At 42.0% G+C, this 115,343-nt stretch carries 124 protein-coding genes and 2 pseudogenes (1 of these 126 running past the window's edge); 101 read left to right on the top strand and 25 right to left on the bottom strand.

Going from position 1 to position 115,343, the window contains the following annotated elements; all coding sequences use genetic code 11:
* From BXY41_RS15630 to BXY41_RS15595, 8 genes are all read left to right on the top strand, one after another.
* A protein-coding gene (locus tag BXY41_RS15630) for an alpha-galactosidase (protein ID WP_104437793.1) crosses the window boundary here: on the top strand, positions 1 to 51 show its final stretch. 2,166 nt of this gene lie to the left of the window's left edge; 51 of the gene's 2,217 nt are visible here — the last part of the coding sequence; the start codon falls outside the window, past its left edge; its stop codon occupies positions 49 to 51.
* A 175-nt stretch (positions 52 to 226) separates the two neighbouring features.
* Entirely contained in the window at positions 227 to 907 is a 681-nt protein-coding gene (locus BXY41_RS15625; RefSeq protein WP_104437792.1) for a helix-turn-helix transcriptional regulator, read from the top strand.
* Between the two features lie 209 nt (positions 908 to 1,116).
* The gene (locus tag BXY41_RS15620) at positions 1,117 to 2,316 is read left to right on the top strand and encodes a dicarboxylate/amino acid:cation symporter (RefSeq protein WP_104437791.1); all 1,200 of its coding nucleotides are present in this window, start codon (positions 1,117 to 1,119) and stop codon (positions 2,314 to 2,316) included.
* A 30-nt stretch (positions 2,317 to 2,346) separates the two neighbouring features.
* Entirely contained in the window at positions 2,347 to 3,015 is a 669-nt protein-coding gene (gene sdaAB / locus BXY41_RS15615; protein WP_104437790.1) for an L-serine ammonia-lyase, iron-sulfur-dependent subunit beta, read from the top strand.
* Positions 3,016 to 3,023: 8 nt separating this feature from the next.
* On the top strand, positions 3,024 to 3,899 hold the full coding sequence (sdaAA, locus tag BXY41_RS15610; RefSeq protein ID WP_104437789.1) for an L-serine ammonia-lyase, iron-sulfur-dependent, subunit alpha: 876 nt from the start codon (positions 3,024 to 3,026) through the stop codon (positions 3,897 to 3,899).
* 157 nt (positions 3,900 to 4,056) lie between these two features.
* The gene (locus BXY41_RS15605) at positions 4,057 to 4,515 is read left to right on the top strand and encodes a MarR family winged helix-turn-helix transcriptional regulator (protein WP_432765518.1); all 459 of its coding nucleotides are present in this window, start codon (positions 4,057 to 4,059) and stop codon (positions 4,513 to 4,515) included.
* A gap of 8 nt (positions 4,516 to 4,523) precedes the next feature.
* The gene (locus tag BXY41_RS15600; RefSeq protein ID WP_104437942.1) at positions 4,524 to 5,909 is read left to right on the top strand and encodes an MATE family efflux transporter; all 1,386 of its coding nucleotides are present in this window, start codon (positions 4,524 to 4,526) and stop codon (positions 5,907 to 5,909) included.
* Positions 5,910 to 5,938: 29 nt separating this feature from the next.
* Positions 5,939 to 6,826, top strand: coding sequence for an alpha/beta hydrolase fold domain-containing protein (locus tag BXY41_RS15595; RefSeq protein ID WP_104437788.1), 888 nt, complete (start codon positions 5,939 to 5,941; stop codon positions 6,824 to 6,826).
* 73 nt (positions 6,827 to 6,899) lie between these two features.
* On the opposite strand, the gene BXY41_RS15590 is transcribed toward BXY41_RS15595, so the two are convergent.
* Positions 6,900 to 7,619: an adaptor protein MecA gene (locus BXY41_RS15590; protein WP_104437787.1), complete on the bottom strand. Its 720-nt coding sequence runs from the start codon at positions 7,617 to 7,619 to the stop codon at positions 6,900 to 6,902.
* Between the two features lie 1,068 nt (positions 7,620 to 8,687).
* On the opposite strand from BXY41_RS15590, the gene BXY41_RS27220 reads away from it, so the two are divergent.
* Together BXY41_RS27220 and BXY41_RS15585 are read left to right on the top strand one after the other, a co-directional pair.
* Entirely contained in the window at positions 8,688 to 8,807 is a 120-nt protein-coding gene (locus BXY41_RS27220) for a putative holin-like toxin (RefSeq protein WP_341457850.1), read from the top strand.
* 354 nt (positions 8,808 to 9,161) lie between these two features.
* Positions 9,162 to 9,410: pseudogene (locus tag BXY41_RS15585) on the top strand (serine/threonine protein kinase); the annotation flags it as partial.
* 71 nt (positions 9,411 to 9,481) lie between these two features.
* Here the strand turns inward: BXY41_RS15585 and BXY41_RS15580 are convergent.
* Complete coding sequence (locus BXY41_RS15580) at positions 9,482 to 10,546, bottom strand: site-specific integrase (protein ID WP_104437786.1); 1,065 nt, start codon at positions 10,544 to 10,546, stop codon at positions 9,482 to 9,484.
* A gap of 232 nt (positions 10,547 to 10,778) precedes the next feature.
* A complete protein-coding gene (locus BXY41_RS15575) occupies positions 10,779 to 11,111 on the bottom strand; it encodes a helix-turn-helix domain-containing protein (protein ID WP_104437785.1) in 333 nt (110 codons plus the stop codon).
* 226 nt (positions 11,112 to 11,337) lie between these two features.
* Here BXY41_RS15575 and BXY41_RS15570 point away from each other — a divergent pair, with 226 nt between their 5' ends.
* The 15 genes from BXY41_RS15570 (at position 11,338) to BXY41_RS15505 (ending at position 22,777) form a co-directional block, all read left to right on the top strand.
* Positions 11,338 to 11,541 carry a helix-turn-helix domain-containing protein gene (locus BXY41_RS15570; RefSeq protein ID WP_104437784.1) on the top strand — a complete coding sequence of 68 codons (204 nt, stop codon included), beginning with the start codon at positions 11,338 to 11,340 and terminating at the stop codon, positions 11,539 to 11,541.
* 36 nt (positions 11,542 to 11,577) lie between these two features.
* Positions 11,578 to 11,991: a hypothetical protein gene (locus BXY41_RS15565; protein ID WP_104437783.1), complete on the top strand. Its 414-nt coding sequence runs from the start codon at positions 11,578 to 11,580 to the stop codon at positions 11,989 to 11,991.
* Between the two features lie 16 nt (positions 11,992 to 12,007).
* Complete coding sequence (locus BXY41_RS15560) at positions 12,008 to 12,811, top strand: antA/AntB antirepressor family protein (protein ID WP_104437782.1); 804 nt, start codon at positions 12,008 to 12,010, stop codon at positions 12,809 to 12,811.
* A gap of 98 nt (positions 12,812 to 12,909) precedes the next feature.
* The gene (locus BXY41_RS15555) at positions 12,910 to 13,113 is read left to right on the top strand and encodes a hypothetical protein (protein ID WP_432765517.1); all 204 of its coding nucleotides are present in this window, start codon (positions 12,910 to 12,912) and stop codon (positions 13,111 to 13,113) included.
* Complete coding sequence (locus tag BXY41_RS26815; protein ID WP_170072403.1) at positions 13,097 to 13,246, top strand: hypothetical protein; 150 nt, start codon at positions 13,097 to 13,099, stop codon at positions 13,244 to 13,246. The genes BXY41_RS15555 and BXY41_RS26815 overlap by 17 nt, the downstream gene beginning before the upstream one ends.
* 15 nt (positions 13,247 to 13,261) lie before the next feature.
* On the top strand, positions 13,262 to 13,642 hold the full coding sequence (locus BXY41_RS15550) for a hypothetical protein (RefSeq protein ID WP_104437781.1): 381 nt from the start codon (positions 13,262 to 13,264) through the stop codon (positions 13,640 to 13,642).
* A 55-nt stretch (positions 13,643 to 13,697) separates the two neighbouring features.
* Positions 13,698 to 15,620, top strand: coding sequence for a DUF2813 domain-containing protein (locus BXY41_RS15545; RefSeq protein ID WP_104437780.1), 1,923 nt, complete (start codon positions 13,698 to 13,700; stop codon positions 15,618 to 15,620).
* A 2-nt stretch (positions 15,621 to 15,622) separates the two neighbouring features.
* Positions 15,623 to 16,540: a recombinase RecT gene (locus tag BXY41_RS15540; RefSeq protein ID WP_104437779.1), complete on the top strand. Its 918-nt coding sequence runs from the start codon at positions 15,623 to 15,625 to the stop codon at positions 16,538 to 16,540.
* Positions 16,537 to 17,205: an MBL fold metallo-hydrolase gene (locus BXY41_RS15535; protein ID WP_170072401.1), complete on the top strand. Its 669-nt coding sequence runs from the start codon at positions 16,537 to 16,539 to the stop codon at positions 17,203 to 17,205. The genes BXY41_RS15540 and BXY41_RS15535 overlap by 4 nt, the downstream gene beginning before the upstream one ends.
* A gap of 14 nt (positions 17,206 to 17,219) precedes the next feature.
* Positions 17,220 to 17,651 (top strand): single-stranded DNA-binding protein, encoded by a 432-nt coding sequence (locus tag BXY41_RS15530; RefSeq protein WP_104437777.1) that lies wholly within the window; start codon positions 17,220 to 17,222, stop codon positions 17,649 to 17,651.
* Positions 17,652 to 17,662: 11 nt separating this feature from the next.
* Positions 17,663 to 18,133: an ERCC4 domain-containing protein gene (locus BXY41_RS15525; RefSeq protein ID WP_104437776.1), complete on the top strand. Its 471-nt coding sequence runs from the start codon at positions 17,663 to 17,665 to the stop codon at positions 18,131 to 18,133.
* Positions 18,123 to 18,650 (top strand): CHC2 zinc finger domain-containing protein, encoded by a 528-nt coding sequence (locus BXY41_RS15520; RefSeq protein ID WP_242980215.1) that lies wholly within the window; start codon positions 18,123 to 18,125, stop codon positions 18,648 to 18,650. Before BXY41_RS15525 ends, BXY41_RS15520 begins: the two co-directional genes overlap by 11 nt.
* Positions 18,647 to 20,488: a DUF927 domain-containing protein gene (locus tag BXY41_RS15515; RefSeq protein ID WP_104437775.1), complete on the top strand. Its 1,842-nt coding sequence runs from the start codon at positions 18,647 to 18,649 to the stop codon at positions 20,486 to 20,488. Before BXY41_RS15520 ends, BXY41_RS15515 begins: the two co-directional genes overlap by 4 nt.
* Positions 20,489 to 20,808: 320 nt before the next feature.
* Entirely contained in the window at positions 20,809 to 21,177 is a 369-nt protein-coding gene (locus BXY41_RS15510; protein WP_104437774.1) for a hypothetical protein, read from the top strand.
* A gap of 211 nt (positions 21,178 to 21,388) precedes the next feature.
* Positions 21,389 to 22,777 carry a DNA cytosine methyltransferase gene (locus BXY41_RS15505; protein WP_104437773.1) on the top strand — a complete coding sequence of 463 codons (1,389 nt, stop codon included), beginning with the start codon at positions 21,389 to 21,391 and terminating at the stop codon, positions 22,775 to 22,777.
* A gap of 44 nt (positions 22,778 to 22,821) precedes the next feature.
* Here BXY41_RS15505 and BXY41_RS15500 read toward each other — a convergent pair whose 3' ends face one another.
* Positions 22,822 to 23,070 carry a DUF1413 domain-containing protein gene (locus BXY41_RS15500; RefSeq protein WP_104437772.1) on the bottom strand — a complete coding sequence of 83 codons (249 nt, stop codon included), beginning with the start codon at positions 23,068 to 23,070 and terminating at the stop codon, positions 22,822 to 22,824.
* A gap of 100 nt (positions 23,071 to 23,170) precedes the next feature.
* On the opposite strand from BXY41_RS15500, the gene BXY41_RS15495 reads away from it, so the two are divergent.
* Positions 23,171 to 23,956 carry a DNA adenine methylase gene (locus tag BXY41_RS15495; protein ID WP_104437771.1) on the top strand — a complete coding sequence of 262 codons (786 nt, stop codon included), beginning with the start codon at positions 23,171 to 23,173 and terminating at the stop codon, positions 23,954 to 23,956.
* Positions 23,957 to 23,978: 22 nt separating this feature from the next.
* Here the strand turns inward: BXY41_RS15495 and BXY41_RS15490 are convergent, their stop codons facing one another.
* Positions 23,979 to 24,338, bottom strand: coding sequence for a hypothetical protein (locus BXY41_RS15490; protein ID WP_104437770.1), 360 nt, complete (start codon positions 24,336 to 24,338; stop codon positions 23,979 to 23,981).
* A 153-nt stretch (positions 24,339 to 24,491) separates the two neighbouring features.
* Here BXY41_RS15490 and BXY41_RS15485 point away from each other — a divergent pair, with 153 nt between their 5' ends.
* The 39 genes and pseudogenes from BXY41_RS15485 (at position 24,492) to BXY41_RS15310 (ending at position 55,823) form a co-directional block, all read left to right on the top strand.
* Positions 24,492 to 24,698, top strand: coding sequence for a hypothetical protein (locus tag BXY41_RS15485; protein ID WP_104437769.1), 207 nt, complete (start codon positions 24,492 to 24,494; stop codon positions 24,696 to 24,698).
* Positions 24,682 to 24,870 carry a hypothetical protein gene (locus BXY41_RS15480; protein ID WP_104437768.1) on the top strand — a complete coding sequence of 63 codons (189 nt, stop codon included), beginning with the start codon at positions 24,682 to 24,684 and terminating at the stop codon, positions 24,868 to 24,870. The genes BXY41_RS15485 and BXY41_RS15480 overlap by 17 nt, the downstream gene beginning before the upstream one ends.
* Entirely contained in the window at positions 24,851 to 25,006 is a 156-nt protein-coding gene (locus tag BXY41_RS26810; RefSeq protein ID WP_170072399.1) for a hypothetical protein, read from the top strand. The genes BXY41_RS15480 and BXY41_RS26810 overlap by 20 nt, the downstream gene beginning before the upstream one ends.
* Positions 25,007 to 25,010: 4 nt before the next feature.
* Positions 25,011 to 25,487, top strand: a complete 477-nt coding sequence (locus BXY41_RS15475) for a hypothetical protein (protein ID WP_185140367.1) — start codon at positions 25,011 to 25,013, stop codon at positions 25,485 to 25,487.
* Between the two features lie 302 nt (positions 25,488 to 25,789).
* Complete coding sequence (locus tag BXY41_RS15470) at positions 25,790 to 27,766, top strand: NACHT domain-containing protein (RefSeq protein WP_104437766.1); 1,977 nt, start codon at positions 25,790 to 25,792, stop codon at positions 27,764 to 27,766.
* Positions 27,767 to 27,860: 94 nt separating this feature from the next.
* Positions 27,861 to 28,388 carry a terminase small subunit gene (locus BXY41_RS15465; RefSeq protein WP_104437765.1) on the top strand — a complete coding sequence of 176 codons (528 nt, stop codon included), beginning with the start codon at positions 27,861 to 27,863 and terminating at the stop codon, positions 28,386 to 28,388.
* The gene (locus BXY41_RS15460) at positions 28,388 to 29,782 is read left to right on the top strand and encodes a terminase (RefSeq protein ID WP_104437764.1); all 1,395 of its coding nucleotides are present in this window, start codon (positions 28,388 to 28,390) and stop codon (positions 29,780 to 29,782) included. Before BXY41_RS15465 ends, BXY41_RS15460 begins: the two co-directional genes overlap by 1 nt.
* Positions 29,783 to 31,339, top strand: a complete 1,557-nt coding sequence (locus tag BXY41_RS15455; RefSeq protein ID WP_207657080.1) for a capsid protein — start codon at positions 29,783 to 29,785, stop codon at positions 31,337 to 31,339.
* On the top strand, positions 31,329 to 31,484 hold the full coding sequence (locus BXY41_RS15450) for a hypothetical protein (protein ID WP_242980214.1): 156 nt from the start codon (positions 31,329 to 31,331) through the stop codon (positions 31,482 to 31,484). Before BXY41_RS15455 ends, BXY41_RS15450 begins: the two co-directional genes overlap by 11 nt.
* A 4-nt stretch (positions 31,485 to 31,488) precedes the next feature.
* Positions 31,489 to 33,129 (top strand): phage minor capsid protein, encoded by a 1,641-nt coding sequence (locus tag BXY41_RS15445; protein ID WP_104437763.1) that lies wholly within the window; start codon positions 31,489 to 31,491, stop codon positions 33,127 to 33,129.
* Complete coding sequence (locus BXY41_RS27345) at positions 33,126 to 33,251, top strand: hypothetical protein (RefSeq protein ID WP_278321422.1); 126 nt, start codon at positions 33,126 to 33,128, stop codon at positions 33,249 to 33,251. The genes BXY41_RS15445 and BXY41_RS27345 overlap by 4 nt, the downstream gene beginning before the upstream one ends.
* Positions 33,252 to 33,428: 177 nt before the next feature.
* The gene (locus BXY41_RS15440; RefSeq protein WP_104437762.1) at positions 33,429 to 34,034 is read left to right on the top strand and encodes a phage scaffolding protein; all 606 of its coding nucleotides are present in this window, start codon (positions 33,429 to 33,431) and stop codon (positions 34,032 to 34,034) included.
* 22 nt (positions 34,035 to 34,056) lie between these two features.
* Positions 34,057 to 35,016 carry a major capsid protein gene (locus tag BXY41_RS15435; protein ID WP_104437761.1) on the top strand — a complete coding sequence of 320 codons (960 nt, stop codon included), beginning with the start codon at positions 34,057 to 34,059 and terminating at the stop codon, positions 35,014 to 35,016.
* A 12-nt stretch (positions 35,017 to 35,028) separates the two neighbouring features.
* Complete coding sequence (locus BXY41_RS15430) at positions 35,029 to 35,301, top strand: hypothetical protein (RefSeq protein ID WP_104437760.1); 273 nt, start codon at positions 35,029 to 35,031, stop codon at positions 35,299 to 35,301.
* 1 nt (position 35,302) lies between these two features.
* A complete protein-coding gene (locus BXY41_RS15425) occupies positions 35,303 to 35,689 on the top strand; it encodes a head-tail connector protein (RefSeq protein WP_104437759.1) in 387 nt (128 codons plus the stop codon).
* Between the two features lie 85 nt (positions 35,690 to 35,774).
* Positions 35,775 to 36,032 carry a hypothetical protein gene (locus tag BXY41_RS15420; protein ID WP_242980213.1) on the top strand — a complete coding sequence of 86 codons (258 nt, stop codon included), beginning with the start codon at positions 35,775 to 35,777 and terminating at the stop codon, positions 36,030 to 36,032.
* Complete coding sequence (locus BXY41_RS15415; RefSeq protein WP_104437757.1) at positions 36,032 to 36,412, top strand: hypothetical protein; 381 nt, start codon at positions 36,032 to 36,034, stop codon at positions 36,410 to 36,412. The genes BXY41_RS15420 and BXY41_RS15415 overlap by 1 nt, the downstream gene beginning before the upstream one ends.
* Positions 36,412 to 36,819 carry a phage tail terminator protein gene (locus tag BXY41_RS15410; protein WP_104437756.1) on the top strand — a complete coding sequence of 136 codons (408 nt, stop codon included), beginning with the start codon at positions 36,412 to 36,414 and terminating at the stop codon, positions 36,817 to 36,819. The genes BXY41_RS15415 and BXY41_RS15410 overlap by 1 nt, the downstream gene beginning before the upstream one ends.
* Positions 36,820 to 36,824: 5 nt before the next feature.
* Positions 36,825 to 37,274 (top strand): phage tail tube protein, encoded by a 450-nt coding sequence (locus tag BXY41_RS15405; protein WP_104437755.1) that lies wholly within the window; start codon positions 36,825 to 36,827, stop codon positions 37,272 to 37,274.
* 14 nt (positions 37,275 to 37,288) lie between these two features.
* On the top strand, positions 37,289 to 37,588 hold the full coding sequence (locus tag BXY41_RS15400) for a hypothetical protein (RefSeq protein ID WP_104437754.1): 300 nt from the start codon (positions 37,289 to 37,291) through the stop codon (positions 37,586 to 37,588).
* A gap of 13 nt (positions 37,589 to 37,601) precedes the next feature.
* Positions 37,602 to 37,916, top strand: a pseudogene (locus tag BXY41_RS15395) (Gp15 family bacteriophage protein); the annotation flags it as partial.
* A gap of 12 nt (positions 37,917 to 37,928) precedes the next feature.
* A complete protein-coding gene (locus BXY41_RS15390; RefSeq protein ID WP_104437752.1) occupies positions 37,929 to 40,895 on the top strand; it encodes a phage tail protein in 2,967 nt (988 codons plus the stop codon).
* Positions 40,896 to 40,913: 18 nt separating this feature from the next.
* On the top strand, positions 40,914 to 41,300 hold the full coding sequence (locus BXY41_RS15385; protein WP_104437751.1) for a DUF6711 family protein: 387 nt from the start codon (positions 40,914 to 40,916) through the stop codon (positions 41,298 to 41,300).
* An 11-nt stretch (positions 41,301 to 41,311) separates the two neighbouring features.
* Positions 41,312 to 43,255 (top strand): hypothetical protein, encoded by a 1,944-nt coding sequence (locus BXY41_RS15380; protein WP_104437750.1) that lies wholly within the window; start codon positions 41,312 to 41,314, stop codon positions 43,253 to 43,255.
* Positions 43,256 to 43,307: 52 nt separating this feature from the next.
* A complete protein-coding gene (locus BXY41_RS15375; protein WP_104437749.1) occupies positions 43,308 to 43,643 on the top strand; it encodes a hypothetical protein in 336 nt (111 codons plus the stop codon).
* Between the two features lie 70 nt (positions 43,644 to 43,713).
* Positions 43,714 to 43,899, top strand: a complete 186-nt coding sequence (locus tag BXY41_RS15370; protein WP_104437748.1) for a hypothetical protein — start codon at positions 43,714 to 43,716, stop codon at positions 43,897 to 43,899.
* Complete coding sequence (locus BXY41_RS15365) at positions 43,899 to 45,164, top strand: hypothetical protein (RefSeq protein ID WP_104437747.1); 1,266 nt, start codon at positions 43,899 to 43,901, stop codon at positions 45,162 to 45,164. The genes BXY41_RS15370 and BXY41_RS15365 overlap by 1 nt, the downstream gene beginning before the upstream one ends.
* 4 nt (positions 45,165 to 45,168) lie before the next feature.
* Positions 45,169 to 45,720, top strand: coding sequence for a collagen-like triple helix repeat-containing protein (locus BXY41_RS15360; RefSeq protein WP_104437746.1), 552 nt, complete (start codon positions 45,169 to 45,171; stop codon positions 45,718 to 45,720).
* Between the two features lie 15 nt (positions 45,721 to 45,735).
* Positions 45,736 to 46,482, top strand: a complete 747-nt coding sequence (locus BXY41_RS15355; RefSeq protein ID WP_104437745.1) for a hypothetical protein — start codon at positions 45,736 to 45,738, stop codon at positions 46,480 to 46,482.
* A 429-nt stretch (positions 46,483 to 46,911) separates the two neighbouring features.
* On the top strand, positions 46,912 to 47,304 hold the full coding sequence (locus BXY41_RS15350) for a hypothetical protein (protein WP_104437744.1): 393 nt from the start codon (positions 46,912 to 46,914) through the stop codon (positions 47,302 to 47,304).
* Between the two features lie 125 nt (positions 47,305 to 47,429).
* Positions 47,430 to 47,858, top strand: coding sequence for a phage holin family protein (locus BXY41_RS15345; protein ID WP_104437937.1), 429 nt, complete (start codon positions 47,430 to 47,432; stop codon positions 47,856 to 47,858).
* A gap of 87 nt (positions 47,859 to 47,945) precedes the next feature.
* Positions 47,946 to 48,818: a CHAP domain-containing protein gene (locus tag BXY41_RS15340; protein ID WP_104437743.1), complete on the top strand. Its 873-nt coding sequence runs from the start codon at positions 47,946 to 47,948 to the stop codon at positions 48,816 to 48,818.
* Positions 48,819 to 49,248: 430 nt separating this feature from the next.
* Positions 49,249 to 49,422, top strand: coding sequence for a hypothetical protein (locus BXY41_RS26805; RefSeq protein ID WP_170072397.1), 174 nt, complete (start codon positions 49,249 to 49,251; stop codon positions 49,420 to 49,422).
* 151 nt (positions 49,423 to 49,573) lie between these two features.
* Positions 49,574 to 50,821: a protein kinase domain-containing protein gene (locus BXY41_RS15335; protein ID WP_104437742.1), complete on the top strand. Its 1,248-nt coding sequence runs from the start codon at positions 49,574 to 49,576 to the stop codon at positions 50,819 to 50,821.
* Between the two features lie 5 nt (positions 50,822 to 50,826).
* On the top strand, positions 50,827 to 51,444 hold the full coding sequence (locus tag BXY41_RS15330; RefSeq protein ID WP_104437936.1) for a hypothetical protein: 618 nt from the start codon (positions 50,827 to 50,829) through the stop codon (positions 51,442 to 51,444).
* Positions 51,445 to 51,478: 34 nt separating this feature from the next.
* Positions 51,479 to 51,721 (top strand): hypothetical protein, encoded by a 243-nt coding sequence (locus BXY41_RS15325; protein ID WP_104437741.1) that lies wholly within the window; start codon positions 51,479 to 51,481, stop codon positions 51,719 to 51,721.
* A gap of 202 nt (positions 51,722 to 51,923) precedes the next feature.
* On the top strand, positions 51,924 to 53,585 hold the full coding sequence (locus BXY41_RS15320) for a glycosyl hydrolase family 18 protein (protein ID WP_104437740.1): 1,662 nt from the start codon (positions 51,924 to 51,926) through the stop codon (positions 53,583 to 53,585).
* A 32-nt stretch (positions 53,586 to 53,617) separates the two neighbouring features.
* A complete protein-coding gene (locus tag BXY41_RS15315) occupies positions 53,618 to 55,045 on the top strand; it encodes a metallophosphoesterase (RefSeq protein ID WP_104437739.1) in 1,428 nt (475 codons plus the stop codon).
* A gap of 106 nt (positions 55,046 to 55,151) precedes the next feature.
* Positions 55,152 to 55,823: an N-acetylmuramoyl-L-alanine amidase gene (locus BXY41_RS15310; RefSeq protein ID WP_432765516.1), complete on the top strand. Its 672-nt coding sequence runs from the start codon at positions 55,152 to 55,154 to the stop codon at positions 55,821 to 55,823.
* A 64-nt stretch (positions 55,824 to 55,887) separates the two neighbouring features.
* Here the strand turns inward: BXY41_RS15310 and BXY41_RS15305 are convergent, their stop codons facing one another.
* The 4 genes from BXY41_RS15305 to asnA form a co-directional block, all read right to left on the bottom strand.
* The gene (locus BXY41_RS15305) at positions 55,888 to 56,607 is read right to left on the bottom strand and encodes a hypothetical protein (RefSeq protein WP_104437737.1); all 720 of its coding nucleotides are present in this window, start codon (positions 56,605 to 56,607) and stop codon (positions 55,888 to 55,890) included.
* Positions 56,608 to 56,709: 102 nt separating this feature from the next.
* The gene (locus BXY41_RS15300) at positions 56,710 to 57,939 is read right to left on the bottom strand and encodes a sensor histidine kinase (protein WP_104437736.1); all 1,230 of its coding nucleotides are present in this window, start codon (positions 57,937 to 57,939) and stop codon (positions 56,710 to 56,712) included.
* A gap of 47 nt (positions 57,940 to 57,986) precedes the next feature.
* A complete protein-coding gene (locus BXY41_RS15295; RefSeq protein ID WP_104437735.1) occupies positions 57,987 to 58,694 on the bottom strand; it encodes a LytR/AlgR family response regulator transcription factor in 708 nt (235 codons plus the stop codon).
* Positions 58,695 to 58,717: 23 nt separating this feature from the next.
* Complete coding sequence (gene asnA / locus BXY41_RS15290; RefSeq protein ID WP_104437734.1) at positions 58,718 to 59,725, bottom strand: aspartate--ammonia ligase; 1,008 nt, start codon at positions 59,723 to 59,725, stop codon at positions 58,718 to 58,720.
* Between the two features lie 172 nt (positions 59,726 to 59,897).
* Between asnA and BXY41_RS15285 the strand changes: the two genes are divergently transcribed.
* Genes BXY41_RS15285 through trmL form a run of 11 tightly spaced genes read left to right on the top strand, consistent with a single transcriptional unit; the run spans position 59,898 to position 69,043 of the window.
* Complete coding sequence (locus tag BXY41_RS15285; RefSeq protein ID WP_104437733.1) at positions 59,898 to 60,959, top strand: L-threonylcarbamoyladenylate synthase; 1,062 nt, start codon at positions 59,898 to 59,900, stop codon at positions 60,957 to 60,959.
* A gap of 18 nt (positions 60,960 to 60,977) precedes the next feature.
* Complete coding sequence (locus tag BXY41_RS15280; RefSeq protein ID WP_104437732.1) at positions 60,978 to 61,472, top strand: deoxycytidylate deaminase; 495 nt, start codon at positions 60,978 to 60,980, stop codon at positions 61,470 to 61,472.
* Between the two features lies 1 nt (position 61,473).
* A complete protein-coding gene (locus BXY41_RS15275) occupies positions 61,474 to 63,234 on the top strand; it encodes a B12-binding domain-containing radical SAM protein (protein ID WP_104437731.1) in 1,761 nt (586 codons plus the stop codon).
* Positions 63,234 to 63,917 carry an endonuclease III gene (gene nth / locus BXY41_RS15270; protein WP_104437730.1) on the top strand — a complete coding sequence of 228 codons (684 nt, stop codon included), beginning with the start codon at positions 63,234 to 63,236 and terminating at the stop codon, positions 63,915 to 63,917. Before BXY41_RS15275 ends, nth begins: the two co-directional genes overlap by 1 nt.
* A complete protein-coding gene (locus BXY41_RS15265; RefSeq protein WP_104437729.1) occupies positions 63,914 to 64,621 on the top strand; it encodes a 3'-5' exonuclease in 708 nt (235 codons plus the stop codon). The genes nth and BXY41_RS15265 overlap by 4 nt, the downstream gene beginning before the upstream one ends.
* Before the next feature lie 15 nt (positions 64,622 to 64,636).
* Positions 64,637 to 64,753, top strand: a complete 117-nt coding sequence (locus BXY41_RS15260) for a synaptobrevin-B (protein ID WP_104437728.1) — start codon at positions 64,637 to 64,639, stop codon at positions 64,751 to 64,753.
* Positions 64,754 to 64,804: 51 nt separating this feature from the next.
* Entirely contained in the window at positions 64,805 to 66,295 is a 1,491-nt protein-coding gene (locus tag BXY41_RS15255) for a VanW family protein (protein ID WP_104437727.1), read from the top strand.
* A gap of 9 nt (positions 66,296 to 66,304) precedes the next feature.
* Entirely contained in the window at positions 66,305 to 66,880 is a 576-nt protein-coding gene (locus tag BXY41_RS15250; RefSeq protein WP_104437726.1) for an AIR synthase-related protein, read from the top strand.
* A gap of 14 nt (positions 66,881 to 66,894) precedes the next feature.
* The gene (locus BXY41_RS15245) at positions 66,895 to 67,377 is read left to right on the top strand and encodes an Lrp/AsnC family transcriptional regulator (RefSeq protein ID WP_104437725.1); all 483 of its coding nucleotides are present in this window, start codon (positions 66,895 to 66,897) and stop codon (positions 67,375 to 67,377) included.
* On the top strand, positions 67,374 to 68,543 hold the full coding sequence (locus BXY41_RS15240) for an aminotransferase class I/II-fold pyridoxal phosphate-dependent enzyme (protein WP_104437724.1): 1,170 nt from the start codon (positions 67,374 to 67,376) through the stop codon (positions 68,541 to 68,543). The genes BXY41_RS15245 and BXY41_RS15240 overlap by 4 nt, the downstream gene beginning before the upstream one ends.
* Before the next feature lie 5 nt (positions 68,544 to 68,548).
* A complete protein-coding gene (gene trmL, locus BXY41_RS15235; protein WP_104437723.1) occupies positions 68,549 to 69,043 on the top strand; it encodes a tRNA (uridine(34)/cytosine(34)/5-carboxymethylaminomethyluridine(34)-2'-O)-methyltransferase TrmL in 495 nt (164 codons plus the stop codon).
* 51 nt (positions 69,044 to 69,094) lie between these two features.
* Here trmL and BXY41_RS15230 read toward each other — a convergent pair whose 3' ends face one another.
* The 7 genes from BXY41_RS15230 to BXY41_RS15200 all read right to left on the bottom strand — a co-directional run bounded on the left by BXY41_RS15230 (position 69,095) and on the right by BXY41_RS15200 (position 75,513).
* Positions 69,095 to 70,513, bottom strand: coding sequence for an APC family permease (locus tag BXY41_RS15230; RefSeq protein ID WP_104437722.1), 1,419 nt, complete (start codon positions 70,511 to 70,513; stop codon positions 69,095 to 69,097).
* A gap of 74 nt (positions 70,514 to 70,587) precedes the next feature.
* Positions 70,588 to 71,715: an NAD(P)/FAD-dependent oxidoreductase gene (locus BXY41_RS15225; RefSeq protein ID WP_104437721.1), complete on the bottom strand. Its 1,128-nt coding sequence runs from the start codon at positions 71,713 to 71,715 to the stop codon at positions 70,588 to 70,590.
* Between the two features lie 4 nt (positions 71,716 to 71,719).
* A complete protein-coding gene (locus BXY41_RS15220; protein ID WP_104437720.1) occupies positions 71,720 to 72,046 on the bottom strand; it encodes a (2Fe-2S)-binding protein in 327 nt (108 codons plus the stop codon).
* Positions 72,039 to 73,625, bottom strand: a complete 1,587-nt coding sequence (locus BXY41_RS15215; RefSeq protein ID WP_104437719.1) for an FAD-dependent oxidoreductase — start codon at positions 73,623 to 73,625, stop codon at positions 72,039 to 72,041. The genes BXY41_RS15220 and BXY41_RS15215 overlap by 8 nt, the downstream gene beginning before the upstream one ends.
* Entirely contained in the window at positions 73,622 to 73,939 is a 318-nt protein-coding gene (locus BXY41_RS15210; RefSeq protein WP_104437718.1) for a (2Fe-2S)-binding protein, read from the bottom strand. Before BXY41_RS15210 ends, BXY41_RS15215 begins: the two co-directional genes overlap by 4 nt.
* A gap of 25 nt (positions 73,940 to 73,964) precedes the next feature.
* Complete coding sequence (locus BXY41_RS15205) at positions 73,965 to 75,131, bottom strand: ornithine cyclodeaminase family protein (protein WP_432765515.1); 1,167 nt, start codon at positions 75,129 to 75,131, stop codon at positions 73,965 to 73,967.
* On the bottom strand, positions 75,121 to 75,513 hold the full coding sequence (locus tag BXY41_RS15200; RefSeq protein WP_104437717.1) for a Rid family hydrolase: 393 nt from the start codon (positions 75,511 to 75,513) through the stop codon (positions 75,121 to 75,123). Before BXY41_RS15200 ends, BXY41_RS15205 begins: the two co-directional genes overlap by 11 nt.
* A gap of 291 nt (positions 75,514 to 75,804) precedes the next feature.
* Here BXY41_RS15200 and BXY41_RS15195 point away from each other — a divergent pair, with 291 nt between their 5' ends.
* The 8 genes from BXY41_RS15195 (at position 75,805) to BXY41_RS15160 (ending at position 84,493) form a co-directional block, all read left to right on the top strand.
* Positions 75,805 to 76,653, top strand: a complete 849-nt coding sequence (locus tag BXY41_RS15195; protein WP_170072395.1) for a helix-turn-helix domain-containing protein — start codon at positions 75,805 to 75,807, stop codon at positions 76,651 to 76,653.
* 375 nt (positions 76,654 to 77,028) lie between these two features.
* On the top strand, positions 77,029 to 78,219 hold the full coding sequence (chvE, locus tag BXY41_RS15190) for a multiple monosaccharide ABC transporter substrate-binding protein (RefSeq protein WP_104437934.1): 1,191 nt from the start codon (positions 77,029 to 77,031) through the stop codon (positions 78,217 to 78,219).
* A 79-nt stretch (positions 78,220 to 78,298) separates the two neighbouring features.
* Positions 78,299 to 79,846, top strand: coding sequence for a multiple monosaccharide ABC transporter ATP-binding protein (gene mmsA, locus BXY41_RS15185; RefSeq protein ID WP_104437715.1), 1,548 nt, complete (start codon positions 78,299 to 78,301; stop codon positions 79,844 to 79,846).
* Between the two features lie 2 nt (positions 79,847 to 79,848).
* Positions 79,849 to 81,015, top strand: a complete 1,167-nt coding sequence (gene mmsB / locus BXY41_RS15180; RefSeq protein ID WP_104437714.1) for a multiple monosaccharide ABC transporter permease — start codon at positions 79,849 to 79,851, stop codon at positions 81,013 to 81,015.
* 21 nt (positions 81,016 to 81,036) lie between these two features.
* Positions 81,037 to 82,122 (top strand): GntR family transcriptional regulator, encoded by a 1,086-nt coding sequence (locus BXY41_RS15175; protein WP_104437713.1) that lies wholly within the window; start codon positions 81,037 to 81,039, stop codon positions 82,120 to 82,122.
* A gap of 9 nt (positions 82,123 to 82,131) precedes the next feature.
* On the top strand, positions 82,132 to 82,407 hold the full coding sequence (locus tag BXY41_RS15170) for a hypothetical protein (protein ID WP_104437712.1): 276 nt from the start codon (positions 82,132 to 82,134) through the stop codon (positions 82,405 to 82,407).
* 147 nt (positions 82,408 to 82,554) lie between these two features.
* The gene (locus BXY41_RS15165; protein WP_104437711.1) at positions 82,555 to 83,916 is read left to right on the top strand and encodes a PhoH family protein; all 1,362 of its coding nucleotides are present in this window, start codon (positions 82,555 to 82,557) and stop codon (positions 83,914 to 83,916) included.
* A gap of 172 nt (positions 83,917 to 84,088) precedes the next feature.
* Positions 84,089 to 84,493 carry a BlaI/MecI/CopY family transcriptional regulator gene (locus BXY41_RS15160; RefSeq protein WP_104437710.1) on the top strand — a complete coding sequence of 135 codons (405 nt, stop codon included), beginning with the start codon at positions 84,089 to 84,091 and terminating at the stop codon, positions 84,491 to 84,493.
* 86 nt (positions 84,494 to 84,579) lie between these two features.
* Here the strand turns inward: BXY41_RS15160 and BXY41_RS15155 are convergent, their stop codons facing one another.
* Positions 84,580 to 85,986: a sensor histidine kinase gene (locus tag BXY41_RS15155; protein WP_104437709.1), complete on the bottom strand. Its 1,407-nt coding sequence runs from the start codon at positions 85,984 to 85,986 to the stop codon at positions 84,580 to 84,582.
* Positions 85,987 to 86,195: 209 nt separating this feature from the next.
* On the opposite strand from BXY41_RS15155, the gene BXY41_RS15150 reads away from it, so the two are divergent.
* A complete protein-coding gene (locus BXY41_RS15150; protein WP_104437708.1) occupies positions 86,196 to 86,705 on the top strand; it encodes a hypothetical protein in 510 nt (169 codons plus the stop codon).
* A gap of 125 nt (positions 86,706 to 86,830) precedes the next feature.
* Here BXY41_RS15150 and BXY41_RS15145 read toward each other — a convergent pair whose 3' ends face one another.
* Both BXY41_RS15145 and BXY41_RS15140 read right to left on the bottom strand, forming a co-directional pair.
* Entirely contained in the window at positions 86,831 to 87,541 is a 711-nt protein-coding gene (locus BXY41_RS15145; RefSeq protein ID WP_104437707.1) for a response regulator transcription factor, read from the bottom strand.
* 22 nt (positions 87,542 to 87,563) lie between these two features.
* Positions 87,564 to 89,954, bottom strand: a complete 2,391-nt coding sequence (locus BXY41_RS15140; protein ID WP_104437706.1) for an endonuclease MutS2 — start codon at positions 89,952 to 89,954, stop codon at positions 87,564 to 87,566.
* Positions 89,955 to 90,179: 225 nt separating this feature from the next.
* Here BXY41_RS15140 and BXY41_RS15135 point away from each other — a divergent pair, with 225 nt between their 5' ends.
* The 15 genes from BXY41_RS15135 to aroF all read left to right on the top strand — a co-directional run bounded on the left by BXY41_RS15135 (position 90,180) and on the right by aroF (position 108,587).
* Positions 90,180 to 91,490, top strand: a complete 1,311-nt coding sequence (locus tag BXY41_RS15135; protein ID WP_104437705.1) for a S1C family serine protease — start codon at positions 90,180 to 90,182, stop codon at positions 91,488 to 91,490.
* A gap of 46 nt (positions 91,491 to 91,536) precedes the next feature.
* A complete protein-coding gene (locus BXY41_RS15130) occupies positions 91,537 to 92,487 on the top strand; it encodes a 3'-5' exoribonuclease YhaM family protein (RefSeq protein ID WP_104437704.1) in 951 nt (316 codons plus the stop codon).
* A 213-nt stretch (positions 92,488 to 92,700) separates the two neighbouring features.
* Entirely contained in the window at positions 92,701 to 93,414 is a 714-nt protein-coding gene (locus BXY41_RS15125; protein WP_104437703.1) for a response regulator transcription factor, read from the top strand.
* Positions 93,386 to 95,632, top strand: a complete 2,247-nt coding sequence (locus BXY41_RS15120; RefSeq protein ID WP_104437702.1) for a sensor histidine kinase — start codon at positions 93,386 to 93,388, stop codon at positions 95,630 to 95,632. Before BXY41_RS15125 ends, BXY41_RS15120 begins: the two co-directional genes overlap by 29 nt.
* Before the next feature lie 146 nt (positions 95,633 to 95,778).
* Positions 95,779 to 96,939, top strand: a complete 1,161-nt coding sequence (gene nagA, locus BXY41_RS15115) for an N-acetylglucosamine-6-phosphate deacetylase (protein WP_104437701.1) — start codon at positions 95,779 to 95,781, stop codon at positions 96,937 to 96,939.
* Between the two features lie 197 nt (positions 96,940 to 97,136).
* Entirely contained in the window at positions 97,137 to 97,997 is an 861-nt protein-coding gene (licT, locus tag BXY41_RS15110) for a BglG family transcription antiterminator LicT (RefSeq protein WP_104437700.1), read from the top strand.
* A gap of 71 nt (positions 97,998 to 98,068) precedes the next feature.
* A complete protein-coding gene (locus tag BXY41_RS15105; RefSeq protein ID WP_104437699.1) occupies positions 98,069 to 99,925 on the top strand; it encodes a beta-glucoside-specific PTS transporter subunit IIABC in 1,857 nt (618 codons plus the stop codon).
* 9 nt (positions 99,926 to 99,934) lie between these two features.
* Positions 99,935 to 101,359, top strand: coding sequence for a 6-phospho-beta-glucosidase (ascB, locus tag BXY41_RS15100; RefSeq protein WP_104437698.1), 1,425 nt, complete (start codon positions 99,935 to 99,937; stop codon positions 101,357 to 101,359).
* A 161-nt stretch (positions 101,360 to 101,520) separates the two neighbouring features.
* Complete coding sequence (locus tag BXY41_RS15095; protein ID WP_104437697.1) at positions 101,521 to 102,495, top strand: polysaccharide deacetylase family protein; 975 nt, start codon at positions 101,521 to 101,523, stop codon at positions 102,493 to 102,495.
* An 18-nt stretch (positions 102,496 to 102,513) separates the two neighbouring features.
* Positions 102,514 to 103,584: a hypothetical protein gene (locus BXY41_RS15090; protein WP_104437696.1), complete on the top strand. Its 1,071-nt coding sequence runs from the start codon at positions 102,514 to 102,516 to the stop codon at positions 103,582 to 103,584.
* Positions 103,581 to 104,756, top strand: a complete 1,176-nt coding sequence (locus BXY41_RS15085) for an FkbM family methyltransferase (RefSeq protein WP_104437695.1) — start codon at positions 103,581 to 103,583, stop codon at positions 104,754 to 104,756. Before BXY41_RS15090 ends, BXY41_RS15085 begins: the two co-directional genes overlap by 4 nt.
* On the top strand, positions 104,753 to 105,925 hold the full coding sequence (locus BXY41_RS15080; protein ID WP_104437694.1) for a Gfo/Idh/MocA family protein: 1,173 nt from the start codon (positions 104,753 to 104,755) through the stop codon (positions 105,923 to 105,925). Before BXY41_RS15085 ends, BXY41_RS15080 begins: the two co-directional genes overlap by 4 nt.
* Positions 105,926 to 105,947: 22 nt before the next feature.
* A complete protein-coding gene (locus tag BXY41_RS15075; protein ID WP_104437693.1) occupies positions 105,948 to 107,474 on the top strand; it encodes a class I adenylate-forming enzyme family protein in 1,527 nt (508 codons plus the stop codon).
* Positions 107,475 to 107,500: 26 nt separating this feature from the next.
* Positions 107,501 to 107,779: an acyl carrier protein gene (locus BXY41_RS15070; RefSeq protein WP_104437692.1), complete on the top strand. Its 279-nt coding sequence runs from the start codon at positions 107,501 to 107,503 to the stop codon at positions 107,777 to 107,779.
* A complete protein-coding gene (gene aroF / locus BXY41_RS15065; protein ID WP_104437691.1) occupies positions 107,742 to 108,587 on the top strand; it encodes a 3-deoxy-7-phosphoheptulonate synthase in 846 nt (281 codons plus the stop codon). The genes BXY41_RS15070 and aroF overlap by 38 nt, the downstream gene beginning before the upstream one ends.
* Positions 108,588 to 108,672: 85 nt before the next feature.
* Here aroF and phoU read toward each other — a convergent pair whose 3' ends face one another.
* The 5 genes from phoU to BXY41_RS15040 all read right to left on the bottom strand — a co-directional run bounded on the left by phoU (position 108,673) and on the right by BXY41_RS15040 (position 112,971).
* Positions 108,673 to 109,335 carry a phosphate signaling complex protein PhoU gene (gene phoU / locus BXY41_RS15060; protein ID WP_104437690.1) on the bottom strand — a complete coding sequence of 221 codons (663 nt, stop codon included), beginning with the start codon at positions 109,333 to 109,335 and terminating at the stop codon, positions 108,673 to 108,675.
* A gap of 32 nt (positions 109,336 to 109,367) precedes the next feature.
* Positions 109,368 to 110,132: a phosphate ABC transporter ATP-binding protein PstB gene (gene pstB, locus BXY41_RS15055; RefSeq protein ID WP_104437689.1), complete on the bottom strand. Its 765-nt coding sequence runs from the start codon at positions 110,130 to 110,132 to the stop codon at positions 109,368 to 109,370.
* Positions 110,129 to 111,037 (bottom strand): phosphate ABC transporter permease PstA, encoded by a 909-nt coding sequence (gene pstA, locus BXY41_RS15050; protein WP_104437688.1) that lies wholly within the window; start codon positions 111,035 to 111,037, stop codon positions 110,129 to 110,131. Before pstA ends, pstB begins: the two co-directional genes overlap by 4 nt.
* The gene (gene pstC / locus BXY41_RS15045; RefSeq protein ID WP_104437687.1) at positions 111,027 to 111,965 is read right to left on the bottom strand and encodes a phosphate ABC transporter permease subunit PstC; all 939 of its coding nucleotides are present in this window, start codon (positions 111,963 to 111,965) and stop codon (positions 111,027 to 111,029) included. The genes pstA and pstC overlap by 11 nt, the downstream gene beginning before the upstream one ends.
* A gap of 76 nt (positions 111,966 to 112,041) precedes the next feature.
* Positions 112,042 to 112,971, bottom strand: a complete 930-nt coding sequence (locus BXY41_RS15040) for a phosphate ABC transporter substrate-binding protein (protein WP_104437686.1) — start codon at positions 112,969 to 112,971, stop codon at positions 112,042 to 112,044.
* 387 nt (positions 112,972 to 113,358) lie between these two features.
* Between BXY41_RS15040 and BXY41_RS15035 the strand changes: the two genes are divergently transcribed.
* Positions 113,359 to 114,873 carry an IS1096 element passenger TnpR family protein gene (locus tag BXY41_RS15035; RefSeq protein ID WP_104437685.1) on the top strand — a complete coding sequence of 505 codons (1,515 nt, stop codon included), beginning with the start codon at positions 113,359 to 113,361 and terminating at the stop codon, positions 114,871 to 114,873.
* A 254-nt stretch (positions 114,874 to 115,127) separates the two neighbouring features.
* Here the strand turns inward: BXY41_RS15035 and BXY41_RS27035 are convergent.
* Positions 115,128 to 115,343 (bottom strand): hypothetical protein (locus BXY41_RS27035; protein WP_207657079.1); only part of this gene is annotated, 216 nt, incomplete at its 5' end.

Here is a 115,343-nt window from a genome sequence, read left to right as displayed (position 1 = left end):
ACAGGCGATTTTGCTTCCCTTCTTTTCTTTTTGAATGAAAAACTGAAATGAGTAAAAAATAATTAATATAAAGTCCGGATCTCAGTGATTCGGACTTTATTAATGTAATATTTTACATTATTTTATCTGGAATCTGGTGATAATGTTGAAATATATTTCAGCGCATGCTATAATTCTATAAAAATTATGGGTGTTTCCTCATATAGCTGAAAAGAGGAGGGTTTCAATGAAGGATTATAATGTGCATTTGACGTTGATTGATCGGATTATACTTGATTCCTATAAGGTTTTACTGGAAGGGCTGGCGGATTATCTGGGCAGTGGTTACGAGATGGTGTTACACAGTCTGGAAGATACGGAGCATTCGGTAATAAAAATTATTAATGGACATCATACCGGGCGGGCAGAGGGGATGCCTATTACGGATCTGGCACTCCAGATGCTGGAACAGATTAAAAAAGAAGGTGAAAAGGGTTACATTTCTTATTTTACAAAGAATAAGAAGGGAGAGCCTTTAAAATCAACCACGATTGTTGTACGGGGTGAGGAAAGCCGGATCATTGGCCTTCTATGCATTAATTTTTATTTAAATACTAATTTTTCTGAGATTCTTTCCGGCTTTATACCAGATATTACATCCCGTGCCCAGGTAAAGACTGAGACATTTGCCAGCAATCTGGATGAACTAATTTACAGTAAGGTTTCGGAGGTACGCAGCGAAGTGATGGAAGACGACCAGATTCTGCCTTCCCTTAAAAATAAAGAGATTATCAATATACTGTGCCAGCAGGGAGTATTTACTTTGAAGGATGCAGTGGTTAAAGTTGCGGAGTATCTGGACATTTCTAAGAATACTGTGTATATGCATATTAGAAATGCCGGAATTGCTGCGGATAAAGAAAAATGAGTCATTTTTATTTTTGAAATGGTAGAACTTAGAGAGATGTCCTGCATTGTTTGTTTGTGAAAATAAACAAAAAACAATGCGGGACATTTTGTTTTTTGCCGAATCACACAAAAATATTGCATTTGTTAAGAAGTTGTGATAAAATAAATTACATTAATATGTAAAGAAGTAAAAAATATTTTATTCACTAAAGAAAGGGAGGTATTGAAATGGAAAAAAGTAAAAAGAAATTAGGTCTTGTTCCCAAACTGATCATTGCAATTATTATCGGTATTCTGTTAGGACTGTACTCACCAACCTTTGTAATCTCCATTTTAATAACAGCATCAGATTTATTTAAACAGTTTTTAATGTTTATTATCCCTCTTATGGTCGTGGCTTTTGTTACCATGGGAATTGCAGATTTATCTCAGGGTGCAGGAAAGCTGCTGGCATTTACAGCAGCAATATCCTATACATCTACTCTGATCGCAGGAAGTGCCTCATATTTTGTTGCCAGCAGTTTTTTTCCAACCTTTGTTAATGAAGAGGTCGTTTCTAAAGTGGCTGCTGCAAGTGACAGGGCAATTGAAGGATATTTTAATCTGGCCATCACTCCTCTGCTTGAAACAACGGCAGCAGTGGTACTTGCATTCGTTCTGGGTGTATCAATCAGTACGATGAGAGGAAAAGAAATAGGGGATACACTTTATAACGTATTTAAAGAATTATCTGAAATCATAACTAAGGTATTAAACCGCGTTATTATTCCCCTTCTGCCCATGTATATCTGCGGAACTTTTGCTAAAATGACTTATCAGGGAACTACATTTGCCATAATGTCTGTACTTTGGAAGGTATTCCTGGTTGTAATTATCCTTCATCTTCTTTACCTGGTAATTGCATTTACATTTGCAGGAACTGTAACAAAACGCAATCCTATTACCATGATGAAGAATCAGATTCCTGGATATTTAACAGCAATCGGAACCCAGTCATCCGCTGCCACAATTCCGGTTAATATCAAATGTGCGGAAAGCAACGGAATTTCCGAGGAGATCCGTAATTTCGTCGTTCCTTTATGTGCAAACATACACATGGCTGGTTCCATGATCACCATTACCTGCTGTGTGACAGCAACTTTACTGATCTACGGAATGCCTCACGGTTTCCTTACACTGTTTCCATTTATCTGCGTACTGGGTGTTGCTTTGGTGGCATCTCCGGGAGCTCCCGGCGGCTCTATCTTTACAGCCACTCCATTCTTCCCGGTTGTGGGAATCCCGGCAGTGGGAGATATTGCCAGCCTGTTACAGGCAATGTACATTGCACAGGACAGCTTTGGAACAGCCTGCAACGTATCCGGTGATAATGCAATCAGTGCGCTGGTAGAATCCTACTATCGCAAGTATATTAAAAAAGAGAAATAGAACCAGCCTGCTTTGAAAGGAGCAAATATTATGCCGTCAATCAGTATTTTTGATGTGATCGGTCCCAATATGGTAGGACCGTCAAGCTCCCATACGGCGGGTGCCGTAGCCATTGCACTTCTGGTGAGAAAGTTGTTTCCTGGTTCTGTCAAAGAAGTTGAATTCGTATTATACGGTTCCTTTGCCAGAACTTATAAGGGGCACGGTACAGACCGAGCTCTGTTAGGAGGAATGCTGGGATTTGAAACTCACGATCTGAGAATTAAGAATTCGTTTAAACTGGCAGAAGAACAGGGGCTGACCTATTCGTTTGTTACCAATGAAAAAGAAACGGAAATCCACCCCAATACGGTTGAGATTCATTTAACCGGTTCAGATGGAAGTTTTATGTCTGTACGAGGTGTTTCTGTCGGTGGTGGTAAGGTTAAGATTGTTAGAATCAATGGGGTAGATGTTGATTTTACAGGAGAGTACTCTACTTTGGTAATCCGTCATCTGGACTATCCTGGAATGGTGGCCTATATTGCTACCTGCTTAAGCGAACGAAATGTTAACATTGCATTTATGCGCCTGTATCGGGAAAAGAAGGGGGCTACGGCCTATTCTGTAGTGGAATCAGATGAAGAAATTCCCCAGGAACTGCTTGAGAAACTGCGGGAACATGAAAAAGTCGAAGATGTAATGCTGATTCAGGTTTAGGAGGAGCTATGGATTTTATTTCAGGACAAGAATTACTGCAATTATGCGAAGAAAACGGCTGCCAGATTTCCGATATCATGATACAGCGTGAAATCAGTGAATATGGAGCGTCTACGGAAGAAATAATGGAACGAATGAAGGAAGCATACCGGATCATGAAAGAAGCCTGTCATAAGCCGTTAGATGAACCGGTCCCATCCATCGGAGGCCTCATCGGGGGAGAGGCAAAAAAGGTAAGGGACAGAAGGCGGCAGGGGAAATCCATATGCGGAAGTATGCTTTCCAAGGCAATTACCTATTCACTGGCGGTGCTTGAGGTAAATGCTTCCATGGGTCTCATAGTGGCAGCACCCACAGCCGGAAGTTCAGGTGTCCTTCCTGGTCTTTTGCTGGCACTGGAGGAAGAATTTTCTCTTGATGATGATCAGATCATAGACGGTCTTTTTACAGCAAGTGCCATTGGATATCTGATTATGAGGAATGCCTCCGTTGCCGGAGCCCAGGCTGGCTGTCAGGCCGAGGTGGGGGCAGCCTCTGCTATGGCAGCCGCCGCAGCTGCACAAATCATGGGAGGAACACCACAGCAGTGCATGGATGCAGCCTCCGCGGCTCTTGTTAATTTATTGGGACTTGTCTGTGATCCGGTAGCAGGACTGGTGGAATGTCCCTGTCAGAGCCGGAACGTAATAGGTGCATCCAATGCCCTGGTCTGTGCGGAAATGTCCCTGGCCGGAATTCGCCAGCTGATCCCGTTTGACCAGATGGTGGATACCATGATGACGGTGGGACGATCTATTCCATTTGAATTAAGAGAAACGGCACTGGGAGGGTGTGCAGCAACAGAGGCGGCCTGCGCCAGAACCTGCCAGATCTTTAAAAATTAATATCTGGATTTACATAGGAAAAAGGGGATCGGTCTTTAGGACTGGTTCTTTTTTCCTTATTTTCATTTGTCATAATAAAATAGTTGCGAGAGCAACTATTTTGTGATATGCTGTTTTTGAATTAAAGATTTTGTATGTACGTGTTTGACACCAGGAGGTGAATAAATTGGATAAACACAGAGATATAGGGAAATATATTTCCACCCTCCAAAGGCTGAATAATATGTTTTACGCTAACCGATTATCTTCTTTTCAAATAGGCTGTGGACAACAGTTTTTTTTATTGCAGATTTTTAATCATCCAGGCATGAATCTTCATGAACTGGCATTAAACGGAAATTATGATAAGGCGACAGCCACCCGGGCAGTTAAAAAGCTGGAAGAAGAAGGATATGTGCGGACGGAGACGGAAGAAGAGGATAAACGGATACGGAGAATCTATTTAACGGACCAGGCGAAACCGGTTGTAGAAAAGACCCAGGAGTGTGTAGATGAATGGGCGGAAATAATCTTAGAAGGACTTACAGGTGAAGAACGCAAAGAAGCAGAGCGGCTGCTGGTCCGCATGGCAGATAATGCACATCGCTTTAATAGCAGGCAAAAAGGAAAGGAATGACATACTTTATGGAACACAATAAGATAAATCAGGGGGGGAATCCCCTGGGCTATAAACCAATTGGACATCTGCTGATGCAATTTGCTTTTCCTGCAATTGTTGCCATGCTGGTAAATTCAATCTATAACATTGTAGATCAGATATTTATTGGACAGGGAATCGGTTATTTGGGAAATGCTGCGACTACCATTTCATTTCCCATTGTCACTATCATTTTAGCAGTTTCAACCCTTCTTGGAGCGGGAGGAAGTGCTTATGCAGCCATTAAGCTTGGTGAAAAGAAGGAAGATGAAGCAGAAAGAACCCTTGGTACTGTAACCATTCTTACTCTGGCAGCAAGTGTTGTGGTAGTGGTTGCTGGTTTTGTATTCTTGGATCCCATGTTAAGACTTTTTGGTGCCACTGATAATACCATGGTTTATGCCAGAGAGTATACTTCCATTATGTTAATAGGTACTCCGTTTAATATGCTTGGGGTGGTACTTAGTAACATGGCGAGGACCGATGGCAGTCCGTCTATCGCAATGTATGCCATGCTGGCCGGTGCATTTTTAAATACAATTCTGGATCCTATTTATATTTTTATTTTCCACTGGGGTGTTACAGGAGCAGCCATTGCAACCATTACCTCTCAGATCATTTCAGCGGTTGTTTTGATCTATTATTTTGTGAAAAAAGGTAAGAGTATGCGTTATCGCAAAAGCATCCTGCGTGTCGATCCGGAAATATGCCGCCTGGCACTTCCCCTTGGTATCTCCAGCGGTATTACTCAGATTGCATCAACCATTTTGCAGGTTGTCATGAATAATTCTCTGGTGTATTATGGTAATCAGACCGCTGTAGGCGGCGATGTGGCACTTAGCGCCATGGGAATTGTCAATAAAATCGGTATGATTTTAGTCTCTATCTGCCTTGGAATCGGAATTGGATCACAGCCTATCTTTGGGTTTAATAAAGGTGCAAACCAACCAAAGCGGGTGAGAAAAACATTTGTGGTTGCTGCCGTATCGGCAACCAGTGTAGCAGTGATCGGCTGGCTGGTCTGTCAGCTTTTCCCGGGAGCCATATTAAGTCTGTTCGGCACTGAGGATCCTCAGTTTAATCTGTTTGCTGAGCGGTGCTTGAGGATCTACATGCTGGGAATATTTGCAGCGGGCTTTCAGGTTGTCAGTACAAGCTACTTCCAGTCAACAGGACAGCCTTTAAAAGCATCAATTTTGTCCATGCTTCGACAGCTTTTATTATTAATACCGCTGATTTTAATTCTGCCTCTTCATTTTGGCCTTTCCGGAATTTTGTATGCAGGGCCTACCGCAGATATCATTTCAGCAATTGTGGTCAGTCAGTTTATCATTCATGAGTTAAGGAAATTAAACAAAGCCTGTAAGGCTTGATCATTTTTTGCGGAAGGAGAACCACAGCCGTGAGCCTGAAGATACAAATGACAAAATTTTTAGCAGGATTTGGTAATGCAGAAAAAAAGATGGAAGCGGAGCTTCTGGCTCCAAAACGGGGCGGCAGTGTCATTGACCGGGATCATTATAATAAAAAGATCCGGGTGAAGGAGTGGAGTGTGGATGGCTTTGGGGGTGTTACGATCAACGGCAGCTATACCAGCCAAAAGCACTTATTAATGCTGCCGGGCGGTGCATATTCCCTGGAACCTTCCAGCCGCTATCTGGAGCTTTCCGAATATTTTGCTTTATCTCATCAGATGAAGGTTACGATTCCCTTCTGTCCTATGTCACCGGAATATACAGCTTTGGAAGTGCATCAGTATCTGCTTCATGTTTACAGCCGTCTTATTAAGGAGTATAGGGAAGACCAATTCTTTTTTTGGGGAGATTTTTCAGGGGGTGGTCTGGCGCTTTCCTTTTTACAGGAACTTCGGGATAATAATAATTTACCCCTTCCGGTTAAAACTGCGGTAATTTCGCCATGGTTAGATATCACTCTGGATAACCCCCTGATTAAGATAGCGAAAAAGGCAGATGTACTCCTTCCGGTAGAAACCCTAAAACAAACTGGAATCCGTTACCGGGGCTCCCTGGCGTCCGATCATCCCTTTGTTTCTCCTATTTATGGAGACTGGGATAATCTGGGTAAAATTCTGATGTTTTCTGGAACGGAAGATATTATGACTCCGGATTGTGATTTGCTTGCAGAAAAGGCGGGCAGTTTTAAGGGAACAGAACTGATTTATAAAAAAGGAGCTGGCATGCTCCATAATTGGATTTTAATTCCCTGCAGAGAGACAGAAGCTACATTAGATCTAATTGCTTCTTATTATCTGGATGAGGGAGAAATTTAAAAATGAGGTTCGACCCATGGCGGGCCGAACCTCATTTTGGCTTGTGATGAAGTACTATGAACAAAGGAACGGATTAAAGTTGTGCAAGTGACTGAAGGGCATTCCCCTCAATCAGGACCTCGTAATGTTCCTTGTAGTACGCTTCGGAGGCGTAATCCTGATGAATCTTGGATCCGTACTCTGCAAGAAGATTGCATACCCGGCTGAAGTCCAGAGACTTCTCAGGTGTGTTACGTATTACCAGATAATACTGTCTGGTATTTGGTTTTTTATATAAAGTATTCCTGCCATCATAAACCTGTCCGATGATCTTTGCAGCATCAGAAATTTGATCCAGACTCTGAAAACAGTAGATTCTTACTGAGGAAGCGGGTGATTGCTCTTTTGGTTTTTCTTCTTCGGGCTCTTCTTTTTTGTCTATTCCCAACAGATTTAACAGACCGTCAGCACCTTCTAAAAGCTCACTGGCCAGATCTGCAGGCATGGAATCTAAATCCTCGTCTGTTGTTGGTGAAAATTTTGCAAACCTTGTATCTAATTCTTCCGGGTCATCAATTTTAGTGATTACTAACATCACGCTTTCGTTGGATAACGGAATTGCTTCTACCATGAGAGGAATGTCTTCAGCTTCAAATCCCACTTCGTTAGAGGCTTTTTGAATCATCTCGCGGAACAGGTTGCGGGCTTTTTCACTGCCGTAGGCAAGTTCGCCTAAATTAAGGTTTCGGACGCTTAAATCAAAGCTGGTAAGCGTACAACGGATCTGATTTTCATTGATACGTTCTATCTTCATAGGATCACTTCCTGTTCTTTTTAAAATGGTGAATATTTTTTACATACTTCCTCAACATAACTATACTATATATTATAGCAAAAAGGCAATTACTATGTGAAAAAATTTATATAAATTTAAGGTTTATATGCAAAAATACGGGTATCCTATTTAATTACTGGGATTTTGTAATTTACACTATTATCTTGATACTAATATGATACTATTTCCTGTAATTTCTCTGCAACTTCTATATGACGGTTGGGGTATAAGTAACCATATACATTATTTACCATGTCTACGGTATCACCGATCCGCTCTGCTATAAGGTGTGGAGAAAAGCCCAAATCTATGAGCATGGAAACGTGGCTATGACGAATATCATGGATCCGTATGAATTTCACTCCTGAAATTTTGCAAATAGAAACCATCTGATAGCGGAGCCATTCAGGTTAGAAATGGAATAGCCTGTCCCCTGGTTCAAGGCTATAAAAGCGTCCGGCATACTCTTTTAATTAGTAACGCAGGAACTGTGGAATGGTGATACTCCGATAACTGCTTGCTGTTTTCGGGTGAATTTAAGAAAAGACTGTGATATAATGACTTTGTTCAGGATCCCATTATATCAGCCTTTTGGTTGACGGGTGACATTTGTTTAAAACTCTGGGAGTTGGTAGCTCCTGGGGCTTTTCTTCTTTAATGGCGAAAGCTGTTTTAATCTTTTTCTCTGCTTTTAGTGTACTGCCTATTGTATATTTCAAATATGCTTCAGATACTTCCCTGAAATGCTCTAAGTCTCCATATTTAAGCTGATATGTCCCATAAGGGGCAATTAAAAAAGGCTTATGTTCCGGATCATCTTCCAGGCATTCAAAATTAGCGTTGAATAGGGGTGCATAAAGTTCCTACCTCTCCGTTCATACATGGGGACATTGTTATGTGGGAAAGGGGCGGTACTTTGTACCGATGGCATCCGGATCATGCGTCCTCATCAGATAGCAGGGATCAAATTAATATTGTGCGCTTTGGGAATGTATGGTAATATGCTATCAGGAGTAACCGAATACAGGGTGGAACCTTCCAGCTTTTATGTCTTTACGTCATAGAACGAGGGGAGGTGTGCAGATGGATATATACCAAACTTTAAGCATATTGTTTTTAGGCGGTACGTTTCTAATTGCATTGCTGACTTACATAGGAAAAAAATAGCCTACCCTGATGCGAACAGGATAGGCGTGCTCATGGTTACATGAGCATTTAATCATCTTGGAAGCTTCCACCTTGTGTGGCGGTTGCTCTTTTGTAATTTCAATATATCATATCTTGCATGGTATTTCAATGGTTTTCTTAATAACTATCTATTGAATTAAGAATAAATAATATCGGTATTCATCAGCTTTGATTGAGCAAAAAATTAGCACACCTGTCAAAAGATGGGTGCACATAAGCTTATATTTCCTCTGTAATTTTCATGCCTGTAATTACCAGGAATAACAAAAAATGTAAATAAATTATAAAATGGTTGAAAATTATGTCATATTATATTACAATAATTCCCAAGAGATGATATTGGTCAGGCTCAAGGAGGTGATTTTAGTAAGCACCGTTCTGTTCGGCAAATATCAACTATGCGGTATCTTGGGAACCGGTCGGGAAGGAACAGTTTTTCTGGCGGTTCATCTTGGGCTTGAAGAATACAGAGCAGTGAAACGTGTATCCAAAAGCTTTCTCAATTATGAACAATTCAGGCGTGAAGCATTGATTTTGAAAGAGCTGCGCCATCCTGGTATTCCCATTGTATATGAAGTGCAATATTGTTATACAAAATCCTGTAAATACATTGCTTTTTAATTACTTTTAATTGTACTGGTACTAAAACGGTACTAAATTAATGAATTTAGCATATCTGCCATTTCCTTATGCCGATTAGGATAAAGGTGTCCGTATGTCCTATCAACCATCTGAACAGTATCTCCTATACGTTCAGCAATAATGTGAGATGAATACCCCATATCAATTAATAGAGACACATGGCTATGCCGTAGATCGTGGATCCTTATACGCTTTACACCGCTTATGGCACATGCCTTGTTACGTTCATTGTATAAAATAAATTTTGTAAATGGAAAAAGGTGATCATTCCCAGACATGCTGTAATACATCATTATATATTCTTTGAACTGATCCGCCAATGATTGAGACAATTGTACGTATCTGTTACTATTATCTGTTTTGGGTGGTGTCACCAAAGTTCTTTTATTGACCCTATGCATAGTTTTGGATATCTTCATGGTATTGGTGCTGAAATCAATATCATCAGCGGTAAGAGCAAACATCTCGCCGCTACGAATGCCAGTCCAATATAGTATTTTAAATGCCATTTTTGCTTGCGGGTTTTTAACAGCATCTATGAATTTCTTAAATTCTTCTAATGTCCAGAATTCCATTTCTTTTGCTCGCTGTTTTCCCATACCTCCAGTCTTTTTGCATGGATTTTCTTTAAGTCCGTAGAATTTAACTGCATAATTGAAAATAGCGGATAGTTCCCGGTTCATACAATTTAGGTAAGTTTGCGAGTATGGTTTTCCTTTGTTATCACGATATTGCATCATGCTGTTTTGCCATTTCAAGACTGTTTGAGACTTGATCTCCTTTAGCGGAAGATTTCCAAAGGTGGGTATGAGTTTTAAATTTATTACATAGCGCTTATTTATTACAGTAAATTCTTTAAGCCTGGGGCTCATCTCCTCTAAATACAAAGTAACGAAATCCGAGAAGAGCATGTCAGGGCTTCCCTGCTGTTTTTCAAGGAATGACCGCTCCCATTCTTTAGCATCGCGCTGCAATTTAAACCCTCTTTTCTTTTTTTGCTTTTTAGCGCCTGTATAATCTTGATAGTAAAATTTACAATACCATGTTTTAGTTTTCTCTTCATAATATGCTGGCATAATATCATTTCCTTTCTGTTGCGCCGGCGCTTTTCGGCTGTATATTGTGGATAAGTTTTATAAGTTGCATCGGTGCAACTTATTTTTAAGCGCAAAAAATACGCCCCTTGCCAGCGCGTCTGAAGAATGATATAATATAAGCGTCAAAATATCATTTCTTTCCGGAGCGTCCGGTAAGAGAAAATTTATGTGAAAACCGTTCAGCATTGCGAGTGCTGGGCGGTATTTTTTTTTATTCTTTTTTACTCATTTTTTCTGCAAGATCGATTAGTGCTGCCAGATCATCCGGGGTTATGCCCAAGTCTAATAATTGTCGCGCGTACTCCAAAAGTCTTTGTTCTCTATCATTGTCAGGACTTTTCTTCTCTATAGCCTCTTTCCCTGTCATTAAATAATCTACAGTTACACCGAAGTAATCGGCTATTTTTTGAAGAGTTTTTGCAGACGGTGTACTTCTTCCCGATTTCCAATTACTTAATGCGGTTTGTGTTACTCCTGCTTTCTGGGCTACCTTATAAGGAGTTACTCCATATTTTTGTAGAAGTTGCTCAAATACTTCATACATTTTTTGTGCTCCTTTCACAAAGATAACATACTTTCGAAAAAGTTAGTAAAAGTACTTGACTACTAACTTGCGTTGATGTATTATTTACTTACGCAAACAAAAGCAAGCGTAAAAAAATACTTTCGCCTACGATATGCTTTCTTTTTTAAACGTGGTGGTTTTGACTTAGAAAGTATATCACATTTCGAAAGTATTTGCAATAGTAATTTGTAAAGGTGGTGAAAAGATGTATTCCAAGCTTTGTGAACTCATGGAGAAAACAGGGGAGACGGCATATCAAGTATCAAAGGCAACGGGTGTTAGCCAGACAGCTTTCTCTAACTGGAAGTCAGGAGTGTCTGGACCCGGTACTAAGAGTCTCATGGCTCTAGCAAAGCATTTTAATGTCCCCATGGAGTACTTTATGGAAGGATCAAAAGAATCTAAGTAACTTGTTGACCAAAGGAAAAACTGAGGAGGTGAAAATATGGATATCTACATAATAAAAAGCAGACCGGTAAAGATGCTGACGCCAACCGGGTATTATCGGAAAGCACGAACTGCCTACACTGCTGAACTGGAAAAGAAAAACAGGTGTTATTTTTGGGGCATGGGTACAGCTTGTGATAATGCTGCAAGAGAAATGTACGCCCATATGACCGGAAGGAAACCTAACATAACAGAGCTTGTTACAACAAAGGAAGAAGCAGACCAGTTAATTGAGTATTTTAAAATTTATGCCAATGTGTGGGCTTATCAGGCCACCGGTGGGACAGACCGGGAAGCTTCCGAAAAGGAACTACAGATCAAGAGAATTACAGACATGCTGCGCTCTGCTGACCAGGAACAGTTAAAAAATCTGGACGTATTTGTTCGCGCTTTTATTCAACCAGCACATTGAAGAGGAGGAAATTGTAATGAATGATTTATTGAACTGTTCAACTGAGGATACATCAGGTCTGACCCCGATTGAAATCGCACTGGGGATTGATAATGACGGAATGACTACAGCGAGAAAGTTACATGAATTTTTAGGAATGGACAAAAGTAATTTTTCCAGATGGGCAAAAACTAACATAGAAGAAAACGAATTCTATGATGAAGATAAGGATTGGCGGGGGTTCGTCATTATGACGAACGGTAATGAGTGCAGAGATTATAAGCTTACAACGGATTTTGCAAAACATCTATCTATGAGTTCCCACTCCGCAAAAGGAAAGATTGCAAGGGACTATTTTGTATCCGTGGAAGACGGAGCCAAGAAAATGATTCTTCAGTTCCAGGACATGTCTCCACAGCTTCAGTACATGATCCGAGTGGAGCAGGAGCAAAAACGACAGGCACAGGAACTCGCAGAGGTTAAGGAACTGGCTCAGAACAGCGCTGATCGCGTGGAGAGTATTCGAGAGGTTGTCGCACTGGACACGACTTCATGGCGAGAGGATACACGGAACCTTATTAATAAGATAGCACAAGAGTTAGGCGGTGGACAAGCTTTTCAGCAGGTTCGTGCGGAAAGCTATGATCTTTTAGAAAAGCGGATGGGGGTTAGCTTAAAACAGCGACTTACCAACAAACGCCGGCGCATGGCGGACGAGGGCATCTGTAAGTCAAAGAGAGACAAGCTTTCTCTGGTGGATATTATAGCCGATGACAAAAAGCTTATTGAGGGATACACTGCCATCGTAAAAGAAATGACTATAAGATATGGAGTTGCTTGATATGGTTACATATTCGTGTAAATCCTGCCGGTTCCGCGACCGCTGTCCAGACTGTAGCCGAAGGTACCCATGCAAGGATTATAAAAGGAGGGAAGTACGTGAGCAAACTAATGATTACATCAGAAGAAGTGGCTAAGATCATGGAAGTGTCTAAACGAACCGGTCAGGACGTTATTAGACAGCTTAACGAGGAATTAAAATCAAAGGGATTCATTGTTAAAGCTGGAAGGGCACCGAGAAAATATTTCTTCGAACGGACAGGGCTAGAACCAGAGGAGGTCTCCCATGCAGAAGTACTATGACAACTTAGACGATTACACCGACACCCGCCCGTCGAAGCTGATGGAATTTACAAAGCGGTTCATGCCAGCTGTGATCTTCATTGGAAGCATTGCTTTAATGTTTATGGTGATTGGTGCTTTAGAGACGTTGTGATAGGAGGTGTGAGAAATGACTAAATGCGAAAAAGATAGAATTTATTTAATGCGCGAACAGGGAGAGAGCTATCAGTATATAGCGGATAAGTTTGGAGTGTCAAGGCAATGTATACATCAAATAGTGACTAGAAAATTAAAATTCAAAACTTCAACTATTTGCATTTATAAAGGATTGTCAAAGTGGATTTTTGATCACAGGACAACAAGTGAAAGACTTTGTGAAATGGCCAGTATTAATGTAAATAGAGTAACTATGACGAAAAAGTTAAATGGGAAAAACGAGTTTTCTCTTTCCGAAATTAAAAAGATTCTTAAACTTACCAATTTGACTTTTGAAGAATGCTTTTCAGAAAAAGAAACCCCAGGAGCTGCAACTCCCAGGGAATCAAGGTAACACGTAAACAATATTCATCCCTATTATACATAGGGCATAGGAGGATTGCAAGAGAATGAATCTGAGATTGAAAAAGATTTCTATCGAGAATTTCAAGGGAATCACCCAGTTAGTAATTGATTTTCATAAGAGGACAACCATTTCCGGTCAGAATGCAACCGGAAAGACAACCATAATGGACGCTTTCACATGGATTCTTTTCAATAAGGACAGCGAGGGAAAGTCTGATTTTAACATTCGTCCCAATGATCGCCAGGGCGAGCTTATAGACAATCTGGTTATTAAAGTATCAGCCATTTTGGAAGCGGATGGGAAGGATATTCTCCTTTGCAAGAAGCAGGAGCAGAACTGGGTTAAGAAAAAAGGCAGCGAGGTTTCTCAGCTGCAGGGGAACATCAATAAATATGAAATCAATGAAATTCCCAAGACGGAAAAGGATTACAAAGCTTACATAGATGATTTGATGAATGAGGAATTGTTTAAGTTAATCACCAGTCCCCAGGCGTTTACATCGTTGAAATGGAAAGACCAGAGAACGATTCTTTTAAAATTGGTCTCTGAGGTTACGGATCAGGATGTGATCTCCACCAATCAGAAGTTTTCTCCACTGTCTGAGATTTTGAAAGAGTTCTCTGTAGATGATTTGACAGCTAAAGCAAAGAAAGCGCTGAAAGAACTGAATAATAGGCAAGCGGAGCTGCCGGCCAGAATTGACGAAGCCAGCAAAGGTCTGGTACAGGCTGATTTTGTGAAATGCGAGAACCAGAGAGCCGATCTGGAAAAACAAATTAATGATCTGACAGAGCAGGAAAGCAACGCATCCAAAGCCAGTGAGGCACTTACCCAGATTAACAATGCAATTATGCAAAAACAGTTTAATTTGGGGGATTTAAAGCGCATAGCAAATGAAAAACTAATGGATCAAAGGCGGGAAATTCAGCGGAAGATTGATGATGCCGGATACTCCTTCTCGGATGCAATAAGAGAGTTTGAGAAGACAGAACGGGAGATTAAACAAAAACATGAACTTCTGGAGAGTAACAGGTCTTATAGAGAAGTATTGCTTAAAAATTATGAAGAAGTAAAGACCATGCAGGTTAATGAGGATACTCTATGCTGCCCGATGTGTAAGCAGATGCTTCCGCCAGAGCAGAGAGAGACTAAGCTGGAAGAGTTTAAGTCCAATAAGCAAAAGAGCCTTTCTGACATTGTTAAGAATGGAAAACAGGTTGCTGCAAATATTGAAGCTTTTGAAAAGGAGATTAGCGTCCTTAGAGAGAAGCTGGAAACCTGTAAAGCAAATAAGGTGGAGCAGAATAAGCGGAAGACAGCAGCCATGGAAGAGTTGGCTAAATTACCTCAACAAGTGGAGATATCTGGCAGTCCAGAGTATCAGTCTATTTCTGCAGAGATCGAAAAATTAGAAAAACAGGCTCAGGAAATGGGAACCGGATCAGGATATCTGAATCAGTTGAGACAGAAGAAGCAGGATCTGGTTGCACAGCTTGATAGAGTTAAATCTACGCTTACAGGAAAAGAGAATAATCAGAGAGTGCAGACTCGCGTATTAGAACTGCAACAGGAGCAACGGACAACATCACAGCTAATTGCTGATCAGGAGAAAGAACTATTTCTTCTGGAAGAATTCACAAAGGCGAAGATGGACCTGCTTTCTTCACGGATAAACTCAAAATTCAAGCTGGTCAATTTCCGTCTGTTTGAAAATCAGATCAATGGAGGATACAAGGAAACCTGTGAATGCATGGTAAATGGAGTTCCCTTCAGTTCCTTAAATGCAGGTCATAGAGTAGTTGCCGGGCTGGACATTATCACCGCACTGCAGGAGATCTATGGCGTGACAGCGCCTATATTTATCGATAATGCAGAGTCTGTAAACGATTTTAACATTCCGGATATGGAAGAGCAGCTCATTCTTTTAAAAGTATCGGAAAATAGCACATTGAAAGTGGAGGCATAAAGATGGGAAATGAAGTCACAACGACACAGCCAAAAGGGATGGCAAGCTTCTTATCGAGCGATAAGGTTAAAGCAAATATCCTGCAGGTGGTTGGACAGAAGAATACAACAAGATTTATTGCAAGTGTGGTATCAGCAGTACAGAATACACCGGCATTGCAGGAATGTAGCCATAACAGCATTTTAAGTGCAGCACTTCTGGGGGAGGCATTGAATCTCTCCCCCAGTCCGCAACTGGGACAGTTTTATATGGTTCCTTATAAGAAAAAGGATCGAGAGGGTAAAGTTGTTTCCGTAGATGCTCAGTTCCAGCTTGGAGCTAAAGGTTATAAACAGCTGGCAATGCGAACAGGCCAGTACAAAGATTTGGATGTTATCTATATCCGCCAAGGCGAGTACCTGGGGCGCGATCGATCAACGGGAAAGCATAAGTTTGAATTTATTGAAGATGATGCAATCAGAGAGGAGCTGCCAGTTATCGGATATCTGGCATACTTTGAACTCCTAAACGGTTTTAGAAAGGAGATTTTCTGGACCAGATCCAAGATGGAAAAACATGCAGACCAGTATTCACAGGCCTTTAATCTCAGTGATTTCCACTTGCTTCAGGAAGGGAAGATCCCTAAAAAGGATCTCTGGAAATATTCTTCTTTCTGGTATAAGAGTTTTGATGAAATGGCAGAAAAGACCATGATCCGGCAGTTAATCAGCAAGTGGGGCATTATGAGTATTGAAATGTCTGACGCATACGAGCGGGATATGGCTGTTATAAGTGAAGATGGTAGTCCTCGTTACATTGACAATGAGACAGTGAATCAGCACGAAGATGATTTAACTCAGGCAAATACGGTTGATTTTGAGGAAATGTCAGAGACGGTCAGCAATGAAGCCGTTCAAGAAAATGGTGGTGATCCATTTTGAAATTGACCTGTTTAGGGAGCGGATCGGCAGGAAACTGCTATCTGCTCCACAATGAGACGGAGTGCCTTGTTATAGAGGCTGGAATACCATTCAAAGAGGTCAAGAAAGCACTGGACTTCAACATCAGTAAGATAGTGGGCGTAGTTGTCTCTCATGAGCATGGAGACCATGCCAAATATCTACATGAGTACATAAAAGTCGGTATTCCTGTTATGGCTCCAAGTATGGGGCATGTAACAGGAGAATTATCGGCTATCAGTAAGCCTTTTGCTGTCAGGACATTCCCACTGGTACATGACGCGCCGTGTTCTGGTTTTCTGATTGAACACCAGGAAATTGGAAGGTTGCTTTTTGCGACTGATACTGAGTATATCCGGTATAAATTTAAGAGCCTGAATCACATCATGATAGAGTGCAATTACAGCAAAGATCTGTTACGGGAATCATATTATGATGGCTTACAGGACCGGATAAAGCTTACGCACATGGAGCTCGATACCTGCAAGGATTTTATTCGAGTAAACGAGAACCATGATTTAAGGACGGTCTGTCTAATGCATCTATCTGACCGGACAAGCAATGAAACAGTTTTTCAGAAGGAAGTCCAGGAGTTGGTAGAGTGCCCCGTTTATATGGCAAATAAAGGACTGGAATATGAACTATAGAGGAGGAATGACATATCAATAGAGTAATTCTAATAGGCAGGTTGACAAGGGATCCGGAGGTTAGATATTCGGACAATGGACATACCGTTGCCCGCTTTGCCATCGCGGTTGATAGGCGGTTTAAAAAAGAAAATGAGCAGAATGTGGACTTTATAAATACAGTAGCATTTGGAAAGACCGCAGAGTTCATTGAAAAATATTTCTTTCAGGGAAATAAAATTGTTGTTGAGGGACGAATTCAAACAGGTTCCTACACAAATCAGGATGGGCAAAAAGTTTATACGACAGATGTTGTGGCGGAGCAGGTAGAATTTGGTGAATCTAAGAATTCCAACAATGCAAACGGATCTGCAGATGAATCCAGGCCTGCGCCCAGCAGTGCAATCGGTGACGGATTTGTGAATATACCCGATGGAGTGGAAGACGAAGGTCTTCCATTCAACTAAGGAGGAATCAGATGGTTATACAAATTGATTCCAGAGAAAAGGCCAGGGCAATCCGTAAAATTGTGGATACTTTCGATCAGAAGGGAATACAGCACTTTGTCAGCAAGCTCCATGTGGGTGACTATATGAATTTTGACAATCCCAGGCTGATTATAGACCGGAAGCAAAATTTAACCGAGGTCGCCTCCAACGTGTGCCAGGGGCATCGAAGATTTACTGACGAATTAAAACGAGCGCAGGAAATAGGCGTTAAGGTAATTATTCTGGTGGAGCACAGCAACCAGATCAAGAGCATTGACGATGTTCACCAGTGGAACAATCCTCGCCTGAAGACTTCTTCTAAGGCAGTTACAGGCGAGAAGTTGGAAAAGATCTTAAAGACCATGGAACGTAAATATGATACCAGATTCTTGTTCTGTGACAAACTACATACTGGCAGCAAGATAATTGAACTACTGGGAGGTGTCTCTGGTGACCGTTGAGGAAATCAAAGATACATATAGCATGAGGGATATCGTGGAACGCTATGGCTTTCAACCTAGCAGGGCGGGTTTTATTCCATGCCCCTTCCACTCAGGCGACCGACAAGCCTCATTAAAAATTTATGACCGGGATTTCCATTGCCATGCCTGTGGTGCAAACGGAGATATTTTCTCATTTGTTCAAATGATGGACGATCTAAGCTTTAAAGAGGCATTCATTGAACTGGGAGGGGATTATCACTCTGGTGAAAAAGTACATCTATCTCAGATATTAATGAGAAAGAGGGAGAGGGAAAAAAAACGTAGATATGAGGAAGCATTTAGGGCATGGAAGTTGCAAAAATTAATTGAACTGTGCCGATTGCTTCGAATGTATGATGAACTGGAAATGATATTTGAACCCCTGTCAGATGAATGGGTGTTAGTAATTAATAAAAAACAAGTTCTTGAAGAAGATTACAGGATTTTAACATCTGGTTTCCGGAAAGAGCAAGAGGAGATGAGAAGCTTAGAATGAATGAACCTTTAAAGGTATACACCCAGGAAGAATTTAATACCGAAGAGCCTTATAAGCTCCTTTACTCTCATCGGGACGATGGATTTAGATACTTACAGCTGTTTAATGAACTGGCTGCCAATGCGGAAAAGGTAGGGTTTCGACGCTTTGGCACAATGGTTAAGGCGTACTTTGCGCAGCATGGTGATAAAAAGAGTATGAATAGTGTTGTAAATAACGTCACCAATTTTAAGGATCAGCCAATAGAACTTTACACGGGAGACTGGATCGCCAATGATGAGGGCATAGTTCGGCGTAATGACAAGCAGGGGATTGATATAGCTTGCACACACCCGATCCTGCCCGTGCAAAGGCTTATAAACATTGAAGATGAAAGCGTAAGGCTTCGCCTTATGTTTCGCAGAAATTATGGAGCCTGGGGCAGCGTGGTGGCTCCTAAAAAGGCATTGTTTACGGCAAATGGCATAAAAGATCTTGCTGACAAAGATATATCAGTATCGGATAAAAATGCTTCCTATTTGGTGGAGTACCTGCAAAATATTGATGATCTTAATCATGATATCATTCCAAAAGTCCAGTCTGTGAGTCACCTGGGCTGGACGAAAACCGGACATTTCTGCCCCTATACAGGCAACTTGGAGTTTGACGGTCAGGATAATTTTAGAAAGATATTTCGGTCTGTGCGCTCAGAAGGGACTCTGGAAGCCTGGGCTTCAGAAGTACGGAAAGTTCGAAAGACCAACTCTCCGGCCAAGATTGCTCTGGCTGCAAGCTTCGCATCGGTTGTACTAAAAACCATAGGAAAACTGAACTTTATTGTTCATCTATGGGGCGGAACTGAGACGGGAAAAACAGTGGCCCAACTTATGGCAGCTTCCGTATGGGCTGATCCGAACGATGACGCTAACTTTATGCAGACTTTTAATGGCACAGTAGTGGGATTGGAACAGCAGGCAGGATTTGTAAATAACCTCCCATTGATCTTAGATGAATTTCAGCTTGTGAAAGATAAGAAGTCTTTTGAGCAAGCCGTTTATATGCTCTGTGAAGGCATAGGTAAGACCAGAGGAGCGAAAACAGGAGGCTTACAGAATACTCTTACATGGAAGAATTGCACCATTACTTCCGGAGAGTCTCCCATTACCCACAATGCGTCAGGAGGAGGATCCGTAAACCGTATCATTGAGATTGAGTGCAGGGAAAAGCTGTTTGAAGATGCACATGGTCTCCTGGAGGTCATAAGAACAAATTACGGCCATGCGGGGCGGTTATTCATGGGTTTTCTATCGACAGAAGGAGCCAGGGAAAAGGCAAAGAATTATTACAAGCAGTTCTACCAAGAATTAGGGACTTCTTCGACCGAAAAGCAGACAATGGCTGCTGCAGCAATTCTGACCGGCGATGCTTTGGCGACGGAATGGATATTTTGCGATGGACGAGCTTTAACAGTAGCAGACATAGAAAAGCACTTGCATACCAAGGAGAATGTGGATGTGGGTGTTCGTGGCTTTGAGTACATACAGGATTTTTGTGTCAGTAATCAGGCAAAGTTCGAAAGCGGATCCGATCCCTGTCTTGGTTCCATCAAAGGGGATGAGGTTCGAATAATACGAAATAACTTTGAAAAAATATGTGAAGACGGAGGATTTAATCCTAAGGCACTGCTGTCCTGGCTTGATCAGAATGGTCGGCTTACTAAAGACAGCCAGGGGAATCTGTATAAATCAACAAATGTATACGGAAAATCTGCCAGATGCGCTTGTATTAATGTAGCTGATAACATTCAAAAAGAAACCGAGTTTGTGACAGTAAAGGATGGGGAACTACCTTTTAAGTAAAAAGAATTACACTTTTCAGTAAGAGATTACAAATTAATAAGTGTGTTTTGTAATCTGAGAATGTAGGTTTTATGCGGGCTAGAGGGTATAAATTACAAAATTACAAAAATTACAAACTTTTTATACCTTACACGTAAGCACATATATTTTTTGAAATTTAAGTAATTCACATACAACGCACGTACGAGGAAAAATAATTTGTAATCTTGTAATTTTGTAATCTTTCTTAAAAAACGTAGTAAAACCAAGGGTTTGAGAGGTGTAAAAAGATTACAAAACACTATGATGAATTGTAATTGTTGTAATAAATCGGAGGAATTATGACAGAAACAACAATGAATGAGTATCGGTCCTTACTTGGAACGCTAAAGCGTAACAAGGAAAACATACCTTTGGAGCAACTAAAGACGGAATACCGGAAGGGATATGATCAGCTCACGCAAAAGATACAGTCCATGACCAGGGAGATCCTTCAGGATGTAGCGCTTAATGGTTTACAGATTGAACATGCTCAAGCAAATCAAAAGTATCTGGAGATCAATACGGCAATCAGAGAATCGGGGATCATGAAAAAGGCAAGTCAGGCAGCTTTTATTCAGCAGGATGCAGATCTGGTCCTTGAATATGCCGGTCAGCTGCGGGAAATTGTTCAAAGAATTGTGAAGGGGTGTGAAAAGAATGCCAGCTAAATCAAAAGCCAGTGTTCCTGAACAGGAAATACATATCTGCTATATCTGCGGTAAGGAGATTCATGAGGATCATGTGCGCATAAAACCCAGGAGACAGAGGGAGAGGCACATACATTTTGAGTGTGTGGCAGGAAAGGCAACAAGTTAATTAAAAACTGAAAGGAGGCTGGAGCGGTGGCCACCGTGACAGGATATCCTGGCTCCTTTCAAAATGAGAGACGTAATTATAGATTATTTCTGCGGTGGCGGTGGCGTGAGTACTGGTGGCGAAATGGCATGGGGCAGATGCTTTGATTATGCAATTAATCATAATGCCGCTGCAATAGCAATGCACAAATACAATCACCCGTATACGCACCATTTCACGGAAGATATCATGAGAGTCAAAATTGACAAGTTCCTTACCTGGGGACAGAAAGTCAGCTTTGTATGGGCAAGTCCTGACTGTACTTCCCATTCAAATGCGAAAGGATCTAAGCCGATTGAAAGAGGCTTACGGATTCTTCCAATGGGAGTATGGAAACAGTGTAAGCTGATCCTGAAAGCTACAGGAAAGGTCCCTGAGGTTATCATGATGGAGAATGTTAAGGAGATTCAGAAATGGGGGCCCCTTGATAAAAACAATAAGCCGATCAAAGCCAAAGAAGGAGAGTATTACAATAAATTTATTAGACTCATGAAAGCGTTTGGTTATGAGTTTGAATGTCGGGTATTGGTTGCTGCGGATTATGGAGCTCATACAACCAGAGAACGCTGGTACGGGCAGTTTCGATCTGATGGAAGACCTATTGTCTGGCCAGAACAAACTCATTCAAAGTATGGCACAAATGGAATGAAGCCCTGGGAGTCGATCAGTCAGGATATTGATTTTACTGATTTAGGCAATTCAATATTCACTAGGAAGCGCCCACTAAAAGATAAAACACTAAGCCGTATAGCTGCAGGTATTAAAAAGTTTGTAATCGATGATCCAAACAGGTTTATTCTTCCAGACAAACTGGCAGCTCCATTCCTGATACAATATCATTCCGAAACAGTAAAAGGTGAAGTCCGTGGACAGAGCTTAAAGGAGCCTATACAGACGATTGATACATCGAACCGTTATGCGCTTGTAACCTGCTTTCTTTCAAAGTTTTATAAAACAGGAACCGGTCAGAGCGTTAATGATCCAATACATACAATCACGACTTCTCCTGGACATTTTGCTCTGGTGTCAGCTTTTTTGATTAAGTATTACAGCGGAGACATCGGCCAGAGTTTAAACGAACCAATCCACACGATTGTCACAAAGGATCGGTTCGGACTTGTCCTTGTGGTAATAGACGGCGTTACATATCAGATTATAGATATTTGGTTCCGAATGTTGAAGCCTGAAGAATTGAAACTGGGACAGGGATTTCCGAAAGATTATGTTATTGAGTTCAAGATGCCAAACGGGAGGTATTATCCCAAAACCATGCAGGTTGAGAAGATCGGAAACAGCGTTGTTCCTTTGATGGCAGAGAAACTTTGTTATACAGCATGTCCATATCTGAAGGTAGGAGAACGAACGCCAAATATGAGGATTGATGATAGTCAGGCGCAGCTTAGATTTGCCTGAAAAAAGGGAGGAGCCGGTAAGAGGGAATCCTACCGGCTGAAGTATTATTTCTTTTTGTATCTTTGCTGATTTTGAGCAGTTTTGTCAAGAGATTCTAATGTGTCGGAACCTGATCCGGTAGCATAAGCAAAAAACATGCCTCCCAGTTTAGTTCTGTAACCCTTGGGAATGCGATTCCACTCGAAACCTCTAAAAAGGTCTCTGACGATAAATTGTTCTCCAGGGGCAACATCTGAAACAGCGGTAATTGATAAATCAAAAAGCTCTTGTAGATCAGTGTTAGATGTAATCATTGTATTCTCTCCTTTAAACTATATGTTAATAGCTACTAGCTACATGCTACCACGAACATGAAAATAAGTCAATAGGAATTTAAAAAAAGAAGGTGAATTAATGAAATCATTATTACATTATCCCGGCAGCAAGAAACGGATCGCCTCCTGGATAATTGAAAATATGCCAGAGCACCACAGCTATTTGGATCCGTACTTTGGCGGGGGTGGCATGTTCTTTCAAAAGCCTCCTTCCAAGATCGAAACGGTGAACGACCTTGATGGTGATGTGGTGAATTTCTTCCGGGTGATTCAGGATCCGGAAAGCTGCCAGGAGCTGCAGGAGTGGCTAACATATACACCGTATTCCAGACAGGTGTACGATGAATCATTTACAAAGGAGCCGCAGTCACCGGTGGAGCAGGCTGGGTATTTTGCAGTCAGATCCATGCAGAGTCATGGCTTCCGCCTGACTGAGAAATGTGGCTGGAAGAAAGATGTTCACGGCAGGGAAGCTGCCTATGCAGTCCGGAACTGGAATCGTCTTCCAGAATCACTGGCAGAAATGGCAATCAGGCTGAAAGACGTACAGATTGAGAATAAGCCAGCACTGGAGCTGATCAGAGCCTTTGATTACAATAACGTCTTGATCTACCTGGATCCGACTTATGTATGGTCCACACTGAGCCGGAAGCAATACCGGTATGAAATGTCTGACGAGGATCATGAGGAGCTACTGAAGACAGTGATCCATAGCAAAGCTAAGATCATGCTATCCGGATATGATTGTGAACTGTATGGAAAGTATTTGAAAGACTGGAGGAAAATACAGATTCCGACCAGGGCGCAGAATAGTCTTCCGAGGGTGGAGACATTGTGGATGAATTTTGAGCCGGCAAGAGGTTAAAAAAAGGAGGGTATTTACCCTCCTAATAACCGGCCTCTTTAAGTAACATTGTAACATATGATTCGGATATTCCCAGTCGAAAAGCTATATCTTTTTGCTTCATCCCGTCTTTCTTCATTTCAATAATATCATCGATGTAATCGTATTTTCTGTAAGGTTGTGGGGTAGTGGATTGTGTTATTGTCTTTCGGCCAGAATCATAAGATTCTATTTCTAAGGTTGCGGTTCCAAAATCAGTGACGCGGCGAATAGAAAGTTTGTTCCCCTTTTTTATAAATTCTGCGTCCTCAGCATTAAGAAGGTCATTAAGGGTTGTATTTCCAAGTTCTTCTGGAAGTGAAATGGGGATTGGGGACAGAGCTGGTCTTAATTTCTTTTTCATGGAAAAGATATCCTTTCTTATAAATTTAATAAATTTAATAAATTCATTATAATTGAATTTAAAAGGATTGTCAATTCCATTTGACTTATGATTTTTATATATTTTGTTAAAAACGATACTAAGGTAAGCTGAAGATTTGTGAGGAGGGATACATTGAGAAAATCATCAAAAGACTGCAGAGCAGACAGAGCCAGTGTAAACAGCCGCATACAGGCCGAGGCGGATGCAGCTATAAAGGCACCGCCGGTTTTGAGTTTTAGTGCGCAGATGCCAGCTTATACATATACAAGCCTGTGTCCGGACCCTAAGCGCAGGAAGCCTCCTGTGAGGAAGAAGGTGCAGTATGAAGCTTATAGATAAACAGAAAGTCACTGCCCAGGTTTATCCTGGTAGGAAGTTTGGGACCATGATCGGAAGCAACGACGGTCTGATCGGGATCCTGCTTAACAGTGGTGAATACATAGACGTTCCCCAGGAGCGGGTGAGAATTGTATCGGTGGAGGTGGAGGAAGATGGAAAGGACAAAGTTTAGTGTTATCCGGAAAAGGTGCCTGATCTGCGGGAAGACTTATCCGTCTGATTCGAAACGGACAAGCTGCGGCTGTAAGGATCATGGGAGATTGTTTGCGGTAGGGACGTATTATGAGAAAAAGACAGCGGGGAGGTGACAGTTTGGACAAAGAAATACTGGTCCAGTATTGTGAGATGAGAGAGGAGATCAAGGATATTCGCAGGCGTAAGGAGCAGTTGGAAAAGCAGATCAGAAATCTGGGTATCGTTTCCGATTCCGTGAAAGGAACCAGATCTGACGGAACTTATGGCAGCATTAAAATTACAGGATATCCGACACCGGAGCATTACCGGAAAAAGGCAGCTATTGAAAGACTACAGAAAGTACTGGATATCAAAGAGACGGAGTTACTGGAGCTTATGACACAGGCAGAGGAATATATTGAATCTATCCCCAAGAGTGAGGTAAGGACGATGTTCCGGCTGTATTACATAGATGGACTTCCCTGGTGGAAGGTGGCGCAGGCTATGAATAAGATGTTTCCGAAACGAAGGGTAAGGTATACAGAAGATAGCTGTAAAAAAAGAAATATGAGATTTTTTGGAAATGTCCCTCAATGTCCCGAAAAAATATGTTAGCATGATACCATGCAGGAGCCAGAAGAAAAAGCCTTGCATACCTTCATTTAGGTAATCCCCCTACGGTTGCCGGGCGTAACAGCCCGGTGATTGATTAACCCGGTTTATACTCTCCCAAGACATTTTTCGGGTGTTAAGGCTTCTGACTTATAGTCAGGGGCCTTTCTATTAACAAAAATTGATTAATGCAATCAAACTCTTGTTCTATACTGAATATACAAAATAAACTTTTAATTTTTGGAATATTTACCCTTAAGACATGTGATATAATAAAGAAAAATGTCGAATGGGGGAGTTGAACTATGGATTTAAAAGAAGTAGGCATATTGATTGCCCAAATTGGTGGCACTGAGGCTGTGAAGAAAATTGTTGGTACAGCTATTGAAACACATATAAAACCAATTTTACAGAAACATGCAGATTATAAGGATAATACAATATATTTAGAAGAATGTTTATCTGAATATTTAGAAAATTGTTATGAAAAAGCAATGATAATGAATACAATAGTTTTCAGAGGTGTTCGAAAAACAATTTATGACTTATATATTCCATTATCCTTAAATACTCATGATGGTATAAGGATGAATGAAATAGATAAATATATAATAAATGATAGTTATTTAGATTGCATTTCCAATTACGACAAAATTTTAATCGTAGATACTGCAGGAATGGGAAAATCAACATTAGTTAAATATTTATCCATTCAAGTAATTAATCATAATGATTACATACCGATAATAATAGAACTGAGGAAAGTAGATAAAACCAAAGAATTGTTGGATTACATTGTGGATCAATTTGAATTATTAGATAAAAAAATTGATAAGATAGATTTAATTAATATGTTGAAAAGAGGTGATTTCATTATATTTTTTGACGGATACGATGAAGTTACAAATGAAAATAGGGGTGGCATTCTAGATAATATGCAAAAATTTATAAGAAAAGCCGGAAATAATAAATATATTATAACCTCTCGTTATGAAAACGATTTGAGTTGTCTTGGAGATTTTCAACGATTTTCTATTTCTCCTCTAGATATGGAGGAGGCCTTTTCTCTTATTAGGAAATATGATAACGATGGTGAAAAGTCAAAGAAACTAATTGAAAGAATAACGAATGATAAGCAATTAGAGATTTTAAAAGAATTTCTTATAAATCCAATGTTAACTTCTTTATTGTATAGAACTTTTGAATATAAAGAGGAAATAGCATATAAAAAATTAGGGTTTTATAGTCAGGTATACGAAGCATTATTTAATGATCATGATAAAACAAAGGGAAGTGCGTATGTACATCCCAAAAATTCAAATTTAGATATTTTGGAATTTGAAAAATTATTACGAAGGATTGCTTTTATTTCTTTAAAAGATAATAGAGTGGAATATAATAGACAAAATTTGGTTAATATAGTTGAAAAATGTATAAAAAGCATGTCTTGGATATCCGCATACACTATAGATGTAATAGATGATTTGACTCATGCAGTACCCCTATTTCAAAAAGATGGAAATGACTATAAGTGGGTTCACAAATCGTTCATGGAGTATTTTGCTGCCGGATATATTTGTTATGAATCAAATAAAACAGAAGAGCTGTTTAGAAACATGCTTAACTCAAACAATGTTGAACGCTATAAAAATGTTTTAGATTTTTGCTATGATATGAAACCTAATATTGCAAGACAATTAATAATCTATCCGCATATAAATAATTTTATAAATGAATATGAAAAAAAGTATAATTCGGAAGTATTTTCTATGTACGAAAGTTCTATGTTAGATATTAGGAAAAGTATAGAATATACACATAATCTACAGATTTTACACTATTTGACTGAGGAGGAAGCTGAAAATGATTTTAAATCAAAAAAATCTTTTGAAAAAATTTTTAGAACAAAAAATAATTCTTCTTTCATAAATACAATATTGTTTTCTCATTCCAACGATATGGTAGTATATGGAAGAAAAAACGAATATTTTGTAAATGAGTTACTATCATATAAAAACATTGATATATTTAAAAATCCCGATATAAGTTTGTCAGGTGATGAAGACTTAGAAATAGATGAAGGGGTATATGTTGTTTCAGATGATGCTCTTTTGAAGGCAAATAAGGATAAAAGACATTTTGATTATATAACTCGTGCGGTTGTGAAACATATGACTGGAGTTACTTATTTGGATTATAACAAATGCAAATTATTAAAAAGTAAAATTGAATTAGAAATTAAGCAAACGAATGATATAGAAACGGAGTTTGAGTCATTATAATTTAGGAGTTGCTACAAAATAGATGAACAATCTGTTGAAGTAGCAGCTTTTTTTGTTATAAAAATTAGCCAGATTGGAAGGTGAGGTGAGACTGATGGCATTAACAGCCAAGCAGAAAATATTTGCAGATGAGTACCTGATTGATCTTAATGCTACCAGAGCTTACAAGGTAGCTTATCCAAAGGTCAAGAAAGATGAAACGGCTGCGGCAAATAGTAGTAGAATGCTAAGAAATGCTAAGGTTGAGGATTATATCCAGAAACGTATGAAAGACCGGGAAAAACGTACTGAGATCACTCAGGACATGGTTCTAAAGGAATTGGCAAAGATAGGCTTTGCGGATGTCACTGACTTCGTATCAATAGAAGATAAAGGCGCCTACAAAGCTGTGCAGGTGAAAACCACTGATGAAATGCCAGGGGATAAGCTTGGAGCCATTGCCGGAATCAAGGAGGGTGCAAACGGTATTGAGATTAAGCTGAATGACAAAGGGAAGGCACTGGAGCTGATCGGCAGGCACTTGGGCATGTTTAAGGATAAGCTGGAAGTGTCCGGCACCTTGGAAACGGAGAAGACCAAGCTTGACGATCTGATCAATCAAATGCGTGGTGGTGATGGATAATGAGCAATGAACGCCTGCTTCTGTCAGAGAAGTACAAAGCCTTTCTTAAACATGATGCTCCGGTGGAATTCCTCGAAGGGACAACGGCCGCGGGTAAAACAACAGTCGGTTTATTTAAGTTCATGCTTAAGGTTGCAGAGAGTCCCAAGAAGCTGCACATCATAGCTGCAAAGGATACCGGTACCGCTGAGAAGAATATCATCAACAAGGATCTGGGGATTATAGACGACTTCGGGATCCTGACTGAATACAACGGCAACGGAACTAAAGACGATAAGATCCCCCACATTCTCTTCCATACTTCTGGCGGAGATAAAGTTATTTACGTTCTGGGTTATGGTGACAAAAAGAAGTGGCAGAAAGCCCTGGGCGGTCAGTACGGTTGCCTGTACATTGACGAGATCAACACTGCCGATATTGAGTTTGTAAGAGAGTCAGCCATGCGGTGTGATTATCTGATGGGGACACTTAATCCTGATGATCCGAATCTCCCTGTTTACAAAGAGTATATTAACTGCTCCCGTCCACTTCCGGAGTGGGAGGAAGAGACACCAAAAGAAATACTGGAGGAATTACGAGAGGAACCAAAGCCCGGCTGGGTGCATTGGTTCTTTTCTTTTACCCATAATTTGGGTCTGTCAAAGGAGAAGCTGGAGAACATTATCCGGAATACTCCGAAAGGTACGAAGATCTGGAAGAATAAGATCCAGGGCTTACGAGGTAAGGCGACCGGCCTGATCTTCCCAAACTTTGACCGGAAAAAGCATGTGGTTAGTAAGGCTCATGCAAAGCAGTTTATACGGAATCAGAATGACCGCCATCAAACAGAGTGGTTTGTACACTTTTCTGCAGGGCTTGATACGTCCTATTCCCAGAAGTCACCGGATACCATTTCCATGAGCTTTATCGGGATCACGAACCGGGGAAACTGCTATGTGCTTGATGAAAAGGTGTACAACAACGCAGATCTGGGCACACCCCTTGCCCCTACGGATACGGTCCATAACTTTATTGACTTCCTTGATCGCAACCGGAACGAATGGGGATTTGCCAGAGATACCTTTATCGATTCTGCGGATCAGGCAACCATTACAGAGTTTCTTAAATATAAGCGCCTGAATGGCAGCGTTTACAATTTTAATGATGCCTGGAAGAAAGAGCAGATCATTGACCGTATTATCAATCAGTTAAACTGGTTTGCTGATGCAGGAGCAAAGCCATGTTTCCACATTGTGGATACCTGCTCAAATTATATCAGGGAGCTTGAAGTGTACAGCTGGCTGGAAGACAAGGACAATACACCAGAAGACAGAAACGATCACATGGTAAACAGCGTGCAGTATGCATGGCTGCCATACGAAGTAAAAATCGGAACAGGAAGGAGGGCTTCATAAGTGGGTTGGTTTAAGGATATGTATTTTAAATTGCTTAAGATTGTAGGAGCAAAAGAGAGGCAGGTGGTTATAAAGGAACCGCTTTCTTTTCAGGGCAATGTACTAAAAAATAAGATCTGGTACCGTGGAGATCCGTCAGAGCTGGAACAGTTTTTCAAACAGACCGCTTACTGTGATGTGTTTAAGGCGAGGTTCTGGGCTTCCGTACCCTTCCGTAAGGTAAGAAAGATCCATTCCGGCATTGTGGGAATTGTGGTGGACCGGTTTAAGGATATTATAACTGCGGATCTAAATGATATCAGCTTCGGAGAAAAGGGAGATAACCAGCCTTTAAAGGAATTATGGGATCAGATTTCAGAAGATAATGACTTTGCAGGACTCCTGGGCGAAGCGGTAGCCGGTGCTCTGTCAGCCGGTGATGGTGCATTTAAAATAAGTCTGGATCAGGTAAGCAATTATCCGATCATAGAATTTTACGAAGCGGATCGGGTGGAGTACAAATACCAGAGGGGCAGGCTGACTGATATTGTCTTTTCCACAAATTACTCATATCCAGATAATAAAGAAAAGGAATACCGCTTAGAGGAGACTTACGGGAAAGGGTACGTACTTTATAAACTCTTTGATGATGCTGGTGGAGAAGTTCCACTTAAGACTCTCCCGGAAACTGCAATTTATGAAGACACCGCTTATGACGGGGATTACATCATGGGAGTACCCCTTATATTCTTCACATCAAGCAAATGGAAGGGACGAGGGAAAGCGCTATTTGAGGGCAAGACGGACGATCTGGACGCTTTGGACGAAGTGATCAGCCAGTGGCTTGATGCAGTGAGAAAAGGAAGAGTCAACCGGTATATTCCGGAAGATATGGTTCCCAGGGATCCCAATACAGGGCAGTTGATAGAGCCAAATGAGTTTGACAATGATTACATAGCCATCGGTGCAGTAAAGAAAGAAGGTTACAGCGATAAAATTGAAGTAGTTCAGCCCCAGATATCCTACGAAGCGTATTTAAACAGCTATACTTCCTTTCTGGATCTGGTTCTGCAGGGAATCATTTCCCCGGCTACTCTTGGTATTGATCTGAAAAAGACGGACAATGCAGAAAGCCAGAGAGAAAAGGAAAAGATCACCACTCATACCAGAGGGACGCTGGTTAAGGTGCTGTGCAAGGTTCTTCCTGAGCTGGTAAGTAAAATTATGATGACTTATGACCAGATGCAGGAAAAGGCTCCTGGGGAGTACAAGGTTTCCGTCAAGTTTGGAGAGTATGCAGCCCCAGGCTTTGATGCCGTCGTGGAGACGGTCGGCAAGGCGCGAACCAGTGGAGTCATGAGCATAGAGAAGTCCATAGATGAAATGTACGGCGATACTCTGACAGAAGATGAAAAGGCAGTGGAAGTCAAGCGGATCAAGATTGAGCAGGGGATCTTTGAAACAGAAGAGCCTGAACTAAAAACGGAAGGGGTGAAGGTAGATGAAAGTGAAGGTGATGAACCGCCAGTACCAAATGAGCCAGCTGGAGTACCAAGGGCTCCTGAAAATGGCAAGTGAGCAGGTTCCGTTTGGCATTTACGCCGTTGAAAAAAAGGATTATGCAGAGCTCCGGTGTGATAAGTGCAAAAGCATTACCCAGTTGAAAGATCTTACCCGGAAGTTTAAGGCACAGGGATTTAAAGTTTTAGCAAACGGCAGGTGATCACATGAATGAGTATGATATCTCCGCCGCTTTTGAAGCGATTGAACAGGAACTTATCGCCTCCATGATCCGGAATATGAACCGGCACAGAGCCGAGGAACTTAAAGAGGGTTATGACTGGTCCATGTGGCAGGTAGAGCAGCTTAAGGCTCTGGAGAAATATAAGCTGGAAAATCAGAAGAAGTACAGCAAGCAGTTTAAAAGCATAAACGCCCAGATCGGAGAACTTATCTGGCAGGCCAGACAGCAGGGAGGCATGAAGCAGGAGGCGCAGATCCTCCGGGCTATCAAGAACGGCTTTAAAAGTTATAAGCCTGCTTCGGCAGCCATGCAGGCAGAGTTTTTTAAACTGAATACCCGGAAGCTGGAAGCCCTGATCAAGGCAACCGGCAATGATATGAAGAAAGCAGAAACCGCAGTCTTACGAATGGCAAATGACCAGTATCGTAAGGCTATTTTTAATGCTCAGGTGTATGCCAACTCCGGAGCCGGTACCTATGAAAAAGCAGTGGATATGGCTACCAAGGACATGCTTTCCCGTGGGCTTAACTGCGTGGAGTATAAGAATGGCGCGCGCCATGCTCTGTCAGATTATGCAGACATGGCAATCCGGACTGCCAGTAAGCGGGCATATTTGCAGGGAGAAGGGGAGAAACGTCAGGAGTGGGGAATCAGTACCGTTATAGTGGGTAAGCGTGGGAACCCCTGTCCCAAGTGCCTTCCGTTTGTAGGTAAAGTACTAATCGATGATGTATGGAGCGGAGGCAAGGCGTCTGATGGTCCGTATCCCTTTATGAGCGCAGCCATTGCAAGAGGACTCTATCATCCAAGGTGTAAGGACAGTCACAGCACATATTTCCCTGGGATATCTACAACAGAAGATACCTGGACCAGAGAAGAACTAAAATCAATCGAAAAATCTTATAAGAAAGAGCAGGATCAGCTATATACCCAGAGACAGGCGGATAAGTATGGCAGGCTTGCGGAATATTCCTTAGATGAAGAAAATCAACAGAACTATAAAAGGAAAGCTAAACAGTGGAATCACATCAGGTTTAAAACCGGGGATATAGATAGTAATGCATATATGGAATCAAAGAAGCCGCTGGCTCAATTTAGGGCGGTTTCCAAAGAACGCGTGGTAAATGTGCTAAGGAAGGAATCTGAGGTATGGATTGATAATCTTACAAAAGAAGAAAAAGCTGCAATACGAAAATATACGTACAATTCCGGAGATAAAAGCCCCAATCGATTCTTTGAAAGGCTTAATGCTATGCTGAGAGGAGCCGATCAACCGAATGATAATCTTATAAAATATGCAGATACTATTTCTGGTGCTATTAAAAAAAATAAAATTAAACAGGATTTGATTTGTTTTAGGAATTTAGATATTAATCCGTATACCGATTACAGCATTGGAGATATATTTAGAGAGCCACAATTTACCAGCACATCTGTTGTATCCGGTAAAGCTCTTGATAAGAAATTTAAAATCACATTATATGTACCAAAAGGCAGCCCTGGTGCATATATAGAAAAAATAAGCAGATTTCCGCAGCAAAGGGAATTGTTGCTTGACAAGAATTGTTTATTTAGAGTAATATCAAAGGGTAACGATAGTATAGAGTTGGAGGTAATTCCATGAATAAAACCAATAAGGAAAAAGAGGCATACGAGGCATACAAAGATAGAATTTCAATGCCGGCATGTCCTGTTAAACTCACACCAGAGGAAATTAAAGAACTAAAAAAGCAAGGAAGGATTTAATACCATCAGTCAGTAAAATGGCCGGTGGTATTTTTATATTAAGAAGTTGCGACCGTCGCAACAGATCGGAGGCAGTATGCACCAGATAAGAGAGGATCCGATATAATTAAATATCATTACAGATAAAGCGCGCAGGATATCCTGGGCGTTATTTTATTGCATAGAAAGGATGAGATCATGAAGAAAGAAGAATTTATTGCACTGGGAATTAGTGAGGATCAGGCAGCCAAAGCGGCGGAGGCTTCAAAAAAGGAGCTGGAATTCTATGTACCTAAAGCTGATTATGATACGGCCAATCAGGCAAAGGGACAGCTTGAAAAGGATATCAAGGAGAGGGATAAGCAGCTGGAAGATTTAAAGAAGAACAGCGGGGACAATGCGGAACTGAAAAAACAGATTGAAACCCTGCAGGCTGAGAACAAAGCAGCCGTTGAGAAAAACGAAGCTGACATGAAGGAGTTAAAACTTTCTACTGCTATTAAGCTGGCCATTGCTGAAGCTGCTCAGGATGCAGATCTGGTAACTGGTTTGTTTGATAAGTCTAAGCTGATTCTTTCTGATGATGGGAAGGTAACCGGTTTGGAGGAGCAGTTAAAGTCCATTAAGGAATCGAAACCGTTTCTGTTTAAGGAAGTAAAGACAGAACCAGCAAAAAATACTGGTTTCCGTCCTCTGGGAGCTCCCAGTCAGCAGACCCAGACTACAACTACAACCGATGATGGAAAGGTAAATATGAAATCCGCCATTGAAGCAGCGCTTCAGGCACAGATGCCATCTAAATAAAAATTAAGGAGATGAAAAGACTATGGCTATTACGTTAGAAGAAGCAAGAAAAAATGTGCAGGACGACCTGCAGATCGGGGTGATTGATGAATTCAGAAAATCCAACTGGATCCTGGATCATATCACGTTCGATGATGCCGTTTCCCCAACCGGAGGCGGAGCAACTCCTACTTATTCCTACACTAGACTGAAAACACAGCCTACGGCGCAGTTCCGTGAGATTAATAAGGAGTATACACCTCATGAGGTGACCAAGGAACGTCATTCTGTGGATATTAAGGTATTTGGTGGATCCTATCAGATCGACCGTGTTATCGCCAATATGGGAGGTATCGTATCTGAAATCGATTTACAGCAGTCCCAGAAAATCAAGGCGGCTCAGGCATTGTTTAATGATACCTTTATTAACGGTGACAGTGCAGTGGACAGCAACGCTTTTGATGGTCTGGAAAAGGCCTTGGCTGGCAGTTCAACAGAGTACAATGTTGGATCGTCCACTATTGATTTATCCACGTCCCAGATGGTAACGGATAATTTCCAGTACTTCCTGGATATGCTCGACGAATTCCTCCGGGGACTTGATGGAGAACCGTCTTTCATTGCAGGCAATACTAAACTGATTTCTAAACTGAGAGCCTGTGCAAGACGTGCCTCCATGTATCAAGTGACAAAGAGTGATTGGGGAACCAACGTGGAAGCTTACGGAAATATTCCTTTCGTAGATCTGGGAGCAAAACCGGGAACCAATGATGAAGTGGTCAACATTGATGCAACCAAAGGAACCACATCCCTCTTTGCGGCAAGACTGGCGCTTGATGGACTTCACGGCGTTTCCTTTGCAGGAGTAGCACCGGTTCAGACCTGGCTTCCTGACTTTACGACGTCAGGAGCAGTAAAGACTGGTGAAGTGGAAATGAATGCAGCAATCGCCTTAAAGGCTTCCAAAGCAGCTGGGGCATTCCGTAATATTAAAGTAAAATAAGGAGGGGTTTCCATGAAAGTATTTGCACCCAACAAACAGTATACAGGTACGTCCGCCAGCGTACCTTTTTGCAACGGTGTGGGAGAGACAGAGGATCCGCGCCTATTACATTGGTTCAAAGGCCATGGGTATGAAGTAGAGGATCTGCCGGAATCTGAGGATCCAGCGGAAGATATGGGGAAACCTAGAGAGGAGAATCCTGACGCCCCGGAAGAAAATGCGGAAAAAGAACTTGATAAGGAAGTAAAGAAAGGTAAATCTGCAAACCAGAAGGCCGGTGAGTAAGATGGCTTATATCCCCTATGTAACACCGGATTATTACAAAGAAACCTATAAAGGCAGAACGGTACCAGAAGATGAGTTGGAGAGAGTGCTCCGACAAGCCAGCCGCCATATTGATTCTCTGACTTACAATCGAATTGTGGGTCGGGGATTTTCCAATTTGACCGAGTTTCAGCAGGAAGTCATTCAGGAAGTGGTATGTCTGCAGGCGGACTTTGAGCATGAGAATGCTGACGAGATCAACACGATCTTATCCAGTTATAGTATCAATGGAGTATCTGCGCAGTTTGGGAGCTCCTGGAATGTGTTCATGGATAAAGGTGTTGCCATGAAGCGTGATGTATATGCACAGCTGTCCCAGACGGGCTTGTGCTGCCGGTTAGCGAGGTAAGCCTATGAAATATCCATGTTTAGTACCAAAAAGCCTATGTAAGACAAATATTCACGTTCACTTGGAAAGTGAGGAAACTAACAACTTGGGTGAGCCAAAATACAAGGCTGATCTGGATTTGAAGTGCAATTTTCAGGACAGGGCAAAAACAATTCTCACAGCAGAAAAGAAACTGGTCCAGATAACCGGTACGGCTATGTTTCCAGGTGATATTGCGCCAGACTTCCCAACTTTAAGCGGAGGTACCGTTACTATATTTGGGGAAGAGAGGCGGATTGAGCAGGGAACTAAGAACCGGAATCCGGACGGCACCGTAAACTTTTGCACCCTGGAGGTAATCTGATGCAGGTTAAATCAACGGTTAAAATGAATATGCCCCGGATCCGACAACTAACACAGGCGGCAGTGACAGCTCTGGAAATGACTGTAGATGCGGTACATACTGAAGTTGTCCAAGCACAGGTTGTTCCGTTTGATACTGGAAATTTACAGAACGAAAGTTTCTTTGCTGATTATTCAGATTCGTCAAAAGGGAAAGTACAACTGGTGAACAATACTCCTTATGCACGACGGCTTTATTATCATCCTGAATATAATTTCCAGACGCATGAGAATCCAAATGCAAAAGGCCGGTGGTATGAGGATTGGTTACCTGGAGGAAGCAAGGCTGAATTTGCATCAAAAGAATTTAAGAAATTATACAAGAAAGTAGGTGGTGTGTGATGCTGTCTTTAAAAGATATCCGTCAGTATATCTCCAGTCTGAACATCGCTGCAGACGACAACGTCTATATGGGGAAGCTGGATAATAAAAGTCAGAAATCCATTGGAGTTTATAGCCGGCCGTCGTCCGGACCTGCAAATATCGCCATTGGCGGAATGGAATGCACCACCTACGATACAAAGCCGGTTTCTTTACTCGTTCACTGGAATAAAAGCAAGGACGAGACAGAGAGAGCGGCTTTTGAGCTGTTTGAGAGACTAAGATGTGTAACCAGCCTTACCATAGGAGATACCCCTATCAATTATCTGAGCTTGATGGTTCCTGAACCGCAGGACGTTGGTTCAGATGATAGTGGAGTGTATGAATATGTAATCTGGCTGGATTTTATTTATGAAAGGAACAGGTGAGATTAATGGGAGACGCAAAGGTATACCCAGTAAATAACAACAAGTTTAAGGTTGGATTAAATGGGCTTAAGGATACAATGACCATGATTGCCAACCTGACGAATTTTGCCCCCAGTATTGAAGGTGGCGTGGAAGAGTGGAACGCAATGGAACATGAAGGTTGGGGAGACGCTATGATGACCAGTAAAAAGCTGTCATTTTCTTTTCAGGGTAAACGAACCTATGGCGATCCGGGCAATGATTATGTTGCTGGTCTTGCGTGGAAATCTGGTAATGATGTGGTAGCGCCATTTGAATGGGAAATGCCATCAGGCGCAAAGGTAACCTGTAACTCAATCATCAACGTAACCACACCAGCCGGTGGTGACAGTACGGCAGCAGATGCATTGGAGTTTGAAGTGAAATGTAAGGGTAAACCCACGTTCACAGCAGCGTCTGCTGGATCAGGAGAATAAGGAGGATATAGAAGATGGCAAGAGTTGTTGATATTACAGATAAGCTTTCCTTTGAGGGGAATCCTTCGCTAAAGATTAAGGGAAAGAAGCTGGAAGTTAATGCAGACGCTCCCACAATGCTTAAGGTTATGGGATTAATGGGATCAGATGATCCCGGTATCAATGAAATTTTAACCACATATAACATGCTGTTTCCTGATAAATCAAAAGAAGAAATTGAAAAGCTAAAGCTTGACTTTAATGATCTGATAGTAGTAGTTCATGAGGCAATAGACTTGATTACAGGAGAAACGAACGCTCAGGGAGAGCAGTGACCCGTACTACGATCTATTTGAAGACTGGGACTTAATTGTTTCCAGTTTTCTTACGCAGTACGGGTTGAGAATACGGACAAAAGAATTTGAAACTGTTAGCTGGGATGAGTTTAAGTCTCTGCTTTCCGGAATCGATCCCGAAACTCCTCTGGGCAGGATCGTGGCAATTCGAGCGGAGACAGATAAGAAAGTGATAAAAGGTTTTAATAGAGATCAGAAACGTATATATGATGCCTGGAGAAACCGGAAAGCAGAAACAATGTCGCTGGCTACTTATGATCAGGAAATGAAAGCGCTGGAGAATATGCTTGCAGACATGTGCAGATAGGAGGTGGTATAGTTGGCTGATAGCGTGGGGCAGATCGGACTAGATCTTGTCGTAAATAAAAATAGTTTTGATAAACAGATGGCTGGCATTCAGGGCATTGCTGCAAAGGCAGGAAAGGCTCTGGCTGCCGCTTTTGCTGTTAAGAAGATTATTAATTTTGGTAAGAGTGCAATCAAACTGGGGTCAGATCTTACAGAGGTCCAGAACGTTGTTGATGTGACATTTCCTAAGATGTCAAAACAGATTGATGCCTTTGCCAAGAATGCAGCGCTTTCGTTTGGTCTTTCCGAGACAATGGCCAAGAAATTCACGGGTACATTTGGAGCTATGGCAAAGGCTTTCGGCTTTTCAGAAAGTGCAGCTTATGATATGTCCACCACTCTAACAGGTCTTGCCGGTGATGTGGCATCCTTCTATAACATATCTCAGGATGAGGCGTATACAAAATTGAAATCAGTCTTCACCGGAGAGACCGAGACGTTAAAAGACCTGGGTATTGTAATGACTCAGAATGCCCTTGATGCCTACGCCATGGCGAATGGTTACGGTAAGGTTACGGCTAAAATGTCCGAGGCTGAAAAGGTAGCCCTGCGGTATCAGTTTGTGCAGGATCAGCTGGCTCTTGCCACAGGTGACTTCAGCCGCACCAGTAATCAATGGGCCAATCAGGTGCGTATTCTAACACTACAATTCGACTCCCTGAAAGCTACCATAGGTCAGGGACTTATTAATGTACTGACTCCGGTTATTCAGGTGATTAATACCATAATCGGTAAGCTAATGAGCCTGGCCAATGCCTTCAAATCCTTTACTGAGTTAATAATGGGGAAGAAAGGCTCAGATGGCGGCGTATCGGCAACGGCAGCAGGTATGGAAGCAGTCGCCAGTGCTGCAGATAATGCCTCCGGTGCAGTGGGTGCCGTTGGAGATTCTGCAAAGAAAGCCGGGAAAAAGGTTAAAGACAGTCTGTCAAACATTGATAAACTAAATGTTATCACAACCTCTGATTCCGGTTCAGGTTCAGGAGGAAGCGGAGGATATGCTGCCGACAGTTTTGATATGGGACAGTTGGACACTTCTGGAGTAGAGGAAGCCAGTAATAAATACCAAATCTTGATTGATAAAGCCAAGGAGCTCGCCAATCTATTTAAAGGTGGGTTTAATATTGCTTTTGGTGATACTTCCGTTCTGGACAGCATACAGCAATCAGTCCAGGGAATCGGAAAGAGCCTGAAAGATATTTTTACGGATCCTGCGGTATTGGCAGCAGCAGAGGACTTAGGGAACCGGATCGCTCTTAATCTTGGGAAGGCAGCTGGGAGCATAGCCTCCGTAGGTGCTACGATCGCAGATAACCTGCTTGGTGGAATCAACCTATACTTGGAGCAGAATAACCAGCAGATTAAAGATTATCTGGTATCGATGTTTGATATCAGCGGTAGGATAGCGGACATTGCGGGTAACTTCAATGTCGCATTTGCAACAATTTTTTCAGCTTTTCGCAGTGATAGTGCAAAGCAGATTACCGCCGATATTATAGGCATCTTTTCAAGTGCCTTTATGGGTGTGACGGAACTGGCCGGAAAGTTTGGCAGAGATATTCTGGATATGATTACCGCGCCATTTATTCAGAACAAAGATCTTATTAAGCAGGCTCTTGAAGATACGTTTACTGCGGTAGAGCCTATATTTTCTGAGTTAAAGTCAATTGCTGATGAAGCATTTACAAAGATAAACGAAACGTATGACGCACACATAAAGCCGATGCTTGATTCTTTTAAGCAGGGCTTTACAGAGATTGCAACTAAGTTTCTGGAAGTTTATAATACTTACTTTCTTCCGGTTATAACGCAACTTTCAGACCAGTTCGGAAAGTTTAGAGAGGAATATTTATCCCCTCTGATTGATAAGTTCCTGGAGTTAGGCGGCAAGGTAGCGGATGCCATTTCTGTATTGTGGGAAAATATATTAAAGCCATTCATTCTTTGGTTCATGGATGCAGCAGCACCGGTCATTGCTAAGTTTGTTTCCGATGTCATTGACAGATTCTTTCAGTTTCTCGGAGGCGTGAGCAAAGTTGTAGAAGATATTCTAACAGCTTTAGGCGGCCTGATCGATTTTATCATTGGAGTTTTCACTGGTGACTGGGATCGAGCCTGGGAAGGGATAAAGACATTTTTTACAAGCACCTGGGATTCCATAAAGGATGCGGTATCTCTTGTAATAAATACCATTGCATCTATTATTAAAACAGTTGTTGAAGCCATAAAAGCTGAATGGGAACTAAAATGGAATCTAGTAAAATCTGCTGCAGAAGATATATGGACCGCAATCGAAACACGAATTACTGAAACAATAGGAAAAATCAAAGATGGCATCACAAACAAACTCGCCGAGATCAAAGCAAAATGGGAGGAAATCTGGAACGGGGTAAAAACTACCACTGTAAATATCTTTGATGCAATCTGGAATGCCATTAAAATCTCCATTAATTATATCATTGGTGGAGTGGAGAAGATGGCCAACGGTGTAATAAAGTCTGTTAATAAGATAGCTGATGCCATTAGCGGATTTAAGATTGATATACCGGATAAGATAGCGGCAGCGGTAGGCTTTGACAGTTTCGGATTTGATATACCACATATAAATGAAGTCTCCATTCCGCGTCTGGCTCAGGGCGGATTTGTGAAAGCCAATACTCCTCAGCTTGCCATGATCGGGGATAATACTCGTTATGGTGAAGTGGTGGCTCCTGAAAACAAACTCCAGGAGTTGCTTGATAAAGCTGTTCAGGGCAGGGGAAATGACATTGCAACCGTGGAAATGCTTATGCTGTTAAGGGAAATGAAAGCTTTACTTAAAATTATTAGTGAAAAGAATCCGCAGGCAATGCTGACAGCAAAGGAAATGTTTGACACAATGAGAAGCTTAAACAGTGAATATATGAGTAAAAATGGCGTATCAGCCTTTAATACTTAAGGGAGGAGGTGAAAGTTTATGGATACAAATTATCGGGGATATTTAATGAAAGTATCTGATTATGTAGTAAGTGGTAAGTTTTTTCAAGAATATAAATCAACGCCGAACCGTCAATCAGACTTAAATCCCTGGACGGACTCAACCGGATTAACACATCGGAATGTCCTTCCGCACACAAGGTCTACAATTACTTTCACCACTCCGCCTCTGTATCTGGAAGATAAAATAGAGTTACAGAGACATTTTCCAAAGCGCACTCTTGTAGTCATTGAGTACTGGAACGATGAAACAAATGATTATGCTTCGGGGAATTTTTACATACCAGATGTTGAGTTTTCTGTTTTAATGTCGTACGAAAATACGGTGTTGTATCGCCCGATCACGTTTGAACTTATAGAATATTAGGAGGGAATCGAATGATTGAAATTCCGGAGGAAATAAAAAGCCTATACCGGGAAAACAATATCTTTAAACAGACGGTAAAGACGGCCAGACTTAGATTTTACGATGGAAGCATTGATTTACTATATCCAGGAGATAATGTGTGGCCGTCAGATGATCTGTTTCCAGTAGATGATACTCCCATGTTATTGGTTGATAAGGACCAGATCTCGTCAGAATCGTTCGTATTGGAGCAGGCAGTATGCGACACTAAGGATCTAAAATTTGGGGAATGCAGCGCTGCCAGATTGGAGATCATCGTTAATAATGTCAATATGGACGTTACCGGGAAAGAATTTACACTGTCCATAGAAGTGGGCGATTATGAAATGATGCTGGGAATTTATAAGGTTGCCAGTTTTGTTCGGCAGGCAGATGTAAGTAAGAAAAAGATCGTAGCCTATGACCGTATGCTGAATTTCGATATTGATGTGTCAGCCTGGTACCGCAGTCTAACCTTTCCCATGACATTAAAAAAATATCGTGATTCCCTGTGTGAATTCATTGGGATCCGGCAGCAGGAGATCACGCTACCACTGGACGATATGGAAGTAACAAGATCCATTGATCCATCTAAGCTGTCCGGACGAGATGCTATGAAAGCGATCTGTGAAATTAATGGCTGTTTTGGTCAGATTGATATTACCGGCAGATTTAAGTATGTCTTCCTGGGATCGTCCGGACTCTTCCCGTCAGAGGAACTTTATCCTGCAGACGATATATTTCCCTCGCAGCTAGAAGGCGAAACCCTGTCCCATTACAACCCGTCAGGGACTACCTATGAAGATTTCCTGACCTATGGTATCGATAAGGTACAGATCAGGCAGGAAGAGGGGGATGTGGGTGCTTCCTATGGCAGGGGAACCAACGCATATACCATACAGGGTAATTTCCTTGTGTTCGGTAAAAAGGCGGAGGATCTGCTTAATATAGCCATCACAGTATATGACCAGATATCCGGAAAGGTATATCGCCCCTGCAAGATCGTAACACAGGCGCTTCCCTGGATAGAGCCAGGGGATGGGATTATCTGTTACACCAGTGATGATGTGATAGAAACCTACTGCCTGAAACGGACCATAAAAGGCATTCAGGCAATGATGGACACCTTTGAAGCGGCCGGTACCAGGGAGCGAAAGGAAAGCTTTGGAATCCCGACTCAGATTATTCAGCTGGAAGGAAAGACGGCTATTATTAAAAAATCTGTGGGAGAAGTCTCTGCCAGATTATCGGACTTAAAAGAAGAAACTGAATCAAAGTTCATTCAAACAGCGGAACAGATCCTTCAGGAAGTAACCAGGGCAACGCAGGCAGAGGCATCATTAAAACTCACAGCGGATCAAATTAATTTATCTGTAAAGAATTTAAAAGAGTATACAGAGGGGCAATTTAGAGTTACAGCGGATCAGATACTTGCAAAGGTGAGTAAGGGTGATGTATCGGCGGAAATTTCTGTTGAGAGTGGTGGCGTAAATATCAGAGGAAACCGATTCTCATGGACCTCAGACTTTTCCAGTATGACCAGTGATGGAAAGCTGACCTGCCGGAACATCGTTGCTATTAATGGGGTGTTTTCCGGTAATTTATCATCAACATCTTTTTATGCAAATGGTAACGCCGTGGCATTTGGGGACTTTTATGTTAGTGCTGATGGAACGAATCTGCTACGGTCAAATAGAGGGTGGTTTAGGGTCAATTCTCAAGGTGCTCCTGAAGGAAGTCCGGGTGGGGATTATGCTTCTTTATATGTAGGCGGTCAAGGATATGGGGGAGTTACGATTAATGGAATAGGAACAATAGATACAGGCGGAAGTATTCAGTGCTCTGATGTTTATTTAAGGGATTCATGGACAGCAGGTTGGGGATTGTTACGAATGTTAAAGGACTTGTATAATAGGGTAGGTGCGCTGGAGAGGTAAGTTGACAATTTTTTAATAATGATATATCCTAATGTAAAAGGGGGTATACAAAATGAAAAAAAATAAATTAGTTACTCTTTTTGCGCTTTTAATTAGTATATTTACAAGTTTTACCGTTTGTGCACAAGAAGGATTAGGCGCACTAAAATATACAGACACTGATCGCGTTTGGGTGTATGTCCAAGAAGATGGAACAAAACTCATAAGCCAATGGAAATATACAAAGGAAAATTGGTATTATTTCGACGAAAATGGAGAGTCCAAGCAAAGCACATGGGCTCAAATTGATGGCAAGTGGTACTATTTCGATAACTTTAGCAGAATGCTTCATGACACCACAACCCCTGACGGCTATACAGTCGGATCGGATGGCGTTTGGGTTCAATAACTAAATAAAACTATAACACAGAGCGAGGATAATTTCCCCGCTCTTTTTGTGTGCAGAAAGGAGGAAAAAATTGAAGAAAGTAATTACTTACACAGAGGATCAGATTGCACAGATCGGCGCTCTTCTAAACGGAATTATTTCTACGGGAGTTCAAAGCGCTAAGAGCATAGCTGTAATTGCTCAAATTTTAGATTCCGGAACACCTGGAGAAATTAAAGAGCCGGAACAGCCTAAGAAGAAAGGAGGAGAGGGTTAATGCCATACCAACCATATTATTACATAACAGACTGGCAGAACTGGCCATCTCAAAAGACAGCGGTAAACCGTACCCACCTTCTGAAAATAGAAAATGGTATCAAGGAAGCTGATAACCGGATCGTACAGATTGATGCAAACAAAGCCGATCAGTCCATAGTAAACACCATGGTAAAAGATGTGACGCTAGATACTGATACCGGAATACTTACCGTAACGCTGCTAAACGGTTCTGTAAAATCCTATGATCTGGATATTGAAAAGGTTGTAACAAACTTTGATATTACGGACGATGATAAGTTAGTTCTCACACTGGCGGACGGAACGAAGAAAGTCATTGATCTGACGCGGTTCGTTTATTCAGTGAAAAGCACTGCCACGATCTCCATGACGATCAATGATCGGGTTATGAGGGCAAATATAGTTGACGGATCTGTGACTATGGGAAAGCTTGATGCTGCCATACAGACAGAGTTTAGGCAGTATATGCTGGACGCTCAGTCCGCCCGTGATGCTGCCCTGCAGTATCAAAAGAATGCAAAACGGTATACAGAGGGTGATGAAGACTTTCCGGAAAGTGAAACAGATAACGCCAAGTATTACTATGAGCAGGTGAAGTTAAATGCTGCGACTTCCGGCCAGAATGCTCAGGCTGCGGCAAACAGTGAACAGATAGCCGCGGAGCAGGCAAATATAGCAAGACAAAAGGCAACGAATGCCTCCACCAGTGAAACTAACGCTGCATCGAGTGCACAAATTGCCACCCAGAAAGCCACAGCTGCAGCAACAAGTGAACAGTCTGCCAAAGATAAAGCAGACTCAGCCGCGGCATCGGCTTTAACTGCAGCGCAGAAAGCCGGTGATGCTTCCACCAGTGAAGCCAACGCTAAAACCTATATGCAGGGTGCGGGTAACTATGCAAGTCAGGCGCAGTCAGAAGCAAATAGGGCGAAAAGTGAAGCGGATAGAGCGGCTACTTATGCCGGGCAGGCTAATCCTGGAGCACTTACAGGGATTGAAGCTATCGATACCACTGGCATTTTAGGGACAGAGGGGGCAACGGTATGGGCTCAGTCGTTAATTGATTCTATAACAAATAAAAGATCCCACATAGTACCAATGGAGGAAAATATCCCAGTGAGTCAGCGTAAAAAGAATACCTGGTATTTAAAAGTGACCGATGAGCAAACAGCCGGAGTCCAGGAACGTATTAAAATAAGCCCAACTATGGGATTAAATATTATATCAAAGAAAAGCGAGGATTAAGAATATGGCAGAAACATACAAAGTAAGGGTTCAGGTTTATGATGAAGTAACTGGTGAGTTAAAGGGGGATGCTGACGTACAAACAACTGCTGATTTAGTTTACTTTACTGACGGACAAACATTCCAGCAGAAATTAGATTCAGGGGTGCTAAAGGGTGCAAATGGTAATACGGGCGCAACAGGCCAGCGCGGAAGCAAGTGGAACAGCGGAACTGGAATTACAGGTACAAGCACAACCGCCACAGTATTCAGCGGATCAGGTGTATCCTCTGCTCTTGTAGACGACTATTACGTTAATATGGGAACCGGTGCGGACAAAGGAAGGGTCTATATTTGTACTGTTGCTGGGAATGCAACTACAGCAAAGTGGGTTTACGTAGGAAGTATTTTAGGACCAGCCGGTCCCACAGGAGCCACCGGTCAAACAGGAGCTACAGGCCCGACTGGCGCAACCGGTGCAAAGGGAGCTGATGGAAAAGATGGGGACGGTATAAAAGTCGGAACATCGCTTGAAACAGCTGTGGATCGTAAGCTTTTTCTGAAAATTATTGGATAAGGAGATTGACTAAATATGGCAAATAAAATAAAAGCCGAATTCCAAGATGCTGGAGGAAATATTTATCACTTACATACTTCTGCAGATGTGGTTTTCTTGGAAGACGGATCGACTTTAGAATCAAAACTTGGAACCTTAGTGGATAGTTCGGACGGCGATATCTCAGCAACGAAAATTTCTACAGTGGATACGGTTTCCACTGGCTTTCCAGTTCCAGTCGCAGGAGAGAGTACAAAAACCTTTGCGGGAAAGGTGAAAAAGTTTTTCCAAGATTTCGTGGCCTTAAAGGATACGCTGTTAACCCTTAGTAAGTTGGTTAATAATGGACAAACCACAGCAACCGGATTCGCTCTTGATGCCAGGTATGGGAAAACACTGTATGATTTGTATGCTCAGCTAAATAGCAATTTAACAGTATTAAAAAACAAAGCCCCAAGCGATCTATCTTACATATCTAATTTCTTGCCACGCATAGGTGATATTGTTGGTCCGGGGCAAAGCGTTAACCTCTTAAATGATATAACTTACATGGTTAATACAAAGGGGATATTGAGTGGATGTTTCGGATATGCAAATATTGCTTATACCGACAAGCCTACCGGGGTTTCTGATTGGGGATACGTTGAATATTTCAAGCACGCCGATAATTATGTTACTGTTAAAATTTATCCAGAATCAACCTCTGATTTTTACATCGGAAGATTTACGCTGGGGCAATCCACATGGAGTGTGCCGTGGAAAAAAGTTCAATACAGTACTTAAATGATCATTTATGAAGTTAGTTTTTTCCAAGTGCCGTATCCTGTTCCAGCTGTGATAACCTTAGTATACACGTCACCATTATGGTCATATAGTGTTTGCCATACTTTAGTTCCGTTAGCTGCTGCATTGCCGTTCACAACAACTTCTACATATCCACTAACCGCACCACTATATGGAGCATTTGCGGCAGTTCCAGAATCGTTGTAAACCCTCCAGCGCCCAGGCGCTATGGCATTTCCACCACCATTAAAATTTGTGACATAACCGACATTGGATAAATCGTGTATATTTGTAACGGCACTACTTACATTAAATAAATCACTGGCATTAGCTTTGTTATTTAAATTGCTATTTAAGTAAATAAACTTTTAAACCAGTCCCTTATTGGGGCTTATTTTTATGCCTAAGAGGCAGAAAGGAGTCTATAACATGGACAAAATTATTTTAAAGAATGAAAATATTATTGAAATTGAGGAGAGCAGCAACGGGGAAAGCTTCCGAAAGATTTTTTCGGATCCTCAGGAGTACCTTACAACGCTGGCAATGCTTACTCCGGAGAATTTAAGTGCCTACCAGGTGCAAAACAGTGAGGGCCTTACCTGTGCAAATCCGGTAAACAAGGAATGCCTGACACAGAATGTTACCGCCTTATGGTCTACGGATGGGATTCTGGCGGGACTTGATGTAACCTTTAACATTACTGATGTAGACATGTTAGCAAAGGCAGTAAAGGAACTGCAGGCTGGACAGCAGACCCAGGATTTCGCTATCACAGATCTGGGAGAGACTGTGGCCAAACTGGCAGAAGGGGGTGTGCAGTAATGGGTGAATTTTATGGGAAAAGAATTAGAAATAGCATTATAACAATCGAACAGGTGCCTGTTTACTGGTTAGCGAAAACTCAGAAATGGTTAAATGAAAATTAGGAAAGAGTGAGGATGATGAAAATGGATAGAATTACAGAACTACTTGCCCTGGCATGGGGAAGCCCGATTATTAAACTGGTTATTTTAGCAGTGGTGATGGATACCTGCTTCGGCTGCATCAGAGCGATTAAGGAGCATAAGTTTAACAGCTGTTTCGGCATTGATGGAGCGATACGGAAGATCTCCATGGTAGCTTCATTGGCGTTCCTACTGATACTTGATCGGATCGTACATCTTAATCTGATCGGCTTCATTCCGGAAGCAATCCGGTCCTATCTGCCGGTGAATGCCATTGGGGTGGCGGAGTTCTTCGGACTACTGTACATAGCATATGAGCTGGTAAGCATTCTTAAAAACATGACTCTGTGTGGTCTGCCGGTGAAGCGCTTATGGGAGACAGTAAAGAAATTCCTTACACAGTACACGGACGAGCTGCCGGATAACACTTAATTTGTTGCGACCGTCGCAACGGTTGTAATGTCACAACTTTATGGACCTGGGATACTCCTGGGTCCTTTTTCGATTGGAGGAATATACATGAGTAATGCAGTGAATGATTTAATTAATAAGGCAAAAGCTTGGAACGGGTATCTAGAAAAGAAAAGCAATGCTAATTTAGATGACTTTACAGCCAATGCAGGAAGTAACAATTTTACCTGCTTTGCCAGGGATTACAAGATTCATACCGGTTATAATCTGCAGGGACAGGCATGGTGCGCTATGTTCGTATCGGAGGTATTTGTCCAGATGTTTGGTCTGGAAGCTGCCAAGAAACTTCTGGCCGGTAAACCGTACCATTATTGTCCTACGGGTGTAAATCAGTTTAAAGCGGCTGGCAGATGGCACATAAAACCGGAGCCGGGAGACGTGATCTTCTTCACAAACGGTACCAGGGCGTATCATACCGGTATTGTCACAGAGGTTACTTCTACCAAGGTAAAAACAATAGAGGGAAATACTTCCGGGGCAAGTGGCGTGATTGAGAATGGCGGGGGAGTCTGCCAGAAGTCCTATAGCTTGTCCTATGAAAGGATTATGGGATATGGTCGGCCAGATTGGAGTATTTTTCTGACAGAGGAAAAGAAATCCGGCTGGAAAGAAGAGAACGGCGGATGGCGTTTTTACAATGGAGATACCGGGGAGTGCGTTCGAAATGCTTGGCATGAGGATAAAGAAAAGAACCTCTGGTACTGGTTTGACGGCGCTGGCATGATGGTCACAAACACCTGGTACAAATATAACAGCGCATGGTATTACCTGGGACCTGATGGAGCTATGTGCAAGTCTCAGCTGGTGGAGAATTCTGGAAAGATCTATGCCATGGACGCTGATGGTAAGATGATAACGGAACCGGTAAGGCTCACACCGGATAAAGATGGAGCACTGCAATATCCGGGACTAGTGAAATAGAAATCTCTAAACATGTTTTCCAGAGTAAGTGGAAGATATATAAATTAATATGGTGCTATAGAACCTATCAAAGGAATGCATTGTAAATATATACAAATAAACGTAGTATAATTTGTGCATAACGTAGAAAATACATGTCTACATAATGCGATTTATTCCGTTAAACAGGAGTTTACTTAATTAAACTCAAAACAATGGTAGGCATTTCGGAACGCCTACGGACAGTTAGAGACATTTTGAAGCTTCTAATTTACTTAACTAAATCAGGATTTAACGGAGATAATAAGCTTTTTAGTAGGGATTTACAATGTTTTTCAAACATGATATGCTATATTTATAAACCTGTAGAAATTTTGTCAACATCTTGACAAATAGAACATGTGTTCGTATAATTAATTAAAGCAATATAATAAAAAAGGGGGCTTCAAGGTTGCTACAATTGAAAGACGGAATAACTAATCATGATTCAACAACAATGTATGCATTGATAGAAAAGGTAATAAAACTACCAGAGGATGTTTTTAATACTTTCGGTACATTGCTTATAAGAGATAAAAGCGAGGCAAAAGAGATCTTAATTCAAATTAGTAAAGAGCGAGGATAATTTCCCCGCTCTTTTAACTTAATCATATACTTTTTGCGGTACTAAAACGGTACTAAAATCTTTTGCGCACATTGCTTTTTCAGTAAAACTTAGCTTTTGAATGCATTTTTTGCTTGTAAATACGTTGTTTGCTTGAGAGCGTAAGTATAGAATTATTGTATATGACGTAGAAGAAGATGAAAATTATAGTTATTTAATTGAAGAGTATTTGGAAGGAGATTCCTTATATGATCTTGTGAAAAAACAGGGTCATCTGTCGCGGGAGCTGACCATTTTCTATGGAATTCAGCTTGCCAGCATCATTAATTACCTGCATCTCGCAGGAACAACCCCTATATTACATTTAGATTTACAGCCGAAAAACCTGTTATTATGCCATGATGCCATTAAACTCATTGACTTTGGACTGGCTGCATCGTTAAAAGAAGCAAATAAGCCCGGAGAACGATATGGTACGGTAGGCTGCGCTGCCCCAGAACAGTATGAAGCAGAAGCAGTGCTTGATGAAAGAACAGATATTTATGCCATTGGCACGATCCTCTGTTATCTTTACACTGGGAAATTTCCTGAGCTGCCTTTTATACCAGCATCGTCCATGGATCGGGGACTGGCAGCAGTTATCGGGCAATGTATCTGTAAAGAAAAGGAAAACAGGTATTCAACGGCGCAGGAGCTTATGGAACAGCTCCGACAGTTAAAAAAAACGGAAACGGATGCAAAAAAACGTCTGCAATCATCATCTCTTACAATTGCTCTTTCAGGGAGCAAATCCGGAGCAGGAACAACCCACATTGGTATTGGCCTGTCTGTCTACCTTAAAAATCAAGGATTTCCCAACTTATTAGAAGAAAAACAGGACTCTTTTATGGGAGCCGGTCTTTTTAAATTCACAAAAGCAAAGCGGGACAGCTATGGTTTGCTGCATTACAGAAACTTAATTATAAAGCCATATTACGGAGCGGAAGTGAAATTAAAGGATCCCCCCTTTCATGTGCACCTGATGGATTGGGGAGAGAATTTAAGTCAGGCGCTTTGTATGGCACCTGATGCGGTAATACTGGTGTGCGATGCCAGTATATGGAATCAGATTCATGCCTTTGAAGCTGTGGAAGAGGTAATAAGATCCGGGATTCCCTATGCCGTCATATACAATCACTGGGCGTCTGATAAAAAAACCTGTATCCCGAAAGGTGCACAAGCATCAGTCTTTTTTCGGGCTCCATATTTCTCTGATCCATTTACAGTTAATAATGAACTGGAGACTTTTTATCAGGCTGTCACCAATGAAATCCTGGCGGAAACCCGGGGAGGAAAATGGGATTTACCAGTTATGGGCTGGGGAAAAAAAGTAATGAAAAAACTAAGGATAAAAGAGCGATGTTTTCCAGGAAAGGGTTAACTTCTATGAAGGGATTTACTAAAAGAGGCTGGAAACCGGGTAACCCCTTTGGTAAGGTCGAGACTCCTGAATTAATCGGTGTTATTGGTGCCGGAAGAGGGACAGGAGTGACTCATTTTTCAGTCATGACGGCAGGATATTTATCTGGTGTGCTGAGAATGCGGTGTGCAGTTTTGGAATGGAATCATCATGAGTCCTTTTCGTGTATGAGAGCTGCCTGTTCCAGTGGAAAAAAAGGTGAAAACCCGTTTCGGGTTCTTGAGACAGATTATTTCGAAAAAGCGGGGATTAATACATTGCTGTTGTGTAAAAAGTCCGGCTATCATGTTGTAATTGTGGATTATGGGTCTGCAAAGGAAGGCAATCTGGAAGAGTTTTACCGATGCAGCAGGCAACTTGTAATAGGAAGTCTTAGTGAGTGGCAGATTGGTGAGTTTCTGGAATTTGAAAAGAGGGGGATAAAAACGGAGAAAAGCTGGGACAGCCTGGTATCATTTGGCAGTGAAGAAGCAAGAGCAAGTCTGGAAAAAAGATTAAAAGTTCCGATCAGAAGAATTCCGTTTTCCATTGATCCATTTTCTGTCACTTCTGAGACTATCAGTTTTTACGAAAAATTATTTTAAAATACGAAAGATAAAACGGCGGGGAGATAGCAATATGAGTAAAGAAGACAGCGGTATATGGAAAGAAGGTAAAAGAGACCAGTATCTGGAAGGACTGAAAAGGTACAGAAATAAGGGGGTTCCCATTGTGATCGACGGCGAGGAACTGCCTGAGACAGACTGGGGGAGAATATTTGAAATAAGGGAGGATGACAGCTTTTATATGGCAGACTATGTTCCTGATGAGGAGACCGGCAAACTGCAGGAAATCAGATTTGATCGCGTCTACAACCGGTAATTTCAGGGAACATGGGATCAGGGGCGCGTTGGCGGATTCCATCTTCAGCCCGGAGAGAATGAGTTTAAGCGCGTCAGGGTGGGACAGGGGAAACAGAATGTAATGAAAATGTAAATTCCAAAAAGAAAGAAGTATGATATAATCTAAAAGATATTACAGAAATGAGTTCATAAGATATGATCCATAAGCAGGAGGAAAACAGATGAAGAGGAAAGCAGTGCCGGTTATGGTGGCGCTGGGATTGATTTTGCTGGTTCTGGCCGGCTCTTTCGGAGTCCGGTTTTTGGAACGGTATATTCCATCCAGTGAGCAGGCAGATTTGACTGAGATTTTTGGGGTCACAGGGGATGAGGTAGCAGTTTTTTTAAATGAGAATCTTCAGGAAACCAAAGGTCTTTTTGCAGAGGATCAGACCTACCTTCCCATCAGTTGGATCAATGAAAATTTAAATGAGCGTTTTTACTGGGACAGCAATGAGAAGCTGCTTGTGTATACGCTTCCGGATTCCATTGTTTATGCAGACCAGAATACAAAAGGTTCTTCCGGAAAATCACTGATTCTGGAAAAAGGGGATACTGTGTATTTATCCCTGGGTCTTATTGCTAACTATACAGATGCTGAGTTTACCGCGTATGATTCAGCTGTAAATAAGCGGGTGTTTATTAATAATAACTGGACGGATAAAGAACGGGCTACCGTTGTTAAAGACGGTAATGTGCGTATCAAGGGCGGAGTCAGGAGTCCCATTGCAACTCATGTGAATGAGGGGAGTAAAGTGACGGTTCTGGATTCCATGGACAAATGGGATAAAATCAGGACAGAGGATGGTTTTATTGGCTATGTAGAACGCAGACGCCTTGGAGAAACGCAAAAAGAGGCTTCCGTAAGTACTTTTACAAAGCCGGTTTACAAAAATATAACCATGGATCAGCCGGTTTGCCTGGTATGGCATCAGGTTACCTCTGCAGATGGAAATTCTACCTTTGACAGTCTGATTGCCAATACCTCAGGGGTTAACGTGATTTCACCAACATGGTATGAATTAAGTGATAATGAAGGTGGTTTTCATTCCCTGGCAGATGCGGGGTATGTAAAGAAGGCTCACGACAAAGGATTGAAGGTCTGGGCACTGATTAATAACTTTAGTTCAGATGTGAATACGGAGATCCTGATGTCTAAAACATCAACAAGGAAAAAACTGATTGATAGCCTGATGGCAGAGGCAAAGACCTATGGATTTGACGGCATTAATCTGGATTTTGAAGGCATAAAAGAGGAAGCGGGTCCTCATTATATTCAGTTTATCAGAGAACTGTCCATCCCATGCAGAGAAAAGGGGCTTGTTCTGTCTGTGGATAATTACGTGCCCGTTGCAGGAAATGAGTTTTATAACCGGAAGGAACAGGGAATTGTAGCTGATTATGTGATCATTATGGGTTACGATGAACATTATGCAGGCGGAGAGGCCGGATCTGTGTCCTCTATTCAATATGTGGAAGATGGAATTAAGAATACGCTTAAAGTTGTTCCAAAGGAAAAAGTTATTAATGGTATTCCTTTTTACACCAGAATATGGACGGAAGGAACAGATGGAAAGACTTCATCCTCTGCCATTGGTATCGCAAAATCCAAAGAATGGGTTACGAAAAATGATGTGAAACTGTACTGGCAGGAAGAGTTGGGACAGTATTACGGAGAGCTTCAGACAGAAGAAGGCAAAAAGACTGTGTGGCTGGAGGAAGAACGTTCCATCGGCCTGAAGATGAATTTAATCCGCCAGTATGATCTGGCAGGTGTGGCATGCTGGAAGCTGGGATTTGAGCCGGCTGATTTGTGGGATGAAGTACGGCTTGGCAAGGAATAACAAAAGAAAGGGATAGGCAGGAAGGTCCGTTTATGAAAAAGAGGGTATTATTGGCAGCATTGGCGGCTGCAGTTTGTGTAACTTCAGGCTGTTCTTTTAAAAAAGGAGCACAGGAACTTACACAGGAAGAGAGTACGGCGCAGCCGGAGACAACCGTTACACAAGTACAGACACCTTCCACAGCACAGGTACCGGAATCCTCCGGGGAGTCCTCGCCAGAACAAACCCAGGCACTAGAGGAAGGAACCGCCAGGATAATAATAGCTACAGATATTCATTATCTGGCCAGAGATTTAACCGATATGCAGATGAGCTATGAATATACGGCTGATCACGGAGATGGCAAAGTGATGAAATATATCTGGGAAATTACAGATGCGTTCATTGACGAAGTAAAAGCAGAAAAGCCGGATCTGGTTATATTAGAGGGAGATTTAACTTATAACGGAGAGCGGGATAGCCATATAGAACTTGCCAGTAAACTGGAGGCCATAGAAGAAGCGGGAATTCCTGTAATCGTTATTCCTGGAAACCATGATATTAATAATCCTGATGCCTGCCGGTTTGAGGGAGAGTCCATAGTTAATACGGAGAGTATTACACCAGAAGAATTTGAAGAGATATATGACGAATTCGGATATAGTGAGGCGGTGAGCCGGGACCCGGCTTCCTTAAGCTATGTATACCAGATCAATGATAAAACCAGAGCTCTGATGCTTGACAGCTGCCAGTATGACCCCAAGAATCTGGTGGGCGGCATGATAAAGGATGATACATACACCTGGATTGAGGAGCAGATGGAAGAGGCCTGGAATCTGGGAATGAAAGTGATTCCTGTGGCCCATCATAATTTACTTGATGAAAGTGAAGTTTATCTTCAGGATTGTACCATCGAGCATAGTGAACAGCTCATTGATCAGCTGGAGAGCTGGGAAGTTCCTTTATTTTTAAGCGGACATCTTCATGTTCAGCATTACAAGAGATCCCATGGCGATTCTGGAATTTATGAAATAGTGACAGGCTCTCTGTCTACGCCTCCATGTTTGTACGGAATTCTGGAGTATGGACCGGAAGGAACCTTTAACTACCATACGAAATCCCTTGATATGAAAGCCTGGGCAGAGAAAACAGGAAATAAGGACAAGAATCTTTTGAATTTCAGTAATTATGGTAGAAAGTATTTGAGTAAAGTATTTTATAATCAGGCTCAGGATGAGTTTAATAGCTTAAACACCCTTCAGGGTCTGACTGAAAGTCAACGGGATATGATGGCTAAAGTATACGCAGAACTGAATTCTGCGTGTTATGAAGGTAAAGTAGCGGATATTCGGGAGAAAGTCATGGCAAAAAAAGGATATAAATTATGGCAGGAAGAGGGGTATCCCAGTATTTTATCCCAGTATCTGGAGTGGATCACTGCAGATGGCGGCAGAGACTATAACACATTAAGCGTTAAATAAAAGGAAAGTCACTTGTACCGGTTCTTTTTTAATTCACCAAAAAGTATAATTCATTAAGAACGTGAATCGGGTAAAGAGCGTGAAATTAAAAAAATGGGAACCGTTCATGGCGGTGATTTTGCTGATATTGGTTTATGTTATATCGAGCCAGGCGGGAAAGATGGCAGCAGTAAATAACGCCCCATCTGCACAAAAGAATCGGCCTGTGGTAGTAATTGATGCAGGCCACGGGGGGAGTGACCCTGGTAAGATCGGGATTGACGGTACTCTTGAAAAAGATATTAATCTGCAGATTACCATGAAACTGAAAAAGTATCTGGAAGCATCGGATGTGGATGTTGTTCTTACCAGAGATGATGATAATGGACTGTATTCAGCCAAAGACAACAGAAAAAAGATGGCGGATATGAACAGACGGTGTGATATCATCAATAAAACCAAGCCTGCATTAACTGTAAGTATCCATCAAAACAGTTATCACCAGGAGGAAATCTCCGGAGGACAGGTGTTTTATTATAAAAAGTCAGAAAAAGGAAAAAAGCTTGCTGAAACCATACAGGAACGGTTCGATTTTTTATTGGGAGATAAGAATACAAGACTTGCAAAACCCAATGATAATTATTACCTGTTGCTTCATGTTAGGACACCGATTGTAATCGTAGAATGCGGATTCTTAACCAATAGCAGGGAATCGAAGCTTTTGAATGATGAAGATTACCAGGACCGGGTAGCGTGGACCATACATATGGGAATCATGAGCTATTTAAATAATAACTAAATATATAAAAAACAGGAACCGTTGGCTTACAGGTTCCTGTTTTTGTCTTTAGATGGAATAACTGTTATTCCGACTGGATATCGGTATCTATCTCAGTTTCCGGTTCCATTTCCGTTTCAGTGCTCTCTACAGCGCTATTTGACAGCACGGCAGCAGTCTCATTAACTTCTCCGATTTTTTCAGCAGTTTTTGCTACTAATTGATCAGATCTGCTTTGTAGTCTGGATGCAGCCTCGATTTTTTGATCTGTATTTCCGGTACCTAGTTTAATCTCACTTTTTAAGACATTGATTTTTCCATCAATCATGTCTTTCGCGGATGAGATTATTTCTGCCTGAGATACACCGGATGATAATTTTGTGATCGCACTCATCTGCTCAGTCTGCGCATCTTCTTTAGATTTTGGTTTTTTATAAATTTTACCGGTTTCATCAATGGAATAAGAGTCCGAATTATCTGATTCATCCGCCTGAATCTGTGCGATCTGATCGTCAATGGCTTTTAGCTGCATCTCAAATTCTTTTAGTTTATCATTCATGCTATCTGAGCCGTCTGCCTGATCGGAGTCCAGCATCGACTGTTTTTGTTCCAGAATCCTTTGCTTCTGATCCATCAGCTGCTTCAGCATACTCTTCTTTTTCCCGACAGGGGAAATTGATACTTCATCGGTTTTCTTGCTTTCCTTACTTTTGCCGTAAATTGCCTCATATTTATTGTTAGCAGAACGGTTGATGGAAGCGATATTTATTTTTGTCGACTGGGTTTCCATTTTACCAATATACATCTCATACCCTCCTTTTGTACTGATTATTTATTCGGCAGTTAGAGGAGGAATATAATTATTTTGGCGCAGACGGTAACGATTACGGTATAAACGGTCTTACAATCAATGAGATGGTGGAAAAAGCTGAATCATGACGCAAAAATGAAATAGTTCCTCTGAAATTGAAATGTCCATAGTTCCATTACAGCGTTCAACCGCATCACGAATGTTGGATAAGCCGATTCCATGAAGATGGGGGTCTTCTTTTGAAGACAGAAAAGGGCTGATGCCTGGGCTTGCTGTATGTGGGACCGGATTGGTTATTTCAATCATAAGAAAGGAACGTTGGACACAGGAAACTGCTGTAATCCGTGGAGGATCATTCCGGTCGGTTAATTTTTGACATGCCTCCAGAGCGTTATCCAAAGCATTGCTTAAAATGATACACAGGTCAGAAGGATTGATCAGATCAGAGGAGGGAAAAATGAAATCTGGATCCAAACGAATTTCCCATGCTCTGGCAAGCGCAAGTTTTTCCCTGATAATTGCATCTGCATAAGCATTGCCGGAAGAATAATCCGGATAAAAAGTATTAAAAGTTCCAGTTATACAATCCAGGTAATTAAAAGCCTCTTCATTCTTATTCACGGAGAGGAGATTCCTTAAGCACAGCATATGGTTCTTAAAGTCATGGCGAAAACCGGACAGCTGTTTTTCCTCTTCCTTCCATGCTGCGATCCGTTTTTCCAATATTGCATTTTTCTCATTTGCAAGGTGTAAACTTAGTTTCCGGTCTGCATAGTAAGAGGAAAAAGTAATTAGTGAAACGCCGCCAGTTGCAACAGCGGTTGCAAGCATGTTAGATAACAGCGTGTTGTTGTACTGGATCTGGTTCCAGCCGTAGTAAATAACAGTCTGTCTGGTGAAGAAACATAAGATCAGGAGAAAAAGATTTTCCGGCATAGTAATCTCACCATGTAGATTACGGCATTTTCTGCCCACCCATTCCAATATGGCTGCGTAAAGCAGGCTGGATAAAGTATCACATAGTTTATAAGCCATATCATAAGCAGATGAATTATCAATGATGTTTTTGCTTAAAAATTGAATTAATGGCAGAAAAACAAAATTACAAGTATATCCAAGCCCATCAGTGAAAATAGCCAACATTACCTTTTTACCAGTGCTGGCCTGGAATAATACCCAGATCATCAGCAGCGAAGTGATAAAATAAAACAATTCCTGTGGAAAAATCAGGGCAAGTCTGCAATTAATGTTGATAAAGTTGGAGGCTATGGAAAAAATGACAACACCAATAAAGGTTAAAAGCTTGTGAAAGCGGCATTTTAACATCTTACTGAAGAAACGATATTGGATGTAAGCGGTAAAAAGAAGAAGAATTATAACAATACCTCCTTTTTCATATATTTAAGGAAGGTACTGGAAAAATCCTGATATTTTCGCTTACTGACCGGAATTATTTCTCCGTTGGCAAGATGAAGATCCATTCGGTCAAACCGGACAATATAATCCATGTTAACAATGTAACTTCTGTGGCACCGGAAGAAACGGGCGGGTAGATTCTTTTCAACGGATTCCAGCTTACCAGAAACCTGGGTGGTATTAGTCTGGTTGTGAAGAGTTAGTGTTTTATTATTTACTTCCAGATACATAAGATCAGAGCAGGATACACATATGGTGGACTGGCCTGATTTTACTATAATGGGAGGTTCTTTTAAGAGATTAAGCTGTTTGATTATATGATCCAGAACGGGATAAAGCTTTTGTCTGCTTACTGGTTTAATAAGATAATGGGAGGCATCCACTTCAAAGGATTGAAATACATATTGTTTATAAGCAGTAAGAAATACCAGCTTCACCCTCGTATTGGTCTCCCTGATTTTTCGGGCGGTATTCAGTCCGGATTCTTCGCCCATCTTAATATCCAGAAAAATAAGGTCAGGCACTGCTTTGGAGGACAGAAGCTCTGTCCCGGATGTAAAAAGGAAAAGCTGGAAGGGGATATTCCGAGTACGAAAATACCCTTCCAGATCATTTGCAAATCCATGCATAAACTCTGCATGGTCATCACAAAGAAATACGTTCATTGCGTCCACTTCCTATGTAAGAATTAAAGCAGAAATATATTGTTCTTTCTGCACTCTTTTCGCATTTCGTCTGGCCATATACTGGCCTGAACTTCGCCAACGTGTGCCCGGTCTAATAATAGCATACAGAGGCGTGACTGCCCGATTCCTCCGCCGATGGTATAGGGGAGTTCTCCATTTAAAAGCATTCTATGATAGGGGAGTGCTTTGCGGTCTTCACACCCTGCCTTCCTTAACTGATCTGACAGAGCTGTTTCATCTACACGGATTCCCATGCTTGAGATTTCTAACGCACAGTTTAAATGTTCAAACCAGAAGAGAATATCTCCGTTAAGCTGCCAGTCATCGTAATCGGGTGCTCTGCCATCGTGGGGCTTTCCACTGCCTAATTTATCTCCGATTTTCATAAGGAATACACAGCCGTGCTCTTTTGTGATGGCATTTTCCCGCTCCTTGGGTGACAGCTTGGGATAGAGGTCTTCCAACTCCTGGGAGGTGATGAAAGTAATGTCATCAGGAAGCGTTTTGACTGCCTGGGGATATTTGTACCAGACTTCATGTTCCATATGTTTGATAATTTTAAAGATGATTTTCACGGTCTCTTTTAACGTATTCTCGTTTCTTTCTTCTCTGGTAATTACTTTTTCCCAATCCCACTGATCCACATAACAGGAGTGTAGATTGTCTAAATCTTCGTCTCTGCGGATGGCATTCATGTTGGTGTAAAGCCCCTCCCCTGGCTGAAAGCCGTATTCGTGGAGTGCCATACGTTTCCATTTGGCAAGTGAGTGTACCACTTCCATGGTTTCTCCGGGAACTCCTGAAAGATCAAACTGCACCGGGCGTTCCACACCATTTAAATTATCATTTAATCCGCTGCTTCGTTCTACAAATAAAGGGGCGGAGATTCTCTCTAAGTTCATCTCCTTACCCAGTTCCTTTTGAAAGGTGTCTCTTATGTATTTAATTGCTTCCTGGGTTTCCCGGACAGAGAGCCTGGGATCATAGTTTTGGGGTATAATCAGTTCCATGTTTTTCTCCTCTTTTAACGTATACTGTTATTATGGTATCATTGATAGGAAAAACTTACAACTGCTATTTGTACAGGGCTTTAAAAGCCCGTTTTGCCGGGGGTAAAAGCATTGCATGAGCCTTTACGCTGTGATATGATAAATGGAAGTGAAAAGAAAAGAGCAGAGAGATATGAATACGAAACGAATTATATTAAAAGACAGAGAGAATCCGGATTCAGAACAGTTAAAAGAACCGGCAAAAATATTAAGGGAAGGCGGTCTTGTGGCATTCCCAACGGAAACTGTTTATGGTCTTGGGGCCAATGCCTTAAACGAAGAGGCTGCAAAAAAGATCTACGAGGCGAAGGGAAGACCATCGGATAATCCTCTCATTGCCCACATTGCAGATTTTGACGATCTGCTGCCCCTGGTGACCAAAGTCCCTGAGGCAGGCAGAAAGCTTATGGAAGCATTCTGGCCCGGTCCTCTTACGCTGATTTTTCCCAAAAGCAGTCTGGTCCCTTATGGAACGACCGGCGGACTTGATACAGTAGCCGTTCGTATGCCTGCTGACCCTGCAGCCAGCGCGCTGATCCGATTGGCAGGAGTTCCCATAGCAGCTCCCAGCGCCAATACATCCGGCCGTCCCAGCCCTACCACCGCAGACCATGTATGGCAGGATATGAACGGAAAGATCCAGATGATCGTTGATGGCGGCGCAGTGGGAATCGGTGTGGAATCCACCATTATCGACGTTTCGGGAGAGGAACCCATGATACTAAGACCAGGTGCAGTTACCCAGGAGATGGCATCTGCAGTTTTAGGGAAAGAAATCTGTCTGGATCCTGCTATTATCTCAGGTCCGTTAAAAGCCGATGTAAAACCCAAGGCACCGGGAATGAAGTATAAGCATTATGCACCAAAAGCAGATCTTACTCTGATTGAGGGAGAGACAGATGCTGTGGTTCTGGCAATTAATAAACTGGCAGAGGAAAAGCTGGAAGCAGGATACCGGGTAGGTGTGATCTGTACCGATGAGACGTCAGATCTTTATCCGGGAGGTATTATAAGGAGTATCGGCAGCCGCCTGAAAGAGGAGTCTGTCGCCCACAATTTATATGCAGTTTTAAGGGAATTTGACGATTTAGATGCAGACTATATATTTTCTGAGAGCTTTTCCAGAAGTCATCTGGGACAGGCAATCATGAACCGGCTGACGAAGGCAGCTGGTTACCACATTATAAAAGTTTGACAGGGAGGAGCAGGAAGAATGACTGGAAAAAGAGAAGATTATATTACCTGGGATGAGTATTTTATGGGAGTGGCTGTTTTGTCAGGCAAACGATCCAAGGATCCCAGCACTCAGGTAGGGGCCTGTATTGTCAGTCAGGATAATAAAATTTTATCCATGGGTTATAACGGATTTCCACTTGGGTGTTCCGATGATGAATTTCCATGGGGAAGAGACAATGAGGCAGAGGATCCCTATAATGCCAAATATTTCTATTCCACTCACAGTGAATTAAATGCTATTCTTAATTACAGGGGAGGAAGTCTGGAAGGCTCTAAACTTTATGTAACCCTTTTCCCCTGTAATGAGTGTGCAAAGGCAATCATACAGTCCGGAATTAAAACAATTGTGTACGGTTCGGACAAGTATGCCGGAACACCAGCGGTGAATGCTTCCAAGCGTATGCTGAATGCGGCAGGAGTCCGCTATTATCAATATCAGCCATCCGGCAGAAAAATAGAGATCGAGGTTTAATATGAAGTTTTTACTGGCGGCGCTGAATGCCAAATATATTCATTCCAATCCTGGTGTTTACAGTTTAAAGGCTTATACCCAGGCGTGGCTGAAAGAGCCGGAACTGAGCGACGGAAGGTTTGAGATAGAAATCGGGGAGTATACCATTAATAATCAGATGGATGAAATATTGAGTGATATTTATAGAAGAAAACCAGATGTAGTGGGATTCTCCTGTTACATCTGGAATATTTCCCATATTTTAGAACTGGTACGGGACCTTCCGAAAGTTCTCCCTCACGTGGAGATCTGGCTGGGAGGTCCTGAGGTGTCTTACGATGCGGCCCGGATTTTAGAGGAAGAGCCACACGTTTTCGGCATTATGATGGGAGAAGGGGAAGAAACCTTTAAAAAAGTAGTCAGCTGTTATCTGGATCAGCAGAGAGGTATTCCGGGATGGGATCAGACAGCCTTTCAGAAGATAGACGGAACTGCTGTCCGGGATAAAGATGGACTACCGGTTATTAATCCTTTAAAATCCCCGGTTGATCTAAACAAGATTCCATTTCTTTATCAGGACATGGCCGGTTTTGAAAACCGTATTGTTTATTATGAAAGCAGCCGGGGATGCCCGTTTTCCTGCAGCTATTGCCTTTCCTCTGTTGACAAGTCCGTCCGGTTCCGTGATACGGATCTGGTGTTAAAGGAGCTGGATTTTTTTCTTCAGAAAAAAGTTCCACAGGTGAAGTTTGTAGACAGAACCTTTAACTGCAGCAGGAATCACTCGTATCGCATCTGGGAGTATTTAATTGAACATGATAACGGGGTGACTAATTTCCATTTTGAAATTTCCGCTGATTTACTGAATCAGGATGAATTACAGCTGATGTCCCGCATGAGACCCGGACTGATCCAGTTAGAGATCGGGGTGCAGAGTACCAATGAATTCACCATTAAGGAAATACACCGGAGTATGGATCTGTCTGTATTAAGGAAGAATGTGGAGATCATAAACAGCTATGGGAATATACATCAGCATCTGGACCTGATTGCTGGACTTCCTTTTGAAGACTATGAAAGCTTCAGGCGTTCCTTCAACCAGGTTTATGATATGAAGCCGGAACAGCTTCAGCTGGGATTTTTGAAGGTATTAAAGGGTTCCTATATGGCACAGAAGGCACAAGAGTATGAGATTCATTATAAGGAAAAACCACCCTATGAAGTCTTATCCACCAGATGGCTTGACTATGGTGGAGTTCTTAAGCTAAAGGGACTGGAAGAGATGTTGGAGGTTTACGGCAACAGCGGTCAGTTTCAAACTACAATAGAAGAATTTCGCAAAGAATTTCATACTCCTTTTGATATGTTTGAGTCATTGGCCGAATATTATGATAAACAGGAATTGTCTAAGCTGAGTCACAGCCGAATGGCCAGGTACGAGATATTAGAGACGTTTATCAGCCTTCGGGTTCCTGATAAACAGTCTTATTACAGGGATCTTCTGGTATATGACTTATATCTGAGAGAAAACTTAAAGAGCCGTCCCGTTTTTTCCGCTGATCAGGAACCTTATAAAGATCAGATAAAAGCTTTTTTTGCCGATGAGGCGGTTCAATATGGTTATTTAAAAGAGGGTTATGAAGGATTCGAAGCCAGGCAGCTGATCAAGATGGCTCATGTGGAGGTATTTCATGATGGAAGAGCGGTTCTTTTTGATTATAAAAAAAGGGATGTGCTTACCCATAATGCAGCAGTCCATGAGCTTGGCATATGGAGGAGATGATGGCTAAAAAAGAGACAAAAGCAGAAAAAAGAGCCAGGGTAACCAGGGTTTTAGCGGCTCTTGACCAGGAATACGGAACGGAATATATCTGCTATTTAAACCATGAAACACCGTGGCAGCTGCTCATTGCAGTTATTTTAAGTGCCCAGTGTACCGATGCCAGAGTCAACATGGTGACTGCAGATTTATTTCAAAAATACGACTCCCCGGAAAAATTTGCAGATGCCCATCTAAAAGAGCTGGAACAGGATATCCATTCCCTGGGATTTTATCACATGAAAGCCAAAAATATTATTTCCTGCTGTAAAGATCTGGTGGAAAAGTATGGAGGCGAAGTTCCAAAGACCATGGAAGAACTGACTGGGCTTGCAGGAGTGGGCAGGAAAACCGCCAATGTAATACTGGGCAATATTTATAACCAACCCAGTATTGTGGTCGATACCCATGTAAAGAGGATATCAAAAAAACTGGGGTTTGCCAAATCAGACGATCCGGAAAAAATTGAATATGAATTAATGGAGATACTGCCAAGAGATCACTGGATCCTGTGGAACATCCAGATTATCACGCTGGGAAGATCCATCTGCATTGCAAGAAGTCCCAAATGCAGAGACTGCTTCCTAAAGGAGCTGTGTCCCAGTGCTGTAACGGGGGAAAATGAGGAGAGGAAGAACAAAACGTGATATCATCTTATATTGCTGTGGATTTAGAAACGACCGGTCTTGACCCTAAGCGGGATAAAATTATTGAAATCGGAGCAGTGCGGGTGACGGATGGAAAAGCAGAGGACACATTTGAATGCTTTGTAAATCCTTACCGCAATCTGGAAGAGCGTGTGATTTCCCTGACTGGTATTACTGACAGTCAGCTGGAGCCTGCTTCAGGCATCGAATCCATAATTGGCCATTTTCTTGATTTTGCAGGAAAACTGCCTATTCTGGGACATCATATCATCTTTGATTACAGTTTTTTAAAACGTGCAGCAGTAAATAAAGGATTATGTTTTGAACGGCAGGGAATTGATACATTAAAGCTTGCAAGAAAATTTATGCCGGAAGATCAATCAAAAAGTCTTTCTGCAGCCTGTGGTTATTTTGGGATCGAAATAAAACAGAGCCATCGTGCCAGATTTGATGCCATTGCAGCTCATGAGCTGTATCAGGCAATGAAAAGAGAGTTTGGTGAAAGGAATCCGGAAGTCTTTGACTCTGTCCCCTTGATTTATAAGGTAAAAAAGGAACAACCAGCATCAAACCGGCAAAAAGAACACTTGCAGGATTTATTAAAATATCATAAAATAGCTTTATCTGTGCAATTGGATCATTTATCCAGAAATGAAATATCCAGAATTACGGATAAAATCATCGCACAATATGGAAGAATATAAGAGAGGTGATACAAAATGATTAATTTTAACAATAAGAACAACAAGAAGTTTATGTCAGTAGTTTTGATCGCAGTTGTAGTTTTACTGATTATAGCAATGGTACTCCCCATGATGTTAAGTTTTATGAGATAGTTTTTATCTGACAAAACGTCAGGCGGAAACAGTAGAGTAAGAGGATGGAATATGAAAAAGAAAACTTTGTCCATATGCCTGGCAGCCTCCATGCTGGCAGTGGGAATCGGATTTTTCTCACCAGCATACGTTATGGCTGATACGCTTCCGGACGGTATCTATGTCGGGGATTATAATCTGGGCGGTTTGACAGAGGAAGAAGCCGGGCAGAAGGTTCAGGGCCTGGTTAATGAAATGGAAAATCAGAAAATCACACTGGTTGTGGACGGACAGCCGGTTGATACGACAGCTAAGGATCTGGGGTTTCATTGGAGCAACCCGGAAGCGGTTTCTCAGGCAGCATCCTCCTGGCAGGGGGGGAATTTATTAAAACGATATTTAAATAAAAAGGATATCGAACACAATCCAGTCATTATTCCATTGGAAACTTCTTTGGATGATGGCAGGTTAGCGTCATTTGTGGCTGAAAAATGTGCACCTGCAGTGGCTGAGCCAAAGAATGCTTCCATTGTCCGCCAGAACGGAGCATTTACAGTCACACCTTCTGTAATTGGAAAAACAGTGGATGTGGAAGCCACAAAGCAGGCTCTTAATGCGGCGTTTGCAAATGGTTTAAAAGAGCCGATCACTGTTAATGCAGTTGTTGCCGAAGTAAAGCCGGCGATTACAACCGAAGATTTATCTACCATACAGGATGTACTTGGAACCTTTTCTACCAATTTCTCATCAAGCGGTGCTTCCAGGTCCAAAAACCTGCAGGTTGGTTCCGGAAAGATCAACGGCCATGTGTTAATGCCTGGAGAGACCTTGTCCGGTTATGACTGCATGCACCCCTTTACGGTTGATAATGGTTACGCGACAGCTGCTGCATATGAGAACGGCCAGGTGGTTGACAGTGTGGGAGGCGGAGTTTGCCAGATCGCTACCACCATTTATAATGCCGCACTCAGAGCAGAGTTAGACATCAGTCAGAGACAGAATCACTCCATGGTGGTAAGCTATGTAAAGCCATCGGAGGATGCGGCAATTGCAGGAACCTATAAAGACATTAAATTTACCAATAATTACAGCACACCTATTTATGTAGAAGGATATACTTCAGGAAAGACTCTTACCTTTACCATATATGGAAAAGAGACCAGACCAGCCAACCGGACCTTTGAATTTGTTTCGGAAACACTCAGTGTCACTGATCCGGGGGCTGCAAAAGAGGTTGTAGATCCTACCATGCCGCCTGGATCCAGAAAGCAGGTTCAGTCTGCCCATACAGGAATGAAATCAAGACTCTGGAAGATTGTGTATGTAGATGGTGCAGAACAGAGCAGAGAGATACTTCATACGGATACCTACAATCCCTCCAAGGCAATTATAAAGGTTGGTCCGGCAGCACCCGCAGTTGCAGAACCATTACCAGTCCATCCTTCTGAGGTTCCTGATACTATTACACAGCCAGCTCAGGAAACAACCCAGCAGCCGGAATCCCCGGCAGTACCTGAATGGGAAGATGCTGTGGATAGTCCCCAGGCAGGACCGGGAGAATAAAAACAGAACATGAGACGGATTGAAAGAGAAAATACAGGAACGATAAAGCCAGGGCAGGATCTTGTAGCTGCAGGATATGCAGGATTAGCCGGAACGTTAAAAATAGTAAGTGAAAGAGAGGGAGAACTGCATCAGTGGTTCTCCTCGCAATATATTGACCAGATTTTAACCGGAGATTTTTTATTACCGGTAAATGATCCGGAGTTTTTTAAGAATCTGGGGGCTACGGAATGGGAGCCGGTCCTTGAAGGAGGAATACTAAAGGCTCTCTGGGATTTATCCGGCGCCTATATGACGGGAATTTCTTTTGACCTTCATAAAATTCCAGTAAGGCAGGAAACCATAGAGGTCTGTGAACGGTACGACTTAAACCCATACCGTCTTTATTCAGAGGGCTGCTTTGTGCTGGCGGCGGATAACGGAGGAGATCTGGTATCTGCCTTAAAGGAGCATGGAATGAAAGCGGCAGTCATTGGGAAAGTAACAGACGGAATCAAACGGATTATTGTCCATGAAGACGGAAACGGCTATCTTGACCGGCCTTCAGAGGACGAACTATATAAGGTGTTATCCCAAAACAGGTAAATCGGAGGTAGGATATGAGAGAAAAGATACTGGCAATTATTGAAAAAAACAGCAGAATTGATTTAAAAGATCTGGCGGTTCTACTTGGAGAAAGTGAGGCAGCCATTGCAAACGAGATTGCCGAAATGGAAAAGGAACATATCATCTGCGGATATCACACCCTGATTAACTGGGATAATACCAGCGATGAAAAGGTGGTTGCGTTGATTGAGGTTAAGGTAACTCCCCAGAGAGGTATGGGTTTTGACAAGATCGCAGAACGCATTTACCAGTACAGTGAGGTAAATGCAGTTTATTTGATGTCAGGGGCCTTTGATTTTACCGTATTTATCGAAGGAAAGACCATGAGAGCAGTTGCCCAGTTCGTATCTGAGAAACTTTCCCCCATGGAATCCGTGCTCAGCACAGCCACCCATTTTGTTCTGAAAAAATATAAAGATCACGGGACGGTTCTTGCGGAAGAGACACAAGATGAAAGGATGCTGATTACGCCGTGAGAAACCCATTATCAGACCGTATAACAGAGATTCCCTCTTCGGGAATCCGTAAATTTTTTGATATCGTAAGTGAGATGAAGGACGCCATTTCTCTGGGTGTAGGCGAGCCTGATTTTGACACGCCATGGCATATCCGGGAAGAGGGTATTTATTCACTGGAAAAAGGACGGACATTTTACACCTCCAACGCTGGGTTAAAAGAGCTTAAGACGGAGATCTGCAGCTATTTAAGCCGCCGCTTTGAAGTTACATATGATCCTGATCATGAGGTGATGGTAACGGTGGGCGGCAGCGAAGCCATTGATATTGCACTCCGTGCCATGTTAAATCCAGGCGATGAGGTGCTGGTTCCCCAGCCCAGCTATGTTTCCTATGTCCCTTGCACCATTCTTGCCAATGGAGTTCCGGTGATCATTGATCTGGAAGCGAAGGATCAGTTTAAGCTGACGAAGGAAAAGCTTCTGGAGAAGATCACTCCAAAGACAAAGGTTCTCATTCTTCCTTTTCCAAACAACCCCACAGGGGCTGTTATGGATGCCAGAGAGCTGAAGGAAATAGCAGACATTATAATTGAGAAGGATTTATTCGTTATCTCTGATGAGATCTATGCAGAGCTTACTTATGGCGGGGATCACTCCACCATAGCCGCTTTTCCCGGAATGAAAGACAGAACTGTTTTAATTAATGGATTTTCCAAATCCTACGCCATGACCGGCTGGAGGCTTGGGTATGCCGCTGCCCCCAGAATGATTTTAGAGCAGATGTTAAAGATCCACCAGTTCGCCATTATGTGTGCGCCTACCACCAGTCAGTATGCAGCAGTTGCTGCACTGCGGGACGGAGATAAGGATGTGGCAGTCATGCGGGAATCCTACGATCAGAGAAGGCGTTATTTAATGCATGCGTTTCAGGAGATGGGACTTGAATGCTTTGAGCCCAACGGTGCCTTCTATACATTTCCGTGCATCAAACGGTTTGGTATGACCTCTGATGAATTTGCCACCCGGCTTCTCATGGAAGAAAAAGTGGCGGTTGTTCCCGGAACTGCATTTGGAGACTGCGGAGAAGGGTATCTTCGTATTTCCTATGCGTATTCCTTAAAGAACCTAAAAGAAGCGTTAAGCCGTATGGAACGCTTTATTAAAAGACTGGATGGAAAGGCGTAATCACTATGAATATTGTACTATTGGAACCGGAGATGCCGGCGAATACAGGGAATATCGGTAGAACCTGTGTGGCCACGGATACCAGGCTTCATCTGATTCAGCCTTTGGGTTTTAAGCTGAATGACAAACTGATCAAAAGGGCAGGCCTTGATTACTGGGATAAGTTAGATGTTACCGTGTACAGTGATTATGAGGATTTTTTAGACCGGAATCCGGGAGCGAAAATCTATATGGCCACTACCAAGGGACATCATGTTTACTCCGATGTAAAATACGAGCCGGATTGCTTTCTCATGTTTGGGAAGGAAAGTGCCGGAATACCAGAAGAGATTCTTGTGGACAATGAGGACCGCTGTGTGAGAATTCCCATGTGGGGCGATATCCGTTCCCTGAATTTATCTAATTCTGTTTCCATTGTTCTTTATGAAGCTTTGAGGCAGAATGGATTTGATCGTATGACCATGGAGGGAGAGCTGCATCATCTCCATTGGAAAGAATAATAAAAATACGTCTTGGCCGTTGGCAAAGACGTATTTTTTTATGATATTGAGTTAGTTTATCATCAGGGAGGGGGATGCCTGACCTTCCTCATCCTGGTTTTCCAGTTTCACATTATTGATTTCATCCAGAGAAACGGGGCGGAATGCATCAGCCTTTTTTACAATCTTTACCCAGAAGAAAGCAAAAAGTAAGGTAATAATAAGCAGTACAAAATATATTTTATAAATAAATATCCGGGCATCTCCTTCTGCAATATGCAAGATCATATAAATGTCTCCTATAATACAGATAATCTGGGGAATTCCCCCTAATGTAAACCGTTTATCTCTTCCCTTAGCATTGGGATAGCGCCTGCGCAGCACCAGGACGGTAAGATTGACCAGGATGTAGGAGGTGAGCCAGAAACAGGAGGCTGCAAGGAGGAAATTGGTTAAACCGGAATAGTTTGCAATACCGCTCACCAATATAAAAGAGATGACTCCTGTCATAAGGAAAAGTCCCGGTGTGGGAGTCCCGCTTTTATTTTTTTTGCTAAAATAAGATGGCATTAAACCGGCATCTGCCATGCCGCTTAATATTCTGGTTACACTTCCCAGTACAGTATTGATGGTACTGACCCCCGCCAGTATGGTGATTAACCCCATCCAGTAGCTGCCGGCTTTTCCCATAACCCGCTCTGCAAAGATAATATGAGGCATGCTGCTGGAACGGAGTTCTTCCAGTGATACGTAGTTTCTCATGCCGGTGCTTAATAAGCTCTGAACGATAAAAAGAAGACATACGCCAAGAATCATGGCAAGAGGAACATCCCGTTTTGGATTTTTTAAATCCTTTGATACCGGAATGACAAATTCAATTCCGATAAACATCCAAAATGCCAATGCAGTGAGAGACAGGATTCCTGAAAATCCAGTTACAACAGGAGGAGTCTGTGCGCCGGGAGCAAGGGGGGTACCCACTCCTAATTTAAATGCACTGATGACTCCCAGCAGTATAAGAGAACCGATGAGTGCTATAACAGTTAAATTTTGTATTTTAGCAAAGATATCAACTCCCAGATAATTGACAATGGTTAAAAAAGCAAGAAGGGACAGACTGATTATCAGTACAGGAACTCCTTTTAAAAAGGTTTCCTGTATGACCAGTCCGCACATGGCAAGCTCTACGGAGCCGGCCAGCATATTGGTAATAACATAGGCAGAAAGATTGGAAACAATGGACGGCACAGGTCCCAGTCCCGCCAGCGTATACTGCCCCAGTCCGCCTTCGGCTTCCGGCATTAAGTCGTGAAGTTCACGAAACGAAAATGCAAGCAGAATATTTAAAATTACAACAATAAACATAGCGGTGATAAAGCCTTTTCCGGCAAGTCCGGTACCAAGTCCCAGTGATAAAAGACAGCTGGTTGCCACGATTAATCCAACACATACGGAAACTGCACTTCCAAGTCCCATTTTTTTACTGTTCATATAGCTCCTCCTTTATGTGGTCAGTGAAGTGAAAAAACAAAGACATCTTAAAATAAGACGTCTTTGTCATTGGGTCAAATCTTTGTATGAAACCGGTCGTACCGGAACTCTTTTATGCTTAAAACAGGCTCTTCTCCAGTGGCCATCTGGGATAAAATCGTTCCTACTGTAGGAGAAATACCGAATCCATGACCGGTAAATGCACAGGCAAGAATCAGTCCCGGGACTTCCTCCACATGGCTGATTACAGGGACATGATCGGCGCAGACATCAATGAATCCTGCCCATGTTCTTACAATCTTTGCAGTTGAGAGGCAGGGGAAATATTTCATGATACCACGACAGATGCAGGAGGCAGTCTGACTATTGGTTACAGGGGTCCCATTGCTTTTGTTAAAGTCCTCAAACCCGGAGGAACCGCCAAATACAAAGGATCCGTGAGTGCTTTGGTGCCCGTAGAAATCAGCCATTGCAGTGCCCAGCATCTGATAGAACATGGGGGGCTGGGCCTCTGTGACTAAAACCTCTAAAAGTGCCTGGGTCATGGGGATATCCACTCCTACAGAAGCTGCAATCTTACGGCTTTCATATCCGGCTGCCAGTATGATGGTTTCTCCTTCATACACGTCATTGTCAGTAATAACCTGCCTTGCTTTTCCTTTGTATTTTTTTATCTCAATCACCGACTCTCCAGTGATGAAACGCACACCCAGCTGTCTTGCCTTTCTGTAATAAGCAAGCGTTGCCAGCATAGGGTTGGCATGACCATCGGTGGGACACCAGCTTGCTCCAATTACCTCATCGGAGAGGTAAGGACAGATATCCTTGGCTTCTTTCCGGTCAATCATGGTAACGCCAAGACCCTGTGCGCTTGCCCGATCAGTAAGACCGTTTAGGATTCTTAGATGATCTTCTGTTTTTCCAAGGCGCAAGTTACCGTTCTGATAATACTCCACATCCATTCCAAGCTCTTCCGAAAGAGCAGGCCAAAGGTTGGCAGCTCCGTACATTGCCAGGGGAAGCTCCCGTTTGTCTCTTCCCGACTGGCGGACACCGCCTCCATTTCGGGAAGAACCACCGCCTCCTATGTGGTCGCTTTTTTCCAGGACTATGACAGAACAGCCCTTCTTTGCCAGATAATAAGCGGTTGCATTTCCGATAATTCCACTGCCTATGATAATTACATCTGCGCAGTTTCCCATTCCATCAGTCCTCCTTTCTGTCATTGCCTAAAATTTTCATCTCTATGGGTCTCATAGGCGCACGGGATACTGCCGGTTCTATATCACCCGGGGTAAGCCCCAGTTCCCTTGCTACAATGGACTTCACCAGTTTTGAGCAGGTCTGTCCCTGGCAAAGCCCCATGCCTGTTCTTAAATACCTTCGAATCTCGGTTAAAGTAAACATGCCATCATGAACAGCTTTGCGGATTTCGCCTTTTGTAACTTCTTCGCAGCGGCAGATAATCATATCATCATCTGGCTGGGGGATCAGTGGTCCGATGTCTGTAAAGCGGTCGTTACGTTTATTCATGGCTGCACCCCCTGCTTTTATAGAATCTTGCTTTCATTGCCATATCAAGTGGAACCCTCATGGTAAGTAAGGTGGTATGATCGAAGGCTTTCAGCGTTTTCACCTCAATAATCTCCGCCTTGCATACCTCTTTTCCGCTACGGTCAAGAGCTGATCCTGTATCCCCCTTCACCGGAATTGGAAGGAATTCGTAGGGGAGAGTAACCGAAGCGTATCCAGGTTCATAATCTTCGTTTAAAAGAAAGATTGCCTGACCGGAACAGGAAGCAACACACATTCCGCAGCCGCTGCATGTATTTTCTTCATGAATGACTGGAAGTGACGTTATGGTTTCTCCGATTTTAATGCATTTTCTGGGGCATGCATCCTGACATGGGTTACATGGGATGTTCTGGGTGCATTCCATGACCGGGTGGATTCCCTTTCCGTTTGCAATTCCCGGAAAACGGTCTAATTCCGCTTCGTCTAAATATCCATTGGTTAAAAGGCTTTCTGAAACCGGGATGCCCTCATCGGTCATAGTAATTTTCTTTCCCCGGTTTTCCGGTGCGAACATGCCTTTTCTTAAACGGTCTAATGCCAGTTCTAATTCTTTCGCTGTTTCGTTTGCCTCATCCTCTGAAAGGAAACCCAGATACTGGGCAGCCTTTGTTCCTGCAATCCGCCCCTCTATCATGGCAGAGCTGGCTTCTTCAATACCGGAAACATCACCTGCTGCATAAATCCCGGGTATACTGGTTCCGCCATTTTCATCAATCACTGGAACATATCCAAGGGGAGTATCCTGCATCTTGCAGCCTGCCATATGAAGCAGCTGCGACATGGGAGACAGGCCTACTGCAAGACAAATCGTATCAACAGAAAAATGCTTTTCTGTGCCGGGAATTAATTGAAAGGAAGAATCTACTTCTCCGATTACGACTCCTGTGACACGATCCTCACCCTCAGCTTTAATAATGGTATGGGAGAGATAAAATGGGACACCGCATCTTGCGACTTTGGCAGCATGCACACCGTATCCCCCTATTTTTGGAGCTGCATCTACAAGTGCGGCAACCTGACAGCCTGCCTGAAGCAGCTGGTAGCTGACTACCAGCCCCACGTTTCCGGTTCCAAGCATCAGAACCCTGTTCCCCGGTTTGATGTGATGCAAATTCATCATGGTCTGGGAAGCACCGGCTCCTATGACACCGGGAAGTGTCCAGCCTTCAAAGGGAACCATGTTTTCCGTGGCTCCCGTAGCTACAATCACGGCATCTCCCTTATAGTGGCAGATTTCCTCGCCAATCTTTACGGTTATTTCCTTATCCTGATAAAGTCCTGTAACAATTGCATTTAACACGACTGTTACCTTTAAATCTTCTGCTTCTTTTAATAATTCTTCTCCGATCCGAAATCCCCTAATTTTTGCTTTATGTTCTTTCGAACCAAAAAATTTATGGATCTGTTTAAAAAGCTGCCCTCCAGGTTTGGAATTTTCATCGAACACAATTACTGACAATCCGTTTTTAGCTGCGCTGATGGCAGCGGACAGACCTGCAGGACCGGCTCCTATAATAATCAAATCAAATCGATTCATATTGATTCCTCCTGTGCCGAAACCCCGTACTGGGTTTGTATCACCATACCTTCTCTTAAAGGAGTGATGCAGGTTCTGACGTTAGGTATTCCGTCTACAACCATAACGCAGTCCGTACAGCGGCCAATTGCACAGAAGACCCCTCTTGGCTTATGGTATTTTTTCGTGTATCGGTGAATCATAATACCTGCAGCTTCCAGAGCCATGGCGATTGGTTCCCCTTCATAACCAGTAAGCGGTGTACCGTCGTATATAAATGAAATGACTTTTCTCTCTTCTGGTTTTCCCAGTATTGGATGTTCTTCAATTCTCATTTCGTCAGCTCCTGTTCCTGAATTTTTAAGCAAGGTAAGGTTCTTTCCAAAGGTTCAGTCTGGTACCTATTCCATTTTTAAGAGCATTTCTGTAAACAATGGTTCCCCATGCCACATCCTCAATGGGCATTCCCCCCACGGAATAAATCACGATTTCATTCTCTTTTCTGTGAACAGGCACCTTGCCGGTAAGTACATCTCCCAGATCATCCACCTGATCGGCTTTCATGAGTCCGTCTTTTATTAAATCCATGCAGTGAACTGCAGGTATGGGGACGGAGTTGTAGGAAGGATAGGGAAGTTCTTCTGCCCAGGCTTCGTATAACTGAATGTTATCTGCCACATTTCTTGCCCTGTTTAAGATAAAGTCGTCATCGAATCTGGCAGCTGCCGGACAGCAGAGGATTGCTCCTGGTTTGATCCATTCCTCCTTGATATAAGAATACTGGGAAGGATCTCCGGTTGGGCTGGAGGTGGCAATACTTACAATATCTGCATCCCTGACCGCCTCTTCCTCCGTATCCACCACAATCAGTTCTTTGATCTGAGGATATTTATCCCTGACATACTGGATAAATCCATCTATGGATTTCTGGCTTCGTCCCTTTATTTTTACCGTATCAATCTGATCTCTTACTGCCATTGCAGCATCAAAAACGGTTTTACTCATAACGCCCGGGCCGATAATTCCCACCACTTTGGAATCTTCTCTGGAAAAATACTTGATTCCAACTCCTGGCACTGCTCCTGTACGGAATGCGCTTAAAATATTTGCTGACATATAGGCAAGGGGTGCGCCTGTATCCTTATCGTTCAGTGTCAGCATAAGGATGGATCTGGGAAGTCCCTTTTTTCGGTTCTCTGTGTTAGAGCCGTACCACTTCATGCCTGCCATATCAAATTTACCGCCAAGGTAGGCCGGCATTGCCATAAACCGTCTGTCGGGTCCGTCTGTTGGCATATTTGGAAATGGAGAAGCCTCCGGAAATGTCATCATAATACCATGTGAGTTGGCATTGGAACCGCCCATCCGAAAATCACCTGCTTTCAACAGCCGGAACATCTCCTCCATGGCCTCAACACAGCCTTTCATATCCGTAACTCCTGCTTTTACCATGTCTTCTTCATTCAGATAAATAAAATCAACCTCAGGATAAGCCATATGTTTTACCTCTTCTTTCTTAATTTTCATCAGTTATAAACGCTTCCAGCTCAATCTCAACCATTTGAGTTGGGCGGTTGAGTTTGGGTGTCTCGACCATGGTAAATAAAGGCCGGACTTCTTTAAAATAACGGGAGTAGGCTTCCCCCACTTCCGTTGCAAAACTCATATCAGTTACATAAGCCTTAATTTTTATAACATCACCGGTGTTTGCCCCTGCTTCTTTTAATAAGTTAATAAACTTCCTGAAGATATAATCTGCCTGTTCCAGTGCAGTATCTCCATGGACGGTTCCGTCCGGCAGTACGGCGGTAGTGCCCCCGATATAAATATGTTCTCCGACTTTTACCATTCTGGAGTATCCCACCAGCTCTTCTAACGGAGCACCGGAGGAAAAGTTGATACGTTTCACCCTATGTACCTCCTTTCATTAAAAAAGCCTTATGATATGGAATCATAAGACCTCGCTGTCTTTTTTGTCATTCTAACTGTTTACCTGTACACACGTATTGTAAAAATCGGAAGTCAAAAGGAAAGATCTGACAGGCTTTAAATGAGAATATTTCTTGACCGTGAAAAAAGAAAGTGATAAAATGCATCAAAAGACACGAAGGCGTTCTGAACCCTTTGTGTCTTTTGTGTTTTTATAAGGATGCGCCTGTATTACTATAAAATAAGAGCAGAGCAGAGAGGAGAGGGCAATATGAGTAATGGATGGAGAAAAGAAGATGTTCTGGCACTGAGCCCCAGACAGCCTGAGTTTGTGCTGGCAACCACAAATTATTCTAAAAAATGTATTATGAAATATAATCTTTCCCATTTCTATCAGTTTACTGCCGAATCAGACCATATGGGAGTGATTCCGGATGCCTGTATTGATCTGCTGTTCTGGGTAAAGGATGGAGTAATGAAAGCCAAGGCAGCAGGTACCTTATTAGAAAAAGGAATGGCAAAAACTGAATTAAACTGCCAGTATTTTGGAGTCCGCTTTCTGCCTGGGGTCAATCCGGTTGCAGGTAACGTGAAGCTGAATGAACTGGTGAATAATGAGATCAGTCTGGAAGATCTGCTGATCAGCAGAGGAGAACGGGAAGAACTGTTGGAGCGTATGTATGAGGCTGGAACCTTTCATGAGAAATCAGAGGTATTTCTTGATTTTTATCTGAAATATTTTTTTAATCATTCCGAAGATAAGAACAGTCTGAAATACGTAATACACCAACAGATACTAAGGTCAGATGGAAGCCTGAAACTTTCGGAGTTAAGCAGTTATACAGGCTATTCAGAGCGATATTTAAACCAGAAAATCCACGAAGATTTTGGCATGAATCCCAAAAATCTGATCCGGTTTATTCGCTTTCAGAAATCAGTGAGCAGACTGGTGGAAACCATTCACTGTGCTAATGGAGCAGATGCCGCATTGGTGTCTGGATATTATGATCAATCCCACTTCATAAAGGAGTTTGTGAAGATGTCGGGATTTACCCCATCCGCTTACGTAGATACCCTTTTGGGAAATGCTTATGATAAAAAGCTTCATGTTATTTATTAAACAGAATTTATATGATGAGGAAAAAAATTAACGGCTTGTTCTTAATGATAAGAACGAGCCATTTTTTTGTAATTTCATGTCTAAAATTGTCGTCTATAACCCATCAATTACGCATAGTTGTATAGACAACTTAATAAAAATACTTAAAATGTTAAAAAATGTATTGACAAAACATTGATGAAATTATATATTTGATTTATAACTGAATTTGGTAAAAATAACCATAAAAATGAATGTTAAAAAAGATATTATAACAAATGTCACATTCAACATTTGCCATAATTCGACAAACTATGTCGAATCAAACAAAATACATATTTGCAATATGTGCAAATTGTATATACTAAAATGTTATTATTAGGAGGGTATGAAATGATGAAACGAAGAGTACTTGGAGTCATGCTTAGTGCAGTGTTGGCGGCATCTGCATTATTTGGATGCAGTTCGTCTCAGACAACTGCTACCACGGCGGCAGGAACCAAAGCAGCAGAGACCAAAGCGGCAGAAACCACAGCTGCTACAACTGCTGCGGCAGCAGCAACAACAGAAGCAGCAAAAGCAGCCGGAAGCGGCGGAAAAGTAGGCGTGGCTATGCCAACCCAGTCTTCTGAGCGCTGGATCAATGACGGTGCAAACATGAAGAAACAGCTGGAGGCCCTTGGGTATCAGGTGGATTTACAGTATGCAGAGGATGATGTCCAGATGCAGGTTTCCCAGATTGAAAACATGATTGCTTCTGGTGTTAAGTGTCTGGTAATTGCATCCATCGACTCCTCAGCTCTGGTCAACGTGGAAGCTCAGGCCAAGAGCGCCGGAATTCCGATTATTGCCTATGACCGTCTGCTGATGGATACAGATGCTGTTTCCTATTATGCAACCTTTGATAACAAGGGGGTAGGTACAGCCATTGGTAATTACATCAAAGAATCAAAGCAGTTAGATAAGGCAAAATCTGAAGGAAAATCCTATACCATTGAATTCTTTATGGGATCTCCTGATGATAACAACGCTCTGTTCCTTTATAACGGATTAATGGAAGTATTAAAGCCATATCTGGATGATGGAACCTTAAAATGCGAATCCGGACGTACTTCCTTTGAAGATACCTGTATCTTAAGATGGTCTCAGGAAACAGCTCAGCAAAACTGCGAGAACTACTTAACTGGCTTCTATGCAGACAAAAAGCTGGATATCTGTGCATCTGCATTTGATGGTTTTGCATATGGCTGCAAGGCTGCATTAGAGGGAGCTGGTTATAAAGTAGGCGTTGACTGGCCATTGATCACTGGTCAGGATGCGGAATTAATGGCAGTAAAAAATGTAATTTCCGGTTATCAGACCATGTCCATTTACAAGGACACCAGACTTCTTGCTGAAAAATGCGTAACCATGGTTCAGGCAGTGTTAGAAGGCGGAAAACCTGAAATTAACGATACAACCCAGTATAACAATGGTAAGGTGGTAGTTCCTTCTTATCTGTGTACACCGGTTGCGGTTGACAAGGACAATTACAAAAAGATCATTATTGATGGCGGTTATTATACAGAACAACAGCTGGCACAGTAGCAGAGACGTACATACAGGCGGCGGTGGAAAAGACTGCCGCCTGTTTTCGTGAAGGATAAAAAGAAAAGGAGTTGGAAAGATGGCCGATTATATCCTGGAGATGAATCACATCACCAAAGAATTTTATGGTGTAAAGGCACTTGATGATGTGAATATCAAGGTGAAACGCGGGGAAATCCATGCTCTCTGCGGAGAAAACGGTGCCGGAAAGTCTACGCTTATGAACGTACTCTCCGGCGTTTATCCTTATGGAACCTACAGCGGTGATATTGTCTATCACGGAGCAGTGTGCCAGTTCCATAACATTAAACAAAGCGAGGCAAAGGGGATTGTAATTATTCATCAGGAACTGGCATTAAGCCCCTATCTGTCAGTTGCGGAAAATGTTTTTCTGGGAAATGAACAGACAGGAAAAAAAGGAGTCATTGACTGGACCAAAACCCATAAGCGGGCACAGGAAATGCTGGCAAAAGTCGGACTTGAGAATGAAAACTTAAATGTGCCGGTGAGCAGCCTGGGAGTCGGCAAACAGCAGCTGATAGAGATTGCAAGGGCAATGGCAAAGCAGGTGGAGCTTTTGATCCTGGATGAACCCACAGCAGCGCTAAATGATGAAGAGAGCAAGCGTCTTTTAAACATTATGCTGGAACTGAAAAAGCATGGAATTACCTGTATTATGATCTCTCATAAGCTGAATGAAATCAGCTATGTTGCGGATTCCATTACTGTAATCAGAGATGGAAAAACCATTGAGACTCTGGATAAGGGGAAAGATGAAATCAATGAAGACCGGATCATAAAGGGGATGGTAGGAAGGGAACTGACTAACCGTTACCCGGAGCGGACCAGTGAAATCAAAGATAACATATTTGAGGTAGAAAACTGGAATGCATATCATCCGGACGATCCTGACCGTCATGTCATTCAGGATGTATCCTTCCATGTTAAGGCCGGTGAGGTAGTGGGCTTTGCCGGACTGATGGGTGCAGGAAGAACGGAACTGGCAATGAGCCTTTTCGGTAGATCCTATGGACAGAAGATCAGCGGAACCATAAAGATAAACGGAAAGCAGGCTCTCATAAGAAATGTAAGGGATGCCATTAATAACAAGCTGGCATATGTTTCGGAAGACCGCAAAAACTATGGCCTGATCCTGATAGACACTGTAAAAGGAAATATGACGCTGGCAGCTCTTAGAAACTTCTTTTCCAAAAAGGGAATTGTTAATAAGAATGATGAAATCATTTCCGCAGAAAACTACCGGAAGAAAATTAATGTTAAGACCAATTCCATCAACCAGTCAGTCAGCTCACTGTCCGGAGGAAATCAGCAAAAGGTGGTCCTTGCAAAATGGATGCTGACTCAGCCTGATATCCTGATTCTTGATGAACCCACCCGAGGCATTGACATTGGTGCAAAGTATGAAATATACTGCATCATCAATGATCTGGCAAAGGCCGGGAAAGCCATTCTTGTCATATCGTCGGAGCTTCAGGAGTTAATTGGAACCTGTGACCGCATCTATGTCATTAACGGAGGGCATATTTGCGGAGAACTTACCAGGGAAGAGGTTTCACAGGAAAAGATTATGAAGTGTATCATGGAAGACAACGGAAAGGAAGAATAAAGATGGATAAGAAGAAAACAGTTAATATAAACATGAAGCAGTATGGTATGATTCTGGCTCTAATCGTGGTTTTCTTAATCTTTGCTGCAATGACCGGCGGTAAAAATATGTCACCGGCAAACATTAACAATTTAATCATGCAGAACAGCTATATTGTAATTCTGGCGGTAGGCATGCTTCTCTGCGTTCTCACCGGTAACATTGATCTGGGGGTCGGCTCCATTGTTGCCGTATGCGGAGCAGTTGTAGGAATTATGATTGTAGACTATAAAACCAGCATGTGGGTTGCAATACTGGCGGCTCTTGCCATTGGTACCCTTTCCGGTATGTTTGTTGGATTTTTTGTTTCCAAGCTTTCCATACCTCCCTTTATCGTTACACTTGCAACCATGCTTATGGGGCGCGGGCTTACCTATACCCTTTTAAAGGCACAGACCAAAGGTCCTCTTCCGGCAAATTATACGTACATAGGCGCAGGCTTTCTTCCAACCGTTAAAATACCCTTTGGCGGTGGAACACTGGATCTGATATCCATAGGAGCAGCGCTCATCGCATTTGCCTTTATTATCATATCGGAGATCAGTAGTATAAAAACAAAAAAGAAATACGATTTTCCGGTCAATCCATTGTGGCAGACAATTGTCAAAGTGGGTGTAATTATGATAATTGTATGGTTTTTCTTCTATAAACTGGCACGTTACAACGGAATCCCATTTGTTCTCGTCATTATGGGACTTCTGGTTGCCCTTTACCACTTTATTACCAGCAAGACTGTAGCAGGAAGGCAGATCTATGCATTGGGCGGAAATGCCAAAGCGGCCCGTCTGTCCGGTATTAACACAGAAAAAGTATTTTTCTGGGTGTATACCAACATGGGAATTATGTGTGCAATTGCTGGAATTGTGCTTTCTGCACGAAATGCATCAGCAACACCGAAAGCAGGGGATCAGTTTGAAATGGATGCCATTGCATCCTGTTATATTGGAGGTGCTGCCACATCAGGAGGAATTGGAACCATCATAGGAGCGGTAGTCGGAGCATTTATCATGGGAATCTTAAACAACGGAATGTCTCTTTACGGCTGGTCAACGGATATCCAGAAAATCGTAAAAGGAGCTGTATTATTAGGAGCGGTTACGGTTGACTTATTATCCAAAAGAAAAAAATAATCAAAGACAGTAGGAGAGAAGATGCATTCGCAGGAAGCAAAATATATGGCTGTTGTAAACTGGGTCATGGAGCAGATCCAAAACGGGGTGTTCCAAACCGGGGATAAGCTGCCGTCAGAGAACGAACTAAGCCGTGAATTTGAACTCAGCAGGCAGACTGTGCGTCATGCCATTGATGTATTGGAACAGAAAAACATGCTGACCAGAATTCGGGGAAGCGGAACTTATTTAGGAGTGGGTAACCGGGAAGTGAGAAAAGAACGCTACCAGAACATTGCAGTAATCAGTACCTATGTAGACAGCTATATTTTTCCTCCCGTATTAAAAGGGATTGAAAAGACATTGTCAAAAGCAGGCTATACCATGCAGGTGGCATTTACAGGAAACAGAATCGAAAAAGAAGGAGAAATTCTGGATAAGCTGTTAGACAAAGGGTTTATAGACGGGCTGATTGTGGAGCCGGCAAAAAGTGCGCTGCCAAATCCCAATCTGGATTCCTACCGCAGGCTTGCAAAACAGCAGTTGCCCGTCCTGTTTTTTAACAGCAGTTATCCCCAGCTGTCATTTCCCTGTGTAGCACTTCATGATGAACTGGTGACCAAAAAAGCAGTTGAATACCTGATTCATGCAGGGCACAAAAAGATCGGGGGGATCTTTAAATGTGATGACGGACAGGGGCATCTTCGTTATCTGGGGTTTGTAAAGGCAATGAAGCAGGCCGGTATCAGCATAGACAGAAGGGGGATTGTCTGGATTGATTCGGAGAGCCAGAATGATCTGGAAGCCTGGTCAGATTATCTGTTTGACCGGTTAAAAGATTGTACGGCACTGGTCTGTTATAACGATGAGGTAGCTTATCTGCTGTCGGGCATCTGCATGAAGAGGGGGATTCTGATTCCCGAAGATCTATCCCTGGTCAGCATTGATAATTCGGAGCTGGCGTCTCTGGGTGAGGTACCCATTACTTCATTTCCTCACCCCATGGAGGCACTGGGGAAAAAAGCAGCCGAAAACATGATACGCATGATTGAAAATCCCTATTTTAATGGAAATTATCTTTTTGATTCAGAGGCAGTAGAACGGAAATCCGTTCGTGTCAGAGTATAGGAGCATAACATGAGCGAGGACAAAAAGAAGCAGGGTGAGTCACCTGCGCCCATTACTCTGGGTTTAAGACTGGTAGGAGGGGGATATCTGATCTGGCTGGCATTTCAGCTGGTTCCGGAACTTCTTATCTCTTCCGGAATCAGAAATCTGATTCAGCTGGTTTTTATGACTCTGTTTTTTCTTACCGGTTCCATTATGATTATCTGGTCATTAAAAAGACTGCTCTTTAAAGGTCCGGAACAGTCCGGGTCATTTAATGAGGATGAACAGGAACATATATTATAAAATTTAGGATATCTGGAACCGGATTCCAGAAAATTGAATCTGTTTTTACATTTCTTTTACCATACTGTGATTACAGGAGTTCCTGGCAGAAGGTATAATCAGATTTACAGAAACCAGAGTTTCTGAAATTGCAAAGGAGTCCGGTAAATGATAAAAACCTATGTGGTAGATACCAATGTTCTGATTCAGGCACCTTACGCCATCAATTGTTTCGAAGATAACCGTGTAGTTCTTCCTGTCGCTGTACTGGAAGAACTGGATCACTTAAAAAAGGCCGAGGGTGAAACAGGTGCCAATGCAAGAAAGGCCATCAGGCTTTTGGAACAGCTTCGTCATCAGGGAGATTTACTGACAGGAGTAAAACTGGAACATGGAGGAACAATCAGGATTGAAAAAAACTTTGTGGATGTTGTGCTTCCCCCAGATCTTCCCGACGATAAAATGGATAACCGCATTCTCAAGGTATGCAGAGGACTTGAGGGAGAGGTCGTACTGGTAACGAAGGACATATTGCTGCGTATTAAAGCACAGATTATCGGAATCCGGGCGGAGGATTTTACAACCGAGCAGGTATCCGGGCGGGAGGAGCAGTACACAGGAAGAATTGAGGTTTTTGCTCCGGAGGAAAATTTTAAGGATTTTAAGAAAAAGGGAATTTCAGCTGATCGGGTATACATCACCGATGAATCGGGTGCTAAAAGCAGTCCAAAGCTGTTTGAGAATCAGTTTGTAATATTAAAAGCGGATCAGTCAACCAGAAAAACGGTGCTGGGACGAGTAAACGGAGATAAAATAATCCCTCTTGATTACCAGAAAAGCAGGCCCTATGGAGTTGTACCCAGGAATGCAGGCCAGTATTTTGCCCAGGAAGCCCTGATGCAGCCTGCCGAAATAGCGCCGTTAGTCATCATTAAAGGTATGGCTGGGACAGCCAAAACCTTTTACTCTCTTGCAGTAGGGCTTGAAAAGCTTTTAAACAATCCAACCGGAGAATACAGACGGATCATTGTCAGCCGTCCCAATGCCCAGTTTGATTCTGACATTGGATTTCTGCCGGGAGACGAGCAGGAGAAAATCTCTCCGCTGATGAGGCCTGTAATTGACAATCTGGAACAGCTCATTGATTCCAATGAGGAAAAGCGGTATGAAAATGAGGATGAACTATCAGGCAAAATCGAAGAAATATTTGCCAGAGGTCTGATTAAAACAGAGGCGCTGACATTTATCCGGGGGCGATCCATCATTCAGACTTATTTAATTATTGATGAAGCCCAGAATATGACGCCCAATCAGGTCAAGGGAATTATAACCCGTGCAGGAAAAGGAACAAAGATCATACTGCTTGGAGACCCCAATCAGATTGACCGTCCGTTTCTTGATGAACGGACCAACGGACTCAGTTATGCGGCTGAGCATATGAAAGGGAGTTCTCTGTGCTGGCAGATTACCCTGCAGGCAGAGGAATGCGAACGTTCTGTACTGGCAATGGATGCGGTAAAACGATTATAAGATTTTATTGATAAAAAAGGCATGCTGTCTTTCCTGAATCAGGAGGCTGGCGTGCTTTTCTGCTTTATGAAAGAGTTGTATCAATCCCCTGTAATTGTGAATTGACAAACATACTCCGCAGGTTTAAACTAAGATACAGCTTACAAATGCAGACCCAAAAGGAGTTATATATATGAGCACACTTCCAAAAATATCAGAAGCAGAATGGGAAATTATGAAACTTATATGGAAGTCTAACCCCATAACCTCAGAAGAGATCATTAACCTGCTATCTGGCAGAATGATGTGGTCAGCACAGACAATAAAAACCTTTATAACAAGACTGATCAAAAAAGAAGTAATTGGATTTGAAAAGAAGGGCAGAGTTTATTACTACTATCCTTTGCTCTCGGAAGAAGAGTGCATCAGATCTGAGAATGAATCCTTCTTAAAAAAGGTTTATGACGGGGCTTTGAATATGCTTTTTACCAAGTTTCTGGAAGAAGAGCTGTCTATGGATCAGATTGAAGAACTGGAACGTATTCTGAAAGATAAAAAAGAAAAGAGAATATCTGACAACCGGGAAGAACATAAGTGATTAATTTCTTAAAAGACACAAAAGCAGATAAGTTCAGACGATCAAAGCGTCTGTTCTTATCTGCTTTTTCTATTACATAGTAGTTTCTATAAACTAGTTGATTTTGGAAGGCTGAAGATAAACTCAGATCCAACCCCTTCTGTGCTGACTACATCAATGTTTTCTCCGTGAGACTGAATGATTTCCCGGACAATTGCAAGTCCCAGTCCGGTTCCTTTCTTGTCCTTTCCTCTGGACAGATCAGTCTTGTAAAAACGTTCCCATATCTTTTTAATGCTGTCCTTTGGAATTCCGATTCCTGTATCTTTTACGGAGATAAAGATTTTTTCATACTTGCCGGAAGCCTGTATATATATGGTGGAATCCGTATGGCTGAATTTAATTGCATTATCAATAAGATTATAAAGGACCTGCTGGATCTTGCCAAGGTCTGCGTGAACCATCTGAATGCTGTCAGAGAAAGTCAGGTCAAATGTAATGTTTTTTGTATTGCAGGTTCCTTCTAAGGAAGCAGCCGTATCTTTAATTACCCGGTTGATATCAAAATTCGTCCGGTTTAAATACCCTTTACAGTCAAGGGAATTAAGGGTGAGCATGCCCTGTGTCAGCTTATTGAGCCGTTCTGTCTCAGATATCACACGGTTTAAATACTTCTCATGCATCTGGGGCGGTATGGTGCCGTCTAAGATCGCCTCTAAGTATCCCTTGATGGAAGTGAGGGGGGAACGGAAATCGTGTGACACATTGGCGATAAAGGTCCGCTGGTATTCCTCCATCTTATTGATCTCATCGGACATATAATTTAAAGTGGCTGCCAGATATCCCATTTCATCCCTTGTATTCACATCAATGTGATGAGTCAGATTACCCTGTGCATATTCGTTGGCTCCGGCTGTAATCTTTTTCAGGGGGATATAAACATTTTTTGTAAAAACCAGTAAAATAATCAGAGAAAAACCGAATACTACCGCTGAGGTAATATATACGATGTTTAAGATACCGTTTCTCTGGGACTGTAAATAGGATATGGGAAGATGAATTACCACATACCCATGGGTGGTATAGTTCCCTGTGATGGGAGCATGTACACTTAATACATCGTAAGGAAACTCGTTGTAGTAATTGCCGATGGTATAGGATTTATTCCCCATAATGGTAGGGTCGAAGTTCTCTATCATATCTCCATCCTTACCTGGCTGCTGGCTGTCGGATACGATCTTGCCCTGGCGGTCCACAATCCAGATGCGGGCGTGGAGATAATCCGCTTCATTTACAAGACCAGGATAGGAAGAGGAAAGTTTCATATCTTTTCCGTGATACATGCTGCTAAAGGATGAGGCAATCTGGTTGGCTTCGTCATACAGACATTCTGACTGCTGGCCAAGGAGATACTGGTCGGTAATCCTGGAAGAGAAGGATGCAATGGTGACAAAACCCAGCAAACCGAAGAGCAGATATCCCATAATAAATTTGTAATATAAAGAGTGTGTCATTTTATGTTCCCCTCAAAAAATAGCGTTTTATATAAATGTGTAGTTATATATCTTCGAGTATCTCATGCAACAAGTATACATCTTTTTATTATTCATGTCATTCCCTATTTTCATTTGTCTGAATGGATAATCTTTACTTTAGTATTGTAAGGGTTTTGGATATGTTATAATATTGAAGTATGGAAAATAATGGAGGGGAGGTTGATTGCGTGACAAAATATAAATACACCCATGTTTACCGGCTCTGTACAATTGCATTCTCATCAATAATTCTAATGCTGCATATGGCTTCATTAGGGTTTGTTTATCGTTCTTTAGATATACTTCTAAAGGCAAATGACATAACGTCTAACGAAGTAAAGAAATTAATGCTCTCGCAAGCTGATAATATGAAAAGATATTCAGGCTATTTTACAAATAGTTTTTTCATATCCTGTTACATATTCTTTATTTTTACCGGAGTTGTACTGCTGTTAAGAAAAATCAAATTAAAAGACCTTTTGATTGGTGATTTAATATTTTATAACATTCAGGTTGTAGGTATTGGGGTTTTTATACAGTTATTTAATGTTTATGGTTTAACAGAAGGGTATGGCAGACTAAGAACCATTTTCAGGCATGAGCTATTATGGCTTATTATTATTGTTCCAATCATGATTCGCTTATTATATGATATAGTTAAAAATCATAACAACTCACTCAGGAAAAATGAAAGTTAAGTGAAACTTAAAAGAGGGGCTGCCGTAAAATGCAGGATTCATTCGGAAATGGTTTCTGGTCTACTGACCAGCACCAGATCTATTATGAAAACTCATTTTACGACAGCCTCTTATAAATTACCTGATTATCTTTTAACCTCAAACTTATACCCGATCCCCCACACCGTGGAGAGTGACCAGCCGGAATGATCCTTTATCTTTTCCCTCAGACGCTTAATATGAACGTCCACGGTTCTGGTGTCGCCGATATACTCATACCCCCAGATATGGTCCAAAAGCTGTTCTCTGGTAAATACCTGGTTGGGAGAGGAAGCAAGAAAATAGAGAAGCTCCAGCTCCTTTGGCGGCATTTCAATGGAATGTCCCATATAAATGACAGAGTAGTTGGTTAAGTTGACAATCAGGTCTGGATATTCCACATAGTCACCCTGCTGATCCGTATGAGAAGACGCAGCAGCAGGAGAAGTCTGATACCGCCTTAAAACTGCCTTAACCCGCGCCACAAGCTCTTTGGAATCAAACGGTTTGATCATATAATCATCAGCGCCAAGCTCCAGACCCAGGACTTTGTCAAAGACCTCGCCTTTTGCAGACAGCATGATAATGGGCACCTGGGATCCGGTGCGAAGCTCTCTGCAGACCTGATAGCCGTCCATGCCCGGAAGCATTAAATCCAGGAGAACCAGATTGGGTTTAAATTCAGGAAAAACCCGAAGCGCTTCTTCTCCGTCCCCCACGATTTCTGTTTCATAACATTCCTTTAAAAGATATAGGGAAATGAGTTCTGCGATATTGCTGTCATCGTCCACAATTAAAATCCGCTGTTTTTCTGCCATAATGGATCCCCCGTTCTAATATTTATTTAAATGAGACAATGGTCACTCCGGAATCACCTTCACCGAAGACGCCAAGCCGGAATTCTTTTACATATTTTAATCTCTTTAAATGCTTATGCACTGCATTCTTTAAAGCACCGGTACCGCGTCCGTGGACCACCCGCACCTGGGGAAGATGGGCAAGATAAGCGTCGTCTAAATATTTGTCCAGCTGAGGGATTGCCTCATCTGTGGTCATGCCGATTAAATTAATTTCAGGTGAAATGGAGAAGGATTTGGACATACGGGTAGAACTGCTTCCGCTTCCTGCCTTTTTTGCCCGGTTTTCTGACGGTGCAGAAACGGAATCATCATAAAGGAGCTCTAAGTCTGATATGTTAACCAGTGACCGCAAAATCCCCATCTGAACGTATAAATCGCCTTTGGCATTGGGAAGGGAGTTTACAGTTCCGTTTAAGTTCATGCTTAAGACCTTTACCCCGTCTCCCAGCTTCAGCTTTTTCGGGTCAATTCCCTTTTTCGGATTTTTCTGTTCTCTCTTTAAAGACAGGGAAGAGTCCACATCCTGAAGCTTGTTTCTTAACCGGCTTCGCTCTGCTTCCAGCTCTTTGCTCACTCCGGATTCGCTTGCCAGCTTATTGATCTGACGTATGGTAGAATCTGCGGTATCCTTGGCATCCCGTAAGATTCTCTGTGCCTCTTCTCTGGCGTCTTTTATCATCTTATCCCGGCGCTCGTCAAGACGCTCCTCTTTCTGGGTCAGGCGGGCTTTCAGCTGTTCCACTTCCAGCTTATAGGAGGCAATCTGAATTCTCTCTTTTTCAATGGTAACCCTGTTTTCTTCCAGATGCGTCAGAAGATCCTCAAAGGTTTCATCCTTTGCTTCCAGATGGTTTTTAGCCTCATCGATAATATAATCCGGGAGTCCCAGCTTCTTCGAGATGGCAAAGGCATTACTTTTTCCCGGAACGCCGATGAGGATCCGGTAGGTGGGCTGCAGCGTTTCCACATTGAATTCGCAGCAGGCATTCTCCACACCAGGTGTAGTAAGGGCAAAGACCTTTAATTCACTGTAATGAGTGGTTGCCATAGTGCGGCATTTCATATTGTGAAGGAAGGAAAGGATGGAGATTGCCAGGGCAGCTCCTTCTGTAGGATCTGTACCTGCTCCAAGCTCATCAAATAAGCAGAGAGAGTTGCTGTCTGCCTGATTTAAAATCTGCACAATGTTTGTCATATGAGACGAGAAGGTACTAAGGCTCTGTTCAATACTCTGTTCATCACCGATGTCAGCAAACACTTCATCAAATACGGATAGCTCAGAACCGTCAAATGCCGGAATGTGAAGACCGGACTGCCCCATCAGGGTAAACAGTCCTACTGTTTTTAATGATACCGTCTTACCGCCTGTGTTTGGACCTGTGACTATTAAAAGGTCAAAGGTTTTTCCTAAATGAATGTTAATGGGAACAACCTTTTTGGGGTCCAGCAGGGGATGACGGCCGTCTTTAATATGAATTTCATGTTTGGTGTTAAAAATTGGCTCACTGGCGTTGTAATGTTTGGCCAGTGCTGCTTTGGCGAAAATAAAATCCAGTCTGGTAAGAGTATGGAAGTTGGTCTCCAGTTCTTCTAAATAAGGTGCCAGCTGGTTGCTTAAATCTGCCAGAATCATCTCGATTTCTTTTTGTTCCTGAATCTCCAGAGCTCTTAAATCATTATTCAGCTTTACAATTGCCATAGGCTCAATAAATAAAGTGGAGCCGGTAGAGGACTGGTCATGAACCATTCCGGTTACCTGGGATTTGTGCTCCGCTTTTACCGGGAGACAATATCTTCCATCCCGCATGGTAATAACGGCATCCTGTAAATAAGAACGGTTGGAATTTAAAATGGAGTTCATCTGTGTGTGAATCTTATCATTAATAGAACGCATGGAACGTCTGACATGGTGAAGGCCAGGGCTGGCATCATCACTTACTTCTTCCTCAGAAATGATACAGCGCTTGATCTCGTTGTTAACCGGAGTCAATGGCTCCAGAATGCGGAAAAATTCTTCCAGAGAATCTTCGGAAATCTCCTGATCCTCATGGCGGCCGTATGCCTTTGCTTTTGTGGATGCGGTAAGAAGGGAGCTGATGGATAAAATCTCAATGATTCCAAGAGAACTTCCCACCTCCAGACGTTTTAAGGAAGCCCGGATATCTTTCACACCCCCAAATGAAATTCCGCCTTTTTGCCGGACTCTTGTGACTGCATCGGTGGTTTCCCTTAAGGAGGTGGTTATTTCCTCATAATCGGTGGAAGGCACCAGTTTGCGGCACAGTTCTTTTCCGGATTCACAGGATGCATATTCAATGAGCTGTTCAATTATTTTATAGTATTCTAAAGTTTTCAGTGCTTTTTGATTCATAAGTTTATACCTTAATTATTCTGCTTTCTTTCTGGATATTTAACCGGCGTGAGAACCGGCTCTTGAATAATGGGATCGGTTACAGTATAGCATAGGAGAGACAAAAACTGCAATCCTCAGGTGATTGTTTTTCCCTGTTATTATGGTTGTTTCATATGTTTTTCTTGCATTAAACCGGGAAGAACCTTATAATAGTACTTAGGTCTTCTGAAAAGGAGGGTAAGTATGCCGGAAAATAACGGGCCAGACGATAGAAAGGCGGAGCCGCGCCGTTTTATCAATGAAAAGATTGTAAAACAGCCCATGTCAAAAAAGGATATGCTGAAAAGATTTCTGGGTCTTTTAGTGACTGCAGTTATTTTCGGAATGGTTGCGGCGGTTACATTTGTCATATCCAAACCTGTAGCTGAGAGATTACTTGTGGGAGAATCCACCGGTGAGACGACTCCGGTGACCATACCAAAGGATGAGCCTGAGACCGTTACTTCTGTTGCTGAAACTTCTACAACTGCGGCTGAGACAGAACCAATCGAGGATATTCTTAAGTCCGCTATGGAAAAGTATCCATTTTCCGTAGATGATTTAAGCACTCTTTACGGAAGCTTAAAATCTGTGGTTCAAAAGGCGGACAAGGGGATCGTTACGGTTCACTCCGTAAAGACTCAGACGGACTGGTTTAATAACCCGGTTGAGAACTCCGGACTTTTTTCCGGGGTTATCATTTCATCTGCTAATCAGGAGCTTCTCATTTTAACACCGGAAGGTGCAGTTGAGGATGCAGAAGCCATTCGTGTGGCTTTTTCCGACGGGACAGAGGTTCAGGGGAAGATTAAACAGACAGATAAGCTGTCTGGTATGGCGATTGTCAGTGTTTCCACAGCGGAACTTAGCAGAACCCAGCTGGAAGATATTAAAGCGATTGAACTTGGCAACTCTTATTCGGTTAAGCAGGGGGACATTGTAGTTGCAATCGGCGGACCTGCAGGAATGGTTCATTCAACTGGATATGGTTTTATTTCTTTTATAACCAAGAATGTTCAGATCATTGACGGAATGACCAGAATTTTGTATACCGACGTCAGAGGGAATGCCGGAGTGGGAACGTTTCTTATGAATACGTCCGGTCAGATTATTGGCTGGGTGACGGATCAATATAAAAACGACAGCAGTAAAGATATGACCGCAGCCATGGCCATATCCGATTACAAGAGTATTCTGGAAAAAATGAGCAATGGAGCGCCATTCCCCTACTTTGGAATCAAAGGACAGGAAGTAAGCTCAGCCATGAACACCAGCGGTATGCCTCTGGGAGTCTATGTAGTGGAAGTGAATACAGACAGCCCTGCTTACAATACAGGAATACAGAGCGGTGATATTATCACTGAGATGGGCGGAGCAACCATTGTTACCATGAAGGATTTTCAGGTGGTTTTGGAAAAATCAAGTCCGGGACAGATCATTCCTGTGACTGTATCCCGCAATGGCCGGGAAGAATATAAAAAGATACAATATCAGGTAACCATCGGAGCCAGGTAACTATCCTGGCTTCCTTGTTGCTGTCAGTGAGATATGGAGGAAAAAAATGAAGTATATCGAATCATTCCGGGAAGGAATGCATGTTTCTGATGTGTTTTTGTGCAAAAACAGGCAGATTTCCCTGACAAAGTCAGGAAAGGAGTACGGCAACCTGATACTTCAGGATAAAACCGGCACTGTGGATGCAAAAATTTGGGATTTGGGATCCCCGGGTATCGGAAACTTTGAGACTCTGGATTATGTATACATAGATGCAGATGTTACGGTGTTCCAGAATTCCAATCAGCTGAATATTAAGAGAATCAGAAAAGCGGAAGAAGGAGAATATATCCCTGGGGATTATCTTCCTGTTTCCGGTAAAGATATAAAAGTGATGTTTGAAGAGCTGACAGGCTTTATCCGTTCTGTAAAAAGTCCTTATTACCGGGCTCTTTTAGAAAGCTTTTTCATAGAGGATCCTGCATTTGCCAAGGCATTCCAGTTCCATTCTGCAGCAAAGAGCGTACACCATGGATTTGTAGGCGGACTGCTGGAACATACCCTGAGTGTGGTAAAGCTCTGTGACTATTATGCAGGTTATTATCCTATGATTAACCGGGATCTTTTGCTTACTGCAGCCATGTTTCATGACATCGGCAAGACAAAAGAACTTTCCACATTTCCGGAGAATGATTACACCGACGACGGGCAGCTTCTTGGACATATCATTATCGGAACTGAGATGATAGGAGAGAGAATCCGCACCATTCCCGGATTTCCGGAGAAGTCCGCTACCGAATTAAAGCATTGTATTCTGGCCCATCATGGAGAACTGGAATACGGTTCCCCGAAGAAACCGGCTCTGATTGAGGCACTGGCTCTTAATTTTGCAGATAACACAGATGCAAAGATGGAGACCATGATTGAAGTGCTGAGAGCGGCCGGGGATAATAATGGCTGGCTGGGCTTTAACCGGCTGATGGATACAAATATCAGAAAGACTACAAACGAAATCTAAATGATAAGGTGCTTAAGGAGGCTGTTTTCCTTAGCACCTTTTTTACTTAAAATATAATATTGGGAATTTTAGAATTTCTTTCGTTTTCTGTGACAATCATTTTAAGAATGGTATTTTATCCTAAGAATATAGAGAAATAATCAGAGTGAGGTATAATAAATGCAGGGAACGCTGGGAGAAATCGGCGGATTATCATAGATAAGGAGAGATCACATGGACGCAAACCACATCTTATTAGTTGAAGATGACAAAGAAATCAGGCAGGGAGTGGAAATATACTTAAGAAGTCAGGGATACGAAGTGTTTCAGGCGGCAGACGGAGTGGAGGGTTTAAAGATTCTGGAGCAGGAGGAGATCCATCTGGCTATTGTTGACGTCATGATGCCTCGTATGGATGGAATTACCATGACTGTGAAGCTGCGGGAAAAACATGATTTTCCGGTGATTATTCTGTCCGCCAAATCAGAAGAGGTGGATAAAATTATGGGACTTAATATTGGTGCAGATGACTATGTTGCAAAACCATTTACCCCCATGGAGCTTCTTGCCAGAGTAAATTCCCAGTTGAGACGGTACAGAAAGTATATGGATATGCTGGAAGCAAAGGAACAAAAAGAAAAAAGCAACGTCTATTCCATTGGAGGTCTGGAATTAAATGAAGACACGGTGGAGGTTACCGTAGATGAAAAGCTGGTAAAGCTGACACCCATAGAATTTAAAATCCTTGCGCTTCTTATGAAAAATCCTGGAAGGGTATTTTCTGCGGAAGAAATTTATGAAAGAGTATGGAATGAACGGGCAATTAATACCGATACCATTATGGTGCACATAAGGAAAATCCGGGAAAAGATTGAATTAAATCCGAAGGAACCGAAATATTTGAAGGTGGTGTGGGGAGTTGGATATAAAATTGAAAAACAGGCATAGAATCAGCGGGTTACTGGCCGCGGCAGTTATTCTTGCCGCAGCATTTGCAATGGTGGAACTTTATCCGTACTTTGAAAATGAGTCTTCCAGAAATGGGGCTCCAATCTACGAAGAGAGTGCTTTTTTAAAACATCTTGTGAACGGCAATTACGTTTTGGCATTGGAGGATGCACAGAAAGAGCAGAATAAAATTCTTTCCCCCTTTCAATATTTTCTACCAGATGCTGAAGCAGAACTAAAAGCCGCAAGCAGCGATGGAAGCGAAAGGAGCACAGTCACTGAATTATCCGGATCAACTTCATCAAATATTCAGATAACCAAAGAGGAAGGAGACGGAGAGGACGAAAGAACAGAATATTTAAGGGGTCTTCGCAAAAACAGCATCCGGGAATTTGAAAACTGGAACCGGAATTTTGGGAATATCCGCAACTCCATTGATTATCAGATGATAGATGAAAACGGCAAAGTGATCCTGGATCATGCAGAGGGACGGTTTATACCCAATAACAGTTATTATGTATTTCAGGCAGTTTTACATTATGATGAACTTGGGCGCATGGATATCAGCTGTGTGAGAGGGGAAAATACAGCTTATTTACTTAATACACTTCAGGATTTTGGAGATAAGGATCCTATGGAGAGTTATTATGATGACTATTTCCAGAGTGGTAATATAAAACTGTCCAATCCACGGAATATGACATTTGCCTATGGTATGTCAGAGCAGCAGATTGCATCATTTAAAGATACCAGTGGGAATATCTGGACTGCTTATGAAAACTCCGGGAGTGTCACCCGTATCTTTATCGGACTGGTATGCGCCGTAGCCGCTTTTGCGTTTCTGTTTTCCTGTATGGATGTGAATATGGCTGATAGAATTGCTATTTTAAGAACCCCGTTGGAGCTGGTGGTTGGAATCGTAGCCGGCTCGGTTGCCTTTGGCGCAGGACTAACAAGTCTGGTTGCAGTGACAAACCGGGGTGATTTATACAGTGCGCTGTTACGTGCCAATTTTATTCCTAAAGCAGCAGATATTATGGTTAAGCTTTGGAATCTCCTCTGGTGGGCAGTACCTTTTGCTGTGATTTACTGGGCAGTCCTGTGTATGAGAGACGTGTTTCACATTGGTATCAAACGTTATTTTAAGGAGAGGACCTTATGCGGGCTATTCTGTGGCTGGGTAGTAAACAGCCTGAAAAAATTATATCGATATCTGGGAAACATTAATTTACAGGAAAAATCAGACCGTACAATCTTTAAAATTGCAGCTGTAAATTTTATTGTACTTACCATTTTGTGCAGTCTTTGGTTTTTGGGTATCGGAGCATTATTCCTTTACTCGATTATTCTGTTTTTCGTGATGAGAAAATATTATCTTGATTTAAGCAGAAAATACAACGTGCTGTTGAAAGCTACCAATCAGATAGCGGAAGGAAATTTAGAGGTTGTAATTGAAGAAGATTTAGGTGTATTTGAACCATTTAAAATAGAAATACAAAAGATTCAGAGCGGTCTTAAGGGAGTGGTTGATGAAGAAGTCAAAAGCCAGAAGTTAAAGACGGATTTAATCAGCAATATGTCTCACGATTTAAAAACACCCCTTACTGCCATCATAACCTATGTAAATTTATTAAAGGATGATCATGCAACTCCGGAACAGCGCAAAGCCTATATCGATATTCTGGAACAGAAATCCATGCGGTTAAAAGCGCTGATAGAAGATTTATTTGAGATCAGCAAGGCAAACAGCAACAATGTAACTCTGGATCTGGAGGATGTTGATATTGTCAGTCTGTTAAAAGAGGTTAGTTTTGAACTTAGCGATAAGATTGAGGAATCCACCATTGATTTTCGCTGGAATCTGCCTGACGAGAAGATTATTCTGTCTCTGGACAGTCAGAAGACGTACCGGATTTTTGATAACCTGCTGACCAACATTATCAAATATGCCATGCCAGGAACCCGGGCTTACATTGATATGAGAAAAGAGAATGACTGGGTGGAGATCATATTAAAAAACATATCAGCTGCCGAGCTGACCTTTAATCCTGAGGAGATAACCGAACGTTTTGCCAGAGGAGATCAGGCACGCAATACGGAAGGATCCGGTCTTGGTATGGCAATAGCCAAAAGCTTTGTGGAGCTGCAGAACGGAAAACTCACCGTTGAAACAGAAGCCGATTTATTCCGTGTGACCATACGCTGGCCAATTATGTAAGGATACAATTTTTATAATAAAGAAAAAAATAAAAAAAATTTCCAAAACTTCTTGAAAACCGGAAAGCAACTGTATATACTGAAAGAAAGGTCAGGCTTGACCTGACACATCAGTATAGGGATCCGGAAAGAAAGAGGGGTACGAATATGATAATACAGAGCAGACGCGTATGGATTGCAGGACAGTTTATTCCGGCACAGCTGGAGCTGTCGGATGGAAAGATTTCAGCAGTGAACGGGTATGGAACCCAGCCGGCCGATCATGATTATGGAAATGATCGGATCGTACCGGGATTTATCGATATTCATACTCATGGAGCATATGGCTATGATACCAATGACGGTGAGCCTCAGGGTCTCAGGGACTGGATTAAAAGAATTCCTGAAGAGGGGGTTACTGCACTTTTACCTACAACAGTGACTCAGATGCCCGGAGTTCTGGAAAAAGCAGTATCCAACATAGCCAATGTTGTCAATGATGGTTATGAGGGTGCCGAGATTCTGGGTATTCATTTTGAAGGTCCTTATCTGGACATGAAGTACAAAGGAGCACAGCCTCCGGAAGCCATTGCAAAGCCCTCTGTGGAACAGTTTGAAAGTTATCAGAAGGCAGCAAAAGGAAAGATTAAATATATTACGCTTGCTCCGGAGCGGGACGAAAACTTTGCTCTTACAAAATATTGTAAAAACCATGGCGTAGTGGTGAGTATGGGTCATTCGGCTGCTACGTATGACCAGGCGCTCATGGGAATTGCCAACGGCGCCACCTCCATGACCCATGTCTATAACGGCATGACCCCCTATCATCACCGGGATCCGGGGCTGGTAGGGACGGCTCTCAGAGTACGGGATATTTACGGCGAGATCATCTGCGATGGCTGTCACAGCCACCTGGCAGCTTTAAACAACTATTATACGGCAAAAGGCAGGGACTATGCCATCATGATCAGCGATTCCCTGAGAGCCAAGAACTGTCCGGCAGGGGGCCAGTATCAGCTGGGTGGTCATGATATCGAGGTCAGAGAAAATGGTCTTGCTTATTTAAAGGGAACAGAAACCATTGCAGGTAGTACCTTGAAGATGAACAAGGGCTTAAAACTTCTGGTAGAGGAAGCGATGGTACCTTTTGATTCTGCACTCAATTCCTGTACCATAAATCCTGCAAAGTGTCTGGGAGTGGATGACAGAAAAGGGCGTCTGAATGCCGGATACGATGCGGATCTTGTGGTACTCAGTGATTCCTATGAAGTCATTAAGACCTATTGCAGAGGAGTGGGAATGGTTGATGAGAAAGATGGCCAATCCTAAAAAATTGTTGAAAGTGCACAAAAAACGATCTCTGAATATGTAATGATACACAGTTGTTATAACTTGATGTAATATGTTATACTAGTATTACTATAACGGGATTGTAACTGTACAGCAGGCAACACCTAAATTAGTATGCGTATAGATTTATGCATACTAATTTAGGTGTTTTTTATTTAATAAGGAGGAATCGGAAGATGAATTATCATGTTAAAAAAATATACAACAACAATATTATTTTAGCCGAAGATGATAAAATGTCTGAAGTGATACTCTTAGGAAGAGGAATTGCATTTCAGAAACAGATCGGAGATCTGGCAGACATTGATAAGATTGATAAAAAATTTATATTTGAATCCCCCGAAACCTATTCTAAATATATTTCGTTATTGAAAGAAGTTCCATTAAATCAGGTAGAACTGGCAAATAAAATTATTGAACAGGCACAAATAGAACTTGGCGTCACATTTCACGACAGTATTTATATTGGATTGACAGATCATATCAGCTATACCATTTCCAGATATAAAACAGGACTGACTATAAAAAATGCCTTGCTCTGGGAGATAAAAAATTATTATTCCAAGGAATATGAGGCAGCACGTAATTCACTTGAACTGATCAGGTATTATGAAAAAATCCATCTTTCTGAAGATGAAATTGGATTTATTGCGCTTCATTTTATAAATGCCCAACAGAATGGGGAAGAGATTCAGCAGACAATGGCTGTGGCTGAAATCGAACATGACATACTAAACCTTGTTAAATACCATTATCAGATCGAATTAAACGAGGATACTTTAAACTACAGCCGTTTTGTTACTCACATCCGTTTTTTCGCCAGAAGGCTGTTAAAAAAAGAGATATTTACGTCAGATGATGATTTTCTTTATGATCAGATCGTAACAAAAATGCCTCAGGCAAAGGCGTGTGCGGATAAAGTTAAGGACTATTTCATTAAAAAATATGACATTGCGATTTCCCAGGAGGAAATGATTTATTTCATGCTGCATATCAACCGGGTTGCAGAAAGGGAAAGGAAGGACAGTAAAAGCTAAGGATTTAATAAAAAGGAACGTCGACACCTTTTTATTTCATATAGATATTAGATCACACACAGGAGGATATTATGAATCATTATGAATTGGCAAAAGAAATTTTAGTGCTGGTAGGCGGCAGCGAAAATATTGCGCAGCTGAATAATTGTGCCACCCGCCTGAGAATGAATCTGAAAGATGAATCAAAGATTGATTTAAATAAAATAAAAGAATTAAAAGGTGTGTTGGGAGCTGCAAAGAAATCCGGGCAATATCAGATTATTATAGGCACTGATGTGTCAAATGTCTGTGATGAGATTAGAAAAATGGGTCAGATTACTGAATCATCAGAATCCAATCAAAAAAATGGAAAGCTAGATGCTTTAATGGATATTTTTGCTTCCATTTTCACCCCGGTTATTCCGGCAATTACTGCAGCCGGTATGATAAAGGCAATTCTGGTAATCTGTGTTCTTTTTGGAATGAATAAAGAATCACAGGTTTATACCATATTTAACTTTATAGCAGATGCGGGATTTTACTTTCTACCGGTCATGCTGGCATTTTCTTCCGCGAAGAAGTTGGGCTGCAATCCCTATCTGGCAGTCATGATGGGAGGAATCCTGCTTCACCCCAGTTTTACTAAAATGGTATCTGCAGGCGATCCGGTTTTCTTTTTGGGACTTCCTGTTAAACTGGTTAATTATGGATCCAGTGTAATTCCAATTATACTGGCGGTCTGGCTGATGGTTTATGTAGAACGGTTTGCGGATAAGATTTCACCAAAACCGGTAAAGTTTTTTATGAAACCGACTTTGACCATTTTAATTGTTGCGCCAATCGTATTAATTGTACTGGGACCTCTGGGCTCTTATGTTGGTACAGTCATTGCAACTGTAACCGATTTTCTTAACAGCCGTGTCAGCTGGCTGGTTCCCATGCTCATGGGTGCTTTTATGCCCCTGTTGGTATTAACCGGTATGCATTGGAGTTTTCTTCCTATCTTGATGACATCCTACAGTACTTACGGATATGAAGCTGTTATGGGACCTGGAAGTCTGGTTTCAAACATCTGTCAGGGTGCTGCCGCATTCTGTGTTGCCCTTAAAACAAAAGACAGACAGTTTAAACAGCAGGCATCTTCCGCAGGTATTACCGCATTAATGGGAATTACAGAACCTGCCATGTACGGAGTCACCATCAAATACAGGAAAGTATTGCTTTCAGTTATGCTTGGAGGCGGGGCAGGCGGTTTTTATGCCGGCTTAATGGGAGTCGTACGTTATACATCAGGCACCCCCGGTCTTCTTTCTCTGCCCATTTTTATTGGTGATAATCCAATGAATGTAATACATGCTCTTATTTCCTGTTTGATTGGTTTTTGCATCACGTTTGTATTAACCTGGTTTTATGGATTCAACGAACCGGAGACTGGCGGGGCTGTGGAACTGGATAAAAGCAAAGACACAGACACAGGAAAACAAGTTCCAAAGAGTAAAAAAATCATAATCTATAGTCCCGTTAATGGCAGGAAAGTGAAGCTTTCAAAAGTAAATGATGAGACGTTTGCCAAAGAAATTGCAGGAAAAGGGATGGCAGTAGAGCCGGCAGACGGTAGAATTACGGCTCCGTTTGACGGTGAGGTTGTTACTGTATTCCGGACTAAGCACGTCATTGGACTCAGAAGCAGTGAGGGAGTAGAATTAATGATCCACATTGGTATTGATACGGTGGAGCTGGATGGGAAGTACTTTACTGCTCATGTAGAAGATGGAGATATGGTAAAAGCCGGAGATCTTTTGATGGAATTTGATAAACAGGCGATTGAAGCGGCAGGATACGAAACGGTAGTCCCGGTTATTGTGACCAATACAGGAAGTTATCTGGACATTATTACAAGTGAAGAGGGGGCTGTTGAAAGCGGTCAGCCACTTTTTACAGTACTTTAAGGAGCTATTATGAAATTGAACAAGGATTTTCTATGGGGAGGAGCTGTGGCAGCCAACCAGTGCGAGGGTGCTTATCTGGAAGATGGAAAGGGCTTATCGCCTATGGACATACTCCCGACTGTACAGCTTGGCAGAAAAGAGGCAATGTATCACCCGGAACTGGCGCTTGAGAAAGATTATGGTTATTATCCCAGCCATGGAGCCATTGATTTTTATCATCGGTACAAAGAAGATCTGGAGTTGATGGAAGAATTAGGGATTAAAGCATTTCGTACATCAATCAGTTGGGCCAGGATTTTTCCGGATGGAGAAGGTGAGCCCAACGAAGCCGGACTTCAATTCTATGACAGCCTGTTTGATGAATGCAAAAAACGCCATATGGAACCGGTTGTGACCATCTGCCATTTTGACACCCCCCTTGCCTTGACTAAAAAATATGGCGGCTGGGGGAACAGAGCACTGATAGATCGATACTTAAACTATTGCAGAGTGCTGTTTAAGCGGTATGGAAAAAAGGTGAAATATTGGATTACCTTTAATGAAATTAATATGATTACCCACATTCCTTTTTTTGGAGGCGGAATGGTGATAAAGGAAGATGAAAACGTCAGCCAGATTGTCTATCAGGCGGCTCATCATCAGCTGGTTGCCAGTGCACTGGCTGTAAAAATGGCACATGAGTGTGATGAGGGGCTTATGGTAGGCTGCATGCTGGCAGCAGGATCTTTTTATCCCTATAGCTGCAATCCGGAAGATGTCTGGGAAGCGGTAGAAAAGAATCAGGATTCCTATTTATTTATTGATGTGCAGGCACGGGGAAAATATCCCTCTTATGCGCAGCGAATCTGGAAAGAGAAAAACGTTACTCTGAACATGAAAGACGGGGATGAAGAAATACTGCGCTGCAATCCGGTAGATTATATTGCATTCAGCTACTATTCCAGTCGTCTGGCAGGTGTAAGCCCTGACATTAACGGTAAGGTCGCTGACGGCAATGCCATATACACATTACGAAATCCTCATCTGGATATTACGCCATGGGGGAGGCAGATTGATCCCATGGGACTGCGTATTACAATGAATGATTTGTATGACCGTTACCAGAAACCATTGTTTATTGTAGAAAATGGTTTGGGGGCCACAGACAAAATTGAGGCAGATGGCAGTATCAATGATGATTACCGTATTGAATATACCAGAAACCACATAAAAGCGATGAAAGCAGCCATGGAAGACGGTGTAATATGCCTTGGTTATCTGGCCTGGAGCTGTATTGATCTGGTAAGCGCAGGAACAGGTGAAATGGATAAACGGTATGGGTTTATTTATGTAGACCGGGATAATGATGGCAACGGCACATTGGAACGCATGAAGAAGAAGTCCTTTTACTGGTACCAGAGAGTGATTGAAAGCAACGGAGAGAAAATGGACTAATAAAAGCTTCATTGATAGCAGTGGAGGTACTGTTTCAGTAGATAAGTCTACTTGGCAGTACCTCTATTTTTGCGTTCGAGGAGTTTGCTTATGTGCAGGAGTGGAACGAAGCATCGGACATTTTGCATAGGATGATAGAAATGAGATATAAAAGTTAAAGAATGGAAAATAGAGTTTACGTAATCATGTACCACTATGTAAGGGATTTGGAACACAGCCGTTATCCCCGGATAAAAGGATTGGATATAGCCAGCTTCAGAAAACAGATAGAATTTCTAAAACAAAATTTTACGGTTATTACCATGGAGGAATTGAACTGTGCCTGCAATAACCGGTATGAGCTGCCCAAACAAGCAGTTTTGCTCACATTCGACGATGGTTATCTGGATCATTATACTTCCGTATTTCCAATATTGAAGGCAGAAAATTTACAGGGTTCTTTTTTTATTTCCGGGAAGACGCTGAAAGAGCATGTTTTATTGGATGTAAATAAAATTCATTATATACTAGCCACCACACAGATGGACGTTCTATTGCCGTCAGTTCTTAAACGCATGGATTATTACCGGGGATCAGAATACGAATATCCCGATAATGATACGCTTTTTAATGAATATGCATCTGGAAATCGATTTGACAGCAAAGAAACAATTTTTGTAAAACGAATGCTTCAGACTGTATTGCCGGTAAAAGTAAGAAGTATGATCTGTGATGACCTGTTTAAAAAATATGTAGGCATATCAGAAGATAAATTAGCTGGTGAACTGTATCTGACTTCAGATCAGATCAGGCTTATGAAACAAGAGGGAATGTATATTGGCCTGCATGGATATAACCACTACTGGCTGGGGCGCTTGTCTGAGGTGGAAATGCAGAAAGATATCAGGCAGGCATTGGAGGTCATGTCGGAATATATTGACCATAAAAATTGGGTAATGAATTATCCTTATGGCAGTTATAATGAGTCACTTTTGCAATACATTTCTTCCACGGGGTGTAAACTGGGACTTACTACTCAGGTGAAGGTGGCTGATTTATCAGAGTGCAGCAGCCTTACAATTCCCCGTCTTGACACCAACGATTTTCCACCCGTCAGTGAAAAATATAAATGCCGTCTGGACAAAGAACGGACATGAACCAGGAGGTGAAACACGATGAATCAATTCGATACACGGTATGAGATCCGGCTTGCTGACAGTTCTGATATAGATCTGATTATGGATTTTATTGATAAGTATTGGAAAAAAGGCCATATCATGTCTCAGGACAGAGATCTGTTTCGATATGAGTATCAGGATGGAAATCAGATTAATTTTATTCTGGCAATTGATAGAAAAACCCAATTACTGGAAGGTATCTTTGGTTTTATCAAATGCTCTGATACGAAAGATGTTAAAAAAAAGGATATCTGGGGCAGCATGTGGAAAGTACGTGAAACGGGTGAAAACATGCCTCTTTTAGGCATAGAGCTGGCAAAGCGCGTTTTTGACATCACCAGATGCCGAACCCAGATTGGTAACGGAGCCAATCCCAATACCACGATTCCGTTAAGAAGACTGTATTTTCATGACAGAACTGTCCGTATGAGACAATATTATAAGTTAAATCCGGATATTGAAGAATTCAAAATCGCACTGGTTAAAAAGAGGCCGGTAATCTTGCAGGAAAATCATTCTGATACAAAAATTATGCTTTTAAATTCCATAAACGAAGTAAAAGAAAATTTTAATATCGAGAGCATCAACTCCATTCCATACAAAGACAGCTGGTATGTAAACAAACGATATTTCTGCCATCCATACTACCACTATTCTGTTTATGGATTAAAAAACCAGTGCGGCAAAGTAGGTGCACTTATGATGGCGCGGGTGATTGAATGTAACGGATCAAGAATCCTTCGTATGGTGGATTATATGGGAGATCAGCGTTTGTTTTCCGGGATGAGAAATACCTTAGATAAAATTATGAAAGAAATGAATTTAGAATATATGGATTTTTACACCTATGGATTTGAGAAGCAATATTTATGGGACGCCGGTTTTAGTTACAGGTCAGATGATGATCCCAATATCATACCTAACTATTTTGAACCATTTTTACGCGAGAACGTTGATATATGGGCTCATTACAAACTGGACGGAACCATGTTTTTTAAAGCAGACGGAGATCAGGATCGGCCAAATAAGAGGATGGAGAAAAAACAAGGGGGCCAGGGGGAGCTATGACAGGTAAAAACGAATTTGAGGAAAAACTACTAAATAAGGACTTATATAAGACAAATGCAGCAAGTTATGGGGAAAAAATCAGCCACAAAGATAACATCATCCTATGGGGGTCAGGGAGTGCTTCCGATGCACTTTACCAGTTTTTTATAGAATTCCACTGCTTAAGGGGATTAAAAAATTATGCGGATAATAAAAAAGAACTCTGGGGAATGCAAAAGAATGGATATACCATATTATCGCCCTTAGAAGTCGCTGAAAAGGCAAAAGAGGAACCGGTTTATATTATTATTGCCAGTATGCGTTTTCCTGAAATAAGAAAGCAGCTGATCTCACTGGGGATCCAAGACTCAATGATTGATACAGCAGGCTTTACCGTTGCCATTGATTATTATACTTACAAAGATGAAACTGCTTATCAGATCGTAAAATCTCATTTTAATGAATTCAGGCAGGTGTATAACAGTCTGGCAGATAAACGTTCCAAAGAAGTCTATTTAAATATATTGAACTCCAAGATTTCTCTGGATAATAAATATCTGGAATTTATATCCTCCCCTTCAGAAGAGCAGTATTTTGACCAGGAACTATTGAAATTAAAAACAGATGAAATTTTTTGTGATTGCGGAAGCTACAATGGAGATACCATGGAGGCTTTTTTTCAGTTAACCGGAGAAAAATGCAGAAAGTATATTGCAATAGAAGCGGATAAAGAGATCTATTTAGAACTTAACCAGAAAGTTGCAGACAGAAGCTATAAAAACGTGACAGCCCATAATATTGCATGCTGGAATAAAAAGACAGTTTTAAAATTTCAATCAGCAAAGAGTGCAGGGCATATTGCTGATGAGGGAGAAATTGAAGTTTTGGCAGATACACTGGATCATATTTTAAAAGACGAGCCGGTGACCATGATAAAAATGGATATTGAAGGCGCAGAGCCAGCGGCTTTAGCCGGTGCCAGAACTGTGATCAGCAAGTATAAACCTGTGTTGTGTATTTGTATTTACCATAACCTGAAAGACTATTACAAAATCCCACTAATGATGAAAGAATTAAATCCAGATTATTATTTATTTGTCCGAAACTATACTGATATGGTTGCTGTTGAGACTGTGTGTTACGCAGTTCCAAAAGACCGGATTAATCTGAAACTTGAGGAGGGAGTTGAATGAATCAGGTTGTAATAGGAATGGTTGGTGCAGGCAGGGCAACGGAACTGCATATGCACGCATATAACCGGGTAAGCAGGGTACCACTTCGCTTTAAGACCATTGCTGCCAGGCGCCCGGAGCAGTTATTGCCTGCAAAGGAGCTTTATGGATTTGAAATTGCAACCTACGATTTTAATAATTTACTCAACGACCCGGAGATTCAGGTAATTGATATCTGCACTCCACCTTATGTCCATGAAGACATGATTGTAAAAGCAGTAAAAGCTGGAAAGCATGTCATTTGCGAAAAACCCCTTTCCGGTTACTTTGGAACAGATACGGATCCGAAACCAATAGGAAAAAACATACCCAAAGCGGTTATGTACGAAAAGCTGTTGAGTTCTCTGGATAATATGAAACAAATCATTGAAGAATCCGGCTGCAAATTCATGTATGCAGAAAACTTTATCTACGCGCCCGCTGTTGCAAAAGCGGAAGAGATTATTTCGTCAAAAAAGAGCCGTATCCTTTATATGAAAGGAGAGGAGAGCCTGAAAGGATCAAGTTCTCCCGTTGCAGGATCCTGGTCAAAGACCGGAGGAGGAACCTTTATCCGCACCGGAACCCATCCACTAAGTGCACTCCTCTGGTTAAAGCAGCAGGAAGCAAAGGCCCGGGGTGTTCCTGTCAGGGTGGAAAGTGTTCTGGCTGATATGGGTACTGTTACTACCACGCTTTCCGATTATGACCACCGTCATATTAAAGCACGGCCAAATGATGTAGAGGATAATGGAACGGTTTTACTCACCTTTTCAGACCAGTCCAAGGCACTGGTCATAGCAACCGATACCTGTCTTGGAGGAAGCAAAAATTATATCGAATTATATTGCAATGATGCAGCAATTACCTGCACTCTTACCATGAATGATATGATGTCCACATACTTTTTAGATGAAGATAATTTAAATGAAATTCAACTCTCTGAAATGCTCCCGGCAAAGACCGGCTGGAACAATCCCTTTATTGCAGATGAAATCATAAGGGGGTATACCGGAGAAATGCAGGATTTTATGGAAGCAGTTTATTTTGACAGAGCTCCCAAATCGGATTTTCAGCTTGCATATGACACCATCCGTGTAGTTTATGCGGCGTATATGTCTGCCGAAGCAGGGAGACGGGTGTATCTTTGAGTATGGGGAAAGGAGTGAGACAATGAGTAAATTATGCGATTTGTTTTTTGACATGGCCTCTGAATATCCACAGAAAACGGCAATCTGGTGTGATAACAAAACAATTACCTATGAGGAGTTGGCGGCATTGGTATGCAGGTATTCCAATTTTTTAATAAATGCTGGAGTCATTTACAGCGATCACATAGGGATTCCTATGAATAATAGTATTGAATCAGCGGCTTTGATCCTTGCAGCAGCCAATCTTGGAGCAGCGCTGGTACCTATTAATCCAACCCTGCCGCCAGAAGCTATCAAGTCTTTGTTCGCAGCCGCCGATGTAAAACATTTAATTGCAAGAAAAAATTTCCTGGAACAAACAGAAGGGAAAATTGAGTTAAATCTAAAAGGAGCACAGATCTGTCTGGATGGCTCATGGAAAAACACCCTGTCATTTGACTCCATATCAAAGATGTCAGATGAAAGACCAGTGGTGAAACAGGTGACTGGAAAGGAAACTCTGATTATAACCATGACCTCTGGTTCCACCGGTGAGCCAAAACCCATTGATTTAACACAGAATAATAAATTAGAAAGAGCAATGGCACACATCAGGTTATACAATCTGACAAAAGAAGACCGGATACTGGCTGCAACACCACTCTATCATTCTCTGGCAGAGCGGTTGGTTTTAATGCCCCTCCTTATTGGCGCAACAAGCATCTTATTGCCCAGGTTCACTCCTGCTTTATGGTTAAATTGTGTAAAAGATCAGAAAGTTACATTTACCATTGCAGTTTCAGCCCAGCTGGGTCAGATTGCAGAACTGCTGACCAGTCCTTTTGTTCCTGAGATCGATTCTCTCAGATGTGTGGTATCTTCTTCCTCTCTTTTAGAAAACCATATTAAGAATGAATTAATTGATAAACTGAATTGTGATTTTCATGAAATGTATGGCACCTCTGAGACTTCAACTGTTACCAGTATCAATTTCAGAGAAACATTGGGTAAAAAACACTCTGTTGGCAGACCGCTGCCGGAAGCTGAGGTAAAGATTATAAAAGAGGATCAGAGTATTGCAAAGCCAGGAGAGATTGGAGAAATTACCTGTAAAACAACACTGATGTGCAATGGTTATTATAATCAGCCGGAAATTTTTCAGGATGCACTGCAGGATAGTTATTTTAAAACTGGTGATCTGGGATATCTGGATGAAGCGGGATATTTATATTTTGCAGGACGAAAGAAAGAATTAATTATTACAGGAGGCATTAATGTATATCCCCAGGATATTGAAGAGTGCGTGAAAAAGCTTCCGGAAATAAAGGAATGTGCGGCTTTTGCTTACCCGGATAACCGGCTTGGTGAGGTAGTGGCATTGGCGATTGTGCCAAAGCCGGATATCCAGTTGAGCAAACGGAAAGTTCAGATTCAGTGTGCAAAAAATCTGGCAGATTATCAACAGCCCCACATGATTGTTTTTCTGGATCAATTACCTAAGAACTCTTTGGGAAAACTGGAAAAGTACAATCTGCCGGAATATGTAACCAAACATGGCGTGTTCAAATAAAATAAAAATAGGGGGAGGGTATAAAAATGAAAGCAAGAGATTTTATTTTAAAAGAACTTCAAAAAAAATATACATTGGATAAAGAAACCGATATTGAGTCATTTAACTACCTGGAAAGTGGTTATATAGACTCAATCGGTATTATCCAGTTTCTTGTAAGCCTGGAAGAAGCCTATGATATTGAGTTTACAGATGCTGAAATCGCTGATCCTTCGTTTAAGATTGTCGGTCAGCTGGCCCAGTTAGTTGAAAGAAAAGTGATGGAAAATGAAAGATCTAAAGCTGGTAATGGCAAAGAATCATGACATAATTACTCCAAAGACCCAAATTAAGATAGGCAATCTTACCATTGGAAGAGATTTTCTTGTCATTGCAGGACCCTGCAGCGTGGAATCGGAGGAGCAGATTATGAAAGCTGCCAGATCTGTAAAAGAGGCAGGGGCTAACATGCTTCGGGGCGGTACCTACAAACCCAGAACGTCTCCATATTCCTTTCAGGGACTTGGCCGGATTGGTCTGCAGTATTTAAGCAAGGCCGGGCTGGAAACCGGTCTTCCCATTATTACTGAAGTCACAGACACAAGAGATGTGTATCTCATTGGCGAATATGCGGATGTTCTTCAGATTGGCACAAGAAATATGCAGAATTATTCATTGCTGGTTGAGGTAGGCAAGATAAAGAAACCGGTCCTGCTAAAAAGGGGAATGAATGCCACAATAGAAGAATGGCTAAACAGCGCTGAGTATATTATGAATGCTGGAAACCCAGATGTAATTTTATGTGAGAGAGGAATCCGGACGTTTGAGACCTATACCAGAAACACTCTGGATCTGAGTGCTGTCGCCGTTGTAAAAGGCCTGAGCCACCTGCCGGTAGTGGTAGATCCGTCCCATGCTACCGGCAGAGCGGATTTAATTATACCTATGTCTTTAAGCGCGGTTATGGCTAACTGTGATGGTCTTGAAATAGAAGTACATCCTTCCCCGGCTGAAGCATTAAGTGATAAGGAACAGCAGCTCACACCAGAGCAGTTTAAAACACTGATGTCAGTAGTAAATAAAACGCTGGCTTTTAAAGAAGAACTGAACAGATATGAGAACACCGCCCTCTGAATGGTATCACTAAAACGATACAGAAAAATGCCGCTCAACAGTCTTACTGCAGCTGTTTTGCGGCACTTTTGTATTGTATAATGCTCTATAAGATTCGCACATTCTTTAATGCGCCTGTTTTTGCAAATTCTGTCCATTCGCATACATTTACCGCATGATCCCCAATTCGTTCCAGGTATTTGGCAATCATCAGCAAATCGATACACTGGTCAATATGCTCCGTGGACTGTTTTAATAAATCTACCACATCAACCTTTACCTTATCAAACAGTTCATCCACCACATCATCCTGCTTCTCAATTTCTTTTGCGATACTTAAATCCTGTTTAATAAATGCCTCAATGGAACATCTTACCATCTCTCTGGCAGCAGTTGCCATGGAAGGGATATGGCGGACTACATGATAGACATGCTCCCCTTTAATGCGAAGGATCAGTTCAGCGATATCAGATGCATGATCCCCGATTCGCTCTAAGTCTGTAACCACCTTTAATGCACTGGAAACCACTCTTAAATCTCCGGCTACCGGCTGCTGACGAAGGATAAGAGAGAGGCAGCGTGCTTCTATGGAACGTTCCAGATCATTAATGGTACGGTCACCTTTTATAATATCCTCCGCTTTTTCAAAGTCCTGATCTTCAAAGGCGATAAAGCACTGTTCAATGGAGTTTTCCACCAAACGTCCCATTTCCTTAATGTCATCGTTTAAAAGATTTAATTCATGCTCATAATTCACTCTTGTTGTCATATTTATTTCTCCTTTATATGTTTAATCATAAATCAGCCAAAACGGCCAGTGATATAATCCTCTGTCCTGGAATCTTTGGGAGCAGTAAACAGCTCGGTAGTTGGAGCATATTCCACAACCTCACCTACCAGAAAGAAAGCGGTGTAATCAGCGATACGGGTTGCCTGCTGCATGTTATGAGTTACAATTGCAACTGTATATTTTTCTTTTAATTCATCCATTAAATCCTCAATTTTCAATGTGGAAATAGGATCGAGGGCTGAAGTTGGTTCATCCATTAAAAGAACTTCAGGTTCCACAGCTAAGGCTCTGGCAATGCAGAGTCGTTGCTGCTGGCCGCCGGAAAGGCCAAGGGCGGATTTTTTTAAACGACCGGATACTTCCTCCCAAAGTGCAGCACCTTTCAGGCTTTTTTTCACGATATCATCAAGCTCAGATTTATTCTTGATTCCATGAATTCTGGGACCGTAAGCTACATTATCGTAGATGCTCATTGGAAACGGATTGGGCTGTTGGAATACCATACCGATTTTTTTCCGCAACAGTGTAGTATCGACTCTTGAGTCATAGATGTTCTCTTCGTCTAAAAGGACTTCCCCTTCTATTTTAACACCTGGAACCAAATCATTCATGCGGTTTAAGGTTTTTAAGTAAGTAGATTTGCCACAACCGGATGGTCCGATAAATGCGGTGATTTTGTTTGTGTAAAGTTCCATATTTACGTCTTTTAAAGCGTGATTCGTGCCATAGTATAAATTTAATTGATTGGTTGAAATTTTAATTGTATTTGTATTCACGATTCTTTCGCCTCCGTGTTAAATTTATGGGACAGGTATTTGGCAAAGCCATTTATTGCAAGTACGATAACAAGCAGTACCACGGCAATTCCAAAGGCCTCGTCATATTTTGCTTTCTGCATGCAAAGATAAAGCTGAATCGTCAGTGTTCCTCCGGATTCAAATATCTTTCCGAGGAAACTTTTGGGGAGTATATATCCGCTGCCTGCTGTAAAAAGCAAAGCTGCAGATTCCCCTACAATTCGCCCGATTGCCAGAATAATTCCCGTTACAATACCAGGCATTGCGCTGGGAAGCAAAATAGTGCGGATCATATACCATTTCGTTGCACCGATTCCCAATGCGCCGGAGCGGTAACTTTCTGGAACTGTCTTTAACGCTTCCTGTGTGGTTCGTGTAATAAGCGGAAGAACCATTATGGATAAGGTCAGGGCGCCAGTCAGTATGGAATAGCCAAGTCCCAGGGTAGTGCCAAAGAATACATAGCCGAAAAGCCCAAATATAATGGAGGGAATACCGGATAATGTCTCTGTCGTAAATTCAATAATACGAACCACTTTACCGCCTTTTGCGTATTCGTTTAAATAAATGGCAGAGCCCACACCAAGAGGAGTGGCGATAACCAGCGTAATTGTTACTACATACAGTGTATTGACTATATTTCCCAGAATACCAAAGGTTCCTTTTATGGTGCTTGGTACTGTAGTTAGAAATGCTACATTTATCTGGGAAACACCTCTTACAAATACATATCCCATGATACCAATAAGAATAAAAATTGATATCAGGGCGCATAAATAAATAAGTGCTGTTAAAAGGGAGTCTGAAACTCTTTTCTTACCATTATATATACTATTTAAAATAATGGAATCCCTATGAACAGGTATTGTGAGATCATTTGTCATTTTTATTCCCTCCTTTCTTTAAAAGGCTGTTGAGAATTACGTTTATCATCATAATGAAGATAAACAGGACAAGCCCGATGGTAAACAGAACCTGCTTATGAAGGCCGGAGGCATAGGACATTTCTGATACAATGGCTGTTGTAAGGAAGCGGACGGAATGGAAGGGAAGCGGAATGTTTACAGAGCTTCCTGATACCAGACTAATTGCCATGGCTTCCCCGATCGCTCTGCCGGTACCCAGAACTATGGCAGTTATGATGCCCGATTTTGCAGCAGGAATCACCACATGGAAGATCGTCTGAATCTTTGTTGCACCTAATGCCAGGGATGCACTTCTAAAATGCTGTGGAACAGAGCGGAGGGCAGTTTCGCTGATATTGATTACAGTTGGAAGAATCATAAGTGCGAGAACCAGTACCGCTGAAATTAAATTAGCTCCGCCTGTAAACTGATGAGTGGAAGAGCCTTTAAAAATCTTCAGTTCTAGATCGTACATAATCGGATTCAATATAAGGATTCCTAAAAGACCATAAATAACAGATGGAATTCCAGCTAAAAGTTCTACTGCAGGACGGACGATATCAGCCAGTTTTTGAGGGGCTACCTCTGCCAGAAACACCGATGTCATAACACCAATGGGAACGCCTATTAAGATAGCAAGAGCAGTGCCAACAATTGAAGTTAAGATAACATATAGAATTCCAAAGCTGGGTACGGCCGCATCTGGTTTCCAGACAGAACCAAATAAAATATCCAGAATACCCACTTTAAACAATGCAGGAGTGCCGCTGGTTAACATATAAATACTGATTGACGCCACAGCCAGAACAGCAAAGAAGCCGCAGATGGTAAATATCACTTCTGCAGCATGTTCAATACCAGATTTACTTCCGTGACCGCCAAATATGGAATAAGACTTTGATTGCATATAATGGCTCCTTTCGTGAGATGGGGACGTAGCTTAAGCATTCAGCTGCGTCCCCATGTAGTGCTTCCTGTTCCGATTAGTTAGCTGGGATTAAACCAACAGATTTTACTAATTCTTTTCCTTCATCAGAATGGATATAATCGAATAATGCTTTTACATTGTCGTTCTGCTTGGAAATATCACCTTTGGTTGCCATAACAAATGGACGGCTTAAGAAGTAGGAACCTGCTTTGATGTTCTCTGGTGTAGGATCTGTATTCTCCAGCTTTAATGTTTTTACAGTTTTGTCAAGTACATCAAGAGAAACGTAGCCAATGGAACCTGGAGTAGATGCTACCTTTGCCATTACTGCACCAGTACTGTCAAGTTCGTTGCTGTATTTGCATTTGTCTTCCAGTTTTAATAATTCTTCAAATGCACTTCTTGTACCAGAACCAGATTCACGTCCAATGACTACGATAGGCTGATCCGCTCCGCCTAAATCTTTCCAGCTGGTGGTAGTACCGTTGTAGATGGCAATCAGCTGATCCTTTGTCAGATTCTCAACTTTATTAGAAGGATCGGTTACTACCGCAATACCATCAATTGCTACTATATTTTCAACAATTCCTTTTGATTTTTCTTCATCTTTCAAATTACGGGAGGCATTTCCGATATCAGCAGCGCCGTTGGTAACAGCTTCAATTCCTGCTCCAGATCCAACAAACTCAGCCTGTACGGTAACACCAGGATATTTTTCCATAAATACTTCACTTAAAGCAGTTGCAAGCTTTTCCATTGAGGTAGAACCAACCATGCTGATGGAACCCTTTAAATCTGCAGTGACCTTCGCTGTTGTTGCTGCAGCGGCAGCAGTCGTTGTCTGGGTTGTACCTGCAGTTGTTTCAGCCGCTTTTGTTCCAGCTGTTGTTGTCTCAGTTGTGCTATTTCCGCATCCGGCTAATGCTCCCATTGTTAATACAGCCATGCCAGCTGCTGCAAGTATTTTTATTAAATTTTTTTTCATAATCACTATCTCCTCTTTTCATTTTAAATTGCTTTCGCTTACAAGTTGGAGTATAGCAGTCGGTTCTTTTTTCTGAAATCATGTTTTGGTATAGAGTCTGTAAAGCTTGTGTAAAACACGGCAACTGGTGTATAATTCTTCTAAAACCAGTATCTGCAGAAAAGTAGTTTAGATTCATAATCTTTTCTTTCCTGTCCGGTAAACACGGTAAAAACCGCTGAATTACGGAAAAATCTCTTTATTCTTTATAAAAATAACGGGATGGACTGGACAGAATGGGAGCAAATGTGGTAAATTGTTACGTGCATTTTATTATGGAAATAACAAAAGATGATTCCGTAATTTTTTAGAACGGATACAAAGGATACGAGAATGGAGGACGTTTTCATGGGAGCATATCAACTGAAAATCACGATCAAAGGAAGCAAGCCGCCGATCTGGAGAAGGATTCTGGTACCGCAAGGAGTAACGTTTGAAACACTTCACAATACGATTCAGGCGTCATTTTGCTTGTCTGGCCAAACACCGTATCAATTTGAATTTCGTTCAGAGAAAATACGGGTAGCCTCAGATAATATAGAACAGACGGGAAACTATCAGTATCTTCCAACAGCCCAGGCCATTAACGATCAGATAGGAACGGATTCCAAATTTACATATGTGTCTTATGGCACCAGTAACCTGGAAATTACAATTCAGGCTGAAGACTATTTAGATGAGTGTCAGGAGATGTCAGCCAGAGTTATTAAATATAAAGGTGAAGGTTTATCTGATAATGAAATGGAATACGATATGGCGGCAGTGAATCTGCGTCTGGAGCAGATGGCTGACGGATCTGAGCCTATTATGATTTCCGATATCTTTGACTGCTACGATAAAAACAGCATATTGGAAATAGCAAAAAGACATCATATGACGGGAACCAGTAAGTTAAATAAAGAAGAACTGGTACAGAAGACCATTTCTTATATATTAAATGAAAAAATAATGAAGCCTTATTTTCTTTGTGTTCGCGATTGTGAAATGGATGCATTTGAGAAGCTGATGTCCGGCGGCACAAAGCTGAACTCTCTGGAAGAAGAAAATTTGGAATATCTATATGCAGGAGGATATATAACTTCGGGAGCAGACAGTAGTTTTCTGGTCGCAGAGGAAGTTGTAAAAGCATACAAAGCACTGAATACTGCCAAGTTCCAGGAAGAGCGTACCCGTATAAGCAGAATCGGTGACTATATCTGTGCTGCCAATTCTCTGTATGCCATAACTCCTCCATCTGTCCTTCTGGAAACATTTAATAAATATGAAGAAAAGAAGCTGACAGTGGAGGAACTTTTAAGCGCATACGAATCATTAAGACCGTATCGTTTAATGGTAACCTATATAGATGGTAATTTTGTAGATGCAGCGTTAGCAGAGCAAAAAAGTTATACTGATCTTTTGCGTACGCAGAGGAAAGTTCCCTATTATATTCCTACTCAGCAGGAAATCCGCTTTATGGCGGATAATTCCGGATTTTTAATGGGGAGAGAATTAAGCAGGCTTAGTGAGTTCCTGATCTCTGAATTAAGTGTGACGGATGACATGATACCTCTCATACTCCGCCAGGTTCAGGCTGAACTCAGTATGGGCGGACAACTTCAGGAAGTTGTAAACGATTTAGAGGCAGCAGGAATACTTATGGGTTCATCCGAACATATGGAGAAGCTTGCTGTAATTGTAACTGATATCTGGAACAATACCCGAATGGTGCTAAACAGGGGACATAAACCTTATGAGATGGTAATGAAAGGTTTCAATGAAGTGAGCGCTCAAAGGAAGAATATTCAGAAGATCTATCCAAATGATGCCTGTCCCTGTAATAGCGGTAAGAAATACAAGAAATGCTGCGGCAAAAATGCCTGATCTTTTAGTTGGAAAAAAGGAGCTCATCTGTAAAAGGAGATGAGCTCCTTTTTTGTCATGAATGTCATGAAAAACATGTTTTTCGAAATTATTAAAATATTTCAAAAAATATGTTGACTTTTGTCGAAAGCTTTGATATGATATACCTCGCCGCTGAAAACGGCGGCAAACTTCTTCTAAAACACATCGATGAACGATGAGAAAAGTTTTAAAGAAAATAAAAAACTGGTTGACAGATAAAGGAAACCATGGTATTATATACCAGCTGTCAAAAAACAGTGAAAGAAATCAAAAAAAGAAAATAAAAAAGTTGTTGACAAAACAGAAGCGACATGATAGAATAAACGGGTTGCTCCTGAAGCGGACAACACAAACAGCACTTTGAAAACAGAAGATTGAACAGTATGTAAAACCCTGAAAATTCTAATAATAAGCTGTGTTTGAACAGCTTTGAATGAGAAATTCAGAAC

This window comes from Lacrimispora xylanisolvens (genome assembly GCF_002934545.1).
Classification (GTDB): domain Bacteria; phylum Bacillota; class Clostridia; order Lachnospirales; family Lachnospiraceae; genus Lacrimispora; species Lacrimispora xylanisolvens.
Note: the sequence above shows the minus strand (reverse complement) of the source record. Positions and strands in the feature narration are given on the sequence as shown.

Coding starts and splice junctions, on each gene's coding strand:
- BXY41_RS15625 (WP_104437792.1), top strand. CDS start 227: ATGAAGGATTATAATGTGCATTTGACGTTGATTGATCGGATTATACTT.
- BXY41_RS15620 (WP_104437791.1), top strand. CDS start 1,117: ATGGAAAAAAGTAAAAAGAAATTAGGTCTTGTTCCCAAACTGATCATT.
- sdaAB (WP_104437790.1), top strand. CDS start 2,347: ATGCCGTCAATCAGTATTTTTGATGTGATCGGTCCCAATATGGTAGGA.
- sdaAA (WP_104437789.1), top strand. CDS start 3,024: ATGGATTTTATTTCAGGACAAGAATTACTGCAATTATGCGAAGAAAAC.
- BXY41_RS15600 (WP_104437942.1), top strand. CDS start 4,524: ATGGAACACAATAAGATAAATCAGGGGGGGAATCCCCTGGGCTATAAA.
- BXY41_RS15590 (WP_104437787.1), bottom strand. CDS start 7,619: ATGAAGATAGAACGTATCAATGAAAATCAGATCCGTTGTACGCTTACC.
- BXY41_RS27220 (WP_341457850.1), top strand. CDS start 8,688: ATGTCTTTACGTCATAGAACGAGGGGAGGTGTGCAGATGGATATATAC.
- BXY41_RS15580 (WP_104437786.1), bottom strand. CDS start 10,546: ATGCCAGCATATTATGAAGAGAAAACTAAAACATGGTATTGTAAATTT.
- BXY41_RS15575 (WP_104437785.1), bottom strand. CDS start 11,111: ATGTATGAAGTATTTGAGCAACTTCTACAAAAATATGGAGTAACTCCT.
- BXY41_RS15570 (WP_104437784.1), top strand. CDS start 11,338: ATGTATTCCAAGCTTTGTGAACTCATGGAGAAAACAGGGGAGACGGCA.
- BXY41_RS15565 (WP_104437783.1), top strand. CDS start 11,578: ATGGATATCTACATAATAAAAAGCAGACCGGTAAAGATGCTGACGCCA.
- BXY41_RS15560 (WP_104437782.1), top strand. CDS start 12,008: ATGAATGATTTATTGAACTGTTCAACTGAGGATACATCAGGTCTGACC.
- BXY41_RS26815 (WP_170072403.1), top strand. CDS start 13,097: ATGCAGAAGTACTATGACAACTTAGACGATTACACCGACACCCGCCCG.
- BXY41_RS15550 (WP_104437781.1), top strand. CDS start 13,262: ATGACTAAATGCGAAAAAGATAGAATTTATTTAATGCGCGAACAGGGA.
- BXY41_RS15545 (WP_104437780.1), top strand. CDS start 13,698: ATGAATCTGAGATTGAAAAAGATTTCTATCGAGAATTTCAAGGGAATC.
- BXY41_RS15540 (WP_104437779.1), top strand. CDS start 15,623: ATGGGAAATGAAGTCACAACGACACAGCCAAAAGGGATGGCAAGCTTC.
- BXY41_RS15525 (WP_104437776.1), top strand. CDS start 17,663: ATGGTTATACAAATTGATTCCAGAGAAAAGGCCAGGGCAATCCGTAAA.
- BXY41_RS15515 (WP_104437775.1), top strand. CDS start 18,647: ATGAATGAACCTTTAAAGGTATACACCCAGGAAGAATTTAATACCGAA.
- BXY41_RS15510 (WP_104437774.1), top strand. CDS start 20,809: ATGACAGAAACAACAATGAATGAGTATCGGTCCTTACTTGGAACGCTA.
- BXY41_RS15505 (WP_104437773.1), top strand. CDS start 21,389: ATGAGAGACGTAATTATAGATTATTTCTGCGGTGGCGGTGGCGTGAGT.
- BXY41_RS15500 (WP_104437772.1), bottom strand. CDS start 23,070: ATGATTACATCTAACACTGATCTACAAGAGCTTTTTGATTTATCAATT.
- BXY41_RS15495 (WP_104437771.1), top strand. CDS start 23,171: ATGAAATCATTATTACATTATCCCGGCAGCAAGAAACGGATCGCCTCC.
- BXY41_RS15490 (WP_104437770.1), bottom strand. CDS start 24,338: ATGAAAAAGAAATTAAGACCAGCTCTGTCCCCAATCCCCATTTCACTT.
- BXY41_RS15480 (WP_104437768.1), top strand. CDS start 24,682: ATGAAGCTTATAGATAAACAGAAAGTCACTGCCCAGGTTTATCCTGGT.
- BXY41_RS26810 (WP_170072399.1), top strand. CDS start 24,851: ATGGAAAGGACAAAGTTTAGTGTTATCCGGAAAAGGTGCCTGATCTGC.
- BXY41_RS15470 (WP_104437766.1), top strand. CDS start 25,790: ATGGATTTAAAAGAAGTAGGCATATTGATTGCCCAAATTGGTGGCACT.
- BXY41_RS15465 (WP_104437765.1), top strand. CDS start 27,861: ATGGCATTAACAGCCAAGCAGAAAATATTTGCAGATGAGTACCTGATT.
- BXY41_RS15460 (WP_104437764.1), top strand. CDS start 28,388: ATGAGCAATGAACGCCTGCTTCTGTCAGAGAAGTACAAAGCCTTTCTT.
- BXY41_RS15450 (WP_242980214.1), top strand. CDS start 31,329: ATGGCAAGTGAGCAGGTTCCGTTTGGCATTTACGCCGTTGAAAAAAAG.
- BXY41_RS15445 (WP_104437763.1), top strand. CDS start 31,489: ATGAATGAGTATGATATCTCCGCCGCTTTTGAAGCGATTGAACAGGAA.
- BXY41_RS27345 (WP_278321422.1), top strand. CDS start 33,126: ATGAATAAAACCAATAAGGAAAAAGAGGCATACGAGGCATACAAAGAT.
- BXY41_RS15440 (WP_104437762.1), top strand. CDS start 33,429: ATGAAGAAAGAAGAATTTATTGCACTGGGAATTAGTGAGGATCAGGCA.
- BXY41_RS15435 (WP_104437761.1), top strand. CDS start 34,057: ATGGCTATTACGTTAGAAGAAGCAAGAAAAAATGTGCAGGACGACCTG.
- BXY41_RS15430 (WP_104437760.1), top strand. CDS start 35,029: ATGAAAGTATTTGCACCCAACAAACAGTATACAGGTACGTCCGCCAGC.
- BXY41_RS15425 (WP_104437759.1), top strand. CDS start 35,303: ATGGCTTATATCCCCTATGTAACACCGGATTATTACAAAGAAACCTAT.
- BXY41_RS15415 (WP_104437757.1), top strand. CDS start 36,032: ATGCAGGTTAAATCAACGGTTAAAATGAATATGCCCCGGATCCGACAA.
- BXY41_RS15410 (WP_104437756.1), top strand. CDS start 36,412: ATGCTGTCTTTAAAAGATATCCGTCAGTATATCTCCAGTCTGAACATC.
- BXY41_RS15405 (WP_104437755.1), top strand. CDS start 36,825: ATGGGAGACGCAAAGGTATACCCAGTAAATAACAACAAGTTTAAGGTT.
- BXY41_RS15400 (WP_104437754.1), top strand. CDS start 37,289: ATGGCAAGAGTTGTTGATATTACAGATAAGCTTTCCTTTGAGGGGAAT.
- BXY41_RS15385 (WP_104437751.1), top strand. CDS start 40,914: ATGGATACAAATTATCGGGGATATTTAATGAAAGTATCTGATTATGTA.
- BXY41_RS15380 (WP_104437750.1), top strand. CDS start 41,312: ATGATTGAAATTCCGGAGGAAATAAAAAGCCTATACCGGGAAAACAAT.
- BXY41_RS15375 (WP_104437749.1), top strand. CDS start 43,308: ATGAAAAAAAATAAATTAGTTACTCTTTTTGCGCTTTTAATTAGTATA.
- BXY41_RS15365 (WP_104437747.1), top strand. CDS start 43,899: ATGCCATACCAACCATATTATTACATAACAGACTGGCAGAACTGGCCA.
- BXY41_RS15360 (WP_104437746.1), top strand. CDS start 45,169: ATGGCAGAAACATACAAAGTAAGGGTTCAGGTTTATGATGAAGTAACT.
- BXY41_RS15355 (WP_104437745.1), top strand. CDS start 45,736: ATGGCAAATAAAATAAAAGCCGAATTCCAAGATGCTGGAGGAAATATT.
- BXY41_RS15350 (WP_104437744.1), top strand. CDS start 46,912: ATGGACAAAATTATTTTAAAGAATGAAAATATTATTGAAATTGAGGAG.
- BXY41_RS15345 (WP_104437937.1), top strand. CDS start 47,430: ATGGATAGAATTACAGAACTACTTGCCCTGGCATGGGGAAGCCCGATT.
- BXY41_RS15340 (WP_104437743.1), top strand. CDS start 47,946: ATGAGTAATGCAGTGAATGATTTAATTAATAAGGCAAAAGCTTGGAAC.
- BXY41_RS15330 (WP_104437936.1), top strand. CDS start 50,827: ATGAAGGGATTTACTAAAAGAGGCTGGAAACCGGGTAACCCCTTTGGT.
- BXY41_RS15325 (WP_104437741.1), top strand. CDS start 51,479: ATGAGTAAAGAAGACAGCGGTATATGGAAAGAAGGTAAAAGAGACCAG.
- BXY41_RS15320 (WP_104437740.1), top strand. CDS start 51,924: ATGAAGAGGAAAGCAGTGCCGGTTATGGTGGCGCTGGGATTGATTTTG.
- BXY41_RS15315 (WP_104437739.1), top strand. CDS start 53,618: ATGAAAAAGAGGGTATTATTGGCAGCATTGGCGGCTGCAGTTTGTGTA.
- BXY41_RS15310 (WP_432765516.1), top strand. CDS start 55,152: ATGGCGGTGATTTTGCTGATATTGGTTTATGTTATATCGAGCCAGGCG.
- BXY41_RS15305 (WP_104437737.1), bottom strand. CDS start 56,607: ATGTATATTGGTAAAATGGAAACCCAGTCGACAAAAATAAATATCGCT.
- BXY41_RS15300 (WP_104437736.1), bottom strand. CDS start 57,939: ATGTTAAAATGCCGCTTTCACAAGCTTTTAACCTTTATTGGTGTTGTC.
- BXY41_RS15295 (WP_104437735.1), bottom strand. CDS start 58,694: ATGAACGTATTTCTTTGTGATGACCATGCAGAGTTTATGCATGGATTT.
- asnA (WP_104437734.1), bottom strand. CDS start 59,725: ATGGAACTGATTATACCCCAAAACTATGATCCCAGGCTCTCTGTCCGG.
- BXY41_RS15285 (WP_104437733.1), top strand. CDS start 59,898: ATGAATACGAAACGAATTATATTAAAAGACAGAGAGAATCCGGATTCA.
- BXY41_RS15280 (WP_104437732.1), top strand. CDS start 60,978: ATGACTGGAAAAAGAGAAGATTATATTACCTGGGATGAGTATTTTATG.
- BXY41_RS15275 (WP_104437731.1), top strand. CDS start 61,474: ATGAAGTTTTTACTGGCGGCGCTGAATGCCAAATATATTCATTCCAAT.
- nth (WP_104437730.1), top strand. CDS start 63,234: ATGGCTAAAAAAGAGACAAAAGCAGAAAAAAGAGCCAGGGTAACCAGG.
- BXY41_RS15260 (WP_104437728.1), top strand. CDS start 64,637: ATGATTAATTTTAACAATAAGAACAACAAGAAGTTTATGTCAGTAGTT.
- BXY41_RS15255 (WP_104437727.1), top strand. CDS start 64,805: ATGAAAAAGAAAACTTTGTCCATATGCCTGGCAGCCTCCATGCTGGCA.
- BXY41_RS15250 (WP_104437726.1), top strand. CDS start 66,305: ATGAGACGGATTGAAAGAGAAAATACAGGAACGATAAAGCCAGGGCAG.
- BXY41_RS15245 (WP_104437725.1), top strand. CDS start 66,895: ATGAGAGAAAAGATACTGGCAATTATTGAAAAAAACAGCAGAATTGAT.
- trmL (WP_104437723.1), top strand. CDS start 68,549: ATGAATATTGTACTATTGGAACCGGAGATGCCGGCGAATACAGGGAAT.
- BXY41_RS15230 (WP_104437722.1), bottom strand. CDS start 70,513: ATGAACAGTAAAAAAATGGGACTTGGAAGTGCAGTTTCCGTATGTGTT.
- BXY41_RS15225 (WP_104437721.1), bottom strand. CDS start 71,715: ATGGGAAACTGCGCAGATGTAATTATCATAGGCAGTGGAATTATCGGA.
- BXY41_RS15220 (WP_104437720.1), bottom strand. CDS start 72,046: ATGAATAAACGTAACGACCGCTTTACAGACATCGGACCACTGATCCCC.
- BXY41_RS15215 (WP_104437719.1), bottom strand. CDS start 73,625: ATGAATCGATTTGATTTGATTATTATAGGAGCCGGTCCTGCAGGTCTG.
- BXY41_RS15210 (WP_104437718.1), bottom strand. CDS start 73,939: ATGAGAATTGAAGAACATCCAATACTGGGAAAACCAGAAGAGAGAAAA.
- BXY41_RS15205 (WP_432765515.1), bottom strand. CDS start 75,131: ATGAAAATTAAGAAAGAAGAGGTAAAACATATGGCTTATCCTGAGGTT.
- BXY41_RS15195 (WP_170072395.1), top strand. CDS start 75,805: ATGAGTAATGGATGGAGAAAAGAAGATGTTCTGGCACTGAGCCCCAGA.
- chvE (WP_104437934.1), top strand. CDS start 77,029: ATGAAACGAAGAGTACTTGGAGTCATGCTTAGTGCAGTGTTGGCGGCA.
- mmsA (WP_104437715.1), top strand. CDS start 78,299: ATGGCCGATTATATCCTGGAGATGAATCACATCACCAAAGAATTTTAT.
- mmsB (WP_104437714.1), top strand. CDS start 79,849: ATGGATAAGAAGAAAACAGTTAATATAAACATGAAGCAGTATGGTATG.
- BXY41_RS15175 (WP_104437713.1), top strand. CDS start 81,037: ATGCATTCGCAGGAAGCAAAATATATGGCTGTTGTAAACTGGGTCATG.
- BXY41_RS15170 (WP_104437712.1), top strand. CDS start 82,132: ATGAGCGAGGACAAAAAGAAGCAGGGTGAGTCACCTGCGCCCATTACT.
- BXY41_RS15165 (WP_104437711.1), top strand. CDS start 82,555: ATGATAAAAACCTATGTGGTAGATACCAATGTTCTGATTCAGGCACCT.
- BXY41_RS15160 (WP_104437710.1), top strand. CDS start 84,089: ATGAGCACACTTCCAAAAATATCAGAAGCAGAATGGGAAATTATGAAA.
- BXY41_RS15155 (WP_104437709.1), bottom strand. CDS start 85,986: ATGACACACTCTTTATATTACAAATTTATTATGGGATATCTGCTCTTC.
- BXY41_RS15145 (WP_104437707.1), bottom strand. CDS start 87,541: ATGGCAGAAAAACAGCGGATTTTAATTGTGGACGATGACAGCAATATC.
- BXY41_RS15140 (WP_104437706.1), bottom strand. CDS start 89,954: ATGAATCAAAAAGCACTGAAAACTTTAGAATACTATAAAATAATTGAA.
- BXY41_RS15135 (WP_104437705.1), top strand. CDS start 90,180: ATGCCGGAAAATAACGGGCCAGACGATAGAAAGGCGGAGCCGCGCCGT.
- BXY41_RS15130 (WP_104437704.1), top strand. CDS start 91,537: ATGAAGTATATCGAATCATTCCGGGAAGGAATGCATGTTTCTGATGTG.
- BXY41_RS15125 (WP_104437703.1), top strand. CDS start 92,701: ATGGACGCAAACCACATCTTATTAGTTGAAGATGACAAAGAAATCAGG.
- nagA (WP_104437701.1), top strand. CDS start 95,779: ATGATAATACAGAGCAGACGCGTATGGATTGCAGGACAGTTTATTCCG.
- licT (WP_104437700.1), top strand. CDS start 97,137: ATGAATTATCATGTTAAAAAAATATACAACAACAATATTATTTTAGCC.
- BXY41_RS15105 (WP_104437699.1), top strand. CDS start 98,069: ATGAATCATTATGAATTGGCAAAAGAAATTTTAGTGCTGGTAGGCGGC.
- ascB (WP_104437698.1), top strand. CDS start 99,935: ATGAAATTGAACAAGGATTTTCTATGGGGAGGAGCTGTGGCAGCCAAC.
- BXY41_RS15095 (WP_104437697.1), top strand. CDS start 101,521: ATGGAAAATAGAGTTTACGTAATCATGTACCACTATGTAAGGGATTTG.
- BXY41_RS15090 (WP_104437696.1), top strand. CDS start 102,514: ATGAATCAATTCGATACACGGTATGAGATCCGGCTTGCTGACAGTTCT.
- BXY41_RS15085 (WP_104437695.1), top strand. CDS start 103,581: ATGACAGGTAAAAACGAATTTGAGGAAAAACTACTAAATAAGGACTTA.
- BXY41_RS15080 (WP_104437694.1), top strand. CDS start 104,753: ATGAATCAGGTTGTAATAGGAATGGTTGGTGCAGGCAGGGCAACGGAA.
- BXY41_RS15075 (WP_104437693.1), top strand. CDS start 105,948: ATGAGTAAATTATGCGATTTGTTTTTTGACATGGCCTCTGAATATCCA.
- BXY41_RS15070 (WP_104437692.1), top strand. CDS start 107,501: ATGAAAGCAAGAGATTTTATTTTAAAAGAACTTCAAAAAAAATATACA.
- aroF (WP_104437691.1), top strand. CDS start 107,742: ATGAAAGATCTAAAGCTGGTAATGGCAAAGAATCATGACATAATTACT.
- phoU (WP_104437690.1), bottom strand. CDS start 109,335: ATGACAACAAGAGTGAATTATGAGCATGAATTAAATCTTTTAAACGAT.
- pstA (WP_104437688.1), bottom strand. CDS start 111,037: ATGACAAATGATCTCACAATACCTGTTCATAGGGATTCCATTATTTTA.
- pstC (WP_104437687.1), bottom strand. CDS start 111,965: ATGCAATCAAAGTCTTATTCCATATTTGGCGGTCACGGAAGTAAATCT.
- BXY41_RS15040 (WP_104437686.1), bottom strand. CDS start 112,971: ATGAAAAAAAATTTAATAAAAATACTTGCAGCAGCTGGCATGGCTGTA.
- BXY41_RS15035 (WP_104437685.1), top strand. CDS start 113,359: ATGGGAGCATATCAACTGAAAATCACGATCAAAGGAAGCAAGCCGCCG.